The sequence below is a fragment of the Pseudomonas sp. H3_D04 genome (genome assembly GCF_054669175.1).
In genome coordinates this window covers 4,682,008-4,794,776 of the sequence record NZ_CP162801.1, presented here as the reverse complement: position 1 = coordinate 4,794,776, position 112,769 = coordinate 4,682,008, and the positions used below count along the sequence as shown (strand labels likewise).

Genomic DNA, 112,769 nt, shown 5'->3' with positions numbered 1-112,769 from the left:
TTTACCGACCTCGACGTGTTCGAGAACGTCGCCTTTCCGCTGCGCGTTCATACCGAGCTGCCGGAAGAAATGATCCGTGACATCGTCCTGCTCAAATTGCAGGCCGTGGGGTTGCGTGGTGCCATCGAGCTGATGCCCGACGAACTGTCCGGTGGCATGAAGCGCCGTGTCGCGCTGGCGCGGGCGATTGCCCTCGATCCGCAGATCCTCATGTATGACGAACCCTTTGTCGGCCAGGACCCTATCGCCATGGGCGTGTTGGTGCGCCTGATCCGCTTGCTCAACGATGCGTTGGGCATCACCAGTATCGTGGTCTCCCATGATCTGGCCGAGACCGCCAGCATCGCCGACTACATCTATGTGGTGGGCGACGGCCAGGTGTTGGGGCAGGGCACTCCCGAGGAGCTGATGAACTCGCAGGAACCGCGGATTCGTCAATTCATGACCGGCGATCCCGACGGTCCGGTCGCATACCACTTTCCAGCGACGGATTACCGCGCAGATCTTCTGGGGAAGCGTTGATGCGCAAGATTTCACTATTGGAACGCGTGCGTCGGTTCGGCCATGCCGGCATCGATGTGCTGGCGGTGTTCGGCCGTTCGGCGATTTTCCTGTTTCATGCCTTGCTCGGTCGCGGTGGTATCGGCGGCGGCTTTGGCCTGCTGATCAAGCAACTGCATTCGGTGGGCGTGATGTCCCTGGTGATCATTGTGGTCTCCGGGGTGTTCATCGGCATGGTGCTGGCGCTGCAAGGCTTCAACATCCTGTCCAGCTACGGTTCGGAGCAGGCGGTGGGGCAGATGGTTGCGCTGACGCTGTTGCGCGAACTCGGCCCCGTGGTCACGGCACTGCTGTTCGCCGGGCGTGCAGGTTCGGCGCTGACCGCCGAAATCGGCAACATGAAGTCCACCGAACAGTTGTCCAGTCTGGAAATGATTGGCGTCGACCCGCTCAAATACATCATTGCCCCGCGCCTGTGGGCCGGCTTCATTTCCCTGCCAGTGCTGGCGATGATTTTCAGCGTGGTGGGTATCTGGGGCGGTTCGTGGGTGGCTGTCGACTGGCTGGGTGTCTATGAAGGTTCCTACTGGTCCAACATGCAGAACAGCGTGACGTTCACCGATGATGTGCTCAACGGCATCATCAAGAGCATCGTCTTTGCCTTCGTCGTGACCTGGATCGCCGTATTCCAAGGCTATGACTGCGAGCCCACTTCCGAGGGGATCAGTCGTGCCACTACCAAGACCGTGGTGTACGCCTCTTTGGCTGTGCTCGGCCTGGACTTTATTTTGACCGCCTTGATGTTTGGAGATTTCTGATGCAAAACCGCACCCTGGAAATCGGTGTCGGCCTTTTCTTGCTGGCTGGCATCCTGGCTTTGCTGTTGCTAGCGTTGCGGGTCAGTGGCCTGTCCCCAAGTGCCACCACCGATACTTATAAACTTTATGCATATTTCGACAATATCGCCGGTTTGACGGTCAGAGCTAAAGTGACCATGGCCGGTGTGACCATCGGCAAGGTCACGGCGATCGATCTGGACCGCGACAGTTTCACCGGTCGAGTGACGATGCAGCTGGAAAAGCGCGTAGATAACCTGCCGACCGACTCCACTGCATCTATCCTGACCGCTGGCCTGTTGGGCGAGAAGTACATCGGTATCAGCGTGGGCGGCGAAGAAGGCTTGCTCAAGGATGGTGGAACCATCCACGACACCCAGTCGTCGCTGGTGCTCGAGGACCTGATCGGTAAATTCCTGCTCAATACCGTTAGCAAAGACGCCAAATGAGGAGCTTTTGAATGATCTCTACCTTGCGACGTGGCCTGTTGGTATTACTCGCGGCCCTGCCGTTGATGGCTAACGCCGTGGCAGCGCCCTCAGCGCACGAAATCGTGCAGGACACCACGACTCGGTTGCTTGCAGACCTGTCGGCCAACAAAGAGAAGTACAAGCAGGACCCACAAGACTTTTACACGGCGCTGAACACCATCGTCGGGCCGGTCGTGGATGCCGAGGGCATTTCCAAAAGCATCATGACGGTCAAATACTCGCGCAAAGCAACGCCGGCGCAGATGAAGACCTTCGAAGAAAACTTCAAGAGAGGTCTGTTCCAGTTCTATGGCAACGCCTTGCTCGAGTACAACAATCAGGGCATCACCGTCGACCCTGCCAAGGATGAGTCCGGAGACCGTACCAGCGTTGCCATGACGGTCAAAGGCTCCAACGGCTCGATCTATCCTGTGTCTTACACTCTCGAGAAAATCAACGGCGAGTGGAAACTGCGCAACGTGATCATCAACGGCATCAATATCGGCAAGCTGTTCCGCGATCAGTTCGCCGATGCGATGCAGCGCAATGGCAATGACCTGGACAAGACCATCAACGGTTGGGCCGGGGAAGTCGCCAAGGCCAAGGATAAAACCGCAGACGCCTCCGAGAAGTCTGCCCAATGAGTGTGTCGGCCATTCGCATGAGCGAAACCGGCGAGCTGCGACTGAGCGGCATGCTGGATTACCGCACCGGCCCTGGTCTGCGCAAGCAGGGGCAGGCGTTGATCAAGTCCAGCAAGGCCGCCGAACTGGTGGTTGATTGTTCGGCAGTGTTGAAGTCCAGCAGCGTAGGCTTGTCCCTGCTGCTGTGCTTCATGCGCGATGCAGAGGCGGCCGGCAAGGCGCTGAGCATCCGCGGAATGCCAGAAGACATGCGTGAAATCGCTCAGGTCAGCGAATTGACCGAGCTGTTGGCGCATCCCTAACCAGCATCTATAAAGAAGCCCCCCGTCAGAGTCCTGCTTCGCGGGGTTCGCAGGCGCGGGGCTTTTTTGTATGATGTCCGACCCGCGCGCACAGGGCGCCGATTGAGGTTGAGCATGCAGGCCGTAGAAGTGAAGAGCTTCCTTGAAGGAAAGCTGCCCGGAACGTTGGTAGAAGTTGAGGGCGAAGGCTGCAATTTCCAGCTGAACGTGATTAGCGATGAACTGGCGGCGTTAAGCCCGGTGAAGCGTCAGCAGCAGATCTATGCCCATTTGAACCCATGGATCACCGATGGCAGCATCCATGCGGTCACTATGAAATTTTTCAGCAGCGCGGCCTGGGCCGAGCGCACCTGAGCCCAAGGGCGTCGAGATTCTTATGGATAAATTGATTATTACTGGCGGCGTTCGTCTTGATGGCGAAATCCGCATCTCCGGGGCGAAGAACTCTGCCCTGCCGATCCTGGCTGCAACCCTGCTGTGCGATGGCCCGGTAACGGTTGCCAACCTGCCGCACCTGCACGACATCACCACCATGATCGAGCTGTTCGGCCGCATGGGCATTGAGCCGGTGATCGACGAGAAGCTCAGCGTCGAAATCGACCCGCGCACCATCAAGACCCTGATCGCACCGTATGAGCTGGTGAAAACCATGCGCGCATCGATCCTGGTGCTGGGCCCGATGGTTGCCCGTTTCGGTGAAGCCGAAGTCGCCCTGCCTGGCGGTTGCGCCATTGGTTCGCGTCCGGTTGACCTGCACATCCGTGGTCTCGAAGCCATGGGCGCGGTCATCGACGTCGAAGGCGGCTACATCAAGGCCAAGGCGCCAGAAGGCGGCTTGCGCGGTGCGCACTTCTTCTTCGACACCGTCAGCGTGACCGGTACCGAAAACATCATGATGGCCGCCGCCCTGGCCAAGGGCCGCAGCGTGTTGCAGAACGCCGCTCGCGAACCTGAAGTCATCGACCTGGCGAACTTCCTGATTGCCATGGGTGCCAAGATCACTGGCGCCGGCACCGACACCATCACCATCGATGGCGTTGAGCGTCTGCACCCGACCACCTACAAAGTGATGCCTGACCGTATTGAAACCGGCACCTACCTGGTGGCGGCAGCCGTCACCGGCGGTCGCGTGAAGGTCAAGGACACTGATCCGACCATCCTCGAAGCGGTTCTTGAGAAACTCAAGGAATCGGGCGCGGAAATCACCTGCGGCGAAGACTGGATCGAGCTGAACATGCACGGCAAGCGGCCAAAAGCCGTCAACGTGCGGACCGCTCCGTACCCGGCGTTCCCGACCGACATGCAGGCGCAGTTCATCTCCCTCAACGCCATTGCCGAAGGCACGGGCGCCGTGATCGAGACGATCTTCGAAAACCGCTTCATGCACGTTTACGAGCTGCACCGCATGGGCGCCAAGATCCAGGTCGAAGGCAACACGGCCATCGTCACCGGTACCGAAAAGCTGAAAGGCGCGCCAGTGATGGCCACCGACCTGCGTGCTTCGGCCAGCCTGGTAATCTCGGCACTGATCGCCGAAGGCGACACCCTGATCGACCGCATCTACCACATCGACCGTGGTTACGAGTGCATCGAAGAGAAACTGCAGATGCTCGGCGCCAAGATTCGCCGCGTACCAGGCTAGTTTCTGCTGCATGGGCGCAGGGACGCGCCCGTTGAATTTGTTTCAAGTCGAGCCAGTTTCTGGCTCGATGTGTGTCCGGCGCCGTTTGCGACCGGGCATCAGTAGCCTGATAAGGACTGACGTTTCCCATGTTGACCATCGCACTGTCCAAGGGCCGCATCCTTGACGACACCCTGCCGCTTCTGGCTGAAGCGGGCATCGTGCCGACCGAGAATCCGGACAAGAGCCGCAAGTTGATTATCCCCACGACCCAGGCCGACGTGCGCCTGCTGATCGTGCGCGCCACCGATGTGCCGACCTACGTCGAGCATGGTGCCGCGGACCTGGGCGTCGCCGGTAAAGATGTGCTGATGGAATATGGTGGCCAGGGTCTTTACGAACCGCTGGACTTGCGAATTGCCCTCTGCAAGCTGATGACCGCCGGCCGTGTCGGTGATGTCGAACCCAAGGGCCGCCTGCGGGTAGCGACCAAGTTCGTCAACGTTGCCAAGCGTTACTACGCCGAGCAGGGCCGTCAGGTCGACATCATCAAGCTCTACGGCTCGATGGAGCTGGCGCCGCTGATCGGTCTGGCGGACAAGATTATCGACGTGGTCGACACCGGTAACACCTTGCGTGCCAATGGCCTGGAACCCCAGGATTTCATCGCTGACATCAGCTCCCGGCTGATCGTCAACAAAGCGTCGATGAAAATGCAGCACGCCCGTATCCAGGCGTTGATCGACACCCTGCGCAAGGCAGTGGAGTCTCGACACCGCGGCTGATTCACCTGCGCGACGTTAAGTCGCGCCCGTCTATCCGCCTCATAGCCAGAATTCTCAGGTGCCCAAGCGGAAACGACTGCTAAGTTAGGGCGCCTGAGTTTTTGCCATTCCTATGAGGCTCTCGCTATGACCGCACCGACTGCAATTCGCCGACTCAATGCTGCTGACCCGGATTTCGCGCATCATCTGGATCATCTGCTGAGCTGGGAAAGTGTGTCTGACGACTCGGTCAATCAGCGAGTGCTGGACATCATCAAAGCCGTGCGCGAGCGTGGCGACGCAGCGCTGGTGGACTTCACCCGGCAGTTCGACGGCCTGGACGTTGCGTCCATGGCGGATCTGATCCTGCCGCGCGAACGCCTGGAACTGGCCCTGACCCGCATCACCGTGCCTCAGCGTGAAGCGCTGGAAAAAGCCGCGGCCCGCGTGCGCAGCTACCACGAAAAACAGAAACAGGATTCCTGGACCTACACCGAAGCTGATGGCACGGTGCTGGGCCAGAAGGTCACGCCACTGGATCGCGCCGGTCTGTACGTCCCGGGCGGCAAGGCGTCGTACCCATCCTCCGTGTTGATGAATGCAATTCCGGCCAAGGTCGCCGGCGTGACCGAAGTGGTCATGGTGGTGCCGACGCCGCGCGGTGAAATCAACGAACTGGTGCTGGCGGCGGCGTGCATCGCCGGTGTTGACCGCGTTTTCACTATCGGCGGTGCGCAAGCGGTTGCCGCATTGGCTTACGGTACCGAAAGCGTGCCGAAGGTCGACAAGGTGGTTGGCCCGGGCAATATCTATGTCGCCACCGCCAAGCGCCATGTGTTCGGCCAGGTCGGCATCGACATGATCGCCGGTCCGTCGGAAATCCTCGTGGTGTGCGATGGCCATACCGATCCGGACTGGATCGCCATGGACCTGTTCTCCCAGGCCGAGCACGACGAAGACGCCCAGGCGATTCTGGTCAGCCCGGACGCCGAGTTCCTCGACAAGGTCGCGGCCAGCATCGCCAAATTGCTGCCGACCATGGAGCGCGCCCAGATCATCGAAACCTCGATCAATGGCCGTGGTGCGTTGATCAAGGTTCGCGACATGGAGCAGGCCATCGAAGTGGCCAACCGCATCGCGCCGGAACACCTGGAGTTGTCGGTCGCCGATCCGCAAGCCTGGCTGCCGCTGATCCGTCACGCCGGCGCGATCTTCATGGGCCGTCACACCTCCGAAGCCCTGGGCGATTACTGCGCAGGCCCGAACCACGTGTTGCCGACGTCCGGCACCGCGCGGTTCTCTTCGCCGCTGGGTGTGTACGACTTCCAGAAACGCTCGTCGATCATCTTCTGCTCCGAGCAGGGTGCGTCCGAACTGGGCAAGACCGCTTCCGTGCTGGCCCGTGGCGAGTCGCTGACTGCCCACGCCCGCAGCGCCGAATACCGCATTGTTGATGAGCAAAAGGGGAACTGAACATGAGTAAATTCTGGAGCCCGTTCGTCAAGGATCTGGTGCCTTACGTGCCGGGCGAGCAGCCGAAACTGGCGAAACTGGTGAAGCTCAACACCAACGAAAATCCTTACGGCCCATCGCCAAAAGCGCTGGCGGCGATGCAGACCGAACTCAACGACAACCTGCGTCTGTACCCGGACCCGAACAGCGATCTGCTGAAAAACGCCGTGGCTACGTATTACGGCGTGCAGACCAACCAGGTGTTCCTCGGCAACGGTTCCGATGAAGTCCTGGCGCACATCTTCCACGGCTTGCTGCAACACGACAAAGCGGTGCTGTTCCCGGACATCAGCTACAGCTTCTATCCGGTCTACTGCGGGTTGTATGGCATCCAGTTCGACGCGGTGCCGCTGGACGAGCAGTTCCAGATCAACCCGGCGGACTACGCCCGACCAAACGGCGGGATCATCTTCCCGAACCCGAACGCACCGACGGGTTGCCTGCTGGCACTGGACGCGGTTGAGCAAATCCTCAAGGCCAGCCCGGATTCGGTGGTTGTGGTGGATGAGGCCTACATCGACTTCGGTGGCGAGACGGCGATCAGCCTGGTGGACCGTTATCCGAACCTGCTGGTGACTCAGACCTTGTCCAAATCCCGCTCGCTGGCCGGCCTGCGTGTGGGCCTGGCGGTGGGGCATCCGGATTTGATCGAGGCGCTGGAGCGGATCAAGAACAGCTTCAACTCCTATCCGCTGGATCGCCTGGCAAATGTCGGGGCGGCGGCGGCGTTCGAGGATCGCGAGTACTTCGACAAGACGTGCCGGTTGGTCATCGAGCATCGTGAGTGGGTGGTTGCGCAACTTGAAGCGAAGGGCTTTGAAGTGCTGCCGTCGGCGGCGAACTTCATTTTTGCCCGTCATCCAAAGCACGACGCGGCCGGGCTGGCGGCGAAATTGCGCGAGCAAGGCGTGATCGTCCGGCACTTCAAGCAAGAGAGGATTGCCCAATTCCTGCGGATTTCCATCGGCACGCCGGAACAGAACCAGGCACTGATTGATGGTTTGGGGAATTTGTAAGACGTCGGTCGGTAATGGGTGCACTGATCGGGCTCGGTATAGTGAGCACCGATCAATGCGTTTGAGGTGAAGGATCAGCCTTGAATGTCAAACTCGCCCGTAATCGTCCGGGGCGATGGATCATCTATGCTGCATTCAAATTCACCTTTGGCGTTTTTCATGTTCTCGGTGAATGTCACTGTTATCCAACCGGTTTTAACCTGGTGTTTGTTCTCACCATCATGGAAGGTCCACTCCATATAATTATCGGTGAAATCGTCTGGGTATTGTTTTGTTACTCGCTGATCGTCGCCGATTCCAGGCGGAAATCCGATATAAATTGTACCTTTGTCTTTTTCCCCGCTGATATATCCGCCAGGAGTTACTCCGGTAAACTTGTGAAGCGTAACGTTGGTTGCAACAAAGTTGGTAACAATCTTTGCAGTAAAAGTACCTGAGTCCTTCTTGGATTTTTGTGTGGCCATGAATAAAGCTCCCTTCGGTCAAATTAAGAGTGGAAGACAAAAGCGTCATTCCTCCTGCGGTATTAACGTTAACGACGGGAGCTTTCGAAAGGTACTGTCATAAATGACAGTTCATTAGCTTTATTTGGAATAAGTTTCTGTTCTTGAATATCAAATACTTCAGGTGTGGCAGGAAAATAGTTCTGGCCGCGAAGAACCCTGACGCGATTTAGCTGTTACGCCACGCCATCGTTCTCCACGGGCAAGTCGGACCGCCGCACCGTGCGCCCCTACAGAGGGTTACTCGTGATGCGGTTCGCCCAGAAACGTCAGCGAACTGAACACCCCCCGCGTCGCCACATCCGGATTGTCCTTCAGCACGATCTCCATCTGCGCCGAAATCACGTTCAACCCTTCATTACGCACCACCACCTGCGCACGCCCGTCCTTATCTGTCTCGGTACTCAACGTATTCGGCGCACTTCGATAGTCGCCAATCAACTTCACCCCCGCCGCCGGCTTCCCATCCAATAACACCTGCACGGGCAGCAACTTGCCCGGTCCGACCGTCAGAGGATCAACCTCCGGCAGAATCAGCAGTTTCATCTGATCAAGCTTGGGTAACTTCGCCCCAGGCTGATAAATCGCCAGGCTGTATTTGAACGTCTGTGTCGACTCGATGGCCCCCGGCACTTTGCTGCGTCCTTCGTTGATCCATTTTTTATCCGCCGTTTGCGACCACATGCCGTTGTCCAGCGCCACCGCCATCACGGCAGGCGGCTTCAGCGGTTGCAGACGTGCGTGATCGGCCAGGCGCTGGACGGTCACCGGGATCATTTTGCCGTTGACGTCATAAGCCCAGGCGCCGCTGATTTTTTGTGCCTTGAAGGCGTTGTCTTCGGCGCCGTGGCCGTAAATCACTTCGATGTTGCCGCGACGCTGTTCGGTCCAGAGACCATGGGCCGAGACCTGGCCGGTAAACAACAGGCCGAGCAGCAGGCTGAGCAGTGCGGGTTTGAGGTTTTGCATGGGAACTTCCTTTTACAGATTGAGTGTGAGGCTGACGGTGAAATTGCGCGGCTCACCGGGGTTGACCCAGTAATTGCTGTAGGAGCGCTCGTAGTATTTCTCGTCGAAAAGGTTGTTCAGGTTCAGGCCGACAGTGACGTTTTTGCTGGCCTTGTAATGGGCCAGAAGGTCGACGGTGTGGTAGGACGGCAGCTCGAAATCGCTGCCGGATTCGCCTGAACGATCGCCGACGTAAGTGAACGCCGCGCCGACGTCGGAGCCTCGTAAATGGCCATCCTGAAATTCATAAACGCCCAGCAGGCTGCCGCTGCGCTTGGCGACGCCGAGGATTCGGCTGCCGGTGGGAATTACCTTGTCGCCCTCGGTGACCTCGGCGTCGATGTAGGCGAAGGCACCGATCACCCGCACGGCGTCGGTCACTTGCCCGGTGACTTGCAGGTCGAATCCCTGGCTGCGGGCCTTGCCCATGGCGCGGCTGGTGTCCGTGCCCGGGTCTAGTGCAAGGACGTTTTCCTTTTCAATATGGAAGGCGGCGAGGGTGGTGCTCAAGCGGTCGTCGAACAGCTCGCTCTTGATCCCGACTTCGTAACCGACGCCTTCTTCCGGGTCGAAGGATTGGCCGCCAGCGTCCAGGCCGTTGTTCGGCTTGAACGAGGTGGAGGCGTTGGCGAACAGCCCGACTTCGGGTGTCAGCTGATAAAGCAGGCCGGCCCGTTGGGTCAGTGCGTCGTGGCTCTGGCGGCTGGTGGCACCGCGGCTGTGATCGTCGATGCTTTGCTCGAAATGTTCTAAGCGTGCACCGAGCATGCCGCGCAGTTTGTCGGTGAAGACAATCTGGTCCTGGAGGTTCAGCGCCCGGCTTTCGACGTGTTCAAAAAGGTCGGTGCCGGAGCGCTTGCCGTTGGGTTTCGGCTGACCGTAGACGGGCTGATAAATGTCGATAGCGTAGGGGCCGCCGGCAATGGTCGTGACCCGTTCGTTCTTGCGGAAGTTTTCATACTCGCTGCCAATCAGCAGTTCGTGCTGCCAACTGCCGAGGTCGAACAGACCGCGCAATTCGAGTTGGGTGATGCTGTCGTGCCAGTTTGTGTCGCGCTCGCGATAGCGCCGATTCACAGTGTGGCCGTCGGCATTCAGCGGGCGACTTTCGGAAGCGTAGCCCCAGAGTTTGCCTTCCTTGTAATGGCTGGCCAGGCGCAGCTTCCAGTTGTCATTGAGATGGTGTTCGAGGGCTGCTTGCAGCAGGTTGTTGTGGTTGTCGATGTTGCCGTCATTGGGTTCGCCAAGGAACGTCGAACGGGACACGCCACTCCATTTGTTGTTCGGCGCGACGATGCCGCGATCGAACGTGGAGCTGTGACGGACGAATTCGCTCTCCACCAAGAGGCTGGTGTCCGGGTTCAGTTGCCAACTGAAGGAGGGCGCGACAAACACTCGCTGGCTGTCGACGTGATCGCGGAAGCTGTGGTTGTCCTCGACGGCCAGGTTGATTCGCGACAGCACGTTGGCGTCGTCATCCAGCGGCGTGTTGACGTCGAGGGCGGTGCGATAGCGGTCCCAACTGCCGGCGCTGGTTTGCAGGGTGGTGAATGCTTCGGGCTGGGGTTTCTTGGTGACGATGTTCACCGTGCCGCCCGGATCGCCGCGCCCGTAGAGACTGGCGGCGGGTCCTTTGAGCACTTCGATGCGCTCGATGTTAGCGACGTCCGGGGTGCTCGGATAACCCCGGTTGGCGCTGAAGCCGTCCTTGTAGAATTCCGAGGTGGTAAAGCCGCGCACGCTGTATTCGTAAAGCGTCAGGCCTCCGAAGTTGTTCTGCTTCGATACACCGCCAGCAAAATCCAGGGCGCGCTCGACACTGGTGCTGCCCAGGTCATTGAGCACACTGACGGGAATCACGCTGATGGATTGCGGGATGTCGCGGATCGCGGTATCGGTTTTGGTCGCGCTGGCAGACCGCGTGGCACGGTAGCCCTGGACCGGGCCGGTGGGCGATTCGTAGTCGGAGGTGACGCTGATGGCGTCCAGTTCGAGGGTGCCGGGCTCTTCGGCGAAGACCGGATCCACCAGCAGGCCGAGGGCAAGACCTGCCACGGAAGCCATTGTGCGAGACGACATGTTATGTTGTTCCAATAGTGATATTGAAACAATATAACATGCCTAATGAGAATGTCTGCTGTTAGCCAGAGATCCTCGGACCAGGGTCAGTTTTCTTCTTTCTCTTTAACCGGCGCCGGCGGCGGACGCAGGCCGATCTCAGCCGTGAGCTTGAGTTCTTTGCCGTTGCGCATCACCTGAATGGTGACCTTGTCGGTCGGTTTGATTCGTGCGACCTGATTCATCGAACGCCGACCATCACCGGCCGGTTCGCCGTCGATGCTGAGGATCACGTCACCCAATTGCAGGCCAGCCTTCTGCGCCGGACCGTCACGGAAAATCCCTGCGACCACAATGCCCGGGCGCCCCGACAGACCAAACGACTCCGCCAGTTCCTGACTCAACGGTTGCACTTCGATGCCGAGCCAGCCGCGAATCACCTGCCCGTGTTCGATGATCGACTTCATCACTTCCATGGCCAGTTTGACCGGGATCGCAAAACCGATGCCTTGCGAGCCGCCGGACTTGGAGAAGATCGCCGTGTTGATGCCGGTCAGATTGCCGTTGGCATCCACCAGCGCACCGCCGGAGTTACCGGGGTTGATCGCAGCGTCGGTCTGGATGAAATCTTCGTAGTTGTTCAGGCCCAACTGGTTACGGCCAGTGGCGCTGATGATGCCCATGGTCACGGTCTGACCGACGCCGAACGGGTTGCCGATGGCCAGGGCGACGTCACCGATGCGGATGTTGTCGGAGCGACCGACGGTGATCGACGGCAGGTTTTTCAGATCAATCTTCAGCACCGCGAGGTCGGTTTCCGGGTCGCTGCCGATGACGCGGGCCAGGGTTTCGCGACCATCCTTGAGCGCTACCACGATCTGGTCGGCGCCGCTGGTGACATGGTTATTGGTCAGCAAATAACCTTCCGGACTCATGATCACCCCGGAACCCAGGCTCGACTCCATGCGCTTCTGTTTGGGCGAGTTGTCGCCGAAGAAGCGTCGGAACTGCGGGTCTTCAAACAAGGGATGGTTCGGTTTGTTGATGACTTTGGTGGTGTACAGGTTCACCACCGACGGCGCGGCGATGGTGACCGCGTCGGCATAGGACACCGGACCTTGCTGCGTCGTGGTGGTTTGCGGGGCTTGCTGCAGGTTGACGTCGAGGCTCGGAAGCCCGACCCACTGCGGGTAACGCTGGATGATCAACAGAGCGATAAGCACGCCGGCCAACAGCGGCCAGCCGGAAAAACGCAGCGCCTTGAGCATTAAGCACGTCCTGAGAGGTTGCAGGCGGCATGAGACCGCCCATAATGTCGCGCATTATACGAGGCGCAGCTCGCCTCTGAACGGGATATTTAGGAGTCTTTTATGGCCGTCGCCTTGAGCACCCTGGTCGAAGAAGCCGACCGTTACCTAAACAGTGCCAGGATTGCCGATTACTGCCCCAACGGCTTGCAGGTCGAAGGTCGGCCGCAGGTGATGCGCATCATAAGCGGCGTCACGGCAAGCCAGGCGTTGCTGGACGCCGCGGTCGAGGCTCAGGCCGATCTGGTGCTGGTGCATCACGGCTATTTCTGGAAAGGCGAGAATCCGTGCATCACCGGTATGAAGCAGCGTAGGTTGAAAACCCTGCTCAAGCACGACATCAGCCTGCTGTCCTATCACTTGCCGCTGGACCTGCACCCGGACGTCGGTAACAACGTGCAACTGGCGCGTCAGCTCGACATCACGGTCGAAGGGCCCCTGGATCCGGACAATCTCAAGGTTGTCGGCCTCGTTGGCTCGTTGAGCGAACCGATGACGCCCCGTGATTTCGCTCGCCGAGTGCAGGAAGTCATGGGCCGCGAGCCGTTGCTGGTCGAAGGCAGCGATATGATCCGCCGGGTCGGCTGGTGCACCGGTGGCGGCCAGGGTTACATCGATCAGGCCGTGCTGGCTGGCGTCGACTTGTATATCAGCGGTGAGGCGTCCGAGCAGACCTTCCACAGCGCCCGGGAAAACGACATCAGCTTCATCGCCGCCGGCCATCACGCCACCGAGCGCTATGGCGTGCAGGCGCTGGGTGATTACCTGGCCCGGCGGTTTGCCCTTGAGCACATCTTCATCGATTGTCCGAATCCGATCTGATTACCACCAAAAATCAAATGTGGCAGTCTGCTGGCGATCGCTGCATCACATGCGACATTGATGTGACAGATACACCGCAATCGCGAGCAAGCTCGCTCCCATTGGGTCTTTGGTGCCCAAACGAGGGGGTATATTCATATACCCTTTCGATCTAGCTCGCGTCCTGATTAGAAGAGGACGCTGTGCTAGGATTCCTCGCTCGAACACGGCCCGCTGGCCGTCCATAAGATCGTTTTCGTGAGTAGCCATGGTCGACAAACTGACGCATCTGAAACAGCTGGAGGCCGAAAGCATCCACATCATCCGCGAGGTCGCCGCCGAGTTCGATAACCCGGTGATGCTGTACTCCGTCGGTAAAGACTCCGCCGTGATGCTGCACCTTGCGCGCAAGGCATTCTTCCCGGGCAAACTGCCATTCCCGGTGATGCACGTCGACACCCGGTGGAAGTTCAAGGAGATGTACGCGTTCCGCGACCGCATGGTCGAAGAACTCGGCCTTGACCTGCTGGTACACGTGAATCCCGATGGCGTCGCGCAGGGCATCAACCCGCTGACCCACGGCAGTGCCAAGCACACCGACATCATGAAAACCGAAGGCTTGAAACAAGCTCTCGACAAGTACGGCTTCGACGCCGCTTTCGGTGGCGCTCGCCGCGACGAAGAGAAGTCCCGTGCCAAAGAGCGCGTGTACTCCTTCCGTGACACCAAGCACCGCTGGGACCCGAAAAACCAGCGCCCGGAACTGTGGAACGTCTACAACGGCAACGTCAACAAGGGCGAATCCATTCGTGTGTTCCCGTTGTCGAACTGGACCGAACTGGACATCTGGCAGTACATCTACCTCGAAGGCATCCCGATCGTGCCGCTGTATTTCGCCGCTGAACGCGACGTCATCGAGATGAATGGCACCTGGATCATGATCGATGACGAACGCCTGCTCAATCACCTGAGCGACGAAGACAAGGCGCGCATCGTCAAGAAAAAAGTCCGTTTCCGCACGCTGGGTGACTACCCGCTGACCGGTGCGGTCGAGTCCGAGGCCACCAGCCTGACCGACATCATTCAGGAAATGCTCCTGACGCGAACTTCCGAACGCCAGGGCCGGGTCATCGATCACGATGGCGCAGGCTCGATGGAAGAAAAGAAACGTCAGGGGTACTTTTAAGCTTCGAGTTACAAGCGGCAAGCTGCAAGTTAAGGGCGGTATGCGTAATTTCGTAGTTTGGTGCTTGTGGCCGGTTGCTGCGAGCCGTTATCGGATGACTCGCAATGGATTTCGAGAAGCTGATTGTCTGGCAGAGAAGTAAGTGTTTGGCGGTAAGGATCTACAGGGAGTTTGCGAGATGTGGGGATTTTGGCTTCAAGGATCAAATTACCCGCTCCGCACTATCGGTGCCTTCCAATATTGCTGAAGGGATGGAGCGTTGTGGTGCCAAGGAAAAAGTACATTTTCTTTGGGTGGCAAAAGCCTCGTGTGGTGAGTTGCGCACTCAGATCCTCATCGGCCGTGATATTGCCTACATTACTGATCCTCTGGCTGACGATTGGATTAAAGAAACCCGCGAGCTTTCAAGAATGCTATGCGGCTTGATCAACAAAATTTCTGAGTAGCTGTACGCCGACAAGCTTGCCGCTTGAAGCTTACAGCTTGGAGCTCGAATGCAATGAGTCACGCATCTGATTTGATCAGCGAGGACATCCTCGCCTACCTGGGCCAGCACGAACGCAAGGAAATGCTGCGCTTTCTGACCTGTGGCAACGTCGACGACGGCAAGAGCACCCTGATCGGGCGCCTGCTGCACGACTCCAAGATGATCTACGAAGATCACCTGGAAGCCATCACCCGCGACTCGAAAAAAGTCGGCACCACCGGCGAAGACATCGACCTGGCGTTGCTGGTCGACGGCCTGCAGGCCGAGCGTGAGCAGGGCATCACCATCGATGTCGCCTACCGCTATTTCTCCACCGCCAAGCGTAAATTCATCATCGCCGACACCCCCGGCCATGAGCAGTACACCCGCAACATGGCCACCGGTGCGTCCACCTGTGACCTGGCGATCATCCTGGTCGACGCCCGCTACGGCGTGCAGACCCAGACCCGCCGCCACAGCTTCATCGCCTCGTTGCTGGGCATCAAGCACATCGTGGTCGCCATCAACAAGATGGACCTCAACGGCTTCGACGAAACCGTGTTCGAGTCGATCAAGGCCGATTACCTGAAGTTCGCCGAAGGCATCGCGTTCAAGCCGACCACCATGGCCTTCGTGCCGATGTCGGCATTGAAAGGCGACAACGTGGTGAACAAGTCCGAGCGCTCGCCGTGGTACACCGGCCAGTCGCTGATGGAGATTCTCGAGACCGTCGAGATCGCCAACGACCGCAACTACACCGACCTGCGTTTCCCGGTGCAGTACGTCAACCGTCCGAACCTGAACTTCCGTGGTTTCGCCGGCACTCTGGCCAGCGGCGTCGTGCACAAGGGCGACGAAGTCGTTGTGCTGCCGTCGGGTAAGAGCAGCCGCGTGAAATCCATCGTCACTTTCGAAGGTGAGCTGGAACACGCAGGTCCTGGTCAAGCGGTGACGCTGACCATGGAAGACGAGATCGACATCTCTCGCGGCGACTTGCTGGTGCACGCCGACAACCAGCCGCAAGTGACCGATGCTTTCGACGCCATGCTGGTGTGGATGGCCGAAGAGCCGATGCTGCCGGGCAAGAAATACGACATCAAGCGCGCCACGAGTTACGTGCCGGGTTCGATCACCAGCATCGTCAATCGTGTTGACGTGAACACCCTGGAAGAAGGTCCTGCCAGCTCGTTGAACCTGAACGAGATCGGTCGGGTCAAGGTCAGCCTCGACGCAGCCATCGCACTGGACGGTTACGCCAGCAACCGCACCACCGGTTCGTTCATCGTCATCGATCGCTTGACCAACGGCACCGTGGCCGCCGGCATGATCATCGCCCAGCCGTTGGCGCATGGCAGCAGCACGCACCACGGCAAACTGGCGCACGTGGCCACCGAAGAACGCGCCCAGCGTTTCGGTCAGCAACCGGCCACCGTGTTGTTCAGCGGCTTGTCGGGCGCGGGCAAAAGCACCTTGGCTTACGCGGTTGAACGCAAACTGTTCGACTTGGGTCGTGCGGTGTTTGTCCTTGATGGTCAGAACCTGCGTCACGACCTGAACAAAGGTCTGCCACAGGATCGCGCCGGACGTACCGAAAACTGGCGTCGTGCCGCGCACGTTGCGCGTCAGTTCAACGAAGCCGGTCTGTTGACCCTGGCGGCCTTCGTGGCGCCGAGTGCTGAAGGTCGTGAGCAGGCTCGGGAACTGATCGGCAAGGAGCGTCTGCTGACGGTCTACGTCCAGGCCTCGCCGACGGTCTGCGCCGAGCGTGATCCGCAAGGCTTGTACGCGGCGGCGGGGGATAACATCCCGGGCGATTCCTTCCCGTATGACGTGCCGCTGGACGCCGACCTCATCGTCGACACCCAGTCGCTGTCGCTGGAAGAAAGCGTCAAGCAAGTGCTGGATCTGCTGCGTAAGCGTGGCGCGATCTAAGCGTTAGCCGTTAATAAAAAACCCGCCAATGAGTGATCATCGGCGGGTTTTTTTGTTTCTGTTCGGACGCCTTCGCGGCAAGCCTCGCTCCTAGGGGTTTGTGTCGCGTCATAGGTTGCGATCACCCCAAATCCGTAGGAGCGAGGCTTGCCCGCGAAGAGGCCGGCACAGGCGCCTGATTACTTCGCCGGATACTCCCGATGCATCTGCCCAAGCAACGCATCCTTGTCTTCCCACAACTGATTGATCCAGCCCTGAAACTGCAACCGATACTCCCCATCCTGGTCGTAGTTCTTGCCAATGAACTGCGGCGGAATCTTCAGTTCCTGAAAGTGCACCACCACATCCTTCACATTCCCGCACAGCAGATCCCAGTAACCGGGACGCCCGGCCGGGTAGTGAATGGTCACGTTGACGATCGACTCAAGCTGTTCACCCATCGCATCCAGCACAAACGCAATGCCGCCAGCCTTGGGCTTGAGCAGGTACTTGAACGGTGATTTCTGCTGCGCATGCTTGCCTTCAGTGAACCGGGTGCCTTCGACGAAATTGAAAATCCCCACCGGGTTATGGCGAAACTTGTCACAGGTTTTGCGGGTGGTTTCCAGGTCTTTGCCTTTCTTCTCCGGGTGCTTTTCCAGGTAGGCCTTGGAATAGCGCTTCATGAACGGAAAACCGAGCGCCCACCAGGCCAGGCCAATCACCGGCACCCAGATCAGTTCCTGTTTGAGGAAGAATTTCAGCGGCTGGATGCGCCGGTTGAGCACGTACTGCAACACCATGATGTCCACCCAGCTCTGGTGGTTGCTGGTGATCAGGTACGAGTGCTTATAGTCCAGCCCTTGCAGGCCACTGAGGTGCCAGCGGGTGCGGCAGACCAGGTTCATCCAGGCCTTGTTGTTGCTGATCCAGGCTTCATGGGTGTGGCTCATCAACCAGAGCGAGAAGCGCTGGGTGAGGGCAAAGGGCAACACCTTGATGATCGCCACGCAGAACAAAAACGAGCACAGCAGAATGGTATTTAACGCCAGCAACAACGATGCAATCACGCCGCGCACGGCGGCAGGTAGAAAAGCCAGCATTTAAAGATCCAAAGGTCGGTTGGCAGCTTGAATCGCGGTCAGCGCGATGGTGTACACGATGTCATCGACTTGCGCGCCGCGCGGCAGGTCGTTCACGGGTTTGCGCAGGCCTTGCAGCATCGGCCCGAGGCTGACGCAATCGGCACTGCGCTGCACAGCTTTGTGCGTGGTGTTGCCTGTGTTCAGGTCAGGGAACACGAACACCGTGGCGCGCCCGGCGACCTGACTGTTCGGCGCCAGTTGCCGGGCCACGGTTTCGTTGGCGGCGGCGTCGTATTGCAACGGGCCGTCGATCAGCAGCGAATTCTGTTGTTCGTGGGCGAGCAGCGTCGCTTCGCGAACCTTTTCGACTTCTTCGCCGCTGGCCGATTCACCGCTGGAGTAGCTGATCATCGCCACGCGCGGGGTGATGCCGAATGCGGCTGCCGAGTCGGCGCTTTGCAGAGCGATCTCGGCCAGTTCGCTGGCGCTCGGGTGCGGGTTCATCACGCAGTCGCCGTAGACCAGCACTTCTTCGGGAAACAGCATGAAGAACACCGACGACACCAGCGTGCAGCCCGGCGCCGTCTTGATCAGCTGCAGGGCCGGGCGGATGGTGTTGGCGGTGGAGTGGATGACCCCGGAGACAAGACCGTCGACTTCATCCAGCGCCAGCATCATGGTGCCGATCACCACGGTGTCTTCCAGTTGTTGCTCGGCCATCGGTGCGTTGAGGCTTTTGCTTTTGCGCAGCGCAACCATCGGTTCGACGTAGCGCTCGCGAATCAGGTCCGGGTCGAGAATCTCCAGGCCCGGCGGCAGCTCGATGCCCTGGGCGCGGGCCACGGCTTCGACGTCTTCCGGTTTTGCCAGCAACACGCAACGGGCGATGCCGCGCGCCTGACAGATCGCCGCCGCTTGCACGGTCAGCGGCTCGCTGCCTTCGGGCAGGACGATGCGCTTGTTGGCGGCCTGGGCACGCTGGATCAGTTGATAACGGAACACCGCGGGCGACAGGCGCATTTCGCGCGGAGTGCCGCAACGCTGGTGCAGCCAGTTGGCATCCAGGTGACTGGCAACGAAGTCTGTGATGATCTCCGCGCGCTCGCGGTCGTCGATCGGGATTTCCTTGTTCAGACCGTTCAACTGGTTGGCGGTGTCGTAGGAACCTGTGCTCACCGACAACACCGGCAAGCCCGCCTGCAATGCGCCACGGCACAGGTCCATGATGCGCGGATCGGGCAGGGTGTCGCTGGTCAGCAACAGGCCGGCCAACGGCACGCCATTCATGGCGGCGAGGCTGACGGCGAGGATGATGTCGTCGCGATCGCCGGGGGTCACCACCAGCACGCCGGGCTTGAGCAGCTCCACAGTGTTGCGCATGGTGCGGGCGCAGATGATGATTTTGGTCATGCGCCGGGTTTCGTAATCGCCGGCATTGAGAATCTGCGCGCCCATCAGGTCGGCGACGTCGCGGGTGCGCGGCGCGTTCAATTCCGGCTGGAAAGGAATGCAGCCGAGCAGGCGAAAATCACCGCTGCGCAGCAACGGCGAATGTTCCTTCAAGCGCGAAGCGAACGCCTCCATGCTTTCGTCGGTCTTGACCTTGTTGAGGATCACGCCGAGGACTTTCGGATCTTTGGGGCCTCCGAACAATTGCGCCTGCAATTCCACTCGGCCAGACAGTTCGGTCAGCACTTCGTTTTCCGGTGCCGAGACCAGGATCACTTCGGCGTCGAGGCTTTTCGCCAAGTGCAGATTGACCCGCGCGGCGTAACTGGCGCTGCGGGTCGGGACCATGCCTTCGACGATCAGCACGTCCTTGCCGACGGCCGCTTGCTGATAAAGGGTGATGATTTCTTCGAGCAGCTCATCCAGCTGACCGTCGCCAAGCATGCGCTCGACGTGAGCCAGACCGAGTGGCTGCGGCGGTTTCAAGCCGTGGGTGCGCGCCACCAGTTCGGTGGAGCGTTCCGGGCCGGTGTCACCCGGATGCGGCTGGGCGATCGGTTTGAAAAAGCCGACTTTGAGGCCGGCGCGCTCAAGGGTGCGCACCAGCCCGAGGCTGATGGAGGTCAGTCCCACACCAAAATCGGTGGGTGCGATAAAAAAAGTTTGCATGCGGATTCTCTAAGGGTGCATGGCAATGGCGATCATCTATAGCTGACGATCTACCGAAATTCAGTCGCCAAGGTTATCGCTAACCGAGGCCTGTGCGCACCAACCGCAATCAAAGGGCTGGCCTATTTTTTCAATACGTTGCGCGGGGTCCAGGACCCAGGCGCGAGATTGCCACGGCGGCTGGTGGCGCAGGTGCTGGGTGTGACCGCAGGAAAGCTCGGCCACCCAGTGCCCGTCCTCATCTTGATGGAAGCCTGTGACCGTCGAGCCTTTCGCCGTCATCCGTCTGTCCGGGTTGTGTTCGCTTTCGGGCGATTGCTTCGCTAAACTTGGCCATTCTTCATTCTTATGCAAAAGGTCTCGCCCCATGCTGATCGCCGCCAATAAGGCTGTCTCCATCGACTATACCCTGACCAACGACGCTGGTGAGGTCATCGACAGCTCCGCCGGCGGCGCGCCGCTGGTCTACCTGCAAGGTGCAGGTAACATCATCCCGGGCCTGGAAAAGGCACTGGAAGGCAAAGCAGTCGGCGACGAGCTGACCGTAGCCGTTGAACCTGAAGATGCCTACGGCGAATATGCTGCCGAACTGGTCAGCACCCTGAGCCGCAGCATGTTCGAAGGCGTCGACGAACTGGAAGTGGGCATGCAGTTCCACGCTTCCGCGCCGGACGGCCAGATGCAGATCGTTACCATCCGCGATCTGGACGGCGACGATGTCACCGTCGACGGCAACCACCCGTTGGCCGGTCAGCGCCTGAATTTCCAGGTCAAGATCATTGCCATCCGTGACGCCAGCCAGGAAGAAGTCGCTCATGGTCACGTCCATGGCGAAGGTGGCCATCACCACTGATTTTCTGCGCTAAGCTCAGAGAACTGGAGAGGCGCCCGAGGGGCGCCTTTTTAGTCCGCGGCTGTCCCTGGCGACATCGCCAAGTGGCTGTTTCGAGTAGAACACGGGAATCTGGAGTTCGTCATGAGTGCTTTTCACGACCTTAAATTGACAGCCCTGGATGGACAGGAGCTACCGCTGGCACCCCTCAAGGGGCACGTCGTGCTTGTGGTCAACGTCGCTTCCAAATGTGGCTTGACCCCACAATACGCGGCGCTGGAAAACCTCTACCAGCAATACAAGGACAAAGGCTTCAGCGTGCTGGGCCTGCCGTGCAACCAGTTTGCCGGGCAGGAACCGGGTACCGAGCAAGAGATCCAGGAATTCTGCAGCCTCAACTATGGCGTGACCTTTCCTTTGTCCAGCAAGCTGGAAGTCAACGGTCACGATCGTCATCAGCTGTACCGTCTGCTCGCGGGCGAGGGTGCGGAGTTTCCGGGGGACATCACCTGGAACTTCGAAAAATTCCTGCTGGGCAAGGACGGACGTGTGCTGGCGCGGTTCTCGCCGCGCACAGCGCCGGATGATCCGACGGTCATCCATGCGATTGAAAAAGCGCTGAGCTGAATAAAGAAACATCAAAAGATCGCAGTCGTCGGCAGCTCTTACGGGTGTTCACCTTCCCCGTAGGAGCTGCCGGAGGCTGCGATCTTTTGCTTTTGGATCTTAATCACCCAAATCAATAGTGCTGTTCAAGGCTTGCGACTCTCCATATTATCGCCGTCATAAAGTCATTTGCCCCGTGGAGCGTCCCATGCCCGTCAAAGCCCTGTTCAAACCGTTCCACCTCGGCAGCCTTGAACTGCCGACCCGCGTCGTCATGGCACCGATGACCCGCTCCTTCTCCCCGGGCGGCGTACCCAATTCCAAAGTGATCGAATACTACCGTCGTCGCGCCGCTGCCGGCGTCGGCCTGATCATCACCGAAGGCACCACCGTCGGGCACAAGGCCTCCAACGGCTACCCGAACGTGCCGCATTTCTACGGTGAGGCCGCGCTGGCCGGCTGGAAGAAAGTGGTCGACGCAGTCCACGCCGAGGGCGGCAAGATCGTTCCGCAGTTATGGCATGTGGGCAGCGTGCGCCGCATCGGCACGGAGCCGGATGCCAGCGTGCCGGGTTACGGTCCGTCGGAGAAATTGAAGGACGGTCAGGTCGTGGTTCACGGCATGACTGAACAAGATATCCAGGACGTGATCGCCGCGTTCGCCCAAGCCGCTAAAGACGCCCAAAGCATTGGCATGGACGGCGTGGAAATCCACGGCGCCCACGGTTACCTCGTGGACCAGTTTTTCTGGGAAGGCAGCAACCAGCGCACCGACGAATACGGCGGCAGCCTGGCCAACCGTTCGCGTTTTGCCATCGAATTGATTCAGGCTGTGCGTGCAGCCGTCGGCGAAGGCTTCCCGATCATCTTCCGTTTCTCGCAGTGGAAGCAGCAGGATTACACCGCGCGCCTGGTGCAAACACCGGAGGCGCTGGGGGAATTCCTCAAGCCGCTGTCCGACGCCGGCGTGGACATTTTCCACTGCTCGACGCGTCGGTTCTGGGAGCCGGAGTTCGACGGTTCCGAGCTGAACCTGGCCGGCTGGACCCGCAAGCTCACAGGCAAGCCGACCATCACAGTGGGCAGCGTTGGCCTGGATGGCGAGTTCCTGCAGTTCATGGTCAACACTGACAAGATCGCGCAGCCGGCCAGCCTGGAAAAACTGCTGGAGCGTTTGAACAACGACGAGTTCGATCTGGTGGCGGTAGGGCGTGCGCTGCTGGTCGACCCGGACTGGGCGCAGAAAGTGCGTGATGGTCGTGAGGAAGACATCCTGCCGTTCAGCCGTGAGGCATTGATGACGCTGGTTTAAGCAGCGACTGGAAGGGCCTCTTCGTGAGCGGCTCGCTCCCACAGGTTTTGTGCATGACGCAGAACCTTTGTAGGAGCGAGCCTGCTCGCGAAGACGGATTCAATGTCACCCACCAGTCAGGATAAGGTCTGTGCCTCAGGCACCGCCAACTCCCCCACACAAGCCCCTCGCAACTGCCCCTCGAACTGCTCGATAATCGCCGCCCAGCCCTGACGACTCGCATGCTGGCGCGCATTGAGCCGCACGCAACGCAAGGTTTCGCGCTCCTCCAGCAACCACGTCGCAGCATCGCAGAACGCCTCTTCGTCGCCCGGCATCGCCAACACGCCGTTGTAGCCATGACGGATATGTTGAGCGGCGGCCGCCTGATCGTAGGCCACCACCCCCAATCCCGACGCTAATGCTTCAAGCACCACATTGCCGAAGGTTTCGGTCAGGCTCGGAAACAGAAATACGTCCGCTGACGCATAGTGACTGGCCAACGCTTCGCCTCGTTGTGAGCCGCAGAAAATCGCGTCAGGTAGCTCCTTCTCCAAAAAACCTCGCTGTGGCCCGTCGCCGACCACGATCAATTTCAGTTTGCGCTGTGGATAAGTGGCCTTCAGGCCGTCAAAACAGCGCTTGAGCAAGCCGAGATTTTTCTCCTGCGCCAGGCGTCCGACGTGGATGACCGCGATGTCTTTCTCGGCGAGTCCCCACTGTTCGCGTAAAGATTGCAGGCGTTTGACCGGATGAAACAATTGGCTGTCGACCCCTCGGGACAACAACGCCAGACGTTCGAAATGACGCCGTTCCAGTTCCAGTCGCTGGCTGATGCTGGGCACCAGAGTCAACGTCGAACGGTTGTGAAACCAGCGCAGGTAATGGGTCAGCAAGCGCGACAGCAAGCCGAGCCCGTATTGATTGGAGTACTGCTGGAAATTGGTGTGAAAGCCGCTGACCACTGAAATCCCCAAACGCCGCGCCGCTCGCAACGCCGACAATCCCAGCGGCCCTTCCGTGGCGATGTAGAGCACGTCCGGACGATGACGTTTCCAGCGCCGCAGCAGCTTGTGCATCGACGACTGACCCCATTGCAAACCCGGATAGCCCGGCAATGGCCAGCCGCGACACAGCAACAGCTCATCGCTGCTGGCCGCCAGAAGATCGCAGCCCTGACGCGGCCGCACCAGTTCGACCTGATGCCCGCGCGCGCGCAAGCCATCGCACAAGCGGCCGAGGGTATTGGCCACGCCGTTGATTTCCGGTGGGAAGGTTTCGGTGATGAGGGTGATATGCAGAGCTGTCGTCATGACCCCAGTGTCGGCTGGGGACATGTCGTCGATGTGACGGCGGGATGATGGATTTGTGACCGAGTGGCCGCCGAGTCAACAAACTTTCGGTGTCGTGCTGAACGTTTATTTACCTTGGGTCAGTATTCTGGCCTTTATGACCTTCGCAGGGTTCCCTACGGCAACGGTATAAGGCGGAATGTCTTTTGTCACTACGGAGCCAGCACCAATAATGGCGCCTTCACCTATGGTGACGCCGGGGAGGATAATGCTCTTACCGCCGATCCACGCGTGTTTTCTCACTATTACGGGCGCGGAGATATCGGGAAGATGGAGGGCGGTGTAATCATGGCCTGAAGAAAAAATAATGACACCTGGTCCAAGTACTACATGATCCTCCAAGGTTATGACACCTTCATCGGTTTGCATGGATGGATACAATTCACAACCCCGATTGATTGCCACCCCGTTTCCAAGAGAAACACGCCATGGGTATCTGACAAAACTTTTATAGTCCAGCATTGTCTCGTGTCCGTATGTTTTGAACACAAGGCGAAAAATAAAGTTTCTGATAAAGTGTGGAAGTAGATCCACGACGATCCATAACATGCCGGAAAGGTAACTGAACATGGAGTAGACAAAAACAACCAGATTTCTCTTTTTTATAGGGTTCTTCATAAGTTATCGCTTTCATGAACATAAAACTTATTGGCGAGGTAGAACAGGACGGAAATCAGAACGACCGAGATAATTTGAATCAACCATGCTGGCGCAGTGTACAGGTCAACAAATACATACAGCATTAGCATGTTTAAAACGTAACCTGCCAGCAGCATGATAAATAAACGGATCAAACTCGTGCGAATCTGCACGGCACTGTCAAAGACCAGTTTTCGATTTAGGCCAAAGCTGACCAATGCGCCAATGACATAAAGAACGGATGCCGCGAGTTTAGGTTCCATTCCTGCATGCAGCAGTACGAGAAATGCAACGTAGCCGCCGGCGTTGACGAGTGCGCCAACCAGGTAATATCTTGCGAGTTGAAGTAAATCGAGTGAGGTGAAGCATTGAAAATAATGTTTCATGATTCGAGTACAGCCAGACCAAATCCAGTAATACCATAATTGTTGCCATTGTATAGCATGTAGCGTTTGCCATCATGGTCAAAGACAAAGGGGTACTCAATCATCTCGGAGTCCCAGCCAGTTTCCGATACATCAATGCCTACCCGGTCATCTATTCTTGTCCAGCTAATACCATCTGCTGACTCGGCGTAACCGATTCGGTAGGATTCGCCGCGATAGGAATACCACATTTTCCAACCATCCTCGTCATGTATGACTGATGGTCTGGAGATCGCATGCTCTTTATCATGAGCATAATCGATCGCGATTTTACCTTCGCGTATCCAGTTTATGCCGTTAACAGATTCAGCATATTTTATATGGTACTTGTGCTTGGGCACTCCGTTTACCATTTGCCATTCGGTGCAGGACAAATACCACATTCTCCACTTACCATCCTCAACCAAAACGCAAGGTGTGGCGGTGAAGTGGGGTTCGAACATCGAGCGGTCTACAATCGGGCCAGGCGAATAACGCTTGAATGCATGGCCTGATGTGCTTGTTGCAACACCGATGGAATTTCGGAATGGAACTGTCAATCCTAGGTTCCAGCCTTGATAATACAAATAACGTATGTCGTCTTTTTTCAGAAGCCAGCAGCCCATTGCACCGCTGTCATCAAACTCACCCAGCGACCCAGGAACAAGTACAGGATCCTCGGAAACATTCAATACCTTGAAGGGGAACCTGATATCCACGTCGACAAAAGCAGTATGAGAGCGGCTCTGGGTATCGCGAGCAGTAAAGTAAATACGAAATACATCATCAACCAGATGCTCGCAGAATGGCACGGCTGCATGACTGTGCATCCATGGCGAATCTCCGGAAGGAGTGTAAATGTGTCCAAGTTTTCGCCATTGATGGGTCATATCTTTCTCAACTTGCTGCTTGGAACTCTTGACCGTTCAGTTGCAGGGCCTATGTACACGCCTTCTGCTTCGACATCGGTCAGTATTAAAGTGCCGGCGCCAATTACACTTCGCTCACCGATTTTTATGTGGTCACGCAGAGTTGCATTGACGCCAATAAAACATTGCTCAGCTATCTCGACTCCGCCAGAAACAACGACGTGCGAGGCGACAAAGCAATGATCATGTATCGTAGAGTGGTGACCAATATGATTTCCACTCCATAATGTAACATTGTTGCCTATTGTCACAAAAGGCTGGAGGGTGTTGTCCTCCAGAATAAAGCAGTTCTCGCCAATGGACTGCTCGTTCAAAATTGTTGCACGCGAACTGATATAGCTGGTCAATTGGTAGCCTAACGCTTTGGCTGCTAAATACTTTTCTTTTCGCACGGTATTGATTTTGGAGTAGCTCAATGCTACAAAAAAATCATTGGATTCAGGGGGGTACTGTTTGTGGATGTCTTCGAAAGGAATAACGGGCAAGCCACAAAATTCATGTTCGGCTATGTAGGATCTGTCGATAGTAAAAGCGACAACGTTATAGTCGGAATCAGTGCGGAAATAATAATAGGCAAGCTGGGCAATATCGCCGAAGCCGAAAATCACCAGATTTTTTTTCATGCTGCCTTCCTCACAAGAATAGTAAATTCATAGAGGTCATAGTCATGCAGGATCGCTACATTTCGGGAGTAACGCTTCTTGCATAGATCGAACAAAGCGCAGGGATCGGCGTAATAAAGGTAATCGCGCATTTTATCTGCATCTGAATACGATGTGAGACAGTTAAAGGCGAAGCCGGACCGGCTCGTTCGATCAAGGGCGTCTAGTGTTTCTTCGACGTAGGCTAACCATTCAACATCTGAACGACCTTGGCGAACATTGAAAATACCGCTCGCAATGGAATAGTCAGAAATGACATCTGGTTCTCCCGCCAACACAAATCGCGCCTGTGGCATATCTTTGTAACGCTCTGTGGCTGCGTCAATCATACCCTGGGAAATATCGATGCCGGTGTAGGCAAAGGATGTGTATCTTTCATTCAGGCAATCATAAAGCGCTCCGTATCCGCACCCCAGATCGTTCACGGAGAAGCTGTCACTTTGCTTGATGATTTTAAATAATTGCTCAAATCTCAATATTTGACTTTCAGTGCCATTCCAGTCAACACCCTGAGGTGTCTCTCCATGTTGAGATAGTTTGTCTGAATAATAGTTGGCAACTTCGTTCAGTAATTCATTCTTGTTCTTTTGCATAAATCTGCCTCACTATTGTGTAGGGGCGCTGCTTGGTCTCAGAGAATATCTTTGAAAGATAGATTCCAACGACGCCGATAAACGAGATGATCATTCCACCCAGCAACCAGATGGATGCCATGACTGAAGTCCAACCGCTGACCGGTTGCGCCAAGAATAACCAGTGCAGGATCAGATAGGTAATATAAATAGTTGCAAGTAGAGAGATTGAGATGCCAATGTAAAATATGCCGATCAGCGGTGCGTTGCTGAATGAAGTTACGGAATTGACCAGTAACGACATCTTTTTACGAAATGTATAGGTTGTCTCACTCGTGTTGTGTTTTTTTACATACAGCGGGTGTTGATCAAAACCGGTGATGTACCATAGGCCGGCCATGAAAATCTCTCTTTCCGCGTGACGCAGTAGCGCTTCAACATAACGGTGAGTCATCAACCGAGCAGTGACAACATTCTTGGGTAACGCTAACCCGGTGAGTGCTTTGAACAAATGGTAAAACCACTGCCCACTCCATGACTCGATCCGCCCGCCCTTACGTTTCTCCTGAACGCCATAGACTACGTCACACTCGTTGTGATTTATTTGATCGGTAAATGGCAGCAACCACTCTGGTTCTTCTTCCAGATCACTGTCTATTAAAAATACCTGTTCGCCTTTTGCATGGGCAAGGCCTGTCATCATTGCCTTGTGATGACCGAAATTTCTTGAGAGATCAACCACGACAACGTGATGGTCTGCTTGTGAAAGCTGAACTGCCAGTTCCAGGCTGTTATCGGGCGAGCCATCGTTGACAAATACAATTTCAAAGTCCTCTCCCGCAACTTGTCGGGCAGAAGCGCAGGCACGTTGATAAAACTCTGCGATGTAGGGTGAAGACTGGTATAGCGTAGCAACGATAGAAAGTTTCATGGGCTGACATGTCTCATGAATTGGTATGAGCCTTTCCCGCAATTGAACAATAAGTCGAGAATCGTTACGCCGTGCGTGAATGCTCCCCAGAGTTGAGGGTATTCACCATAGTCAGAATAATCGAACCAGTTTAGCTTAATGTTCAGCTGATTGAATACCGTTTCGTCAACATAGTCCTTTGCAGAGGGTCCTGATATATATTCCGAAGCGCCTGCCTGGACGCACAGATCGGCCAGACGTTCTGTTTTACCGTTCAGCAACGTGTAATCAGATGAGCTACTAATCAATGTCTTTATGCCGAGGTATTGGCAGATAGCTTGAATGAAAAGTAGATTCAACTGGGATATATGACTGTAGCTGTCGGCCTTGTAGAGAGGCTCTAACCAAGAGGCTATTTCACTAAAGTGGGGCGCGCGACGGTAGTTTTGCTCTAGAGACTTCCAGTGTGCCTCCATCCAGTCGGAGCCATCAATCTCGGTTTCGTTTATTTTTTGATGGTACTTCCCTTTTACCTGCACTGGAACGGTCAACCACTGCACACCTTGCGGAGTTTTTATCTGATTGCGATTGCGCCAATCACGACGGGTGTACTGCATGTCGTCGTAGAGAATAAACTCGTCTACTGCGGCGATCATGTCGAAGTATCCCTTCCACGGGATGTAGTTAGATTGGAGAATAGCAACTTTTTTCAATGCACATGTCCCGTCTGCTTCGTTTTGCCGACATGGAAGTCGGACCGTTTTCCACGGGTTCAAGTAGCACCAGTAACGGTTTTTTCGCGCTCGCGGTTCGTAAAATGCTCACCAGGTAAAAGCGAGTTTTTACTTCCTTTTTCGACGGTCACTGAACCGCTACTGCGCGTACTGGCTGTGCCTGCTTTCCGTAAATGCCGCTACTTTAATGCTGGAGGGAGGGGGTGTCACTTTTTTCACCCATTGTTGAATGGATACCCTGCATTCGGGTGGCTGGAAAAAACAGGCTTTTCAGTAAGATTCAGAGACCTTGTTGCGTGAAAGCTGTGCCCCGGATGCTCTGACCTTAATTTCCGCGCTCACGCACCCAGAACAGCGTCGCCCCAGCCACAGCCGCCGGCATCATCAGGATGTTGACCACCGGAATCAGCAACACCAGGTACACGATCCCGCCAAAACTCATGCTCTGCCAGCGCTTCTCGCGCAGCCAGGCGAGCATTTCGTTCCAGCCCAGTTTGTGGTTGTCCGCCGGGTAGTCGATGTACTGGATCGCCATCATCCACACCCCGAACAGCAGCCACAGCGGCGCGGCGATGATGTTGACCACGGGGATGAACGAGAGAATGAACAACCCGATTGCCCGCGGCAGGAAGTAGCCGAGTTTGCGCATTTCCCGGGACAGAGTGCGCGGGATCATGGCGACCAGTTCACCCCAACTGAACGCCGGGAAGTCATCGGTGCCACGCACCACCACTTCGACCTTCTCCGCCAGGAAGCCGTTGAACGGCGCGGCGATGACGTTGGCGAGCATGGTGAAGGTGAAAAACACCATCAGAACCACCAGCACGACAAAAATCGGCCAGAGGACGTAACTGAGAAAACTCAGCCAGTCGGGCAGGGACGGCATCAGCGTATCGACCCACAGGCTGAATTGATGGCTGGCCAGGTAGATCAATCCGACGAACAGCACGAGGTTGATCACCAAGGGCAACAATACGAACAAACGCAGGCTGGGGCTCAAGACCAGCTTGAGGCCTTCGCGCAGGTATTGCGGGCCGGACAGAACGGGGGCGGGCATAACGTGCTCCGAGCAAAGGGTAAACGCGCCGACCTTACCGGCTTTGCCTGACAGGCGAAAGCGCGGCAGCGACATCGACATTAACTGTAACAAAGGCGCCTATAAATCCATCGTGACCGGATAGAGACCGCCTATGAGCTGGATTGTTAAACCGTATTTCCTTAATCTTCGCCCCCTCGATACGCTGCACCCATTCTTTTTACAGGACTGTCGAACCCGAGCCTTCCCCAAGGCTTTCAACAGTCCTTTTTTATTCCCGCCGGCAACCCGGCGTTCCGCGCCAGGTGTTCCGGGCCGGTCAACAGGAGCAGGTCATGTCTGAAGTCCGTCATTCGCGAGTGATTATTCTCGGTTCCGGCCCTGCCGGTTACAGTGCTGCGGTCTATGCCGCCCGTGCCAATCTCAAGCCACTGCTGATCACCGGCATGCAGGCCGGCGGTCAATTGACCACCACCACCGAAGTCGACAACTGGCCGGGCGACGTCCACGGCCTGACCGGCCCGGCGCTGATGGACCGCATGAAAGAGCACGCCGAGCGTTTTGAAACCGAGATCGTTTTCGATCACATCAATGCCGTGGACTTCGCTGCCAAGCCGTACACCCTGATCGGCGACAGCGCGACTTACACCTGCGACGCCCTGATCATCGCCACCGGCGCCAGCGCCCGTTACCTCGGCCTGCCTTCGGAAGAAGCGTTCATGGGCAAAGGCGTATCGGCCTGCGCAACCTGCGACGGTTTCTTCTACCGCAACAAGCCAGTGGCTGTGGTCGGCGGCGGCAACACCGCTGTTGAAGAAGCGCTGTACCTGGCCAACATCGCCAGCACCGTGACCCTGGTCCACCGTCGCGAAACTTTCCGCGCCGAGAAGATCCTGATCGACAAGCTCAATGCCCGTGTTGCCGAAGGCAAGATCATCCTGAAGCTGAACGCGAACCTGGACGAAGTCCTGGGCGACAACATGGGCGTGACCGGTGCCCGCCTGAAGAACAACGACGGCAGCTTCGACGAGCTGAAAGTCGACGGCGTGTTCATCGCCATCGGCCACACCCCGAACACTTCGCTGTTCGAAGGCCAGCTGACGTTGAAAGACGGCTACATGGTTGTGCAGGGCGGCCGCGACGGCAACGCAACGGCCACCAGCGTCGAAGGCATCTTCGCTGCCGGTGACGTGGCTGACCACGTTTACCGTCAGGCCATCACCTCGGCCGGCGCCGGGTGCATGGCGGCACTGGATGCCGAGCGTTACCTCGATGATCTGCAGAACGCCAAGTTCTGAAATCGTTGAAATGAAAAAACCGGCTTCGGCCGGTTTTTTTGTACCCACAGCAAAAGCGTTCACCAGACCCCTGTAGGAGCGAGGCTTGCCCGCGAAGGCGTCGTGTCAGTGGAAGTCGCCTTCGCGGGCAAGCCTCGCTCCTGCAGGGATTGTGTTGGTCAACCGCGAAACCGTTCCTGGACGAAGTCCATGACCTTCAGCGATTGATAGATCGCATTGGCGGCAACGCGCCCGAACGGCCCACCGTTCCAGTCCAGCAAGTACGGCTTGAACAGTTCATGCCGAGCAGTTTCCCCGCACACCGCTTCAGCAATCACCCTGCCGCCAATCGAACCGGTATTCAGTCCATGACCGCCAAATGAAGTGCACGCCCAGACACCTGGTTCCAGCCATCCCAGGTTGGGCATTTTGTTGGTGGAATACCCCATCAGACCGGACCAGGCCAATTCGATCCTGACCGGCGCCAGTTGCGGATACACCGACACCATGTCGGCCTTGAGCATGGCTGCCAGGGCTTTTTCATTCTGTTCGTGACGGGTCGTGATACGTCCGCCCCACAACAGGCGATCGCCTTCGACAATGCGGTAATAGTCCGAGGCGCGACGGTCATCGGAAAACGCGGCGCCTGACTCGAGAACGCTTTTGATCGAATCGCCCAAGTGTTCGGTCAGCACCACGTAGGTGGCAATCGGCAGGTAGGCGCGGCTGAGCTTTTGCAGCTCCGGCCCGCCGTAACCGCCGGCGCAGAACACCAGGTCCTGACAGCGCACGCTGCCGTGAGCGGTCTGGACAATCTTGTCGGCCCCTTCGCGACGCCAGGTGAGCATTTTGGAGTGTTCGAAAATGCGACTGCCCGCCGCTTCAATGGCAAGGGCCAGGCCCAGGCAATAATTCAACGGGTGGAAATGCAGAGCGTTGGGGTCCTCCACACCCTGGAAATAACGTTGGGTATGCGCCCGTTCGCGGACCTGGGCGGTGTCGAGGAAGTTGAGTTCGTAAGCGAAGTCGCGGCGCATTGTGTCGATGTGGTTTTTCACGGCGGCGCTGTCGTCGTAGCGCTTGACCCGGATTGTGCCGGCGGACGGATTGCAGCCGGTGAGGGCCAGTTCGGCGATGTTGCGGCGGACAATCTCTACCCCTTCAACCGACATCTGGAACAGCGTTCTGGCGTTTTCCAGCCCCAGTTTTTTGCGGATCGCTCCAGACCCTTCAGCCCAGCCCGGCGAGACCACGCCGCCATTGCGGCCGGAGGCTCCCCACGCGACCTGATGGGCTTCGAGGATGATCACACGCTTGCCGCGCCGGATCAGTTCGAGGGCGGCGGTGAGGCCGGCGATGCCGGCACCGATGATGCAGACGTCGCAGGTTTCGTCGGTGTTCAATTCGGGCCTGGCCGCACGGGGCAGCGAGGTTTGGGAATACCAGGTGTTGGGGAAGGACATGGTCGATCCTTGATAAGTTGCCGGACATTCAAGCGAGGGCTGGCCTTTGTGGGAGCGAGCCTGCTCGCGATGGCGGTCGAACATTCAACATTAATGCTGAATTTGATGGCCTCATCGCGAGCAGGCTCGCTCCCTCAGGGGAGGGCAGTGTTACTTGATGGTCGAGTAGTCGACGCCGTACCACTTGTCCGACAGTTTGGTCAGCGTGCCGTCCTTGTGCATTGCGCCGATGATTTCACTCAGTTTCGCCTTCAGCTCCGGGTCACCCTTGTCGGTGGCAACGGCCAACGGTTCATAGAACACCACGCCGTTGTCGACAGCGCGTAATGGGTAACCCTTCTTGACGGCCGCATCCAGCGTGCTGCGTTGGGTGAGGATGGCGTCGAGTCGAGCACCGTCGCCCAGGCGCAGATCGTCCAGCGGTCCGACGGAGCCGGCGTAGGTCTTCATTTTTTCGGTTTTAACGTCGTAGACGACGGGTGGCACGTCAGTGGTTTCGATGGCCAGTGCCTGGCTGAAATAGTCCTCGGACGTCGTGCCGCCCTCGACGCCGATGGTTTTGCCATTCAACGCCTTGTGGTCGGTGACCGTGGATTTGTTGTGCACCGCAAACACGTAGGGCACGTAGTAGTAGGTGCCGGGGAAGTCGAGAATCCGCGCACGGCTCTTGGTGGCGGTCATCGAGCCGACGGATACGTCCCAGCGGCCATTCCACTTGCCGGCGGTAATCACATCCCAGTCGGGCGTGATGAATTTGGCCTCGACGCCGAGACGCTTGGCGATCTCCTTGGACACGTCGATATCAAAACCGTCGATTTCATTCTTGTCGTTGATGAACCCCTGCGGGGGCCAGGTCGCCGAGGTGGCGACGGTCAACGTCTTGCTGCTCTCGATCTTGTCCAGAACGGCACCGGCGTTCGCGGCGCCGACGAACAACAGTGACAAGGCGGCAGCAAGGGTGATTGCGGGTTTTTTACTGAGCATGTCCATCTCCACTTTTCGTTATTGTTATGCGGGGGTAAAGCGCTTCTCAGTGACCGATGATCTGCGACAGGAATTTCTGTGCGCGTTCGGTCTGCGGGTTTTTGAAAAACTCGGCGGGGGTGGCTTGTTCGATCACCTGGCCCTGATCCATGAACAGCACTCGGTCGGCGACCTTGCTGGCAAAGCCCATTTCGTGGGTCACGCAAATCATCGTCATGCCGTCGGTGGCCAGCTCGCCCATCACGTCCAGCACCTCGTGGACCATTTCCGGGTCCAGCGCCGAGGTTGGTTCGTCGAACAGCATCACTTTGGGGTTCATGCACAGCGCCCGGGCAATGGCCACGCGCTGCTGCTGGCCGCCGGACAGTTGCGACGGATATTTGTGGGCATGCTCAGCAATCCGCACCCGCTCCAGATAGACCTGTGCGCGTTTTTTCGCCTCGGTGGCCGACACGCCTTGCACCAGCTGCGGGGCCAGAGTCAGGTTGTCCATCACGCTCAAGTGCGGGAACAGGTTGAAGCTTTGGAACACCATGCCGATTTCGCTGCGCACGGCGCTGACACTTTCCGCTTCACTGGTGAGCGTAATGCCGTTGACCTGAATGTGGCCCTTCTGGAAATTTTCCAGGTGGTTGATGCAGCGAATCATTGTCGATTTGCCCGAACCCGACGGGCCGCACACCACCAGGATTTCGCCAGTGGCGACGTTCAGGTCGACGTCGCGCAGGGCGTGAAAGTTGCCGTACCACTTGTTCAGGCCGGTGATTGAAATCATCGAGGGACTGGTCTGCGCAGCAGGGGCCAGGTCGCGTTGTTGGGCGGTATCGGTACGAGTCATCACACATCAACCCCTTGCCACGGATCGATTGACCCGTTTTTCGATTCGCGCCTGGACCCGTTCCAGAATGAACGACAGGGCCCAGTAAATCATCGCGGCGGTGATCAGCATTTCCAGGTGGCGGAAGTCTGCGCGCCCCTGGGTCTTGGCCAGGTACATCAGTTCCCAGACACCGATCACCGACACCAGCGAACTGTCCTTGAGCATGGCGATGAACTGGTTGCCGGTGGGTGGAATGATCACCCGCAAGGCCTGCGGCATGATGACCCGGCTCAGGGTCTTGAACGGGCTGATGTTCAGCGCCCGCGAGGCTTCCCACTGGCCGACAGGAATGCTTTGGATGCCGGCCCGGAAAATCTCGGTCATGTAGGCGCCGTAACACAGGGACAGCGCGAGGATGCCGGCAGGCACCGCATCGACCACGTAGCCCAGTTGCGGCAGACCCAGGTAAATCAGGTAGATCTGAATCAGCAACGGCACGCCGCGAAAGAACGAGGTGTAGAACGAAGCGAGGGCATTGGCCAGGCCGTTGTTCGACAGCTTGGCCACTGCGCCGACCAGCGCCAGCACGAAGGCCAGGACGATGGCCACTGCAGAGATGTACAAGGTGGTTGCAGCGCCCTGGATAATCAGGAAACCGATCTTGTCGAGGATGAAGCTGTAAGACAGGTCGAAGGTGTCGAAGAACGCCAGAAACAGGATCAGTAGTTCGATCCACACCACCGTAGTCTGCACTTTGAACTTCAGGCGCCCGAGGACGTGGAAGTTCAAGGTGCCCAGTACGGCAATGCCCAGCCCGATGGCGACGTTGCGTGCCGTCAGGCTGTCCGGGGCATTGCCCAGCAGCGGATGCAGAAAATGACTGAGGGCGCTGTTGCCCAGGTTCATCAGGTAGGCGCCGAGGAACAACACCACGGCTACGCCGAGCAGGAAGTGAGGATCGTTAGACTTTTTCTTATAAATTATATTGTCGTGATACATGTCTGCCTCAGCTTGTCGGTGGTGATGTTCTCGCTAGGTAAAAGGGTCTTTGGTCAGTATTGCGACGTCGATTCCGGGACCACAAGCGAACTTAATTCGCTACGTCAGTCCCGGAACGCACTTCGCTGTCAGGACAGTCTTGCCAGGCACGCTTCGAGGATATCCAGCCCTTCCTCCAGCACCGCCGCCTCGGTGGTCAACGGCGCCAGTAGCCGAATGATGTGCCGTGATTTGCCGCTCGGCATCAACAGCAGACCCGCGTCACGCGCCAACGCCAGCAATTGTGTGAGCTGCGCCGAGGCGGGGGAGCCGTCGGCATGGGTCAACTCGATACCGCGCATCGCACCGACGCCGGTCAAACGACCCAGATACGGTGAAAGTTTGCTTGCGCGCCAGGACTCGTAACGGCTGACAATCGCTTCTTCCTGTTGCGACCCCCAGGCTTGCAGGTTGGCATCCGTCATTTCATCCAGCGTTGCCAATGCGGCGGCGCAGGCGATGGGGTTGCCCGAATAGGTGCCGCCCAGTCCACCTTTGGGCAAGGTGTCGAGCAGCGACTTGCGCCCGACTACCGCGCCCAGTGGTACGCCGCCGGCGATGCTTTTGCCCAGCAGGATCAGGTCCGGCTCGATGCCCAGGCGCGAAAAGGCAAAACGCTCGCCGGTGCGGCCAAAGCCGGACTGGATTTCATCGGCGATCAGCAGAATATTTTTTTCATCGCAGAACGTGCGCAGCGCCTGTGCGAACTCGACATCCATCGCCAGAAATCCCGCTTCACCTTGAACCGGTTCGACGATAAAACAGGCCACGTCATTGACGTCGATTTCGACGCTGAACAGTCGATCCATCGCCTTCAGCGCTTCGGCGCAGGTCACGCCGTTGTCCTTGCTTGGAAAGGGCAGGTGATACACAGGCCCCGGCAGCGCGCCGACTTTCTGTTTGTACGGTGCGACTTTGCCGTTGAGGTTGAGGGTGGCGAGCGTGCGGCCATGGAAGGCACCGTCGAAGGCAATGACGGCTGTGCGACCGGTCGAGCCACGGACGATCTTCAGGGCGTTTTCCGCCGCTTCTGCGCCGCTGTTGGTGAGCATGCCACTGACAGCGTAGTCCACCGGAATGAACGCCGTCAGGCGATCCATCAGTTCGATGTAGGGCATATGCGGTGCGGCGTTGAACGCGTAGTGCGTCAGCCGCGTGGCTTGTTCGCGAATGGCCTCGACGATGCGCGGATGGCAATGGCCGAGGTTCAGTACGCCGATGCCGCCGACGAAGTCGATGTAGCGTTTGCCATCGGTGTCCCAGACCTCGGCGTTTTTGCCGTGGCTGAGCGTGACGGGATGAACGACGTTGATCGACTGGCTGATGGTTTCGCTGCTCATGGATGACCGACTCTGAAGAAGGGATGCTTCTTTTTATCTAAGCCGTGAGCAGTGGGTGGGGGCAAACGAAATAAAGTGGACGGGTCAATCTTAAAAGTCGGGATGTGTGCGAATAAGAGATGGGCAGGCAAAGCGTAACCTGTGGCGAGGGAGCTTGCTCCCGCTGGGTCGCGCAGCGGCCCCAAAAAAGAGGGACCGCTACGCAGTCCAGCGGGAGCAAGCTCCCTCGCCACAGGTTCTGTGTCGCTCGTGAAGCGTTTCGCGGACTTTGATTAACGGCGAGTCAGCGGCTGTTGGGTGAATTTCACGCCCGCCAGACCCTGCGCAATCAACGCGCGGATATTGCCGTGGTCGTTGCCTTCAGGCGTGGCCACGACCGAGCGGTAATGCTCGCCAAAGGCCAACAGCGCCTCTTCATCGGTCAGGCCTTCCAGCAGCGCCAGGCCCAGGGTCTTGCACGAACCTTCGTTCTGCCCGGCGGCGTTTTCCACGCCGCCGTTGTTGAAAGCCTGAGGCTGGTAGTCGTAACCCGTGGCGATGAACGCCAGGGTATCGGCGAAAACGTGTTCGCCGCTCTTGAGGCTGGCGCGCAGGGTGTTCAAATCACTCATTGGGTTTTCCTTTGGCGAACGCCGCTTGTTGTTCGGCGTTGGCTTCTTGCTGGTATTGGGCTTTCCACTCGGCGTAAGGCATGCCGTAAACCACTTCGCGAGCGTCATCGAGGCTGACCTCGATCTGGCGTTCGTCGGCGGCGGCCTTGTACCACTTGGACAGGCAGTTGCGGCAGAAGCCCGAGAGGTTCATCAGGTCGATGTTCTGCACGTCCTTGCGGCTGTCCAGGTGGGCGACCAGCCGGCGAAAGGCGGCGGCTTCAAGTTCCAGGCGTTGTTGATCGGTCATGTGGGCCTCTGCGAGGCAGCTTCGAGCGGTAAGCTTCAAGCTGCAGGATGGATTGCGATGGCTTGTAGCTTAACGCCTGAAGCTTGAAGCTTGAAGCTTGAAGCTTAGCGGCTTGCAGCGAGCGTAATCGACACCGACTCGGCGAATCGCAGGGCGTGGGGTTTGTCGACTTCAACTTCGGCGTACAACACCGACGCGTTGGCCATGACCAGATCGAGGATCTCCTGGGTCAGGCGTTCGAGCAGGGCGAAGCGATTGCCTTCCACGTGGGCGATGATCGCCTTGGTGATGGTCCGGTAATTCAGCGCGTGATCGATGTCGTTGTCACGCACCGCTTCCTGAGCGGCATACAGGATGGTCAGGTTGATCAGTACATCCTGCTTGTTGAGGATTTCATCCTCGTTGATCCCGATGAAGGTCCGCAGGCACAGGTCCTTGACCCGGATGCGTGCCATTCCTGGTTGAAGTTGTGGCATTGCTACTTGCTCCGTCCAATCAATTGCAGGAACTCCTGGCGGGTGGTGCTCGACTCGCGGAAGGCGCCGAGCATCACCGAGGTGTTCATGGTCGAATTCTGTTTCTCGACGCCGCGCATCATCATGCACATGTGCCTGGCTTCGATGACCACCGCGACACCGGCCGCGTCAGTCACCTGTTGCACCGCATCGGCGATCTGTCGGGTGAGGTTTTCCTGTATCTGCAGGCGGCGGGCGAACATGTCCACCAGCCGCGCGATCTTCGACAGGCCCAGCACCTTGCCCGTCGGAATATAAGCCACATGGGCCTTGCCAATGAAGGGCAGCAGGTGATGTTCGCACAACGAATACAGTTCGATGTCGGCGACGATGATCATCTCGTCGGTGTCTGACGCAAACAGTGCGCCGTTGACGATCTCTTCGACACTCTGGTCGTAGCCGTGGCAGAGGTACTGCATGGCTTTGGCTGCGCGAACCGGGGTGTCTTGCAGTCCTTCGCGGTCGGGGTTTTCGCCGAGACCGATGAGAATTTCGCGATAGCTCTCGGACAAGGCGTTCTGGTGCAGGGATAACGTCATGGAACATCCTCGCGGGGGCTGCTTATTTGAGGTGCCGTCCGCCATTGACGGTCAGGGTCGTGCCAGTGACATAAGGGTTGTCGAGCAAATAACGCAGGCTCTGGTAGATCACTTCGCTGCCGGGTTCGATGCCCAGCGCGGACTTGGCCAGGGCCTTGGCGCGGTACGCCGCGTTGTCGTCGGGGTTGAACATTAGCAGGGCTGGCGCGATACCGTTGACCTTGATTGTCGGCGCGTATTTCGCGGCGAAGGACAGGGTGAGGCTGTCGAGCCCGGCTTTGCTGGCGCAGTAGCCAATGTGTTTGCTGCTGCCCTTGCGGGTCACGTCGTCGCTGATGTGCACGATGTCGGCGGGGCTTGAGCGTTCGAGCAAGTCGGCACAGTGCAGGTTGATCAGGTAGGGCGCCAGCATGTGCACGCTGAACATGCGGGTGAAGGCCTCGGCGTCGGTGTCCGGGGTTTCGGCCAGCCATTCGGAAGCGTTGTGGACAATGGCTCGCAGGCTGTCGGTGTGGGTTTTCAGTTGGGTGATGAACGCGAGGATCCCCGCTTCAGTGGAGAAGTCGGCAAATACCGCGGTGGCGCCCAGGTCGCGCAATGTCTGCACGCCTGGGCGTTCGCTGCGGTAACTGAAGATCACCGGATGGCCGTCTTCGAGCAAACGCTGCGCACAGTGCAGGCCGACACGCTGGCCGGCACCGGTGATGAGGATCGGAGCTGCGGAAGAGGTCATGAACGGCTCGCGTCGCGGTAAGAGCAAAACTATACCAGCGCGCAGCGGCATTCACCTATTGCGGGGCTCCCACAAGGGGGATCAGTGGTTTTGGGGAGTGGGCTCGGCGGGCAGCGGGCGTGCTGGCGTGCTGTTCAACCAGCTGGCCAGCAGGCGGGTCGATAGCGGAATGAAGAAGTAGACCATCAACGGCGTCAGGCACAGGGTGCTGATGAGCACGCGGGGCAGCAGGCTCATGTCGTCGAGCAACGGCCCCAATACAAAGTTGAACAGCAGGGAAACCGGAAAGAATGCCAGCCAGATTGCCACCGCCTGCTTCCAGCGGGGTGGGCGCTGGCCGACCGCGCCGAACCAGCCTTCAATGCCACTCACGCGATGTTCCGTCTTGTGCGCAAACAGATCGCTGCCGCGCGCCAGCCATGCGGTACGCGAAGCGGAATGCTCCCAGGCGTGCATGGTTTGCTCGTTGGCAAAGCGGAAAATAATCTGGAATTCGTTATCGCCGGGCGGCGGAGCGAGCACACCTGAGCCGAGATAACCGGGGAAGTCGGTGGCCAGTTGTTCGCCTTCGCGCAACCAGGCCATCAGGTCCTGATAACGCCCATCGGCGACGCGGCGCGCAACCATCAGCGTGACGGGTGAGGTAGACATGGTGAATCTCCGTATAACAGATGCGTCACTCCGGGTAAGAGTTTCGCCAGGCGCAGCGCCGGGGTGATGGGCTGCGTCTTGAGACAAGCAAGGATTATTCCTGATTCTGACGGATACGCCAGCGACATTCGTCGTTTATCAGTCTTGAACAAGCATGGGGTGGAAGAGTTAGAATGGGATCCAATTTTGCGCGCGGACTTCAATTGCCACATGCCTGTCCTGACTGAAGGTGTCCCAGATTTGCAGCGAGGAGCTGCACTGGAACAGGAAGAGCTGTTTCCCATCCGTGAAGTAGCGCGCCTGACGGGTATCAACCCCGTTACGTTGCGGGCATGGGAGCGACGATATGGCCTGATTCAGCCCACACGCACCGAAAGCGGGCATCGGCTGTACTCGATGGCGGATATCGAAAAGGTCCGCAGCATTCTCGGCTGGATTGATCGCGGCGTCGCGGTCAGCAAGGTCGGCAAGATACTGGCCAAGACCGAGCCGCTAAAAGCCCTGGCGAAAATCATTCCCGACGAACTCGTTCAGGCTGACTACGCCCAGTGGCAGCAGGAGGTTCAGGTGGCGGTGACGGCGTTTGACGAGGTTAAGCTAGAGCAAGTCTATGGACAGATTTTTTCCAGTTACCCCCTGTCCGTGGTGTTTCAGGACATCCTGATGCCGATCTGGAAGCTGATGCTGCAGCGCCATCACGCGTTCGGTCAAACCAGCGAATGGCTGTTTCTGGATGGTTTCCTGCGTTCTCGTGTGTTGCAGCGCATGTTGCTGGTGCGCGTCATGCAGCCTCGACGCGTGATTGTCTGCGCCTTGGCCGATCAGGCTCATGAACTCGAAGTGCTGGTCACGGCGCTGTACCTGAGCAGTGTCGACTCGGCTATTCAACTGCTGGCGATCGGTCAGCCCTTCGACGAGTTGACCCTGGTTTGCGAGCGTATCAAGCCCACGGCACTGGTGCTGGTGTCCAACCACGCGCCGGCCCCCGAGTTGCCTCGACGTCTGAATCGACTGGCCTTGAGCCTGGATTGTCAGTTGCTGCTGGCTGGCGATGCGTCGGACCTGGCACAGGACAGCCTGGCCGGATCGTCGATCGGTTGTCTGGGAAATGAGGGGATGGTGATGCGTCAGCGTTTGAAACAGTTCCTGGCAGGAAACCTGGATACCTGAGATCAGATGTGCAGGGCGGGATGTGTCAGACGATGTTGCTGAAGGATGTACTGACGCAGACGTTCGGTCTCATCCTTGTCGCTCTGGCTTAATTCGTAAGCGTAGAAACCTTGCTCGGTTTCACGCTCGAAGGTGCCGCGCAATGCAATCCGCTCATAGCCTGACGGACTGAACCACAACGCGAAGTGTTTGGGCGGTTTGGTCTTGTTGCGAACTTCCAGCAAAACCCCTTTGAACGATATTTCATGCACCCACATCGTGCCGGGCTGGCCTTTGGCATTTTCCAGCGCCACCGGCTCTTCAAGCGTCAGGCGCCATGGTCGTACCATTGGCCCGTCTTCATAAATACTCGGCACGCCCAGACGCAAATGCAGCGCATGAAATTCGTCTTCCACCAGATGCAGCGGAAAGGTCATTTGCTGGTTTTCGAAATTGGCCTGGATGGTGACTTGCTCATGGGCAGCCAGGCGCGTGAGCAAATCACGGATTTGCGATCCACCGTTGACGAGCAGACTCGACGTCGCATCCCGCACATTGAGCTGGGGGTTGTGTTGCATGGTCTGGATGAAATCCAGCTCATCCTGTGTCAGGAGTGCGTCGCGTTGCATGGCTTGCTCGAAAGGAATAGTTACAAAGTCATCGGTGATTGTAGTTAATGACCATTAATTCGCTGTTTTGTTTTTACCGTTCGTCGCTTTCAGCGCGGCAAGCTCGGCCTGCATCTCAGCCAATTGTGCTTCCAGTTGCGCAACTCGCTGCTGTGCCTTGACCTGCACCGTAACGTCTTTCTGCACGCCTACAAAATAAGTTTGCCCATCGCTTTCGTTCTTCACTGTAGAAAGGGACAGTTCATTCCAGAACGGGGTGCCGTCCTTTCGGTAGTTTCTCAGGATTTCCCGGCAGGAGCCGCCAAGGGTCAACGCTTTGCGAATCGCGGTGAGGGCTTCTTTTTGATCCCGGTCACCGGCCTGCAGGAAACGGCAATCCTGGTAAAGAATTTCTTCGCTGGTGTAACCCGTCAGCCGCTCGAACGCCGGGTTTACGTAAATCAGGATGTTGTCCTGGTCACCTTCCTTTTCGGCAATCACGATGCCGTCGTTGGAGGCGTTGATTACCATTTGCAACAGTTGAGCGTTGATCATCGGAGAATCCTTTCCGTATTGATAGGGATTTGCATTCTAAAAGATCAAACGAGCCCGTGCTGTTAATATCTGTGTCTTTTACAGCTTCAGGATCGATTGATGAAAGTTGCCATCATTTCCGGCTCGGTGTACGGCACGGCAGAAGAAGTTGCCCGCCACGCCGCCTCTCTTTTAAACGGCGCGGGTTTCGAAACCTGGCACAACCCGCGCGCGACACTGGCCGATGTCCAGGCCTTCGGCCCGGAAGCATTTCTGGCGGTGACGTCGACCACCGGCATGGGTGAATTGCCGGATAACCTGCAACCCCTGTATTCGATGATCCGTGACCAATTACCTGCTGCCTGGCGCGGTTTGCCGGGGGTGGTGATCGGCTTGGGCGATGCAAGTTACGGCGATACGTTCTGCGGCGGCGGCGAGCAGATGCGTGAGTTGTTCGCCGAACTGGGCCTGCGTGAAGTGCTGCCGATGTTGCGCCTGGACGCCAGCGAAAGTGTGACTCCGGAAACCGATGCCGAGCCTTGGCTGGCGGAACTGATTAGCGCGCTAAAGGACTGACCGGTCGTTCGCGCAGCAGGGCAAGCCAGGCTTGTGCAGCCTTCGACAAGTACGCCCCCTGACGCCAGATAAAGGCAATGTCCCAGCGTAACGAATCCGGGGCATTCAAGGCCAGGCGCACCACGCCTGGCCGCACCAGCCCACGCGCCACCACGCTGGGCAGCAGCACCACGCCTTGGCCGGCGGCCACCAGTGCGGCAAGAAAATCCGCCTGGCCGCTGCGCCCACCTTCCTTGGGTGTGAACCCCAGCTGATGACAAGCCTGCAGCAACCGGTCGTTGAGCACGAAGCTGCGCTGATACAGCAGAAACGGCGTATCGGCCAATTCCTCCAGTCCGATCACCGTCTTGGTCGCCAGCGGATGATCGGCGGGCAGCAGCGCATCCAGCGGCTCATCGCAGAAAGGCTGAAAGGCGAACTGCGGATCCTTCGGCAACAGACTGCCGCCGAGTTCGAGCTCACCACTCAACACCGCCTGTTCGATGTTCAGGCTACCGCCCTCCAGTAACTGAATGCTGATGTTCGGGTAGCGCCGCCGGTACTCGGCAAACAGCCCGGCGAACAGCGCGTCACTGCCCAGCAGCGGCAGCCCCAGGCGCAATTCCCCGCGAGCCAGTTGGCTCAAATCGTCCAGCTCGCTGAGCAACTCGTTGCGCAGCCGCAGCATGCCTTCGGCCCGTTGCAGCACCACGCTGCCGGCGGCGGTCAGGCGCAGTTGCGAACCCAGGCGTTCGAGCAACGGTGTGCCCAGGCTTTGTTCCAGCTGGGCGACTTGCTTGCTCACCGCCGATTGGCTGATGTGCAGAGTTTTGGCGGCTTGGGTGAACCCCCCTTGGTGCATCACTTCGACGAAGCTGCGTAACTGCTTGAATTCCATGCGCCTGATTCCAGATTGGAATAGGGAAGAGTCTAACAATTCGTTTCGGGGATAGCAGCCCGCTCCGTAAAATGAGCATCTGTGAGGACCGAAACCATGAATTCATCCATCTTCAAACGCCTGGCTCGATTGACCGCTGAACTGGCCGTGCTGCTCGGCATCTACCTGCTCGGCTGCGAAATTGCCGCGGGGTTGGCTTGGCCGATCCCGGGTGGCGTCATCGGCATGGCGCTGTTGCTGCTGGCTTTCGCGTTTGGCGGGATCAAACCGGCGGCGTTGCAAATGGGGGCCGGTCTGTTGATGGCCGAGATGCTGCTGTTTTTTATCCCGGCGCTGATGAGCCTGCTCGATTACGGCAGCCTGATGCGCGACGACGGTTGGCGGATTCTGCTGGTGATCGGCGTGAGTACGCTGATGGTGATGCTGGTCACCGCGTTTACCGTGGAAGGGGTGGTGCGGTTGCGGAGGTCCCATGAAGCTTGAGCTGATGCCGATGTTCTGGCTGGCCTTCACGCTGTCGGCCTATTTATTCAGTCGCTGGATCTACCGGCGCACCGGGCGTTATCTGCTGTCGCCGCTGATTCTGGTTCCGGCGCTGCTGCTGGCCCTCGCTGTGCCGCTGCATACCGCGTACTCGGAGTATTCGAGCAACACCCATTGGCTGATGTGGGTGCTGGGGCCGGTGACCGTCGCGTTCGCCGTGCCGATCTGGCAACAGCGGCAGATGCTGATGCGGTATTGGTCGGCGTTGTTGCTCGGAATGCTGGCGGGCAGTGCGGCGTCCATCGGCACCTCGTTCGGTCTGGCCAAGGCGCTGGCGCTGGACAGTTCGGTGACAATGTCGCTGGTGCCACGCTCCATCACCACGCCGTTTGCCATGCCGCTGGCTCACGACCTCGGTGGCGTGCCGGAACTGACGGCGGTGTTCGTGATGTTCACCGGCGTGTTCGGGGCGATGCTCGGCGGCATTCTGCTGAAGTGGCTGCCGTTGCGCAGCGCCCTTGCGCGCGGTGCGTTGTTTGGCGTCGGCGCGCACGGTGCCGGTGTCAGTCGGGCTCATGAAGTGGGCGGTGAGGAAGGCTCGGTCGCGGGGCTGGTCATGGTGCTGACAGGGCTTTTGAACCTGTTTGCCGCCCCCTTGTTGGCGGCGGTCCTTTGACATGGATCCAGTCTTTTTCCTGAACTGACTCGTTAGGCCACCAAGCTGGCTGCCAATGCAACTACGCGAAATCCGGGGGCGACTAGACTGCGGTAACGACAGTAAAACTATAAGAACAGGAGGTCCTTGCCGTGAAAGTTGCTCCCGTCCAATCCCCCCAGAGTGTCAAAGACCAGGTCAGTGCCGCCGAGTGGCAGACCCGCGTCGACCTGGCGGCCTGTTATCGTCTGGTGGCCTCCCATGGTTGGGACGATCTGATCTTTACGCATATCTCGGCCAAGGTGCCGGGCACCGAAGATTTCCTGATCAACCCGTTCGGGCTGATGTTTCACGAGATCACTGCGTCGAGCCTGGTCAAGGTCGATCAGGCCGGCAACAAGCTGATGGACAGCCCTTACGAAATCAACCCGGCGGGTTACACCATTCACAGCGCCGTGCATGAAGTGCGTCACGATGTGGTGTGCGTGTTGCACACTCACACCGCTGCGGGTGTGGCGGTGTCGGCACAGAAGCAGGGCATTCTGCCGATCAGTCAGCAGTCATTGTTTGTGCTGTCCAGCCTTGCGTATCACGCCTACGAAGGCGTTGCCCTGAACCATGAAGAGAAGGCGCGCCTGCAAGCCGACCTGGGTGAAAACAATTTCCTGATGCTGCACAACCACGGCCTGCTGACCTGTGGCAGCACCATCGCCGACACGTTCCTGATGATGTTCACCTTTCAGCGCGCCTGCGATATCCAGGTGCTGGCGCAGAATGGTGGCGCCGAGCTGATTGCTATCGAGCCGCAGATTCTGGCGGGCGCCAAGGCGATGATTGCCGGCGTGACCAAAAGTGCTCAAGGGATGGGCGGCGCGTTGGCCTGGCCGGCGTTACTGCGCAAACTCGATCAACTAGACCCGGGTTATAAATTCTAATGGCACTTGCCGAGATCCCCCTGTGTGTCTGGCGAAAGCGCGGCCAGACGTTCGTATTCCGTGGCCAGACCATCCATTACTGGACGGCGGGGCAGGGTGAGCCGTTGCTGCTCATCCATGGTTTCCCGACCGCCAGTTGGGACTGGCATTACTTGTGGCAACCGCTGGCGCAGCGCTATCGGGTAATTGCCTGCGACATGCTCGGCTTCGGCGACTCGGCCAAACCGGTCAATCACGAATACAGCCTGTTGGAGCAGGCCGATCTGCAACAGGCGTTGCTCGCGCACCTGAATGTGGAACAGCCGGTGCATGTCTTGGCCCACGATTATGGCGACAGCGTGGCTCAGGAGCTGTTGGCCCGGCATTACGAGACGCGCGTCGATATCGCCAGTTGTGTTTTCCTCAACGGCGGCCTGTTTCCTGAAACCCATCGCCCGGTGTTGATGCAAAAACTGTTGCTCAGCCCCTTGGGCTGGATGATCGGGAGAGCTTTTACCCGCGACGGACTGGTGAAAAGTTTCCGGCAGATATTTGGTCCGCACACTCGACCCACCGAAAGCGAGATGGACGATTTCTGGGGCCTGATCGACAGCAATCACGGCCCGCGAATCATGCATAAGCTCATCGCTTATATTCCTGAGCGGCGTGTTCAGCGCGAGCGTTGGGTCAGCGCCATGCAGCGTGGCGAGGTTCCGCTGCGGGTCATCGATGGTGAAGTCGATCCGATTTCCGGTGCGCACATGGTCAAGCGCTATCGGGAACTGGTCCCCAACCCGGACACGGTGCTGCTGCCTGATATTGGCCATTACCCGCAGACTGAAGCGCCGGCGCAGGTGCTCAAGCATTATCAGGCGTTTCGGGATCGGCTGATTTCTCCGCCGCGCAGGGCGGCCTGTTCCTGACTATCCCCCAGCCTTATCAAGCACTATTCAGCTTTACCTGTGTTTATTGTGACCAGCAGCCTGGTGCCTGACACTCGGACGTATTGTCCTTGGTCTGCTGGAGTTCCCCCATGAATGAGTCTGTGCGCTTCGAAGATAAAGTTGTGATCGTCACGGGGGCCGGCGGTGGCCTGGGCCGGGCTCACGCGCTGCTGTTCGCCAAACAGGGCGCCAAAGTGCTGGTCAATGATCTCGGCGGCTCGGCGCAAGGGGAAGGCGCCAACGCCTCGGCAGCCGACCGCGTAGTGGCGGAAATTCGTGAGGCGGGTGGCATCGCCGAAGCCAACCACGACTCCGTTACCGATGGCGACAAAATCGTACAGCATGCCCTCGACGCCTTCGGCCGCATTGATGTCGTGGTCAATAACGCCGGGATCCTGCGCGACAAGACCTTCCACAAAATGGACGATGCCGACTGGGACCTGGTTTACCGCGTCCACGTCGAAGGCGCCTACAAAGTCACCCGCGCCGCCTGGCCGCACATGCGCGAGCAGAACTATGGCCGGGTGATCTTCACCGCATCGACCTCGGGCATCTACGGCAATTTCGGCCAGTCCAACTACGGCATGGCCAAGCTTGGCCTCTACGGCCTGACCCGCACACTCGCCATCGAAGGTCGCAAGAACAACGTCCTGGTCAATGCCATCGCACCGACGGGTGGCACCCGCATGACCGAAGGCCTGATTCCGCCGCAAGTGTTCGAGCAACTCAAGCCGGAACTGGTGAGCCCGTTGGTGGTGTACCTGGCCAGTGAAAACTGCCAGGAAACGTCCGGGTTGTTTGAAGTCGGTGGCGGCTGGATGGGCAAGGTGCGCTGGGAACGCAGCCTGGGCGCCGGGTTTGATCCGCGGGTGGGCTTCTCGCCGGAGGATGTGGCGGCGCAGTGGGAGCAGATTTGTGATTTCGAAGGGGCGGCGCATCCGAAGGACAATATTGAGGCGCTGAAGGAGATGATGGGGAATTTGCAGAGGTATTCGATTTAAGAGTGTAAGGGGAGCAAGCATGAATGCTTGCTCCCTTATGTTTATTCTTCGGGTTTGAAGCCTGGTTTGCCATTTATGTTTCGCCAAGATTTAACTTTCGCAACGATAGCTTCGGGTGTTGATTCTTCGTCTGAATCTGCGTAGTAAATCAAGTCGGATCCGTCGGGGTGCTCTGTTAGTTCTTCAAACAAAAGTACTGCATCAATCTGTTCCTTCTCTGTCGGGTATTCTGATTGGCAGATTCTGGAAACGAACTTAAGGAATTCTGTTTCGGTGTAGTCGGAGAGGTCAAAGAGGCTCATGTCATTTATCTCCTTTGTGTATTTCTGAGTGTCGTTTCGGGGTGACGATTCGGATGTTGTCCATGTCAAATATCTCGCCATCTTTTGAAATTTGGTTCACATGGTGTAGCTCAAGTTTTACTTGGCCACCTAATCTGTCAGCTTTACGAGAAAAAGGGGCTCGGCCGTTACTCATTTCTTGAACATTGTTGGCTGTGAATTGTGTCGCCAACTCCAAATCGTCTGAAACCGCTCTCCAGAGCGCTTCCCTGAACGCTCTGAAATTCGAAAACTCCCGTCCCCGAAGTTTATCCGCAATCTGCTTGGGAATCGGTGCACCTCCCGACCGTGACCTCGTCCCTAGCCAGATTCCTGAAACGAACTCTCCATTCCCGCTGGCAATACCAGGATCCTGCCGTCGATCCCTGAGCAGGGTGAAGATCGGTGGAAGGCCTGAGTCGATCGGAAAGACGGTGATGAATCCGCCAAACCCGTAGCGATCCAGCTCTGGAAATGGATTCACTCGTCCGGTGTTGGGAGTGACAGTAGCGCCTTCATAGATAGGCAGATCTGTTTCGGTCAGCGGAAGATCAGTCGAGGGGTTTATGGGTTCCACCAACGGTGTCCAGGTGATGACTGGACCGTTGGCGACAGTGCTGCCCGATACGTAAACATTCTTGCCAGCATCAAAGTGGGCCAGATTCACCGGCACACTGGCGGGAACTGTCACGCCGTCTGTGGTGACAACGACGATCTCAACCCTATGACCTATTGACTTCGAACCGAGGGTAACCGGCAGGTCGATTGTTCCCCCGGCGACTGCTTGTTCGTACAGATGGGCAGTTGGAACTGGCGAAAGTTCTGACAGCGGAACACTGACAGAAAACAGATCACCGTTACCTAGCCGTGATGGAGCGAAAAGGGCGGCGAATCCTACGAGAACTGGAGCGGCTGCTGTCGCAAGAGTTGCGGTGACAGCGGATACGGCTGTGCGAAGCGCGGTCTTTAACGCCAGAGAGGTCGCAGGGCTATTGCCGATAGTTCCGGTCGTGCCGGTAAACGCTGGGCCGAATGCTGCGGTCGAACCGACATTGGCAAACGTAGGGCTTTGCCACCTGGCCTCCGTTTCCTCTGACCCCGAGAGGCGGGCTTGCTCAAGTTTTCGTCGAGTCTCATCCTCTGCCGTCAGACGACCCTGTTGCCGCTCGCGCTCTTGCGCTTGCCTTTCCTTCAACTGCTGAACTATCAGATTCACCCGTTGAACGTGGCGTTGAGCCACGGCAGTAGCTGAATCAATGACTTTGAGGCGAGTCTCCAGACGCTGTCTTTCCGTCTCTAGCTGCCATTGTATCTGCTCGATTTGCTGTTCCATTTCAGCTTGGAGACGAGCCTGTTCGGCTGCGAAATGCTGAGCAGCTGCTTTCGCATTAGCCTCAGCCTCGGCCAGGGCTGTATTCAATTCTGCAATACGTGCCTGTTCTTGAGCCTGAGCCTGAGCTTTCGCTTCAAGACGAGCCTGTTCCGCAGCGACCTGCTGCGCGTTTTCCAATGCTGCAAGTCTCTGTTGTTCTCGAGCCCGGATTGCTGCTTCCTCATTTACGCGTAGCAACTCTGCAGCTGCTCGCTGGGCTTGCTCATTGGCCTGCACAGCACTGAGGAAGTTCTGCACATTGACGTTTTGCTGCCTGAGCAATTCGAGACCTTGAGCCAACAATCTTGCATCGTGGGCCGCCCGAAGAGACTGAAACAACGCCTGCATGGCAGCGCCGTCCGGTGTAGGCCTCTTTTCGATAGTTGTAGCCTTCTTCATGAATTCGTTGATGTGCCTGTTAAATGGATCTCCTCCATAAAAAGAATGGGCAATAGCTGTTTTATTGTGGAACTCGGCTGTTTTTCGAGCAGTGAGTCTGTTTCGTACATCCAGTTCGCGAATTATCGATTGTGCAGGTGGAAGTGGATCAGTTGGACCCTCAAGCCGAGTGGCGGCCAGTTCATTTTCAATGGTTTGCGGCAATTGGCTGGACTTGGTTTGATATTCTTGCTCCAGCGCTTGGGAGGTGGCTTTAATGGTATTGAGATTTTGGTAATAAACAGGTATTCCGTGCCCGTGTGGACCCGTTGTGACAATGTTTGATGTTAGAGGCGCGGGTGTCATGTGGTCCGGAGCAACGCCTATCGTATGGATGGGCGTGCGAATATCAAGAGAACCTGGCCTTGGAGGCTTTTGCATATTCATATCCTTTTGAATGTGCATATGGATGACGTGTTGCCAGTCAGCCATTAAAAAATGGTTGTCGGTTATTGCGTCGTGCCATTAAAAATTACAACAGAAGTAGAAAATCTGGGTCCGAGACTTGCGTCAGACCTTACATATAAAGCAGCGAGAAATTTCGATGAGGCAGGAATAAAGGCAGGATTGTCTTTTGCGTAAAGAGATATTTCTTATGTTGTTATAGGAAATATCTTGTAGGAATGTCGCCCATAAAAAAGGCCGCTGCAAACGCAGCGGCCAAAGCAAGACGTTGGATCAAGGAGCTACAAATCAACGTCAGTGAACACAGGGCGATCAATCGAAAAAGCGTCGATTCATCTGGATTCTGTCGCCAATGGCGTGGACTGAACACACGCCATAGATTCGCGCTTTCTGGCGGTTTGCCGTGAAAGCCCAGCAAGAATAAGCCGTTGAGCTGAAAGGAAAAACAGCGATTCACGACATGCACTGTTGCAGTCTGAGCAATAGTCCGACGCGCCACGTCCCCTGTAGCAGCTGCTGCCATGCATTCTGCTGATAGTCCCCCATCCAGCCCATCCATACCCGGCGCAAACCCCCGTCCCATCCGGCTATTCATCCTTTAGAGGTACACCACGAATACCTCCTTGGTGCGCTTATCGCTCCCAACGTGCGGCAGTAGGGTGGGGCCTTCTGTCACTCACCGGGGAAGACGCATGACAAAAACAACAATGCGCGCCATCTTCACACCGCAAGCGCTGGCCGCTGCGGTTGCCTTGGGCTGCTGTGCCCAGGCGCAGGCTGTTGCGTTCAACATTGGCGAAATCGAGGGTACGTTCGACTCCTCGCTGTCCGTCGGCGCGAGTTGGGGCATGCGCGATGCCGATAGATCTTTGGTGGGCACCGTCAACGGTGGGACCGGTCAGTCTTCGACCGGTGATGACGGCCGGCTGAACTTCAAGAAAGGCGAAACCTTCTCCAAGATCTTCAAGGGCCTGCACGACCTCGAATTGAAATACGGTGACACCGGCGTCTTCGTCCGTGGCAAGTACTGGTACGACTTCGAGCTGAAGGACGAAGACCGCGAGTTCAAGCCGATCAGCGACAGTGGCCGCAAGGAAGGCGCCAAGTCCTCCGGTGCGCAGATTCTCGATGCCTTCGTTTATCACAACTATTCCATCGCCGATCTGCCGGGCACCGTGCGCGCCGGCAAGCAGGTGGTGAGTTGGGGTGAAAGTACCTTCATCGGTAACTCGATCAACAGCATCAACCCGATTGACGTCTCAGCGTTCCGTCGGCCGGGCGCCGAGATCAAGGAAGGGCTGATTCCGGTGAACATGCTGTTCGCCTCCCAGGGCCTGACTGATCAGCTCTCGGTGGAAGGTTTCTATCAACTGGAGTGGGACCAGACCGTCGTCGACAACTGCGGCACCTTCTTCGGCAACGACGTGGTGGCGGATGGTTGCAACAACAATTACACCGTCGGCAGTCCGGCGATTGCACCCTTGGCGCCCTTGGCATCGGCTTTCGGTCAGCCACTCCAGGTGACCCGCGAGGGCGTGGTCGTTCCCCGGGGTGGCGACCGTGATGCGCGGGATTCGGGGCAGTGGGGCACAGCATTGCGCTGGCTCGGTGACGACACCGAGTACGGCCTGTATTTCATGAACTACCACAGCCGCACGCCGACGGTCGGCACCACCACGGCCGGCCTGTCGACACTGGCCAGCCTGCCGGGGATGGTGAGTGTGGCCAACCGTCTGGCGCCGGGCAGCGGTGCGGGACTGGCGCAAAGCGTGATGCTGGGGCGCGGTCAGTACTACCTCGAATACCCGGAAGACATTCGCCTTTACGGCGCAAGCTTCTCCACTACCTTGCCGACCGGCACCGCGTGGAGCGGCGAGATCAGCTATCGGCCGAATGCACCCGTGCAGGTCAGCACCAACGACCTGACCCTGGCCTTGCTCAACCCGATTGCCGGTGGCGCTGCATCACCGATCGCCACCACCCCGGGCGCTGACAATAAAGGCTATCGCCGCAAGGAAATCACGCAGATCCAGAGCACCCTCACGCAATTCTACGATCAAGTGTGGGGTGCCCAGCGCTTGACCCTGGTCGGCGAAGCGGCGGTGGTTCACGTTGGTGGCCTGGAGTCGCGCAGCAACCTGCGTTACGGCCGCGACTCGGTGTACGGCCAGTATGGTTTCGGCGGCGATACCGACGGTTTCGTCACCTCGACCTCCTGGGGCTACCGTGCCCGGGCGATCCTCGATTACGCCAACGTGATCGGCGGGATCAACCTCAAGCCCAACCTGTCCTGGTCCCATGACGTCGCGGGTTATGGCCCCAACGGGCTGTTCAACGAAGGCGCCAAGGCCGTCAGCGTCGGTGTCGATGCCGACTACCGCAACACCTATACCGCGAGCCTGAGTTACACCGATTTCTTCGGTGGTGACTACAACACCCTGGAAGACCGCGATTTCCTGGCACTGAGCTTCGGCGTGAACTTCTGATCTGGCTGAGAAGGATGAATTTGATGCGCAAGATGATTCTGCAATGCGGTGCCCTGGCCTTGAGCTTGCTGGCGGCCAACGTGATGGCGGCGGTGTCGCCGGACGAAGCGAACAAACTCGGTACCTCCCTCACGCCGCTCGGCGCCGAGAAGGCCGGTAACGCCGACGGTTCGATCCCGGCATGGACCGGTGGCATCCCGAAAAACGCCGGTGCGGTGGACAGCAAAGGCTTCCTGGCTGACCCGTTCGCCAGCGAAAAACCATTGTTCGTGATCACCCCGGCCAACGTCGACAAGTACAAGGACAAACTCTCGGAAGGCCAGGTGGCGATGTTCAAGCGCTACCCGGAAACGTACAAGATCCCGGTCTACCCGAGTCACCGCACCGTGGCCGTGCCACCGGAAATCTACGAGTCGGCCAAGCGCAGCGCGCTGAACGTGAACAGCATCAACGACGGTAACGGCCTGGCCAACTTCACTGGCAACCGCTACTACGCGTTCCCGATTCCGAAGAACGGCGTGGAAGTGTTGTGGAACCACATCACCCGTTATCACGGCGGTAACCTGCGACGCATCATTACCCAGGTGACGCCGCAGACCAACGGTAGCTACACGCCGATCCGCTTTGAGGAAGAGATCGCCGTTCCGCAATTGATGAAGGACCTGGACCCGGAAAAAGCCGCCAACGTGCTGACCTTTTTCAAGCAGTCGGTAACGGCGCCGGCGCGTCTGGCGGGGAACGTGCTGCTGGTGCACGAAACCCTCGATCAGGTGAAAGAACCGCGCCTGGCATGGATCTACAACGCCGGCCAACGTCGCGTGCGCCGCGCCCCGCAAGTCGCCTACGACGGGCCGGGCACTGCCGCTGACGGCCTGCGCACATCCGACAACTTCGACATGTTCTCCGGCGCGCCGGATCGCTATGACTGGAAACTGGTCGGCAAGAAGGAAATGTACATCCCCTACAACAGCTACAAACTCGACTCGCCAAGTCTCAAGTACGACGACATCATCAAGGCCGGCCACATCAACCAGGACCTGACCCGCTATGAGCTGCACCGGGTCTGGGAAGTGATCGGCACGGTCAAGCCGAACGAGCGGCACATTTACGCCAAACGCCACATGTACATCGACGAAGACAGCTGGCAAGTGGCGCTGGTGGATCACTACGACGGTCGCGGTCAACTGTGGCGAGTGGCCGAGGGTCACGCCCAGTATTACTACGATCACCAGACCCAGGCGTACACACTGGAAGCGCTCTACGACATCATTGCCGGTCGATACATTGCGCTGGGGATGAAGAACGAAGAGAAGCACAGCTTTGAATTCGGCTTCGAAGCCAAGGCGGCGGACTACACGCCATCGGCGTTGCGTGCCGAGGGCGTCCGGTAAGGGCGTTGATACATTCGCAGTGCAGAAGGCGACCGGTGGGTCGCCTTTTTTATGGCTGCCAATCAGCGTTCTGAATACTTCTCAACAAGCGGGTTGGAGAGGGCTAGGGTTGCCGGACAATTATAAATAGGCACGCCGCAATGACCGCCATGACCCCGTGTCTTGACCGTTCTGGATTCCTGCCCCGTCTGTCCTCTCATCACCTGTCGCGTGATCGATTGACCGGTCCCTTGCTAGCGTCCACGTCCCGGGTGAAATTACTCTGCGCGCCCGCCGGCAGTGGCAAGACTGCGCTGCTCGCCGACTGCCTTTTACAGGCGCCGCCGCCATGCCGGGTGTGCTGGTTGCCGTTATCTGGCATAGCGATGAGCACGGTGGATTTTCGTCAGCGAGTGGCAGAAGCGCTGGGGCTGGCTTCGGCAGAAGAGCCGGCGATGCTCGGTGCGCTGGCTCGATTGCAGGTGCCGACCTGGCTGTTTCTCGATGACTATTGCCGCGTTCCGAACCCGGAACTCGATCAACTGCTGGATCGCATGCTGGCCGTCAGCAGCCCGGCGCTGACCTGGTGGCTGGGTGCCCGCCGTCGCCCGCAATGCAACTGGCCGCGGTTGCTGCTCGATGATGAATTGTACGAATGCGAGCGCGCCACGCTGGCCTTCAATCAAACGGAGATTGCCTCGCTGTTGCGCCACCTGACACCGGCCGATGCCAGCACCGCTGCCAGCAAGATTATCCAGCGCAGTGGCGGCTGGTGCGCCGGTGTACGCATTGCGCTGCTGCAAAAATGCGACTGGTCGCGCAACGACCCGCATCACAGCCGACCTGACACATTGCTCGATTACCTCGAGCACGAACTGTTTTCCGGCCTGACCCCGGAGTTGACGGAAGCCTGGCGGGTACTCGCGCATTTGCCACGCTTCAACGCTCGGCTGTGCGATCACCTGTTTGGCGCAGGGGAGGGCGCGCAATGCCTGAAGACGTTGCAGGATCTGGGGTGCTTTATCGAGCCCTGGCAGGACTCCGCTGACTGGCTGCAGATCTTCTCCCCACTCACGCAATTGATGCGCGATGAACAATGGCCGGCCGGACGTTCCTGGCATCGCCGTGCCTGTCAGTGGTTTGCCGCCGAGCAGGACTGGAAAGCTGCGTTCGAACAGGCCTTGCTGGCCGAAGAGTTCGAGGTCGCGGTCAGCCTGTTGCAGCATTTCAGTTTCGAGCATTTATTCGAGGAGCAGACCGTCGTGCTGTTGTTGCGGTTGTACGAGCAACAAGGTGACGCGCTGATGTACGGTTCGCCGCAACTGGTCGGGTTGATCACGGCGGCGTCGTTGTTTGCCGGGCGGTTTGAGCAAGCCGCCGATTGCATCGAGCAGTTGTCACGATTCATCCCGCAGCCCTCGGCGATTCTGCAGCGGCAACTGATCGCACGGTGGCAGGCGCAGCAGGGTTGGCTGCTGCATCTTCAAGGGCGGATGGACAGTTCAAGCGCGCATTTTCTCGATGCGCTGAACGTGCTCGGTCCTGACCTCTGGCCTGTGCGCTTGATGTGCCTGTCGGGTTTGACGCAACAGGCCCTGCTCAGGGGCGAGCTCGAAGTGGCACAAGCCATCAATCGCGATGCGTTGTGCCTGGCGCGTGCGCAAGGCTCGCTGGTTTTCGAAGGGCTGCTGGAACTTGATCATGCGCAATTGCTGGAGCAACGTGGTGCTCCTCAGCGAGCCGACCATTTGCTCGCCAACGTTCAGAACATGCTCACTCAACAGCAGCGGCTTGCCGAACCCCTGCTGGGGCGAATTGCCTTGCACCGTGGGCGCTTGAGTTTGTGCCAGGGCTTGGATACGCAGGCTGTTGCGTGTTTCGAAGCGGGGCTGTCTATCTGTATGCGCAACCACGACAAACGGGTGCTTTACGGTTTCCTCGGTTTGGCGCAGGTGGCGGCCAATCAGCGCGACTATGCCCAAGCATTTGTCTATCTGCGCGAGGCCGAGCGCTTGATGCAGCAACGGCAGATTCCCGACACCGTTTACCGCGGTGTGCTATTGCAGATCAGCAGTCAATTATGGCTACAGCAGGGGCGCCCGGAACTGGCCCATGAGGCGCTCAGTCGAGTACTGCGCCACTATCGTGGCCCGCATGCACGGCAGGCGCCTCCCGCGACCCTGATGTTGATCGCACGGATCGATTATCTGTTGGTGTTGGCAAAGGTCGACCTGCACCAGGCCAAAAACCCGCTGAGCCATTTCGCCGAGGCACTCGAACAATCGCAGCTCGCAGGCATGCTGGCGCTGGAGGTCGAATTGCTGTTCGGCGCAGCCGAAGTCGCGTGGCAGAACGGTGACAGCGTCGGTGCCCGAGATTGGTTGCGCAAAGGGTTGAATCTTTCTGAGCACCATGGGCTTCGCCAAGCGCTTGTTGAGTTGCAATTGCGAAAGCCTGATCTTCTGCCAGTACTGGATGATGGTTGGGATCGTTCGGAAAAAAATCTGCAGGTGAGTGAAGTCAATCCGCTCAGTCAGCGTGAAGTGGAGGTGCTCAAGCTGATTGCTCTGGGCAATTCGAATCAACAAATAGCCGAGCAGTTGTTTATCTCCTTGCATACGGTGAAAACACATGCACGGAGAATTCACGGGAAGTTGGGCGTGGAACGCCGGACTCAGGCGGTTGCGAAAGCCAAGAGTGTCGGTTTATTGGATTGAAGAGCGCAAAACTTTTTATTGAGGGGGGCGCCCACAGAGTGCGAATAGTCGGTTCTGTTTTACGTTGTTTTCAGGTTGGGAAAAATTGCACTGGGAGATGTTTCATCTTATATGTAAGGTCTGGTGTTTTAATGATTGATTGAAGGGTGGAGTGAGGCGGTTGTCACAGTGTAAAACTCAGCGGTGGCTGAGTGCGTCGCTTTGTTGTGAGGGGTACGGTTTCATCTATTTCGTTTTTTCTTTATGTGTCGCTTCTGTGTTTAAGTTGCTTGTACAAATGTTGAAAGATTTTTTGAGTTTTTAATAATAAGGCGATCTGTTTTAGTTTGGTCTCAAGTTAATCGGCAGCAACGTGCCGTTTTTTATGATCAAACTAACGAGATTTCTAATGCAAGACGAGCAAGCAACAAATGCAATGCTGGAACAAGTACGTGAAGCACGTAACAATTTACTCGAAGCACTCAGGAAAATTCCTTCGTTCAAGGCCGTTCTTCAGGTTGTCCTGACGACCGAATTTCAGAAGATGGATTCAGAGGGCTCTATAGCACGCCGTTTTGTAAATCTTCGTTCGGGTGCAAGTCCAACATCTGCGGAACCCACCGGCAACCTGCTAGATGTGTTTTTTGAGTGCTTAAAGCGCGGCAGGCCACCCCAATACACTGCTGATATATATGGGATGTATGAGCTGGATAAGATCGGCACAGAAACCTTCAGGCTGAAATATCTGGATGTGGCAAACGTTGGAAAAATGATCGCCGAACTGATGCAAAACCTGCCTGAGAAATGCAGTTCCGTATTAGGTGAATATTGGCGCGTATCCTCTCTGGTTGATAGTAAAAATCGTCCTTTACCGTCGCCTAAACAGGAGTTGCGCACTCTTCAGGCGCGACTTTTCTGGCGCGAACTGGACCTGGCGGCTAGCGAGAATCTGGTGTCCAAAGGCGACGTCGCGACCATCAATGGTTTAATCGGTTCGGGGCTGCCAAGTACCTGCTATGCCGTCTCGGTTGAAAAACAACAGGGGGTTTTTTCGACGCTGGCATCCACCTTTGTGATTTCTCTTTCTGGCGCTGTTGCAAATGAACTGAATCCAGCAGTCAGTCAAGAGGTTGTTCTTTATTCACCATTCGGTGGATTGGAAAAATTCGGCACCGTAAGTGACCTTCATAAAACGTTGCAACAGCGGTTATCCGATGCGTCAAACCGCACCGAACTTTTGCAGGGGCTGCCGGAGGACGAGCGAGCTCTGGTATCGAGTGTTCCAGCGATTCGCTACGCGAGAATCCTTGAAGATCTGTTTGAGCATTGCAATAACGGCGTGCTGGCGAGGCAAAGTCGTGATGTCATCTATCAAGTACGAAAATTAGTGACCGTCGGCGCGCATACCGAGGCGGCGTGGGTACCGCTGGATTCTGTTCTGTCCATGGATACATTTGTACGCTCTGAAAATGCGCGAAATGTGCTCTTGATCAAGGCGATGCTGGAGAACGCTCGGCCCGAGTGGTTTAAGAAGGCCTATGTCACCAATCAGCAGCTATATGTCGGTCTGGAGAAGAACTTGCTTGAAAGCCAGATTCAGCTTCATGAGTTGACCAAGGACGTGGTGACTCTTGCAGCTTATGCCCGACAGGCCGTGGAGGCGTTTATCTCGCCGGGAACCGACGAGCGAATCGATCCTGACACGGTGTTCGTGAATATTCAGCACTCGGTCAGGATGGCGAATGGCAAACGGGTAGAACACATTGAGCGAAAAACACTGACCCAAGCGTTCATGTATGGGGCACATGATCAGGCAGGGCGCTACACGATTACGCTGGAGAAAAACTATGACCTCGCCAGACTGACGCCTGAAAACATAATGCGAGCCATTGAAACGCTGGATCTGCGTCTGGCGTACAGCCCCGCACGGCAGCGAGTGTATGGCCAGCAGAACGTCAAGGAAGCGATGCGGGAAGTGTTGGGTCGAAAGACGGCTTTGACCCTGTTCGGCGCCATCTTGCAAAAACACGTCACCTCGACTGCGCAGGATATTGTTCAGCGTTACAACTTTGGTGATCCCTCTATTGAAGCGTCTGGGATTGCGTTAAGCGCTTTCTATAACTTTAAGCCCTTGAAGGATCTCATTGTCTACCGGAGGAAAGGAGGAGACTCGAATCTCAAAACGTACGTGCTCTATGCACCGGGCTCCCCGATGAATAAAGACTGGTACGAATTCTCCGATCTGGACAGTCTGCAACGGTATATAGGGTTGTGGGCCCTTGAAGAAGAGGGACGCACCTACCTTCGAACCCAAGTGCATGTGAGTGATCGGCATAACCTGGAACATGAAGTGTTCGGCAAGGAATGGCCGCGTGGTGAACCGAGGGAGAGGATTCAGGGCAGAGCATGGTGGGACCAGGTCAATCTTGTTGCCTGGGTTGAAAGTGAAATGTTAAAGGGCAGTATTCAAAGTGTCCTTGACTGGGAAGACGCGGAAGAAAAGGCCGTCACGCCCCATTGGTACCGAAACGCCCCTACGTCTGATCGCCGGCTGTTCAATCGATTGACCACGGACTTCAAGGCCATCTATAACGCGTCAAAAGACATATTTCATATTGAGGGCTTTCAAAAGTTTTCTCGTGAATTGGTCATGAACCGTTTGAATGAGTATCTGGGCCGGGCGGGCGATCGCCGAATCGATCCTGATCGAGTCATGGTGAAGTTTCATAAAGGCGCAATGACGCTGACACAGTTATTTATCAATTGGCATCTGTGGCGCAGCGATACGAATGTGTTCGAGAAAATCTTGCTGCCTGGATCGAATACGCTTAGAGACAGTATCCGGGTGTCTGAGTTCTGGTGGAAGGACACGGGCGAGCCAATGACTGAGCTGAATTCCAGTACGCTCAATCAGCTAATCGACTTGATGCCAGGCAAGCATTACAGCCATTATCTGAAATCAAACTTTCTATGGACGCCGGATATTGATCTGCGGGCAAACCTGTATCGGGAGCTCAAGAAAAACGAGATGTTCAGGGCGGCACTGACGCAAAAGCTCAATGGCACGTTGCCGTCGGCGCATTATGATTGGCTGATCGAGTCAATCAAGGGGCTGGATCGAGACACAAGGACGCCAGACGGTGTTTCACCCGGCAGTGAACCTGGCGAAGGGGTTTATGAATTCTGGCTTGAAGGTGCCCGCATAGCGGGGGGGTACGTTTTTGGTGAGGGGCATGTGAAGTTTGCCTATATCCCGAATTCGCCTGGCAAGTCCTTTATCTGGGTCGGTGATTTATCCAAGGCTATCCAGAACGATCGACTTTTGGGCGAGCATCTTCGGAGTCTGGCCGGTTTACGTGGACTGGACAGGGTCGGCGCCTACATCAGCAAGTCCGGAGATCCGCAAGGTTCGCTGCCAGTACCGGGGTTGGGCGGAACCCATCCGGTCTACAACTTCAAGGCCGAGTACGAAAGTCTGATTAATCGAGCACTTGATGATCTGGATGTCCTGACCACCACGCCAGTCGAAGCGTTTTGGCAGGAGACCAAGATTCTTCTCGAAGTGGCATTGGATGTGATCTCGATCTTTGTCCCGCCGGTGGGATTCGCCGTCAGTGTGTTGAAGATCAGTCATTCGATCGTGCAAGGCATCATTGCATCCAGCCATGGGGATTCTGCAGGCGCCAATGCGCATTTTGCTGCCGCATGGCGTGGGGCAATCCTCATGTACCTGGGTAAGGTCGCTTCGGTAGGATCGGCGGCCTCTGCACTTGGTCTGCTGTCCACAATCAGGGATCTGACCGACGTGCTCTCGGCCGTCACGGGCGTTCCGGTTGGAATCAGTTATGTCACTGCGGTGGCTGTGCCGCACTGGACCCCCGAGAGTTCGACCCGCGTGATCGGTTGATGGTCGGGACCCACATCAAGGCGTTATCCAGAGCATAAATGATCGGAGCTGATCAGTTCCGATCTTCAGACATCGGCGGTGTCTCATACCCCATCCGCCAACTCACGGCCCGCGTCGCCGCCAGCAATCGCTGCGCCGCCGGGCCGTTTTCGTCAGCGTGAAACAGTGAGGTCGGGCCGACAATGGTCAAGACCGCCGCAACGTTCCCCACCGCGTTGAATACCGGTGCCGACAAGGCGTCCACCCCCGGCATCAATAACCCATGCACATGATGCAGGCCGCGTTCGCGGATCTGTTCGCACAAATCCGCATACGCCTGATCATTCGCCAAGGCGTGGTCGGCAGTGTCTTTCAGTTCCTGGTCGCGCAAGTCCACGGTTTCGCGCTTGGGTAGAAACGCGCCAAACACCAGGCCGGTGGACGAGCTGAGCAACGGCAGCACCGAACCCAATTGCGTCACCACCGTCACCGCACGCACCGCCGGTTCGATGTGCACCACGGTCGCGCCTTGATTGCCCCATACCGCCAGAAAGCAGGTTTCGTTCAGTTCATCGCGCAACTCGGCCAAGGGCAGGGCGGCGACTTTCAGCACGTCCATACTGTTGAGGGCGGCGAGGCCGACGCGCAAGGCTTCACGGCCCAGGCCGTAGTGGTTGGTTGCTGCGTTTTGTTCGGCAAAACCGCTGGCGATCAACGCCTGCAAATAACGATGGACCTTGCTCGCTGGCATCTGCACGTGTTCGGCCAGGCGCGACAACGAGGTCGAAGGCGACAACTCGGCCAGGGCCTTGAGGATGTCGGTACCGACCTCGGCCGAGCGGACTTTCTGCTTATCGTTGTTGCGCGGCGTTTCCATGGAGGCGATGTGATCCCGGGACGAATGGGCGTCTTTATAGCTTGACGGTCAATACCAATCAAATTACGTTATGCGTAATCTAATTACGATAAAAATAACCCTGGCGTGCCGAGACCTCTGCAGCAGAGCGACAGGCCATTGCCTACTCCCTGTTCAGGAGGCTCCATGAACCTCGATTCAACGGCGCCAGCGCTGGCTTATCAGTCAGGCTTCGGCAACGAATTCAGCAGCGAAGCGTTGCCCGGCGCACTGCCCGTCGGCCAGAACTCCCCGCAAAAAGCCCCTTACGGCCTCTACACTGAACTGTTCTCCGGCACCGCGTTCACCATGGCCCGCAGCGAAGCGCGACGCACCTGGATGTACCGCATTCAGCCGTCGGCCAATCACCCGGCGTTCGTCAAACTGGAGCGGCAACTGGCCGGTGGTCCGTTGGGGGAAGTGACTCCCAATCGCCTGCGCTGGAACCCGTTGGACATCCCGACCGAGCCGACCGACTTCATCGACGGGCTGGTGAGCATGGCCGCCAACTCGGGCGCGGAAAAACCCGCCGGGATCAGCATCTACAGCTACCGCGCCAACCGTTCCATGGAACGCGTGTTCTTCAATGCCGACGGTGAACTGTTGCTGGTGCCCGAGCAGGGTCGCCTGCGCATCGCCACCGAACTGGGCCTGCTGGACCTGGAGCCGCTGGAAATCGCCGTGCTGCCGCGCGGTCTGAAATTCCGCGTCGAATTGCTTGACCCGCACGCTCGCGGCTACATCGCTGAAAACCACGGCGCACCACTGCGCCTGCCGGATCTGGGGCCGATCGGCAGCAATGGTCTGGCCAACGCGCGAGACTTCCTGACCCCCGTCGCGCATTACGAAAACCTCAAGCAACCGACCACCCTGGTACAGAAATTCCTCGGCCAGTTGTGGGGCTGCGAGCTCGATCATTCACCACTGAACGTGGTCGCCTGGCACGGCAATAACGTGCCTTACAAATACGACCTGCGCCGTTTCAACACCATCGGCACGGTCAGTTTCGATCACCCGGATCCCTCGATCTTCACCGTCCTGACCTCGCCGACCAGTGTCCACGGCCTGGCCAATCTGGACTTCGTGATCTTCCCGCCACGCTGGATGGTGGCCGAGAAAACCTTCCGGCCACCGTGGTTCCACCGCAACCTGATGAACGAATTCATGGGCCTGATCAAGGGCGAGTACGACGCCAAGGCCGAAGGCTTCTTGCCCGGCGGCGCGTCGTTGCACAGTTGCATGAGTGCTCATGGCCCGGATGGCGAAACCTGCACCAAGGCAATCAACGCTGACTTGGCGCCGGCGAAAATCGACAACACCATGGCGTTCATGTTCGAGACCAGCCAGGTGCTGCGCCCGAGCCGTTTCGCCCTGGATTGCCCGCAACTGCAAACCAATTACGACGCCTGCTGGGCCTCGCTGCCCGCCACTTTCGACCCGACCCGGAGATAACCCATGACTCAGACTTCCATCACTCGTAGCTGGGTTTCTTCCGCCAACGGCCACGCTGATTTCCCACTGCAAAACCTGCCGCTGGGCGTGTTCAGCGTAAAAGGTTCGGCACCGCGCAGCGGTGTGGCCATTGGCGAACATATTTTTGATCTGGAAGCGGCACTGGACGCCGGCCTGTTCGACGGCCTGGCAAAAACCGCCGTAGAAGCCACCCGTGGCGGCCAGCTCAATGCGTTTTTCGAATTGGGCCGTGAGGCTCGCGTGGCGCTGCGCGAACGTCTGCTGGAACTGTTCGCTGAAGGCAGCACCCTGCATGGCAAGATCGAAGCCCAAGGCGCAAAACTGCTGCCACTGGCGGCGAATTGCGAGATGCACCTGCCGGCGAAAATCAACGATTACACCGACTTCTACGTCGGCATCGAGCACGCACAGAACGTCGGCAAACTGTTCCGTCCCGACAACCCTTTGCTGCCGAACTACAAGTACGTACCGATTGGTTATCACGGTCGTGCCTCGACCATTCGCCCCTCCGGCACCGACGTTCGCCGCCCGAAAGGCCAGACCTTGCCGGCCGGTCAGACCGAGCCGACCTTCGGCCCGTGCGCACGTCTGGATTACGAGCTGGAACTGGGCATCTGGATCGGCCCGGGCAACGAGATGGGCGACTCGATCGCCATTGGTGATGCGGCCGATCACATTGCCGGTTTCTGCCTGCTCAACGACTGGTCGGCGCGCGACATCCAGGCTTGGGAATACCAGCCGCTGGGGCCGTTCCTGTCAAAAAGCTTTATCACCAGCATCTCGCCGTGGGTAGTGACGGCCGAAGCGCTGGAGCCGTTCCGCCGTGCTCAACCGGCACGTCCGGAAGGCGATCCACAGCCGCTGCCGTATCTGTTCGACAAGCGCGATCAAGCCGCAGGAGCGTTCGATATCGAGCTGGAAGTGCTGTTGCTCACCGAAGGCCTGCGCGAGCAAAAACTCCCGGCCCATCGCCTGACCCTCAGCAACACCAAACATATGTACTGGACCGTGGCGCAAATGGTCGCGCACCACAGCGTCAACGGCTGCCAGTTGCAGGCCGGTGACCTCTTTGGCTCGGGCACGTTGTCGGGGCCGGAAAGCGGTCAATTCGGCAGCTTGCTGGAAATCACCGAAGGCGGGAAAAAGCCGATCGAGCTGGCGTCGGGCGAGGTGCGCAAATTCCTCGAAGACGGCGACGAAATCATCCTGCGCGCCCGTTGCAGCCGCGACGGTTTTGCCTCCATCGGTTTCGGCGAATGCCGTGGCAAAGTGATCGCGGCGCGCTAAGAGGATCCGGTCATGGAGCTTTATACCTACTACCGTTCGACGTCGTCGTACCGGGTGCGCATCGCGTTGGCGCTCAAGGGCCTGGATTACCAGGCACTGCCGGTCAACCTGATCGCACCGCCAGGTGGCGAGCATCGGCAAGCGCCGTATCTGGCCATCAACCTACAAGGGCGCGTGCCGGCCTTGCGAACCGATGAAGGCGAACTGTTGATCCAGTCACCGGCGATCATCGAGTACCTGGAGGAACGTTATCCACAGGTGCCGTTGCTGTCCAAAGACCTGGCCGCGCGCGCTCATGAGCGTGGTGTTGCGGCGGTAATCGGCTGCGACGTGCATCCGCTGCATAACGTCAGCGTGCTCAACAAGCTGCGGCAGTTGGGCCACGATGAACCGCAGGTGGTGGAGTGGATCGGGCACTGGATCAGCCAGGGGCTGGCGACGGTGGAGCAGTTGATCGGTGATGACGGTTACTGTTTTGGCAACGAACCGGGCTTGGCGGATGTGTACCTGATCCCGCAGCTCTATGCCGCCGAACGTTTCAATATTTCGCTTGAGGCGTATCCACGGATTCGCCGAGTGGCGGCGTTGGCAGCTACGCATCCGGCGTTCATCAATGCGCATCCGGCGAATCAGCCAGACACCCCTTAAAGCCCCACGCGCCCCCCCTGTAGGAGCGAGGCTTGCCCGCGAAGAACGATAACGAGGTCGTGCTGACAGACCGAGGCGCCCGGTTCGCGGGCAAGCCTCGCTCCTACAGGGGGCGTTAGTGGACGATTGAGTTGGGCGGCAAATGCCCCAGTCGTTCAGTCAGGCGAATCCGCTGGATCGGGTCATCACTGAGCAGCAGCGCATGCTCCAGGTCGAAACGCTCGGCGTTCGGGCAGTCCAGCCGTTGATAGAGGCTGGCCCGGGCGAGGTAATCGGCGGCGTTGGCGTTGCCCAGTGCCAGCACGCGTTCAGCGTCGATCAAGGCGCCGATGTAGTCATCGTGGGCAAGGTGCAACTGACGCAGATTGCGTGACAGCCGTTGCAGCATCTGCACAGGGTCGGCGGTCAGCATGTGCTCGGCGTTGAGTTGCATGTTCGGGCCGTACTGGCGTTGCAGCAGTTCACGGCAATCATTGGGGTACAAGCGGCGGCCACCGCAGGGGTCCAGCAGATGATCGGCGCCCGGCACCCGCAGCAGGAAATGGCCGGGGAAATTGACCCCGACCAAAGGGATCTCCAGGCGCTTGGCCAACTCCAGTGCGATCAGCCCCAGGGATAACGGCTGGCCGCGCCTGAGTTCCAGCACTTTGTTGAGCAGGGCCACTTGCGGGCGCAACGGGGTGAAATCGTCCTGGGCGAACCCCAGGTCATTCATGCGACGCAGCAGCGGCTGGGCCAGTTCGCTCACCGGTAGCATCGGCAAGCCATGGCTGACCCGCTGTTGCAGGTCTCGGAAGTCTGCCAGCACCTTCTCGGCATCCACCTCTTTGTCATGTTCGGCCGCCATCCACAGCGCGGCCTCGAACAGCGCGGGTGGTGATCGTTGCAGGCAGTCAAAAAAACGTTGGCGCGGCGTCATCGAAATCTCCGGGCAATGCCTCGTTTTAGCCCCGTCGCCGGCATTCGTCCAGTACCGCACACATGAGGTCGCAGGTTATGCCCGAAAGCCTGCAATGCAGCGCCGCTTATTCCGGTGCGCTTCTGCAAATTTTGGGCGCAAGCCTATACTGGCGACTACAAGAAGTGATTCGGGAGCCCGACGATGTTCGCTCTCATGCAAAGCACTCGCCTTGAATCGCTGCATCTGAGCGTCGACCCGGTCACCGGGTTGAAGGCGGTCATTGCCATTCATAGCAGCCGCCTGGGGCCTGCCCTGGGGGGATGTCGTTACCTTGCCTATCCCAGCGACGAGTCTGCGGTCGAGGATGCCATTCGCCTGGCGCAGGGAATGAGTTACAAAGCTGCGTTGGCCGGCCTGGCGCAGGGCGGCGGGGTGGCGGTAATTGTTCGACCGGTCCATGTGGAAAACCGCGCGGCGCTGTTCGAAGCCTTCGGCCGCTGCATCAATCAACTCGACGGGCGCTACATCACGGCGATCGACAGCGGCACCTCGGTGGCGGACATGGATTGCATCGCCCAACAGACCCAACACGTCACCAGCACCACCTCGGCGGGCGACCCCGCGCCACACGCAGCGATGGGGGTGTTCACCGGCATCCGTGCCACCGCCATGGCCCGTCTGGGCAGCGATAACCTCGAAGGCCTGCGAGTGGCCATCCAGGGGCTGGGTAACGTCGGTTATGCCTTGGCCGAACAGCTGCATGCGGCCGGTGCCGAACTGCTGGTCAGCGACATTGATCATGGCAAGGTGCAATTGGCGATGGAGCAATTGGGCGCTCACCCGATCGCCAATGACGCGCTGCTCAGTACGCCGTGCGACATTCTCGCGCCCTGCGGCCTGGGCGGTGTGCTCAACAGCCACAGCGTGACGCAATTGCGCTGCTCGGCAGTGGCCGGTTCTGCGAACAATCAGCTGACCCATCTGGAAGTCGCCGATCAACTGGAGCGGCGCGGCATTTTGTATGCGCCGGACTACGTGATCAATTCCGGCGGGCTGATCTACGTTTCGCTCAAACACCGTGGCGAAGAGCTCACAACCATTACCGCCCACCTGTCGAAAATCGCCTCGCGGCTGACTGAAGTCTTCGCCCATGCCCAGGCGGAAAAACGCTCTCCGGCGCGGGTGGCGGACGAGTTGGCGGAAAAAGTGCTGTACCGCTGAGCCATGCCTTTACTGCAGACATGAAAAAGGCCCTGAGCCATTGGACTCAGGGCCTATTCAATTCGGGCATTGTTTACTTCGGTGTCTTGGCGGCTTTGGCTGGCTTGGTCGGCGCAGCGGCTTCACCCTCTTCGACCGGTTCAACCTTTTCAACCACTTCAACCGGCGCATTCAGCAGTTCGGACAACGCGTCCGGCTGGCTCTTGAATGCCTTGGCAAATACATCGCGATTCTTCGCCATGTAGATCCCGGCTTCTTCCACTTGCTGTTCGGTCAGGGACGGAACGGCTTTCTGCAACACTTCAGCCAGCAATTCAGCCAGTTCGAGCATTTTGTCATGACGGTCAGCTTCGGCTTTATCCATGAACAAGCGCTCCAGATCTCGGCTGCTGCGGTATACCACTTCGACGGCCATTCACCACCTCACATGCCTTCACATTAGTTGTCTGTTTCGACCACTGTATTTATATACAGCGAAAAGGATAAGCGAATCCCTGCGCTTTGGGTAGTGGCTTTTTAATGTAGACCGAAATCAGCATTTGTCAGTTAAACCGTGTTGCTCCATTCGCGGGCAAGCCTCGCTCCTACAGGTTGATGTGATCTGTAGGAGCGAGGCTTGCCCGCGAAGGGCCCGACGAGACACCAAAAAAGTGCCCCGTGGCAGCCCATCGCCATCTCACCCAACAGCCCCTGGCCTTTTTTCTGCATGCAGAACAACCGTCACGTCAAAACCGCATTATCCGCTCGAACCGAGCTAAGGAAGAATCATCGTGAAAATCAACTGGGCCGAGAACCTGCGGCAGAACGTGCATCAATTGGCAGAGTCTTTGGGCAACCTGTTCGTCGAGACCTTCCATTACCTGGCGCTGTTCGCCATCGGTGCAGTGACCGCGTGGGCGGCGGTGATGGAATTTCTGGGGATGATCGAAGAAGGGCACATCAAGATCGATGACATCTTGCTGCTGTTCATCTATCTGGAACTGGGGGCGATGGTCGGGATTTACTTCAAGACCAACCACATGCCGGTGCGCTTCCTGATCTACGTGGCGATCACGGCGCTGACGCGGCTGCTGATCTCCAACGTCTCGCACCACAATCCGCCGGACCTGGGGATCATCTACCTGTGCGGCGGGATTCTGCTGTTGGCGTTTGCGATCCTGGTGGTGCGTTACGCTTCGTCGCAATTCCCTTCGGTGAAGATCGAGCACCCGCAACGCAAGATCGGTACGGGTTCCGGTGAGCATCCAGACGTCGAGAAGGGCGAGATTTAAAGGCCCATGGTCGGGCGAGGCCGGGCTTTGGCCAAGGGTGGCGGCAGGTTGCGATTGTCGCCATCGGTCATGGCTTCGAGGATGGCCACGGCGCTGTGGCCCTGTTCAATGGCGATGCCGAACTGAATGCTTTGCACCAGGCGCTTGAGGCGCTTGGGGTCATTGCGCTGTTCGGCGCTGATCATCCGCTTGGCAACCACATGGCCGCTGTTGGAGAGGGTCAGCATGATGCTGCCGTCCAGACCTTGAATGCTCAGGTTGATCTGATAATCCGCTGCAAAGGCATCGGTAATGAGCTGAAAAGGGTTGTCCATGATGCGTCACCGCCTGATTGAACGTGCAGTTGTTGACCGGCCATGATCGGGTTGGTTCGCGTTACCGGACCATCGGCAAGCCGCTCGCTGAGGTTTTCAAAAGTCCTTTTGCCTCGCAGGTGATGTAGCAAGGGCCATGCCGGAAAAATTGTCGAACAATGATCGCGGCCAAAAAAAGGCGGGCACCTTGGCCCGCCTTCTTTTTGCCTGCCCGTTTCAGGGCATGAACGAGTAGATGATCGCAGACAGTGCAATCAAACCGATCAACACCACGAACACGTTCGACACTTGCCCGGAGTACTGGCGCAAGGCCGGCACGCGGCGGATGGCGTACATCGGCATCAGGAACAACAGGCACGCAATGATCGGCCCGCCGAGGGTTTCGATCATGCCGAGGATGCTCGGATTGAACGTCGCCACGGCCCAGCAACTGAGGATCATGAACAGCGCCGTGATGCGGTTCAGCCAGCTCGCCGACATCACCCGGCCACGGCCGCGCAGGCTTTTTACGATCAGGCCCTGAAAGCCTTCGCTGGCGCCGATGTAGTGGCCGAGAAAGGATTTGGTGATCGCCACCAGCGCAATCAGCGGCGCGGCATAAGCGATGACCGGGGTCTGGAAGTGGTTGGCCAGGTACGACAGGATCGAGATGTTCTGCGCCTTCGCCGCCGCCAGGTCAGCCGGGGACAGTGCCAGCACGCAGCTGAAGCAGAAGAACATCACCGTCACCACCATCATCGCGTGGGCAATGGCGAGGATGCCGCTGCTCTTGCGTTCGGCCTGTTCGCCGTACCGCTGTTTCTGGTCAACGGCGAACGCAGAAATGATCGGCGAATGGTTGAACGAGAACACCATCACCGGAATCGCCAGCCACAGGGTTTTGAAGAACAGCGGCAACGGCATGCCTTCGCTGGCAGTGGCGAAGAACGCACCGTTCCAGTTCGGGATCAGGCTGACGCCGAGCAGCAGCAACGCCGCGACGAACGGGTAAACCAACACGCTCATGCATTTGACGATGACGCCCTGGCCGCAGCGCACGATCGCCATCAGACCGAGAATCAACACCAGCGACAGAATCGCTCGTGGTGGGGGGGCAATGTGCAACTGATGCTCCATGAAGCTGCTCAAGGTGTTGGTCAGCGCCACGCTGTACACCAGCAGAATCGGGAAGATCGCGAAGAAATACAGCAGCGTGATCAGCTTGCCTGCACCGATGCCGAAGTGTTCTTCAACGACTTCGGTGATGTCCCCGGAACGGCCGGACAGCACGAAGCGGGTCAGGCCCCGGTGAGCGAAGTAGGTCATGGGGAATGCCAGCACTGCCAGGATCAGCAGTGGCCAGAAGCCACCCACGCCGGCGTTGATCGGCAGGAACAGCGTTCCGGCACCAATCGCCGTGCCATAGAGGCCGAGCATCCAGGTGGTGTCGTGTTTGCTCCAGCCCTTGTGGGTTATTTCGCTATTGCGTGTCAGGTCTACAGCGGGGTTTTCGGCAGCAGGTGTACGTACATCGGTCATCGTTTGGCCTCGTTATTGTTCTTGCTCGGGCTCACGTGTTGCAGGCGGTCAGGGAATGCTCCTCAGCACTCCACCCAGCTCACTGCCAGGCCGCCCCGTGAAGTCTCTTTGTATTTGTCATGCATGTCGGCGCCGGTATCGCGCATGGTGCGGATCACCCGGTCCAGGGAAATGAAGTGTTTGCCGTCGCCGCGCAGGGCCATTTGCGTGGCATTGATGGCCTTCACCGCCGCGATGGCGTTGCGCTCGATGCACGGCACTTGCACCAGGCCGCCGACCGGATCGCAGGTCAGGCCGAGGTTGTGTTCCAGGCCGATTTCGGCGGCATTTTCCAGTTGCTCGGGCGTGGCGCCGAGCACGTCGGCCAGGCCGGCGGCGGCCATGGCGCAGGCGGAACCGACTTCACCCTGGCAGCCGACTTCGGCGCCGGAGATCGACGCGTTTTTCTTGCAGAGAATGCCTACGGCCGCCGCGGCCAAAAAGAAGGCGACCACGTCATCGTCCGACGCGTCCGGGTTGAATTTCATGTAGTAGTGCAACACTGCCGGAATGATCCCTGCTGCGCCGTTGGTCGGTGCCGTGACCATGCGCCCGCCCGCCGCGTTTTCTTCGTTCACGGCGAGGGCGAACAGGTTCACCCACTCCATGGCCGACAGCGTGGAGGTGATGACATTCGGTTTGCCGATTTCCAGCAGGCTGCGGTGCAGTTTCGCCGCGCGGCGCGGAACATTCAGACCACCGGGCAGGATGCCTTCGTGCCGCATGCCTTGCTCGACGCACTCACGCATCACCGACCAGATGTGCAGCAAGCCCTGACGGATCTCGGCTTCGTTGCGCCAGGCCAGTTCGTTGGCCATCATCAACTCGGAAACCCGCAAGCCGTGCTGGTTGCAGAGCTTGAGCAATTCGGCGGCACTGGAGAAATCGTAGGGCAGCACCACATCGCTGGCCGGCGCAATGCCGGACTCGGCTTCCGCCGCTTCGATGATGAAACCGCCGCCGATCGAGTAGTACGTTTGCTCCGACAGCTCACCGGTTTCGCCGAAGGCTGTCAGCGACATGGCGTTGGGGTGGTAGGGCAGACTCTCGTCGAGCAGCAGGAGATCGCGTTGCCAGTTGAAGGCAATGGTCTTGTTGCCGGCCAGAGTCAGTTCGCCGGTTTCGCGCAAGGTCTGGATTCGGCTGTCGATGGTGGTCGGATCGATGCTGTCCGGCCATTCGCCCATCAGGCCCATCACGCAGGCGCGGTCGGTCGCGTGGCCGACGCCGGTGGCGGAAAGGGAGCCGTACAGACGAATTTCTACCCGACGGACGGCGTCGAGCAAATTCTGGTCAATCAGTGCCTGGGCGAAGGTCGCGGCGGCGCGCATCGGGCCGACGGTGTGGGAACTGGACGGACCGATGCCGACTTTGAAGAGATCGAAAACACTGATAGCCATGCTAAAGCCTATACAAGCAATGGAAGAGAAATCGCTGCCATTTTTGTAGGACAAGCGCAATGTCGGCGATACTGCCGACCTCGGTCCTACATGACCAACGAAACTTCCTAAGACAGCCTTTAGCAGGACTAAACAATGAGTCGCCAATTGCACGCCCAGACTTACGTCTGGCTGCACGTGTTTTCCTGTGCCGCGCGGCACTTGTCGTTCACCCGTTGCGCCGAAGAGCTGCACATCACGCCGGGTGCGGTCAGTCAGCAAATTCGCCAACTGGAAGAGCGGCTGGGCTTTCGCTTGTTTCACCGTCGTGCGCGCGGCGTGGAATTGAGCGCCGAGGGCCAGCGACTGGCCATCACCGTCAACGAGGCTTACGGCAGCATCGATGCGGAATTGCGACGACTGGACGCCGGAATGATCAGCGGAATTCTGCGGGTGCGTTCGATTCCATCGTTCCTGAGCAAGTGGCTGACCCCGCGCCTGCCACGCTTGCAGCAGCGCTTTCCGGACATTCAATTGCGCCTGGTGGCCGAGGACAGCAGCGTGCCGTTGCACGAAGGGGACTTCGATCTGGCGATCGACCTGAATGACGGCAGTTATCCCGGGTTGTTATCCACAACCTTGCTCGACGAGCAGATATTCCCGGTCTGCGCCCCGAGCCTGCTACGTGGCCGACCACCGCTGCATGGCCCGGCGGGCCTGGTGCACTTTCCGTTGCTGCACGACATCACCGCCTGGCGCGGCAGTTACGAGTACGCGGAATGGGAGTTCTACCTCAATGCCATCGGCTTCGAGGGCGCGGACGTGCGGCGCGGGCATACCTTTAATCGCAATCACCTGACCATCGAAGCGGCGATTGCCGGCATGGGCGTGGCAATTGCGCGGCGCACGTTGCTTAACGATGAACTGGAGCGGGGGACGTTGATTGTGCCGTTCGGGCTGGCGGTGCCCAATCACAAACGCTACGTGCTGCTTTATGCGCCAGGGGCGCTGAGCCATCCGGGCGTGCGTGCGGTGCATGACTGGCTGGTAGAAGAGGCGGGGATTTTCCGCAGTCTGCACCCCCTGGCGGAGCGACAGATGTGAGCAATTGTGACTGAGGAGAGAGGCGACCCAACTCCCGACCTTAACAGCGCTTTTGGTGGTTGTCCGACTTTTTTTGCGAATCCATATTTATCTTTTTTTAGGGGTTGAAATGTTCTTCGCGCAGACCGATTGTGTAAGTAAGAGGTCACGGTGATGACGCCCAAGGGCCAGCCGATGCGCCTCTCGCGAGCTAGCTGAAATAAGGGATGAACTATGCAAATCCAAGTCAACAGTGATAACCATATTCAAAGCAGCATCCGACTGGAGGAGTGGGTACGTACTACCATTGAGAGCACGCTCGAACGTTATGAAGAGGACCTGACACGCGTCGAGGTCCATCTGCGGGACGAGAATGGCGACAAGCCAGGTCCCCATGACATGCGCTGCCAACTGGAAGCGCGGCCAAAAGGCCACCAACCGATTTCTGTCACTCATAAAGCCGACACCCTGGAGCAAGCAATCGACGGTGCGGCGGAAAAACTCGAACATGCGCTTGAGCATCTGTTCGGCAAACTGCGGGGCAAACCACGTGCCGCTTTGGTGCCGTTCGAAAGACCCACTGCCGATGCGCTGCTGGAAGATGAATTTCTCGAGAACGAACAGGCTGCGCAAAACGGCTGAAGCCTGATCCACATTTAACCTTTCCGCTCTCCACCCTTAAAAACGGGCCTGCACATGCAGGCCCGTTTTCGTTTTGCCGATCAATCAACTGATCGTTCCCGAGCCCGCGGATCAGCGGCTCGGCACCCCTCGCATCGCAATCGGACTGTCCGGAACAGTCGATCTCATAGGAACTCTTTTGCGTATGAGAATATTTATCATTAATATTGCGGTCTTGTTGGCCCCATGACTTTCATGCGGCCTCACCTGGTTTCAAGGTCGAACCATGAAAGGCAAAACCCGCACGCTCCCCGTTCCTTATCGATTGGCCGTCACTTCCCGAGTGCTGGCCGCGGTGTTGGGCGGCTATATCGTCGCAGCGCTGGCCAGTGTCAGCTTGAGCTCATGGTTGCCGATGGCCCGGGCCGAAGCGGTGGTGACCGGAATGATGAGCTCGTTTCTGGCCTATTTGATTGCGGTGCTGTGGTGTTTTGTCTGTCGCAGTGCCTGGCGAGCCTGGTTCGGATTGATCGTGGCGAGCCTGCTGCTGGCGGCGGTGTCAGGGTTGGCTAATTGGATGGGCCACGCATGAAAGAGGGATTTCGTCAGGCGATGGCCTGGTTGCACACCTGGGCCGGGTTGACCTTCGGCTGGTTGTTGTTCGCGATTTTCCTGACCGGCACGCTCGCCTATTTCAAGGACGAGATCAGTCACTGGATGCAGCCCGAGATACCGGCGCGTGCAGTGACCTCCGAAGCCAGTCTGACGCTGGCGCAAAACTACCTCCAGCAACACGCGGCCGGCGCCTCGCGCTGGTTGATCGACCTGCCGAGTGCCCGGGAACCGGGCCTGTCAGTGCGCTGGCAACAGACCCCGGCCAAGCCCGGCGAGCGCGGGCAATTCACCGAGAAACTGCTCGACGCGCAAACCGGCAGCGAAGTGCAGGGCCGCGAATCGATGGGCGGCGATTTCTTCTATCGCTTCCACTTCCAGCTGCAAATGCCCTATCCGTGGGGCCGCTGGTTGTCGACCATCGCGGCCATGGTGATGTTCATCGGCCTGATCACCGGGATCATCACCCACAAGAAAATCTTCAAGGACTTCTTCACCTTCCGCCCGCGCAAAGGCCAGCGTTCCTGGCTGGACGGGCACAACGCGGTGGGCGTTCTCGTGTTGCCGTTTCACCTGATGATCACCTACAGCAGCCTGGTGATTTTCATGGCGATGGTGATGCCGGCGAGCATCCTGGCTTCGTACAAAGGCGATCCCCGCGCGTTTTACGCGGAGGTATTCCCGGCCTCCGGCACGCCCGAACTGGCCGGCAAACCGGCGGAATTGGCACCGATGGCGCCGTTGCTGGAGCGGGCGCGCGCGCAGTGGTCGGGCGGCCGGGCGGAACGGCTGACGGTGAACAATCCGGGGGATGCGAATGCCTCGATTGTCGTCTCAAGGGATGATGCAGACCGCGTGATTTATGACGCCAGCAGCGCGGTGACCTTCCACGGCGTGACCGGCCAGCAACTCAGCGCCACGCCACAGCAACCGGTGCCGATGGCCATCGCCGGCAGTTTCTATGGCTTGCACATGGGCCATTTCGCGAGCCCCGTGCTGCGCTGGCTGTACTTCATCTGCGGGTTGGCGAGCACGGCGATGATCGGAACCGGTCTGGTGATCTGGCTCGGCAAGCGTCAGCTCAAACATGTGAAAAGCGGCGTAATGCCCTTCGAACTGCGGCTGGTGGAAGTGCTGAACATTGCCAGCATGTCCGGGCTGGTGGTCGCGGTGGCGGCATTTTTCTGGGCCAATCGGTTGCTGCCGGTGGAGATGGTCACCCGGGCGGATTGGGAAGTGAACAGCTTCTTCATCGTCTGGGGCTTGAGCGTGGTTCACGCAGTGTTCCGTTGTGGTCGCGCGGCCTGGATCGAGCAATTGGCGTTGGCCGCGATGCTGTTCTGCGGCGTGCCGCTGTTGAACGCGCTGACCACGCCGTATCACTTGGGCGTGACGCTGGCTCAAGGTGACTGGACGCTCGCCGGGTTCGATCTGACCTGCCTGGGCAGTGGCCTGTTCCTGGCCTGGGCTGCCTGGAAAATGCAGCGCACCGGGCAGACCGTTCGCGTCGCCAAAGAACGCGCCCGATTGATCATGCTTGAGCAAAAGGTGAACTGAATGCTGTTGGCCCTGCTGCTCTGCTACGGCGGTTTCACCGCGCTGTGTTTATCCATGGATCGGCATCACGGCGAACTGCTGGGGCGCCAGCCGTCTGCCCGGCGACGCAAAACGTTCAAGCTGGGCGGCTGGTTGCTGCTGGCAGTTTCGTTATGGGCGGCGGTGGCGAAAACCGGTTGGGGGCTCGGGTTGGTGGAGTGGTTTGCGGTGTTGATGCTCAGCGCCTTGATGCTGGTGTTGTTGATGCCTTATCGCCCGCGACTGGCCCTGGCGTTGGCTGGGTTGAGCCTGCTTGCCAGTCCCGTCGCCGTGTTGGCGCAGTGATGACCAGCGATCCCCCGGAATCCCGCGACGACGAATATCGCGGCGCCCGTGCGCATTTCCTTCAGGTGTTCCTGTCCCAGCGTTCGCAGATGGAAGCGCTGGTGAGCCGGCGTGTCGGCTGCCGCGCTACCGCCGCCGATCTGGTGCAGGACTTGTTTCTGCGTTTCTGGCGGCGTCCGCTGGTGCAGGTCGAGGAACTCAGCACTTACCTGCTGCGTTGCGCCGGCAACATCGCCATCGACCATTTGCGCAGCGAAGGCACGCGGGTGCGGGTCAACGAAGGCTGGATGCCGGATCAACCGGACAGCCAGGGCAGCGAACCACAAGCGGCGCTGGAAGCGGGCAACGACCTGCGTCACGTCGAAGCGGCGTTGCGCGCATTGCCGGAACGTACCCGGCAAATCTTTCTGCTCAACCGCATCCATGGCCGCAAATACGCGGAGATCGCCAAGGCCATGGGCCTGTCCCAAAGCGCCGTGGAAAAACACATGATGCGCGCCCTCGATGCCTGCAAGGCCAGTTTGCGGGAACCGCCAACGCGCACGCCAGGGAAAGCACCGTGAATCAACTCGACCGCGTCACCCCGACGCCCGCTCAAGAGCAGGCTGCACTCGCCTGGCTGAGCCTGTTGCACGACCAACCGAGCAGCGGCGATCAACTCACTTTCAGCCGATGGCTCCAGGCCGATCCCGCCCATGCCGAGGCTTATGCCCAGGCGCAAGTGCTGTGGGAGTTGAGCGAAATGCCCGCACGAACCCTGGCCGATGAGGACGCTTTCGCCTTGCGGGGTTACCTCAATGCGATGAACCGATCCCGACGCACCCGCGTGCGGCGCTGGTCCGGCGCGCTGGCCATGGCCGCGTGCCTGGTGCTGATGATCGGCATCGGCGCGGGTTGGCAGCCGATGCGCTGGGTCGATGATCTGGGGGCGGACTATGTGTCTGCGCCAGGTGAAATTCGCACCGTGACGCTGGCCGATCAGTCGCAAGTGACGCTGGACGCCGACAGCGCCATTGCCGTGGATTTCAGTGGCGGCGAGCGCCACGTTCAGCTGCGTCGCGGTGCCGGATTCTTCAGCGTGACCCACACGGGTGATCCGTTTGTGGTCGACGCTGAAAAGGGCCAGGCCCGGGTGCTCGGCACTCAGTTCGAAGTACGTTTGCAGCCCCATGGTGCGCAGGTCACGGTCCTGTCAGGACGGGTCGGCGTGACAGCGGACAGGCACGCCGAGCAGCAGATTCTGACCGCTGGCCAGCAAGTGGCGTATGGCGAAGGTTCGGCGCAAAAGCTGCGTGTGGTTGACAGTGAAGCGCAACTGGCCTGGCGTCAGGGTTGGCTCAATTACTACAAGGTCACCCTGGCCGATGTGGTGCAGGATCTGGGGCGTTATTACCCGGGGCGGATTGTGCTGCTCAACGATGAACTGGCCGCGCGGCGGGTCAGTGGCAGTTTTCCGAGCAAGGATCCGCAGGCGGTGTTGGGTTCGTTGCAGGGCGTTTTGGGGTTTGAGCAGACCAAGGTGATGGGGCATCTGATTATTTTGCGGTGAGGCTGCCGGCCCCATCGCGGGCAAGCCCGCCCCCCTACAGGTTCGCGCGATCCTTGTAGGAGCGAGGCTTGCCTGCGAAGGCGTCAGGCTTAACGCCACATCACCCCGCAAAAATTTATTTTCAAAATTATGATGAGGTAAACCCAACCCCCATCCGTGTAGTGACTGAAACTGCGAGTCATTCGCATCCCGTAGGTTCTACACAGGTCAATGAGCAATGAAGTCCAGGGCAAAACCGGGTTCGGTCAAACAGTGGTTGGGTGCTTCTGCACTGAGTATGTCGGCGTTGGCCTTGCTGCCTTCGAGCGTCGCATCGGCCGCTGAGGCGGGCAATACGCAGCCGCTTACGCCGTTCAGCTTCGCCATCGCTGCCAAACCGCTGCCCCAGGCCTTGAGCGACTTCAGCCGCGTCACCGGTATCAGCGTGGTCTACACCGATGAAGCGCCTTACGGGCTCACCGCCCCGGCGGTCAAAGGCCCGTTGAGCGCCGAGCAGGCCCTGCAGCGTTTGCTCAGCGGTTCGGGCCTCACCTTCCGCCGTAGCGATGCTCACACCCTGGTGCTTGAACCGCTGCCCAGCGCCGGCACATTGAATCTGGGCACCACCACCATCAACTCGGTGGCCGATCAGTCCATGAGCTATCAGCCGCCGCCCACCAGCTCGGTGATGCGCTCGTCGGCCTTGCTCCAGGACATCCCGCAGACCGTCAACGTCATTCCGGCCCAGGTCATTCGCGATCAGGCGCCGCGCAATCTGGATGATGCGCTGGCCAACGTCAGCGGCATCACTCAGGGCAACACGCTGGCGAGCACCCAGGACTCGGTGATGACCCGCGGTTTCGGCGACAACCGCAACGGCTCGATCATGCGCGACGGCATGCCGATCGTGCAGGGCCGCGGCATGAATGCGACCGTGGACCGGGTCGAAGTCCTCAAGGGACCGGCCTCGCTGCTGTACGGCATCCAGGACCCGGGCGGCGTGGTCAACATGGTCAGCAAGAAACCCGAGCTTGAGCAATACAACGCCCTGACACTGCGCGGTTCGACCTACGGCGACGGTAAAAACGGCAGCGGCGGTGGCCTCGACAGCACCGGCGCACTGGGTGATTCCGGCTTTGCTTACCGTATGGTGCTGGACCACGAAGACGAAGATTACTGGCGCAACTTCGGCACCCACCGCGAGACGTTGGTGGCGCCGTCACTGGCGTGGTTCGGCGAGAGCACCACGCTGTTGTTCTCCTACGAACACCGCGAGTTCCTGACCCCGTTCGACCGCGGCACGGTCATCGATCCGCGCACCAACCATCCGTTGGACATCTCGCGCAATGAACGCCTGGACGAGCCGTTCAACAACATGGAAGGCCGCTCGGACCTGTACCACTTCGAGGCCGATCACGAGCTCAACGACAACTGGAACGCTCATTTCGGCTATAGCTGGAACCGTGAAACCTACGACGCCAGCCAGGTGCGCGTCACCGCCATCGACACCCGACGCGGCACGCTGACCCGCAGTATGGACGGCACTCAAAACGCGATCAGCACCGACCGTTTCACCACCGCCAGCCTCGAAGGCAAGGTGAACGTATTGGGTATGCAACACGACCTGGTGTTCGGCATCGATGACGAATACCGCAAGATCTACCGCGAAGACCTGATCCGCCAGAAAAGCCTGAGCACCTTCAGCTACGTCAATCCGGTCTACGGCCGCGAAGTCGCCGGCACCACGGTCAGCCCGGCGGACAGTGCGCAGACCGATGAACTGCGCAGCGATTCGATCTTCCTGCAGGACTCGATCCACCTCACCGATCAATGGATTTTCGTCGCAGGCGCACGCTTCCAGGAATACGACCAATACGCCGGCAAAGGCGTGCCGTTCCAGGCCAACACCGACAGCAACGGTCAGAAATGGGTGCCGCGCGCCGGTCTGGTCTATCGGTTCACCGATGAACTGTCGTTCTACGGCAGCTACACCGAATCGTTCAAACCCAACTCAACCATCGCGCCGTTGAGCGGCAGCAGCACCGTGCTCGACGGCAGCGTCGCGCCGGAAGAAGCCAAGTCCTGGGAAATCGGCGCCAAGCTCGACATGCCAGGGCGCGTGACCGGCAACGTCGCGCTGTTCGACATCAAGAAACGCAACGTGCTGGTGGCCAACTCCGAAGGCCCGGTGACGATTTACAGCGCCGCCGGCGAGGTACGCTCCCGGGGTCTTGAAGTGGATTTGAGCGGCCAGCTCAGCGACCGCTGGAGCCTGATCGGCAGCTATGCCTACACCGATGCCGAGGTCACCGAAGACCCGACCTACAAGGGCAAAAAACTGCAAAACGTCGCGAAGAACAGCGGCTCGCTGTCGGCGGTCTACGACTTCGGCACCATTGTGGGCGGCGATCAACTGCGGGTCGGCGCGGGCGCGCGGTATGTTGGCGAGCGGGCGGGTAACGCGGTCAACGATTTCGACCTGCCGAGCTACACCGTGGCCGATGCGTTCGCGACCTACGACACCAAAGTCGAAGGGCAGAAGGTCAAGTTTCAGCTCAACGTGAAGAACCTGTTTGACCGCACCTACTACACCTCGGCGGCGAGCCGGTTCTTTGTGTCGATGGGGGATTCGCGGCAGGTGTCGTTGTCCAGCACACTGGAATTCTGATCGCAGACCGCGTAATCGTTCTTCGCGGGCAAGCCTCGCTCCTACACGTTTTACGTTGTCCGTGTAGGAGCGAGGCTTGCCCGCGAAGACGGCATGACGGGCGCTGCAAATGTCGGGACTAACGCAAAAACGCCTGCCGATACTCGCCGGGCGTTCCACCCAAAACCTGCCGAAACCGATTGGTGAAATGGCTCGCACTGGCAAAGCCGCACGCCAATGCAATCTCTCCCAAAGGCTGCGATGTCGAACGCAACAACTCCCGCGCCCGGCCCAGTCTGCGCGCCAACACATACTGATGCGGCGGCAAGCCAAAGCTCTCCCGAAACATCCTCGCAAAGTGATATTCCGACAGCGTGCACAACGCCGCCAATTGCCCCAGGCTGATCGCCTCGGCCAATTGATTGTCGATGAACTCCACCAACTGCCGCCGCTGGTGCGCCGCCAATCCGCCTTTTAACCGCAAGCCCTCACGCATCCCGACCTGGCCGAGCAACACGTGGCTGAGCATTTCGTGAGCCAGGCTGCTGGTGAGCAGGCGCTCGCCGGGTTCGTCCCAGCTGAGGGTGAGCATCTGCCGAAAGCGTCGGGCCTGCGCTGGATCGTCAAGGAAAGTGGCTTCGCGCAATTGCAGTTCGCGAGGCTCGCGGTCCAGCAGCGTGACGCAGCCGAGGGCGAATTGTTCGGGGCTGAAATACACATGGGCCAGGCGAATGTCGCCGTTGATCACCCAGCCCGACTGATGCTCGGCCGGCAGGATGCACAGCTTGTCCGGGCCACCCTTGGTGCCGGGCTGATCGCGGCGGAACGTGCCGGTGCCGCCGGCGATGTAGCAGGACAAGGTGTGGTGGCTTGGGGCTTCGTAATCCTGGGCATCGTGATGGTTGCTCCACAGGGCTGCAGCCATGCCGTCACCAAGCTCGGCGCTTTGCTCCAGACGAGCATTGGGCGAGCGGTTGAGGGCTTGAAAGACTTGCAGGGTTTCCAGTGTGGGCATGATGGCTTCTCTCCAACGCCTTGCATCCTACTCCGTAGACCATGCGCTGCCAGCCTCTGCCACGACAAAAGCGCAAGTTTATGCAAGTGCGCCCACGCTGGGCGCAGGACACTGAGTTCCTATTGAGGAGCCTTAGTCATGAACCTTTCGCTGTATTTATTGACCGTGCTGATCTGGGGCACCACCTGGATTGCCTTGAAATGGCAGTTGGGTGTGGTGGCCATTCCCGTGTCGATCGTTTATCGCTTCGGCCTCGCGGCACTGGTGCTGTTCGTCCTGTTGCTGCTCAGCCGGCGCCTGCAAGTGATGAACCGTCGCGGGCATTTGATCTGTCTGGCACAGGGCTTGTGCCTGTTCTGCATCAATTTCATGTGTTTCCTGACGGCCAGTCAGTGGATTCCCAGCGGGCTGGTCGCCGTGGTGTTTTCCACGGCCACGTTGTGGAACGCGCTCAATGCACGGGTGTTCTTCGGCCAGAAAATCGCCCGCAACGTTTTGATGGGCGGTGCGCTGGGCTTGGCCGGGCTTGGCCTGTTGTTCTGGCCTGAGTTGGCCGGCCACACCGCCAGCCCGGAAACCTTGCTCGGCCTGGGCCTGGCATTGCTCGGCACCCTGTGTTTCTCGGCCGGGAACATGCTCTCGAGCCTGCAACAGAAGGCCGGTTTGAAGCCGTTGACCACTAACGCCTGGGGCATGGCGTATGGCGCCGCGATGTTGTCGGTGTGGTGTCTGGTCAGGGGCATTCCGTTCGACATGGAATGGAACGCGCGTTATATCGGCTCGCTGCTGTACCTGGTGATTCCGGGTTCGGTCATCGGCTTCACCGCGTACTTGACGCTGGTCGGGCGTATGGGCCCGGAGCGAGCGGCCTATTGCACCGTGCTGTTCCCGGTCGTGGCGCTGAATGTCTCGGCGTTTGCCGAAGGCTATCAATGGACCGCGCCGGCATTGGCGGGGCTAGTGTTGGTGATGCTTGGCAACGTACTGGTGTTCCGCAAACCCAAGGCGCCGATAGCGCAAGGCAATGGCAAACTCGCCTGAATACGTCGGGGCCGAGTGCGCTTAGCGCTCGGTCCGGAGTGCGACGAATATCAGCAGCGGAAGTATGAAGTCGACAATATGCCGGGCCCAGTCCTTGGCATTCCAGGTTTGTGATTCGTCCATGTTGAACCATTCAACGCCGATCACTTGCAGGCAAACGTAGTAGACAAATATGGCGATCAATAATCCGATGATTGAAAACTTCTTGGCCTCATGGAATTCCTCGGCCGGCGCATTCCTGTAATGGAAAAGGTAATAGGCACCAATCAGGCAGAAGGCCGTATAGATCACTTCAAGTGTAATGATGAACCAATAGATTCGGTGGTGGAGCATGGGTGAGGTGATTGCCCGGTAGTTCAGGTTGATGTTTTCCCGGGTGGTGTCCATGCTCAGAATATGACTGACGTACTCATAGTTGGATGCGTAGTCGGTGAAGTTGCTGTACATCACCAGCAGGCCAAAAAAGCTTATATAAGTCATTAGTGCCAGCTTGCTGTATCTGATGATCTTGTCGGTAGTAATACTGTTCAAGGCTAGAGTGCTCCATCACTGTTTTCCGTGGGTCGGATAAGTGATGGTGAGTGTATAGCGCTTGAACTATTTTAGTGGGCTGACTGAATTGCAAGTTATGTAAGGAGCGGGCAGAGACTTTATAAGTCTCTGCCCGTTTTAGTTAGCCTTTCCACACTTGCGGGTTGACCAGGTCTTGCGGGCGTTCGCCCAGCAGTGCGCTGCGCAGGTTAGCCAACGCACGGTTGGCCATGGCCTCACGGGTTTCATGGGTGGCGGAGCCGATGTGCGGCAACGTCACCGCGTTTTTCAGCTGGAACAACGGCGACTCGGCCAATGGTTCTTTCTCGTAGACGTCCAGCCCGGCGCCGCGAATGCGGTTGTTTTGCAGCGCTTCGATCAGGGCGGGCTCATCCACGACCGGACCGCGCGCGATGTTGACCAGGATGGCGCTCGGCTTCATCAGGGCCAGTTCGCGGTGGCTGATCAAGTGCCGGGTTTTCTCGCTGAGCGGTACCACCAGGCAAACGAAATCGGCTTCGGCCAGCAGTTCGTCAAGGCTGCGAAATTGCGCGCCGAGTTCTTGTTCCAGCTGAGTCTTGCGGCTGTTGCCGCTGTAGAGGATCGGCATGTTGAAGCCCAGCCGCCCGCGACGGGCAATGGCCGCACCGATGTTGCCCATGCCGACGATGCCCAGGGTTTTGCCGTGTACATCGCAGCCAAACAGCGGTGCGCCGACGGTGGCTTGCCATTGTCCGGCCTTGGTCCAGGCATCGAGCTCGGCGACGCGGCGGGCGCTGCTCATGAGCAGGGCGAAGGCCAGGTCGGCGGTGCTTTCGGTGAGGACATCCGGCGTGTTGGTCAGCATGATCCCGCGTTCGTTGAAGTAGGCGACGTCGTAGTTGTCGTAGCCGACGGAGACGCTGGAGACGACTTCGAGTTTGGCGGCGTTTTCCAGTTGTGCGCGGCCAAGTTTGCGGCCGACACCGATCAGGCCGTGGGCGTGGGGCAGCGCTTCGTTGAACTGGGCGTTGATGTCGCCGTTTTTCGGGTTGGGGACGATGACGTCGAAGTCTTGCTGGAGGCGCTCGACCATTTCCGGGGTGACGCGGCTGAAGGCGAGGACGGTCTTTTTCATGGGAGGAGGGCTCGTCGGGGCTTGGTGAATGCCAAGCACGCTAACATTCTTCCCCGTTGTTGCGCGAGTCCGCGGATTGCCCGGGAGTTTCTGTGGGCGCTGGCCTGTCAGCGATGGCGGCCTTCGGGCCGACCATGTTGTGGTTGACCGGGTACATATCCATTCCTGCGGTTACGGCGGCTGGCGGTTTCGCCCTTACGGCGACTCACTTTTTTTTCAAACGCCAAAAAAAAAGTAAGCAAAAAAAGGCTCGCCCCAAACGTCCGGCCCCTCGCCTGGGCTCGGCGTTCCTTCGCTCCGGTATCCATCCGGGGACACTGCCCTCCGGTCTGCTTCGCGACGACCTACATGCAGCGTGTTCGACTGCGTCGAACGGCGCTGCGCGCCACTCCCCGGATGAACACCTCCACTCAGCCTCCCGACGGGGCGGGTGGATCAAGATCAAGAGCTGCAGGCGAGCTAACGCTCGGCCTGATGAGTGGTGAGAATCAAAAGCTGTACGCTGAATTCTTGTAGGAGCGAGGCTTGCCCGCGAAGGCGGCCTGACAGCCGACCAATCTCTTTTGCAGGTACCCACCAATCCATTGTGGGAGTGAGCCTGCTCGCGAAGGCTGTTTAACATTCGACATTGAAGTCGTCTGACTCACCGCTTTCGCGAGCAGGCTCGCTCCCACAGGGAAACAGTTCACACCGGAGGATCAGCTATGTGGCGCAGGGTTGGGTACGGCGACGTTATCCAGCATCCGGTTTGCGGCCAGTTCGGCCAGCATGACGATCTGTTGAATGGCCATCGCCTTGTGCCGGTACGGGCCTTCCAGATGGTCCGCGAAGTCGCTCGCCATCACGCTGGCCTGGGCCAATGACTCGCAGGTGTGGGCCAGCAGGTCTTCGTCTTTGATGTCCGGTGCGATCACAAACATGGTGCTGGGTTTGCGGATGGCTGGGGATTTGAGGGCGGCGGGGTTGAGGTAGTGATCCAACGCGCGTTCGGCGGCGTCGTTGAGTTTTTTGGAATCGAGGGATTCGTAAGGGGAAACGTCGTCGGTTTTCGGAGGGTTCGGTGTTTCTTTGATCATGCGGAAGTTACTCATTGGCAGATGAAGTGGAACTGCCATCTTTCGTTTTCCAGACGAAAGGGTGGCAGCCATGCGCGGACTGGAAAAACCGGGACACCCACCAAAACCCGGTAGACCCGAAGGTCTCCCGCGCACAGCCGCCATAACAAGGATTTGCGTGCAGAAAAAAGCGCCGCAGTATGCCATGGGGTTTGGTAAGTGTTCGCCAGGTTTTCCAGACCTGGCCGCTGATTTTGCAGCGACCCACAAAGCCTACCCATTTCCCGTCTGACCCAACAACCGACAGAACCCGTCGGAAACATTCCCCAAAATCACCGCGTCTGTAGGACCGTGAAATCAGTTCGCCACCCGAGCCCCACCCAGACTCCCACTCAATTCATACGCCACCAATTCCGCCTGATGCGCCGCCAATATCTCCGGCAACGACCCGCGCAAGTACTCGACCCAGGTCTTGATCTTCGCGTCCAGGTACTGGCGCGACGGGTAGATCGCATACAGGTTCAGTTCTTGCGAGCGGTAGTTCGGCATCACCCGCACCAGTGTGCCGTTGCGCAGGCCTTCAATCGCCGCGTACACCGGCAACACGCCGACGCCCATGCCGCTGATGATTGCGGTTTTCATCGCGTCAGCCGAGTTCACCAGGAACGGCGAGCTGTTGATGGTGACCATTTCCTGGCCTTCCGGGCCGTCGAAAGTCCATTTCTCCAGTGGGATCACCGGGCTCACCAGGCGCAGGCACGCGTGGTTAAGCAAGTCGCTGGGCTTGTGCGCGCAGCCGTTGGCTTTCACATACGCCGGCGAGGCGCAGACGATGCTGTAGGTGATGCCCAGGCGCTGGGAGACGAACCCTGAGTCCGGCAGTTCGCTGGCGAGCACGATGGACACGTCGTAGCCCTCGTCGAGCAGGTCCGGCACGCGGTTGGCCATGGTCAGGTCGAAGGTCACGTCGGGGTGGGTCTTGCGATAACGGGCGATGGCGTCGATCACGAAGTGCTGACCGATGCCGGTCATGGTGTGCACTTTGAGCTGCCCGGCCGGGCGCGCGTGGGCGTCGCTGGCCTCGGCTTCAGCCTCTTCGACGTAGGCCAGGATCTGCTCGCAGCGCAATAGATAGCGTTTGCCGGCCTCGGTCAGGGCGATGCGACGGGTGGTGCGGTTGAGCAGGCGGGTTTGCAGGTGGGCTTCCAGGTTGGAGACCGCGCGCGAGACGTTGGCCGTGGTGGTGTCCAGTTGCACGGCGGCGGCGGTGAAGCTGCCGGCCTCGGCCACGTAACTGAAGGCGCGCATGTTTTGCAAAGTGTCCATGGGGTGCTCTCGGGTGCGATGGCAAATTGTGACACAAGGTTTCAGAGTCTGAGACCCCGACCAAGGGATTATCGCGTTAACGGTAACAAAGATTCACAGGATTCCCAGCTTATCGCCGTACAGACCGCCCCCTAGAATTGCGCCGGTCATTGTAGGAGCGAGGCTCGCCCGCGAAGGCGGCGTGACAGTCACCAACGATGTCGACTGATTCGCCGCTTTCGCGGGCAAGCCTCGCTCCTACAGGACCTCGTACGCCCCTTCTCTCAGGAAATCGCAGCAGTGCCGCGTCGCATCAACAGAGCGCTTCAGACGCTCAGTGTTCTGGCTTTATCCCTGACCCTCGGCGGCTGCATCGGAACCGGAGGAATTGCCCCGCAGGGCAAGGCACTGGAGGCCAATTCACTGGCCACCGACGACGCCATCCAGAGCGCCGCGCAGGACGCTCACTGGCCCACCGCACAATGGTGGCAGGCCTATGGCGACCCGCAATTGAACCGCTGGATCGATCTCGCCGTACAAGGCAGCCCGACCATGGCCATGGCCGCCGCGCGGGTGCGACAGGCCAGGTCCATGGCCGGCATCGCCGAGTCTGCCGAGTCGTTGCAGATCAATGGCGAATCCACCCTCAAGCGCCACAACTGGCCGACCGATCAGTTTTACGGCCCGGGCGAGTTAGCCAACACGACCACCTGGGACAACAACGCTGCACTGGGTTTCAGCTACGCCCTCGACCTTTGGGGCCGCGAAAGCAACGCCACCGAACGTGCCGTGGACATGGCGCACGTGACGGCCGCCGAAGCGCGTCTGGCCCAGCTCGAATTGCAGAACAATATCGTGCGCGCCTACATCGAACTGTCGCTGCACTACGCGCAACGGGACATTGTCGAGGCGACCCTGAAACAGCAGCAGCAAATTCTCGATCTGGCGCAAAAACGCTTGAACGGCGGCATCGGCACCCATTTCGATGTCAGTCAGGCTGAAACGCCGCTGCCGGAAACCCATCGCCAGATCGACGCGCTGGACGAGGAAATCGCCCTGAGCCGTAACCAACTGGCCGCTCTGGCGGGGAAAGGTCCAGGCGAGGGCGCGCAGTTGCAACGGCCCACGCTGTCGTTGGCCGCGCCACTGAAACTGCCGTCGTCATTGCCCGCGCAATTACTTGGGCAACGCCCGGACGTGGTCGCCCGCCGCTGGCAAGTGGCGGCCCAGGCGCGGGGCATCGATGTCGCCCACGCCGGTTTCTACCCCAACGTCGATCTGGTCGGCAGCCTCGGCTACATGGCCACTGGCGGTGGGGCGATGGAGTTTTTGACCGGCAAGAAACTCAACTACAGCGTCGGCCCGGCGATCTCGTTGCCGATCTTCGACGGCGGGCGCTTGCGTTCGGAGTTGGGCGAAGCCTCGGCCGGGTATGACATCGCCGTGGCCAAGTACAACCAGACGCTGGTCAACGCGCTGAAAAACATCTCCGACCAGTTGATCCGCCGCGAGTCCATGGACAAGCAGCAAACCTTCGCCGCCGAGTCGGTGGCCGCTGCGCAGAAGACTTATGACATCGCGATGGTCGCCTGGCAGCGCGGGCTCACCGACTACCTCAACGTGCTCAATGCCCAAACCTTGTTGTTCAAGCAGCAGCAGGTCCAGCAGCAGGTTCAGGCCGCACGCCTGAGTGCCCACGCCGAATTGGTGACAGCGCTGGGTGGCGGGCTGGGTGCAGGAAATGATGTGCCGAAGGACAGCCAGACCCAGGCACCGAAAACCCCGGCCCTTTTAAAGAGCCTCTCGAATTGAACACGATGTTCCAGGTACATCCGCATTTGTGGCGAGGGGGCTTGCTCCCGCTTGAGTGCGCAGCACTCACAACATGTGAGGTGGCTGCCCGAATATTGGGGCCGCTACGCAGCCCGGCGCGAGCAAGCTCGCTCGCCACAGAATCTCTTTTGCCTCACGTGCTTCCAGGATACTCATGACTCCCTCGCCCGCACCTCTGCGCTGGCTGTATTCCCTTGAATGGCGCCGGGGTTTCTTCGACTGGGCACGCAGCGATGGCGTGACCTGGGTCTACATTTTCAAAGTGCTGTTCGCCGCGTTCCTCACCCTGTGGCTGGCGATGCGCCTGGAGTTGCCGCAACCGCGCACGGCGATGATCACCGTGTTCATCGTCATGCAACCGCAAAGCGGCCAAGTGTTCGCCAAGAGTTTTTACCGCTTTCTCGGCACGCTGGCCGGGTCAGCGGTGATGGTCGCGTTGATTGCCTTGTTCGCCCAGAACACCGAACTGTTCCTCGGCTCGCTGGCGATCTGGGTCGGCCTCTGCTCGGCCGGTGCGGCGCGTTATCGCAACTTTCGTGCCTACGGTTTCGTGCTCGCCGGGTACACCGCCGCGATGGTCGGTTTGCCCGCGTTGGCCCACCCGGACGGCGCGTTCATGGCGGCGGTCTGGCGGGTGTTGGAGATCTCGCTGGGGATTCTTTGCGCCACCGTGGTCAGCGCCGCGATCCTGCCGCAAACCGCCAGCGCGGCGATGCGCAACGCCTTGTATCAGCGCTTTGGTGTGTTCGCCTTGTTCGTCACCGATGGCTTGCGCGGTCGCAGCAAACCCGAGGCTTTCGAAGCCAGTAACGTGCGCTTTATTGCCGAGGCTGTCGGCCTGGAAGGGCTGCGCAGCGTCACCGTGTTCGAAGACCCACACATGCGTCGACGCAACGGACGACTGAGTCGCTTGAACAGCGAATTCATGGGCATCACTACGCGCTTCAACGCTTTGCACCAATTGCTCGAACGCTTGCGCAGCAGCGGCGCTGACCACGTGGTGGCGGCGATCAAACCGGGGTTGCAGGACCTGGCGGAATTGCTCGATGGCTTCAGCGGTCGCGCCTTGACCAGCCCCGACGCCGCACGCCTGGCTAGCGCCTTGGCGACTTACAAGGAAAACCTGCCGGCGCGGGTTCGCAGCCTGCGGGCGACCTTTCAGGAAAGTGGTCCGAGCGACGCCGAGCAGCTCGATTTTCATACCGCCTACGAACTGCTCTATCGCTTCGTCGACGAGTTGCACAGTTATGCACAGACCCACGCTTCACTGGCCGATCACAGCCATGCGCGCGAGCAATGGGACGAGCCGTTCACCCCGCAAACCAACTGGATGGCCTCGGCGGCGTCGGGAATACGGGCGGCGTTCATTCTGGTGGTGCTGGGCAGTTATTGGGTGGCAACGGCGTGGCCGAGCGGGGCGACCATGACGCTGATCGCTGCGGCTACCGTCGGTCTGTCTGCGGCGACACCGAACCCGAAACGCATGGCCTTTCAGATGGCCTGCGGCACATTCCTCGGGGCACTGATCGGCTTCGTCGAGATGTTTTTCATCTTCCCGTGGATCGACGGTTTTCCCTTGCTGTGCGTGATGCTCGCGCCGGTGATCGTGCTTGGTTCGTTCCTCACGTCGCGGCCGCAATATGCCGGTGTCGGCCTCGGGTTGCTGATCTTCTTCAGCACCGGTTCGGTGCCGGACAACCTCACCGTCTACAACCCTTACGCGTTCATCAACGACTACATCGCCATGGTGCTCGGCATGTTGGTGTGCGCGGCGGCCGGGGCGATCATTCTGCCGCCGAACAGCCGCTGGTTGTGGCGCCGGCTCGAGCAGGATTTGCGTGGGCAAGTGGTGTATGCGATCAGCGGCAAGCTCAAGGGCCTGGCTTCGAGTTTCGAAAGCCGCACCCGGGACTTGCTGCATCAGGCTTACGGCCTCGCGGTGGGTCAGCCGCAGGTGCAACGGGATTTGCTGCGCTGGATGTTCGTGGTGCTGGAAGTCGGCCACGCGATCATCGAGTTGCGCAAGGAACAGGCGATTCTGCCGGTGCATCCGGCCTACGCCGAATCCCAGCCGTGGCGCCAGGCGATCCGCGTGATGGGGCGCTCGCTGGTGCGGCTATTTCTGCAACCGAGCCCGAGCAATCTGGAACGCGGCCTGATCGCGGTCGACCATGCCATCAGCCGCGTGCAAGCCACCGACGAACCGTTCGCGCCGCACTTCGACACCTCCGCGTTGCGGCGGGTGAAGAGCTATTTGCACTTCATCCGCACCTCTCTGCTGGACCCGCAATCACCGCTCGCCGCCTACGCCGGGACCCGGCCCCAAGGACTTGAACATGCCTCGTGAAATCGCCTTCCACGGCGTGTACATGCCCACCATGACGCTGATGTTTTTCATCGCCGCGGCGCTGGCCTGGGCGCTGGACCGGTTCCTGTCCGGGTTCGATCTGTACCGTTTCTTCTGGCACCCGGCGCTGCTGCGCCTGAGCCTGTTTACCTGTCTGTTCGGCGCTCTGGCGCTGACGGTCTACCGTTGACTTTCTATTTCTGAAGAAGGCCCTGATGAAAAAGCTTTTCAGCCTGCTCGCCACGTTGCTGGTACTGGCCCTCGCGATATGGATCGGCCGGACCCTTTGGGTGCATTACATGGACACGCCGTGGACCCGCGACGGCCGGGTACGCGCCGACATTATCAACGTCGCCGCCGACGTCACCGGGGAAGTGGTGGACGTGCCGGTGCGCGACAACCAGCAAGTGAAGAAGGGCGATCTGCTGATGCGCATCGACCCCGAGCACTACCGCATCGCGGTCAAACAGGCGCAGGCCCTGGTGGCCTCGCGCAAGTCGACGTGGGAGATGCGCAAGGTCAACGCCCATCGCCGCGCCGACATGGACGCCTTGGTGATCTCGAAGGAAAACCGTGACGACGCCAGCAACATCGCCGACTCGGCCCTGGCCGATTACCAGCATGCCCAGGCACAACTGGAAGCGGCTGAACTGAACCTCAAACGCACCGAGGTCCGTGCTGCGGTGGACGGCTATGTCACCAACCTCAACGTGCATCGCGGTGACTACGCGCGCATCGGCGAAGCGAAAATGGCTGTGGTCGATATGAACTCATTCTGGGTGTATGGCTTCTTCGAAGAAACCAAACTGCCGCATGTGCGGGTGGGCGACAAGGCCGACATGCAGTTGATGAGCGGCGAGGTGTTGAAGGGGCATGTGGAAAGCATCTCCCGTGGCATCTACGACCGGGACAACCCGGAGAGCCGCGAGCTGATTGCGGATGTGAACCCGACATTCAACTGGGTGCGCCTGGCGCAGCGAGTGCCGGTGCGGATTCACATTGATGAAGTGCCGGAAGGTGTTCTTTTGGCGGCGGGGATTACGTGCACGGTCGTGGTTAACTGACTCGGTCCGTCAGGCATAAGACAAAGGCTCAGCCCTTGCAAAACGTCTCATGCAAATGTCGCCAAACCACCTTGCCACCGGCCTGTTTCTCAAACACTACTGTCGAGCGGCGATCCGAGTGCAGGCCCGTCGCATCGGTCTGCTGCTCGCGATAACCCACCACCGCGCCACCGTCGTACAGTGCAATACCCCGCAACTCGCTGAGCTCGATCCTGAAGCCAAGCTTCTTCCCGCCGGCCAGCAAGAACAACTCGCTCAACGCTTCGAAATCCAGCACCCGGCCGAGGGGCGAGGTCATGGAAAACTGTGGTGAAAAGCGGCTCAGCAGTTGTTCAAGTGCCGAGTCGTCTCGTTCTTCGGCCAGCCATTGTTCGATGGCGACGTGGGCCTGGATGACTTCGTCGAAGTAGTCGGTGTAGTCGGTCATGGTTGTTTCCTGAGTTTTTGCAGCGTCTGGTCTGACGTCTTCGCGGGCAAGCCTGGGCAAATATTGCGAACGACGCGAGCCTGTAGGCGCGAGGCTTGCCCGCGAAAAACGATAACGCAGCCCTACAGTTGCCCCCTAAGCCCAAACCGCTTCATCAACCCCGCCTCCAGCAACCCTTTAGGCAGCAACCCCGCCAACAACGGCAACGCCCGGCTGCCGTTGCCCAGACGAATCAGGCGCGGAGGTTTGCTCTGCTGCACAGCCTTGAGCAAACCACCGGCAAACTCCTTGGCCGGGGTCGGTTTATCCTGAGAGGCCTTGGCCCGCGCACGAATACCTTCGCGCAAGGGAAACCACGGCGATTGCTCGGTGATCAACTGCTCCGCCTCATGCCCGGCATTCTTGGCGAAGCTGGATTCGATGGCGCCCGGCTGTACTTCCATCACGCGCACACCGAACGGCGCCAGCTCCATGCGCAATGCATCGCTCAAGGCATGGACAGCGGCTTTCGAGGCGCAATACGCGCCGGCAAACGGTGTGACCAACACCCCGGAAACGCTGCCGATGTTTACCACGATCCCTTTGGCCCGACGCAATACCGGGAACAGCGCGCGGGTCACGCCAACAATCGCGAACACATTGGTTTCGAATTGGCGCTGCATCGCCGGCACACCGCCGTCGAGCAGCGGCCCCATGGCGCCATAGCCGGCGTTGTTGATCAGCACATCGAGGCCGCCATGTTGCTGGTTGATCCGCTCGCTCAACTGTTCCAGCGCCGCGCCGTCGTTGACGTCCAACTGTACGGCCGTGAATCCGGCGGCGGTTAACGCGGCCACATCTTCAGCCTTGCGGGCGCTGGCCCAGACTTCGTATCCGGCCCCTTTGAACACATCGGCGAGGGCGCGGCCGATGCCGCTGGAACAACCGGTAATCAACGCAACGGGCATGGCGCGGTCCTTGTGCAAAAAGAAGTAGGGGGATCAGTCGGAGAAACTACCCTGCAAACGCTCGGCGCGAAACTCCAGGGTTTGCGGGCGATAGCCAGGGCGCAGCGGCGGCAGGGGCAAGCAGTCTTCCCAGTTGGCGCCGGCTTGCAGTTCGCCGGGGCCGCGATAGCGCGGGGCGGTGTATTGATTGTCGGCCAGATTGACCGTATCGCCCGGCGCATACGCGGCGACACGCCAGCGCAACTCGGTCAGCGGCACGTCGTTGCCGTTGTTCATGGTCAGTTTCAACGGCCGGTCTGCCGGGCAGTGTTCCGGCGCGTAGGTGATGCGCAACTCCAGGCGCGCCAGTTGCTTGACCTCGCGGTTGTCCATCCAGATCACCCACGTGGCCACCAGACCCAGGCCGATGGCGGCCGCCACCGAGACGGGCAAGGCCTTGGCCGGGTAGCGCAGCAACAGGATCAGCCAGGTAATAACCAGCAAGACGCCGATGAACATGTTTGAACGCTCCTTGAACTCATGGCCACCATCCTACCGAAGGGCTGAGGGAATGGACATTGCGCGTTCCAATGGGATGCGGAGCATCCCGGGCTGAACTCCCACGCAGAGCGTGGGAACGAACAAAAAAGCCCCCGACCAACCCGCTGCGGATAGGGAAAACGCAGCGGACTGGACGGGGGCTTTTGTTTTACTGAACGCTTACTGCGCGATGGTTTTCACCGACACGCCGCGTTCGATCGGGGTGGAGCGACCGTAGATATCTTCGAACCGCTCGATATCGTCTTCACCCAGGTAGCTGCCCGATTGCACTTCGATGATCTCGAGTGGAATCTTGCCCGGGTTGCGCAGGCGGTGAACCGAGGCGATCGGGATGTAGGTCGACTGGTTCTCGCAGAGCAGGAACACGTTTTCGTCGCAGGTCACTTCGGCCGTGCCGCTGACCACGATCCAGTGTTCGGCGCGGTGATGGTGCATTTGCAGGGACAGGCACGCGCCCGGCTTGACCGAGATGTGCTTGACCTGGAAACGGCCGCCCATGTCCACCGAGTCGTAGGAGCCCCACGGACGATAGACTTCGCAGTGGTTCTGGGTCTCGCTGCGGCCCTGCTCGTTGAGGGTGTTGACCATCTGTTTCACGCCTTGGACCTTGTCCTTGTGGGCGATCATCATGGCGTCCTTGGTTTCGACGACCACGATGTTTTCCAGGCCGATCACCGACACCAGTTTGCCGTTGCCGTGGATCATGCAGTTTTTGCTGTCCTGAATGACCACGTCGCCTTTGGTGACGTTACCGTTGGCGTCTTTTTCGTTCACTTCCCACAGCGACGACCAGCAACCGACATCGCTCCAGCCGGCGGTCAGCGGTACGACGCAGGCGCGCTGGGTTTTTTCCATGACCGAGTAATCGATGGAATTGTCCGGGCAGCAGGCGAAAGTCGCTTCGTCGATGGTGACGGTGTCGGCATCCTGTTCGCTGCGTTCAAGCGTCAGCAGGCAGGTGTCGTAGATGTCTGGATCGTGTTTTTTCAGCTCTTCCAGGAAGCGGCTGGCACGGAACAGGAACATGCCGCTGTTCCAGAAGTAACCGCCGGACTGGACGAACTCGGTGGCGCGCTTGACGTCCGGTTTTTCGACGAAGTGCGAGACGCGGCTGACGCCTTCGGGCAGCAGGGAGTCAGCGGTCGATTTGATATAGCCGTAGCCGGTTTCCGGTTTGGTGGCCGGAACGCCGAACAGCACCATTTCGCCGTTTTCGGCAGCGACGGTGGCCAGGGCCAGCGCACGTTGCAAGGCTTTCTGGTCGTCCAGCACGTGGTCGGCCGGCAGCACCAGCATCAACTCGTCGCGACCTTCATTGACCAGCATCATCGCGGTCAGGGCCACGGCCGGCGCCGTGTTGCGGCCGAACGGTTCCATCAGGATGCGCTGGGTTTCCAGTTTACGGTTGCTCAGCTGCTCGTTGACGATGAAGCGGTGGTCTTTGTTGCAGACCACGATCGGGGTGTCCATGCCTTCAAACACCAGGCGTTCCAGGGTTTGCTGGAACAGCGTGTGTTCGCCGGTCAGGGCGAGGAACTGTTTAGGGAATTGCTTACGCGAAAGCGGCCAAAGACGTGAGCCGCTACCACCTGACAAGATCACCGGAATCATGTTGTTACTCCTTGAAAATCGTATGGGTCAGAGCTACTGCGTTCTGTCGTTTCACTCTTGTTCTTATTCCGTGTCCCGACTGGCACTGCGGTTCAATGTGGGAGCGAGCCTGCTCGCGAAGGCGGCGTATCAGTCGACATCAATGTTGAATGTCAGACCGCTATCGCGAGCAGGCTCGCTCCCACAAGGGAACAGCGTCAGTCAGGCAAAATGTTTAGCGCGTCGAAACCGGGCGTTTTACCCAGACTGGCGACAGGCTGCTGCCTTTACCGGTGACGTACAGCACGGCGGCTTCACCGCGTTCCAGGGCAACCGGTTTCACGTCGCCGACTTTGGTCGCGCCGTCGTACAGGGCCAGGCTGACTTTGACCGGGTTGATTTCACGTTCGCCACGGCCCTTGGCCGCTACGGAAGGCACCACTTCGGTCTTGCCGTCAGCGGTTTTCAGGGTCAGGGCCTTGTCGCTGAGGTTCTGCACGCGAACCAGGGATTTCTGCTTGTTCTTGAACGGCGGCTCTTCGATCAGTTGCGGCGCGCCGCTGGCGTTGTTGACCAGGGTGTAATAGTGATCACCGGCCAGTTTCACCGGCAGGGTCTGGCTGCCGACCTTGGCGCTGTAGTCGCCGCCCGGCATGAAGCTGAAGTCGGTGCTGGACAGCGGCGCGACTTCGGCCAGGTTGGTGCTGCCGACGGTGGCGCTGACTTCAGCGTTACCGGCGTTGTAGACACGGACGAAGCTCGAACCTTTCGGTGCAGTCGGGCCGTAGAGTGCAGCGTCACCAGCAAAGGCGGACATCGACAACACGCTCATGCCAGCAACAAGTGCGAAGGTCTTGGCGAGACGGCGAGGAGTAGTAGTGAAAGTCATGGTAGTACCTCTCTCTTTCAGTTTTGCGCCCGGTCGGGCGTCTCGGATTTAGTGTTTGCGGCTACGTTTTGTTGGCGGGCGCCGGCTTCTTTGAGCTCTGCGACCCACTGCGGGTCGGCGTCGCCTATTTCGTTGTTCACAGGCAGATAACGTTCAGGGAACTCCCAGATCAGCACCTGTGGCGGGCTGTTCTTGAAAGCATCACTTTTCAGGTAGCTGAGCATCGGCAGAATCGGGCCGTGGCCGTCTTCGGCGTAATTGACCACGTCGCTGTTCAGCGCTTGTTTCAGCGCCCCGACGAAGTTCCAGTTAGGGTTGGCGCTGTAGCTGGTGCCGATCAGGGCCACCGGCACTTCGGTGTTGGCGAACAGCGCGTCATCACCGGCAGGCTGGTCTTGCGCGACCACGGTGTTGCGCTTTTGCAACGGCTCGGTCTTCGGCATCAGGTTTTCGAACAGCGGGTCCAGCGGCAGGAACAACCGCAGGTCGCCCTTGTGCGTGACCTTCTCCGCAGGTTCGGTGACGAAGCGTTGCGGCTCGCCACTGAGCGGGGTTTTCTCGGCAATGGTCTTGGCCAGGGTCTCGGCGGCGATTTGTGCGCCTTCCGGGGTCCAGTGGGTGTCGGTGCGCAGGAACACTTGCTCGCCGTCCAGCTTGGCTTTGAGCATCGGGCCGAACAGGTCAGGCGCGATGATCTTGTTGGCTGCCACGCGAGCGTGGAAGTCTTCATAGAGGTTGGCGTGAATGCTCGAAGGTTTCACTGCGCCCAGGTGTTCCGGGTACAGGCGAGTTTTGGCCGGCACAATCGCCATCACCAGTTTCACGCCTTTGGCCTTGAGTTCCTGGCGTACGCCTTCTACGAGCGCGTAGTTGCCTTGCAGGTTCAACTCTTCGTTGACGATCGGGTTGAATTCTTCATCGCTGTACAACCATTGATCGCGGCCGAGCACAACGCCCGGACGACCTTCGTTGAACAGTTTGAAATCCAGCGCGGCCCAAAGGTTGGTGCCCAGGCGCTTGATCGGGAACTCCTCGTCGTAGTGCGTTTCCACAGCCTTGGCCCAGCGGCCATTGAGTACCGTCGCATCGGCGTTGGTGCTGAAGCCGAAGAAGCTGCGCGTCGACCACAGGCCCAGCACCAGCAGGGTCACCATGAACAGGGCGATGTAGAAGATACGTAATGAGCGGGTCATGGTCAGATCCCTCAGAACTGGAAGTAAAGGAACGGCGAGAAGCTTTGCGCCGAGAGTTTGAAAATCGAGGCGATGAACAGCACCAGTACCAGCGTGCGCATCACGTAGCGGGACCAGTCCGCGGTCCAGTAGGCCGGTTGCACGGTGGCTTCAACGCCAACGGTGTAGCCAGGCTCGTGGATGCTGGTCGGGTTGTCGCCCGGTACGGCTTTGATCATTCCAGGCGTGGCAGCGGCCGGGCCATCGGCCTCGACGTTGACCACAGGCTTGGTCTTCTCAGGCGGCAGGTTGCTGTAGAAATCGCGGATGCCGAAGAACGCCAGGGTCATGTAAGCCACGACCAGGGTCGCCACTTGCAGGCCGGTGAGGCTGGCCGCGTTGAGTTCCGACAACGACCATTCGCCGAAGCTGAACATCGCGCCGTACATGCGACCGGCGACGTGCAGGTTTTCCGAACGGAAGATCACCCAGCCCATGACCACGAGCAGGAAAGTCAGGGCCCAGCGGATCGGGTTGATGCTGCGTGGCGAGGTGTTCAGGCCCAGGGCCTTTTCGATCGCCAGCCACATGCCGTGCCACGCACCCCAGATGATGTAGGTGATGTTCGCGCCGTGCCACAGACCACCGAGCAGCATGGTCAGGAACAGGTTGCGATAGGTCATCAGCGTGCCTTTACGGTTACCGCCGAGGGTGATGTACAGATAGTCACGCAACCAGGTCGACAGGCTGATGTGCCAGCGACGCCAGAACTCGGTGATCGACTGGCTGATGTACGGCTGCTTGAAGTTTTCCATGAAGCGGAAACCCATCATCAAGCCCAGGCCGATGGCCATGTCGCTGTAGCCGGAGAAGTCGAAATACAACTGCGCGGTGTAGGCGAGGGCGCCCAGCCAGGCGTCGCCCGTGGTCGGGTTCTGCAAGGCAAAGCAATGGTCGGCCACCACCGCGAGGGTGTCGGCGATAAAGACCTTCTTGATGAAACCCTGCATGAACCGCGTGGCACCTTCGGAGAACTTGTCGAGGGTGTGGGTGCGGTTGTTGAACTGGTCGGCGAGGTCGCGAAAACGCAACACCGGGCCGGCGATCAAGTGCGGGAAGATCGCCACGAATGCGGCAAAGTCGATCAGGTTGCGGGTCGCCGGGGTGTCTCCCCGATAGACGTCGATGATGTAGCTGATGGACTCGAAGATGTAGAACGAGATCCCGATCGGCAACAGCACGTGGGTCAGGATGAACGGCGACAGACCGACCGACGTCATCATCGCGTTGATGCTGTCGACGCCGAAGTTGGCGTACTTGAAGTAGCCGAGAATGCACAGGTCGACGGCCACGCCCAGCAGCAACCAGCGTTGTGCCGGTTTGGTCCGAACGCCTGCGGCACCGACTTTGAGGCCGATCCAGTAGTTCCACAACGTGACGGCTGCGAACAGCGCAAGGAAGTCCACACGCCACCAGGCATAGAACACGTAGCTGGCGAGCAGCAGCAGCAGGTTGCGATAGCGTATTCCGCTCAAGTAGTACATGCCGAGAAAGATCGGCAGGAACAAAAACAGGAACACGTTGGATGAAAATACCATCCCGGTCTCTCCATGTTTAACCAACAGTCAAGGGCCAACGGCCCCCCCAAACCCCCCATCAAAATCCAGAGGGCAACATCACTTCATTGTGGGAGCGAGCCTGCTCGCGAAAGCGGTGTATCAGTCGACATCTTTAGTGAATGTCAGGCCGCATTCGCGAGCAGGCTCGCTCCCACAGGGGTTTTGCGTTTGGCTCTAGGAGCCTTTTTTGCCTTTCTCGTTGGCCGGGTCGTAGACCTTGGTCAGGTCACCCCCGAGGCGGAAGGTCTTGAACGGCTGCATCTCGTGTTTTTTCTCGAGCACATCCGGCGAGCAGGTGTAGAGCGTGCAGAACGGTTCGAGCCAGGCGAATTTCGAGTCGACCTTGAGGTCGGTCATGTCCTGTTCCTTGCCGTTCTTTTTCTCGAACTCGTCCGGGTCTTTAACCCCCGACAACACCCGGTCACCCAGGCGTTTCAGCGCGCCGTTGTTTTCCTGACGCAAGTCCACACCGTTGACCTGAGCGAAACTGGCGATCATCGCGAGCGGCGGCAGGGCGTAGTTGTGGTAGGCGAGGGCGCGTTGCTGGCGCTTGAGTTCGTTGGGCAGGAAACCCTGGGCGTCAATCTGATTGGCGCCGACTTTGTATTCCTTCACTGCCCAGTCGAACAGGTCGCGACGGTTGGTGGCGATGGACGTTGCCATCACCGACCAGGCGGACCAGTACGAGTGGTTGTTGGTTTTTTCCAGCGGCAGGTTGTCCCAATCGCTGACCACCTGATCCGCCATTTTGCTGAACCAGGCTTCGATCAACTGCGACTCTTGCTGATGGTTGGCCAGCGGTTGCGAATCGGAGAACTTCAGGCGAATGTAAGCCGACGCCATGCTGCCCAATGCCCATTTGCGCATGGACTTGCCGGTGTGGTTGAAGTCCTTGGACATCAACGCATCGGACTTGGCCCAGGCGGTCAACCAATTCAGGGTGCATTCCAGTTGTTCCGGACGACCGTCACGCATGTACTGCATCACGCGCTTGCTGGTGCCGCGCTCCATCTTGGTGATGTCGGCGGTGGTGTCGCGGAAGGCTTTTTCCGAGGCCTCGTTCAGGGTCGAACGGGCCTTGTCGGAGCCTTCATACTTGCTGCGAAATTGCAGTGAGCCGGTGTACGGCGTCGGCATCGCATCACAGCCTTCGCTCTTGTCGCCGGTTTTGACTTTTTCAATCGGCGCGAAGTAGCCCTGTGGCGGGCGCAGTGGCGCGGCGGCCTGGGTGGCGCCGGCGAACATCGCCAACGTCAGCAGGGAGGGCGCGAGTAACTTTTTCAAAGTTCGGGTTTGCATGCATGTCATAAGAGGTTGCCTCATTGCCCGGCTTGAGCGGTACGCTGCCCAGCGCCAGGGAATACATTGCGTTTGCAGATTTTCGCTTCGACTTTCTGTGGCGTGGCACCTGCTTCAGGGCCCTGGATTTCGACGGCCAGCACATTCTGCGTGGCCCAGTCTTCGTCCGTGCGCAACTCAAAGGCAAAGCGCCCGTCGGTGTCGGAGGTTTCCGGTTTTTCGATTTTGATGTCCTCGTGGCGACCGTTCATGTACCAGAGGGTGGCTTGCAAAGTTTTCACCGATGGATCGGCGAAGCGGATGTCGACCTGGTGACTGCCGTTTTGCAGGTTCAGGTTCTTGCTGTTGACCATTAATTCGTTCTTGCCCGGTTTCAACGTGGTGCTGCCGGTCATCTGTGCATCCTTTCCTTCGCAACCGTTGTCCAGCAGCGCCATCATCTGGCGGTAGATGGTTTCCTGGTCGAGGCGATAGAGCGGCGAGAATTCCCAGATCAGAATCTTCGGCGGCTTGGTCTGGAACTCTTCGCTGCCCAGGTACTGCAGCATCGAACCTTCCAGGCCACCGCCGGGGAACGCCACGTTGAGGATGTCGGCGCCGATGGCCTCTTCGAGGAAACCGGCGAAGTTGTAGTTCTTGCCACTGTGGCTGGTGCCGACCAGGGTGATCTCGGGATTGCCGGAGTCACTGAACAGGTCGCCGTCGGCCGCTTCGCCCTTGGGCTCGGTGGTGAACTGATCCATGTACTGGATCGCGTAGCTGGTGCCACAGAGTTGACCGGCCATGTTGTGTAATGTTCCGGTCTTGCCCATGCGACCCGACTTATGGCTCTCGAATTCGCGCTTGGGAATGTCAGCGAACTCAGGCAGTTGCTTGATTTTCTCGCCGACGATTTTCGCCGTGCGCTGGGCGCCATACGGCGTCCAGTGTTGGTCGCCGCGGAAGTAGAAGTCGTGGGCCGGCAGGGTGTCGGGCAGCGATTCGTTGGTCAGCGGCGACAGGTCCGGAACCACGTAGCCCATGGCGGCGAAACGGCCGAGCATGGTCTTGTAGTTCTTCAGCGCCTTGTCGAAATCGTATTTGGCTTTTTCTTCCGGATTCAGTTTGTTGCGGTTCACCAGACCACGGGTGGGCTGGTAAACGATGACCAGTTCCACGCCTTTGCTCTTGAACGCATCGTGCAGCTCTTTCATGCGTTTGTAGCCGGCGGGGGTGGTGTCGAATTCGGTGCGCAAGTCTTCCTGGGTCCGGAACAGCCAGTCGCCCTGAGCCTGCACCAGCGTGGTGAAGTTCTGCTGATAACGCGTGGTGTAGTTCTTCGCGTCATGGGCTTCGGGGCACAGGTTGCAGCACGGTTCGGCGCTGAAGCTCGGCGGACTTACTTTACTGGCAGCTTCATCGGCACGGACGCCGGCGCTGGCCGCGAGAATGCCGGCGGTCAGGGCCGACAGGCTGAGTAATTTGATCAAGTGTGGGTGCATAAAATTATCCTCAGTCCTGCATTTCGGTCTGGCGTTCGACAGGGTCGATCAGCACGGCTTTCTGCTGGCGCACCAGCAAGTCGAGAATTTCATCCTGGCGCTCGCCAAGAATCCCGTTGAAGCTGATGCCGCTGGATTTGGTCGGGGCGAGCATGGACACGCGATACAACTCGACGCTCAGCGGCGAGTCGATGGACAGCGGTCCGCTGCCGTTGCCGGCCAGTTCGCCACCGACGATGATCAGCGACACCTGGGCGTCGAACGGGTCGAGCTTGATGTCCCGGTCGGTGTCGCTCAGGTCTTTGATGTGGCCGTAGACGCCCGTCAGGCCGTTGGCCATGGCGAGGTTTTCGTAGAGACGGATGTTCACGCTGTTACGAATACGGATGCCGTGGCGGCGATTGCTGATCACCTTGTTGCCCCACAGCAGGTTGTCAGCACTCTCGTAGAGGGTGATGCCGTCGGTGTGGTTCTTGTAGATCTCGTTGTAGGCGATGACGTTGTTCACGCTGTTACGGTCAATCACCATGCCTGACAACTTGTTGTCGTAGCTGCGGTTGTTGAAGATGAAACTGTCGTTGACCTCACGGGAAATAATGATCCCGTGCTTCTTCTTGGTCCCGAATACGGTGTTGTCCGCGATGATCAGTCCGTGGGAACGGTCATGCGGGTCAATGCCGTAGACGATGTTGTCTTTGTAAGTGTTGCCCTTGACTACGAAGTCGCGGGTCTCGTAGCAGTAGAAGCCGTACCACATGTCCGAGAACTCGGAGCCGACGATCCAGCCGGTCGGTTCAGGACGCTTGAGCACCTTGGCCATGTTCGGCGTGTACTGGGAAATACTCACGCCGTAAGACTTACTGTTGGCGTAGCCGAAACTGGCGATCTTGCTGTTGGCGATGTAGGTCTGGGTGCCGCCCCAGGACAGCAGGAACGGACGGAATTCCTTCGGCGACTTGAAGGCCGCCGGGCCGTTTGCCTTCTCGCTCCAGCCAGTGATTTTGGTATCACGCACAAACAGCTGGCCGTCGTTGACCAGGAACGAACCGGACTCTTGGGACAGGCGCAGTTCCTGGGTCTGCTTGTCGATTTCCAGGATGCCTTTCTCACCTACCACGATCGGCAACTTCGCCAGGAACACACCCGGCGAGGTTTCGCTGAAGTACTGCTTGGGCAGTTTCTTGGCCAGATCCTTGAGGTTCATGTAGCCGTCGTCGACGAAGATCGCCTGTGGGATGCCGTGCTGACGCACCACCCACTCGGCCATCTTGTTATCGCCGCCGATGAAGTCCTTCAGGGCGTTCTCCTGCATCATCCGGCGCACGCTGATTTTGCCGGCCTTGGTGCGCACGACTTTCGCGGCGATGGCTTCGGCGGTGTAGCCGGAGGTGTCCGGCAGCTTCGGCGCAGCCAGTTCCAGCGGTTCGGTCGGCGCGCTGTTGACGGTGTAGGTCTTGGCCTGTTGCAGCCCCTTGGCAATGGTCGCCGGCTGCCCTTTCTGCGCGGGCGCTACCGGCTCCGCAGTGGCGAAGGCCGCCGAGCTGGCCAGCAGCATCGCGCCGGCCAGCAAGGTCAACGAGCCTCTCTTCGGACTGTTCATGTCAGGAACTCCCTTCGCGGTTCGCATCAGAAGCGCCAGATCACGTCGATAAACGCGCGGTGCATGTACGAATCGACGCCTTTGCCATACGCATCGCCCGGCTTGAACACACCGCCACGCAAGCGCACGAGGGCCGAAGGCTCATCGATCGACTGACTCAGGGAGGCCGGCAGCAGGCCTTGCTTGAAGTACTTGGTGACGACCACGTCCATTTCCTGGCCGAGGTCTTTGTTGCCATCTTCCAGCGGCAGGGACGTGCTGGAGAGCACAGCGCCGGTCACGTCGTCGGTGTCGTTCTGCACGGCGTTGATGCCGTTGCTGCCGACCGGCTTGTTGCCGTCGACACGCCAGAATTTGTGGTAGATCACGCTGGCGTCGTATTCGTCGTTGAGCATCCACGAACCGAACAGCGTAGCGGTCTGCATGTTGTTCATTTCGCCACGGAAGGCTTCGCCGAAACGGTGAACCCGCGAACGGGTACCGGTGTAGTTCGAGCGATTGCTTTCCAGGCCGTTCTGTTCGTAATCGGCGCTGGCGCGGGCATAGGCTGCACCGACTTGCCATTGCGGATCGAGGCGCAGACGCACGCCCAGGTCAGTGGCCCAGCCATCGACGTTGCCGCTGGTCTTGGCTTGTGCCGGCGGAGTGCCGTCGGCGTTCAGCGGATTGACCGTGTCGCGGTCGCCGCTCATGCCGGTGACGCTGCCCCAGTAATTGACGGTGTTGGTGTTGCGCCAGTTGTAGGCATCGCTGTCGGCGGTCAGGCCGATCCAGCTGATGTCGCCGTTCTCTTTCTTGTCCAGAGAATCGGCCGGAACACCAGGTTGTGGATAGTCAAGCTTGCCGTCATCGTGGGTGTGATGACCACGAATGCCGACCCAGTTGCCCGGCGTCCACTGATACGCCGCATCGGCGTAAGCATGCAGGCGATCCTTGTCTTTCGGAGCCAGCTCGGTGAGGTCGGTGCGGTATTCGCTGAAGCGTTCGGCCACACCGGCGTTGGCACGCAACAGGGTGGTGTCGAAGGTCCAGTTCAGGGCTTCGATGTTGGTGTCGCGCCATTGGCCATCGTCGTTGCGCAGGCGCTGGCGACCGAGCTTGAGGATCTCGCCAGGGTACGGCGTCAGGCCGCTGTAGCCGACCCAGAACTCGCGCATCGCCAGGTAGTTTTTCTTGCTCTTGCGATCACCGTTGTCGGTGGTCTGGGTGCCGTCGCTGTCGGACTGCTGCAGCGTGTCGGTCTCGATGATGTCGGTGGACGTCACGGCCTGACCCATGGCGTAGCCGCTCCACGCGCCGCTCTCGCCGTAGATCCATGGACGCAGGTCGAGGCCGACGCCGTTGACGTCGCCGCCGCTTGCGGTGCCCAGATCGGTGTCGTCTTGGGACTGGCCGGTGATTTTCACATCAAGGCCGTAGTTTTTGCTTTCAGTCAGGGCCGCCAGGGTCGGGCACGACCACAACAGGGCGAACGACAGGCCAATACCGGCCTTCACGAATGGATTCAGCTTCATAGGGATTCCTCGCCGTCTTCTTCTTGCAGGGCATGCAGTTCCAGCGTGTTCTGGCTCAAGGCACCACGAACGTCCTGTTCTTGTTTCAACAGACGTTTGGCCTCGGCGAGCTGGGCAGGCGGCAGTTGGGCTTCGAGTGTTTGCGCAAGCTCGGTGGCTTGCGGGGTGTTCTGCGTCTTGGCCAATTGGCTGAAGACGTAAGCGTTAAGCGGGTCGGGCTTGGTGCCCTTGCCTTGGGAAAACAGTTGGGCAATGGCGAAGTCGGCGCTGTTCTGGCCATTGCGCGCAGCCTTGAGCAGGTGGTCCAGCGCTTTCTGCGAATAGACCTGGCCCAGGTAACCGCGACGGTAGATCTGGCCGAGGTAGTAATCGGCGGCCACTTCTCGGTCGACGGCTTTCTTGAAGTGTTCTTCGGCAGCCTTCGCGTCGGCCGGCACCATTTTGCCTTCGTAATAGAGCTTACCCAGCAACAGTTCGGCGCGCGGCTGGTCGGCGGCGCGGCCGTTGTCCAGATACTTCATCATCGTGTCGACGTCGCCCAGTTCCGGGAAGTCGTAGAGCAATTGTGCGAGGCTGACCCAGGAAGCGGGGTAGCCCGGAGCGATGCCTTCGAGCAGCGACTGAGCGGTTTTCTCGTCGGTCTTGCCCAGGCTCGCATCGCCCAATACGCGAGCCACACTGTCCACGCGTTGAGCGGTGACCGTGCCGCGAGCGTGAGCGGCTTGCATCTGCTTGATCAGCTCGGCCTGTTGCTCAGGCTTGGCCTGTTTCTGATAGACCGTGGCCAGTTCGACGTAGCAGATGTCGGTGGTGTTCAACGCCGCTTTGCAGATGGTTTCCACTTCGTCCAGGTGCTGGTCGTAAGTGCCCTGGGTGCGATAGAGCAGCACTTGAGCCAGGCCCGCTTCCGGTTTGCCCTCGGCGCGCCATTGGCTGATCTGCTGCTGGGCGTTGACGTTGGGGAAACTGTGCGGGTATTGCAGGTACAGCATCGCCAGCGGGATCAGGGTGTTGCCTTCACCAGCGGCCGAGGCTTTTTTCAACAGGCCTTCGGCTTCGTGCTGTTCGGCTTCGGTGGAGCCGGGTTTGGCCACCAGCAGACGACCCAGGCGAGCCTGGGCCCGCGGCGAGACGCTGGCCGCGGCGCGATAAGTCGCCTCGGCCTGTTTGATCTGCGCCGGGTCACGGCTATCGACCTGGATATCGGCCAGGCCAACCTGTGCTTCGCTGTAGCCCAGGTCTGCCAGTTGCTGGTAATTCTGCGCCGCCAGCGCGGTGTCACCGCGCTTGAGGGCTTCGTTAGCCAGACGTTGGTCTGGAAGGCCGGCACAACCGGCCAGAGCAATTGCCATGGCCAGGGTCAGCGGGACCGGCAGGATTCTGAGTGGGCTAGTCACGGGCATGTCCTCTGCTTAAATACCGGCGGCCATGGCTTTGTCGATCAGCCAGTTCAGGTTCGGACCACGGGTGCTGTTCACTTCAACCGGGCGACCGGCGAACTTGCTGTCGAGCGGCTCGTCAGGCTGGATCAGCACGCGGATGTCCGAGGAAAGGTCGGCGCTTTTCAGGCTGGTGCTGCTGACGATCTTGCCGCTGCGGGTTTTGTCTTCACCGGCGATCTGGAAGCTGACCGTGTTGCCTGGCAGCACATCGCCGAACTGGCGATAGGAGAAGCGCGCTTCAACATTGGCTTCGCTGTTGCGCGGCACCAGTTGGAAGATCACGTCGCCTTTGCTGGCGTACTGACCGTCGGCGACCAGTTGCTGGGCCACGGTGCAATCGCACGGCGAGGTCAGGGTGCCGGTCATTTGCTTGCCGAACAGTTCTTCAACCTTGGCCGGTTGCAGTTGGTTGTCGTCCAGATGGCCCTTGAGTACGTCGAGCATGCTGGTGCTGAACGTTGCGAGCGGCGCGCCTTTGGCAGCAACGCCGTCGGCCTTGATCAGGCTCTGTACGGTGCCGTCGCGGGGCATGGTGATGTTCATGCCTGCCACGCTGACCAGGCCCGCCTGGGCGTGGCTGACGAAGTACATGCCGTACACCGACTTGAAGATGAAACCGAACGCCGCGAGGCCGACGATGAAAATCGCCAGGCTGAAGGTCACGGCGCGCAGACGACCGAACGCGGTCATGCCGTGGCCGCCGTCCTTCATCTTGCGCGCCTTGGTGAAGTTGTCGCGCTGCAGGGTCGCCAGCACTTCACCCATGCTGACGATGTCGCCGGCCAGGTGCGAGGTGATCAGGTGACGCAGGGTGGAAATATCCTGGGGTTCCAGGTTCTGGAACTGACAACCGATGCGGCCGGTCTGGCGGTCGACGGAGCGGATCAGCAATTCCACGTCCATGGCCAGGCCGAGGTTATCGATGACGAATTGCAGGCGCGCCTTGTACACATCGCCGGTTTTCAGCGGCAGCTGACCGGCGTTGAAGGCCAGGCCGCCAGCGGAGAGGTCGATCACTCGAGCTTCTACCGGGGTCCGGTCGGGACCGAAGAAACGCAGCTTGGCCGGGATTTTCACTCGGGCGTGTTGGCGCTGGGCTTCTGACTCATGCACTACGTTGGCGTTGACGGCGGTATTCATAGGGGCGTTTTCCTGGTTAATTCAATAAGGGGGCGGTCAGACCATCATCAGCAGCACGGCAACAAAGATGCTGCCGGCGGAGAAGGTCATGGTCCGAGACGACCAGGTGTTGAACCAACGTTGAAAGCTGGCGAGGTCACGGGTCAGGGAAGTGGGCTGGCGAGTCCAGGACTGTTGGTCGAGGCGGAAGAACACGTAGATCTTCACCAGCGCGCCGACGATCTGGTTGTAATAGAGAATCGCCGGGTAGGCCGGGCCGATCCGGTGACCGGACAACGACAGCAGCACGGTCAGGATCAGGCGGGTAATGCCGATCCACAGCAGGTACACCAGGATGAACGCAGTGCCGTACTTGAAGCTGGCGATCAGCGCGACCGTCAAGCCCAGCAACGAGGTCCACATCGACACGCGCTGATCGAACAGCACCACCGAGGTGAACAGGCCGAGGCGTTTAACCCCCAGGCCCAGGGCGCGGGCGTTCTGGCGCAGGTTGTTGCCGTACCAGCGGAACATCAGTTTGCGACTGGCCTTGATGAAGCTTTTTTCCGGCGGATGCTCCACGGTGTGGATCGCGGCGTCCGGCACGTAGAACGTGTCGTAGCCCAGGCGCATCAGGCTGAACCAGCTCGACTTGTCGTCACCGGTCAGGAACTTGAAGCGGCCCAGGCGCCAGTGTTGCAGCGAGTCGCTTTCCACGTCGGCGATGAAGTCCGGGTTGGTGACCACGGTCGCGCGAAACACCGACATCCGGCCGGTCATGGTCAGTACGCGCTTGGACAAGGCCATCGAGCACATGTTGATGTGGCGCTGGGCGAATCGCAGTTTGTGCCATTCGCTCATGATGTAGCCGCCGCGCACTTCGCAGAACTCGTTGGTGGTCAGGCCGCCGACATTGCCGAACAGCTGGAACCACGGCACGGTCTTGAGCACGGTGCCCTCGGCGAGCACGGTGTCGCCATCGATCACTGCAACCACTGCGCGGTCGTCCGGCAGGTGGCGGGAGATGGCGCGGAAACCGTAGGCCAGGCCATCACGCTTGCCGGTGCCGGGAATGCGCACGAAGTCGAGCTTGACCCGATCCGGCGGATTCATCTTCGTCCAAAGGCTTTTCACCAGCTTCTCATCGGACATTTCGACGATGGAGCAGACCATGGTGGTCGGCAGGCCGCAGTCGATCGCTTCGCGAATGACGGAGGCGTAGACCTGGGCGGTGGTCAGCGCGTCGATACGGAAGCTGGTGACCATCAAGAAAACATGGGACGGGTTTGCCGCGTCACCCAGCTTGCGCACTTTGCGCCGCAGGTGCGGGTAGACCACGTACAGAAACAGCATCCCGCGCACAAAGTGCGTGGCGCCCATCGAGTAGCGCCAGATGCCGATGAAACCGATGAGGAAGATAAAATCCTTCGAATCGGAATCGAATGTGGACGCAGGCAACGCCATGGCGATGCCCATCAATAAACTTAGGTAAAACAGCCAACCGGCGGCCTGAAGTAGGCCGTGCTTTAGCCTGTGCATAATCTGCATCCGTCTCTATCTCGGGCGAGCCTGTGGGGTGGCCCGATGGGGTTAAGGCAGGCATAAAAAACCGTAGGAGCGAGGCTTGCCCGCGAAGGCGGTGTGCCTGACACACCGCGTTGCCTGGTTCGCCGGCAAGCCTGGCTCCTACAGGAGCGAGGCGGTGTACCTGACACATCAAGTCGTCTGGTTCGCCGGCAAGCCTGGCTCCTACAGGGAACGGCTTGTTACCAGCAGATGCCTTCGGTACGACCGCTGACGCTGGTGGCTTTGGACATGAAGCCAACCAGATCGACGACTTGCTTGCCGTGTGGAGCGTTCTGCGCCAGGGCGCGGAATTTCTCGTCACGGTTGCCGAGGATGATCACGTCGGAGTTGGCGATCACGTCGTCGAAGTCAGCGTTGAGCAAGGACGAGACGTGAGGGATCTTCGACTCGATGTAATCCTTGTTCGCGCCGTGGACACGGGCGTATTCGACGTTGCTGTCGTAGATGCTCAGGTCGTAGCCCTTGCCGATCAGCATTTCCGCCAGATCTACCAGCGGGCTTTCGCGCAGGTCATCGGTGCCGGCCTTGAAGCTCAGGCCCAGCAGGGCGACTTTGCGTTTGTCGTGGCTGGAAACGATGTCGAAGGCGTTCTGCACCTGGGACTCGTTACTGCGCATCAGCGAGTTCAGCAGCGGTGCTTCCACGTCCAGCGAGCCGGCGCGGTAGGTCAGGGCGCGAACGTCCTTCGGCAGGCAAGAGCCGCCGAACGCGAAGCCAGGACGCATGTAGTACTGGGACAGGTTCAGCGTCTTGTCCTGGCAGACCACCTCCATCACTTCACGGCCATCGACGCCGACAGCCTTGGCGATGTTGCCGATCTCGTTGGCGAAGGTCACCTTGGTGGCGTGCCACACGTTGCAGGTGTACTTGATCATCTCGGCGACAGCGATGTCCTTGCGGATGATCGGTGCGTCGAGCTCTTCGTACAGCGATTGCAGAACGTCGCCCGAGGCCTTGTCGAACTCGCCGATGACGGTCATTGGCGGCAGGTCGTAATCGGCGATCGCGGTGCTTTCACGCAGGAACTCAGGGTTCACTGCAACGCCGAAGTCGACACCGGCTTTCTTGCCGGAGCAGTCTTCGAGGATCGGGATGACAACGTTTGCGACAGTGCCCGGCAGCACGGTGCTGCGAACCACGATGGTGTGGCGGGTGGTCTTGTCACGCAGGACAAAACCGATCTCGCGGCATACCGCTTCGATGTAGTTCAGTTCCAGGTCGCCGTTCTTCTTGCTCGGCGTACCGACGCAGATCATCGACAGGTCGGTGTCGCGAATCGCTTCGGCGAAGTTGGTCGTGCCGCGCAATTTGCCCGTCTCGATACCCTTCTTCAGCAGTTCGCCCAGACCCGGTTCAACGATCGGCGAACGGCCGGCGTTGATCATATCGATTTTGTCTTTGGCAACATCGACGCCAACGACGTCATGGCCCCGTGCAGACAGGCAACCGGCACATACTGCGCCGACGTAACCCAAACCAAATATGCTGATGCGCATCGCAATTACCTCTGTGTTTATCAAGCCATTACATGGCCGGAGTTAATGGTGTTCATCGTTATAGTGCACTCGCAAGTGCGGCCTTACGGGCGCCGCAGTGCCGCGTGCAGGCATACAAAGTTCCGAGTGTCTAAATAAGTGCACTCAAGATGTGCGCAACTAGGCCTTATTATTCTGATATGCCCTGTTATGCAGCCGATCTTCTAATCAGAGGACCGTGTGCAAAGGTCTTGCGCGCTCAATGCCAGGCAATAAGCCCGTAAATCAAGCGGTTGGGTGCTCAGGTGAGCACGTTTATAGGGGCGCAGCCTTGGCCTTGAAGGGGATATTGATAAGCGTATCTCCTGTCCTGTATGTGTTGCCCAAATTAGAGGTCCGGTCTGCAGAAGTTAATGTGACAACTTCGCTATGTGACGCTCTTCTCTGCGTAAGTTATCTCGTACATGCATCGAGAAAATCGTTACCGGTGGTATGAGCTACGCATTTGGACATAGTTCCTGCCCGCCCATCGCCGATTCTGAAATTTCTTGAAATATTGGGAAAGATGGCACTGCTCTCAGATTGATAGCACTTGCCGTTTGGCCCTTTATATATAGGCTTATTATCGAGTCAGATAGTTTTGTGCCACTACTGATAAAAAATTTCAGTGCCACTACTCAAAAAAAACATCAAAGTCGAGTGAAACTAAAGTTAGAAAATCAGACGATGGATTTCTGGCGCCAATAAGTCGGCGAACAAGGCGGGGAATTGTTGGACGATCAGACGTCGACGCACGACGATTTTTTGCTGTCGTGCGCCGGTCAGGTGCTTACTCTGGCGCGTGATCGCGCAGGAACACCAGATGGTCCGGTTTAGACTGTTCGGCGCTGTAGCGATAGCCTTGAACGTCAAAGTTTTTGAGGTCTGCCGGGTCGTTGACGCGCTCTTCAATGACAAAACGACTCATCATTCCGCGCGCTTTTTTCGCGTAGAAGCTGATGATCTTGTATTGGCCGTTCTTAAGGTCTTTGAAGTCGGTATTAATAATGCGTGCGTTAAGGGCACTGCGTTTGACCGCCGAGAAGTACTCGTTGGAGGCCAGGTTCAACAACACGTCGTCGCCCTGATCGGCCAGGGCTTCGTTCAGCCATTCGCTGATCCGGGTGCCCCAGAACGCATACAGGTCCTTGCCACGGGCATTCGCCAGTTTGGTGCCCATCTCCAGACGATACGGTTGCATCAGGTCCAGAGGACGCAGCAGGCCGTACAGGCCTGAGAGCATGCGCAAGTGCTGTTGCGCGTAATCGAAATCGGCTTCGCTGAAAGTTTGTGCGTTGAGGCCGGTGTAAACGTCACCCTTGAAGGCGAGCAATGCCTGCTTGGCGTTTTCCGGTGTGAACGCTGGCGTCCAGCTGCCGAAACGCGCGGCGTTGAGGCCGCCGATCTTGTCGGAGACGTGCATCAACTCACTGATCTGCGCGGGCGTCAGGTCGCGCAGTTGCATGATCAATTCCTGGGAGTGGTCCAGGTATTGCGGCTGGGTGAAGCGCTGGGTCGCCGGCGGTGTTTCGTAGTCGAGGGTCTTGGCGGGGGAAATCACCATCAGCATGAAGTCGTCTCCTTTAATCGTGGGGGCGATTCTAGGGGGTTGGACCGGTTGACTCCAGCTATCAAGTCCATAGGTGATCGGTGGTGTTGCACAAACCCTGCAGGAGCGAGGCTTGCCCGCGAAGGCGGTGTGCCAGTTACCGGTGATGCCGACTGACACACCGCCTTCGCGGGCAAGCCTCGCTCCTACGGGGGTCAGTGCGGCTGCGGGAATGTGGGCAGGATCAGCTATAGTGCCGCGCGGGTTTTGTTATGGAGACATCCCATTGCGTATCGTTTTTCTATTATCGGCCTGGCTATTGAGCTTTGGTGCCATGGCGGCGCCGGGCGATGTGGCGACGCTTGATCGCAGCACCTGGCCGGAAAAGCTCAGCAGCCCGACGCTGTTCGACGTGGCATCACGCGCCGAAATCCTCATGTTTTCGCGGGTGCTGCTGGCGAGCGAGTCGCTGGATGAAGCGAGCCTGGCCCAGCGTCTGGGCCTGCGCAAGATTAATCTGGAGGCCGTCAACAACCTGCGCCAGCGCCTGTGGCAGCGACTGCTGACCAACTACAACTTCGCCCAGCAGAGCTGCGATCAGGATGCTTCCTTCTGTTTCCTCGTCGAGGACATGGACACCCTGCGCCAGCAAGCGGCCAAGTTTCAGGTCAGCGACGACAGCTATTACATCAAGTGGTCGGAGCCGAGCCGGTTGTTCCACGCCCAGTATCTGGACGAGCAACTGCGCAAGGCGGCCCTGTTTCCGCAGAGCAGCAGCGAAGTCGATCGTTTTGGTGACTATGA

General features: G+C 58.8%; 106 protein-coding genes and 1 pseudogene (2 of these 107 only partly in view). 48 read left to right on the top strand and 59 right to left on the bottom strand.

Translation table 11 applies throughout. The features are described 5' to 3' along the window. From AB4N91_RS22255 to hisC, 10 genes are all read left to right on the top strand, one after another. Positions 1-522 carry the 3' portion of an ATP-binding cassette domain-containing protein gene (locus AB4N91_RS22255; protein ID WP_010463312.1) on the top strand. The gene continues 288 nt to the left of window position 1, outside the view, so only the last 522 of its 810 coding nucleotides appear in the window; the start codon falls outside the window, past its left edge; the stop codon is at positions 520-522. After that, complete coding sequence (mlaE, locus tag AB4N91_RS22250; RefSeq protein ID WP_010463310.1) at positions 522-1,319, top strand: lipid asymmetry maintenance ABC transporter permease subunit MlaE; 798 nt, start codon at positions 522-524, stop codon at positions 1,317-1,319. The genes AB4N91_RS22255 and mlaE overlap by 1 nt, the downstream gene beginning before the upstream one ends. Continuing rightward, positions 1,319-1,786 (top strand): outer membrane lipid asymmetry maintenance protein MlaD, encoded by a 468-nt coding sequence (mlaD, locus tag AB4N91_RS22245; RefSeq protein WP_010463308.1) that lies wholly within the window; start codon positions 1,319-1,321, stop codon positions 1,784-1,786. Before mlaE ends, mlaD begins: the two co-directional genes overlap by 1 nt. 11 nt (positions 1,787-1,797) lie before the next feature. Continuing rightward, on the top strand, positions 1,798-2,451 hold the full coding sequence (locus AB4N91_RS22240; RefSeq protein ID WP_010463306.1) for an MlaC/ttg2D family ABC transporter substrate-binding protein: 654 nt from the start codon (positions 1,798-1,800) through the stop codon (positions 2,449-2,451). Continuing rightward, a complete protein-coding gene (locus AB4N91_RS22235; protein WP_010463303.1) occupies positions 2,448-2,753 on the top strand; it encodes an STAS domain-containing protein in 306 nt (101 codons plus the stop codon). Before AB4N91_RS22240 ends, AB4N91_RS22235 begins: the two co-directional genes overlap by 4 nt. Before the next feature lie 114 nt (positions 2,754-2,867). Then, on the top strand, positions 2,868-3,107 hold the full coding sequence (locus tag AB4N91_RS22230; RefSeq protein ID WP_007912386.1) for a BolA family protein: 240 nt from the start codon (positions 2,868-2,870) through the stop codon (positions 3,105-3,107). Between the two features lie 22 nt (positions 3,108-3,129). Then, positions 3,130-4,395, top strand: coding sequence for a UDP-N-acetylglucosamine 1-carboxyvinyltransferase (murA, locus tag AB4N91_RS22225; protein WP_010463300.1), 1,266 nt, complete (start codon positions 3,130-3,132; stop codon positions 4,393-4,395). A 128-nt stretch (positions 4,396-4,523) separates the two neighbouring features. Continuing rightward, positions 4,524-5,159 (top strand): ATP phosphoribosyltransferase, encoded by a 636-nt coding sequence (hisG, locus tag AB4N91_RS22220; RefSeq protein WP_007901570.1) that lies wholly within the window; start codon positions 4,524-4,526, stop codon positions 5,157-5,159. Positions 5,160-5,285: 126 nt separating this feature from the next. After that, on the top strand, positions 5,286-6,611 hold the full coding sequence (hisD, locus tag AB4N91_RS22215; protein WP_077747426.1) for a histidinol dehydrogenase: 1,326 nt from the start codon (positions 5,286-5,288) through the stop codon (positions 6,609-6,611). A 2-nt stretch (positions 6,612-6,613) separates the two neighbouring features. Further along, the gene (gene hisC / locus AB4N91_RS22210; protein WP_169856353.1) at positions 6,614-7,666 is read left to right on the top strand and encodes a histidinol-phosphate transaminase; all 1,053 of its coding nucleotides are present in this window, start codon (positions 6,614-6,616) and stop codon (positions 7,664-7,666) included. Positions 7,667-7,740: 74 nt separating this feature from the next. Here hisC and AB4N91_RS22205 read toward each other — a convergent pair whose 3' ends face one another. The 4 genes from AB4N91_RS22205 to algW all read right to left on the bottom strand — a co-directional run bounded on the left by AB4N91_RS22205 (position 7,741) and on the right by algW (position 12,503). Next, on the bottom strand, positions 7,741-8,130 hold the full coding sequence (locus AB4N91_RS22205; RefSeq protein WP_172792270.1) for a hypothetical protein: 390 nt from the start codon (positions 8,128-8,130) through the stop codon (positions 7,741-7,743). Between the two features lie 279 nt (positions 8,131-8,409). After that, on the bottom strand, positions 8,410-9,138 hold the full coding sequence (locus tag AB4N91_RS22200) for a DUF4198 domain-containing protein (RefSeq protein WP_010463290.1): 729 nt from the start codon (positions 9,136-9,138) through the stop codon (positions 8,410-8,412). Between the two features lie 12 nt (positions 9,139-9,150). Then, positions 9,151-11,256 carry a TonB-dependent siderophore receptor gene (locus tag AB4N91_RS22195; protein ID WP_460111781.1) on the bottom strand — a complete coding sequence of 702 codons (2,106 nt, stop codon included), beginning with the start codon at positions 11,254-11,256 and terminating at the stop codon, positions 9,151-9,153. A gap of 86 nt (positions 11,257-11,342) precedes the next feature. After that, positions 11,343-12,503 carry a Do family serine endopeptidase AlgW gene (gene algW / locus AB4N91_RS22190; protein WP_010463285.1) on the bottom strand — a complete coding sequence of 387 codons (1,161 nt, stop codon included), beginning with the start codon at positions 12,501-12,503 and terminating at the stop codon, positions 11,343-11,345. A gap of 102 nt (positions 12,504-12,605) precedes the next feature. On the opposite strand from algW, the gene AB4N91_RS22185 reads away from it, so the two are divergent. From AB4N91_RS22185 to cysN, 4 genes are all read left to right on the top strand, one after another. Continuing rightward, complete coding sequence (locus AB4N91_RS22185; RefSeq protein WP_314638213.1) at positions 12,606-13,364, top strand: Nif3-like dinuclear metal center hexameric protein; 759 nt, start codon at positions 12,606-12,608, stop codon at positions 13,362-13,364. Between the two features lie 247 nt (positions 13,365-13,611). Then, the gene (cysD, locus tag AB4N91_RS22180; protein ID WP_010463281.1) at positions 13,612-14,529 is read left to right on the top strand and encodes a sulfate adenylyltransferase subunit CysD; all 918 of its coding nucleotides are present in this window, start codon (positions 13,612-13,614) and stop codon (positions 14,527-14,529) included. Between the two features lie 104 nt (positions 14,530-14,633). After that, complete coding sequence (locus tag AB4N91_RS22175; RefSeq protein ID WP_010463279.1) at positions 14,634-14,975, top strand: four helix bundle protein; 342 nt, start codon at positions 14,634-14,636, stop codon at positions 14,973-14,975. Between the two features lie 53 nt (positions 14,976-15,028). Further along, positions 15,029-16,927 (top strand): sulfate adenylyltransferase subunit CysN, encoded by a 1,899-nt coding sequence (gene cysN, locus AB4N91_RS22170; protein ID WP_010463277.1) that lies wholly within the window; start codon positions 15,029-15,031, stop codon positions 16,925-16,927. A gap of 179 nt (positions 16,928-17,106) precedes the next feature. On the opposite strand, the gene AB4N91_RS22165 is transcribed toward cysN, so the two are convergent. Genes AB4N91_RS22165 through AB4N91_RS22155 form a run of 3 tightly spaced genes read right to left on the bottom strand, consistent with a single transcriptional unit; the run spans position 17,107 to position 20,508 of the window. Further along, the gene (locus AB4N91_RS22165; RefSeq protein WP_077747431.1) at positions 17,107-18,009 is read right to left on the bottom strand and encodes an acyltransferase; all 903 of its coding nucleotides are present in this window, start codon (positions 18,007-18,009) and stop codon (positions 17,107-17,109) included. Then, positions 18,010-20,109 (bottom strand): phosphate acetyltransferase, encoded by a 2,100-nt coding sequence (gene pta / locus AB4N91_RS22160; protein WP_010463273.1) that lies wholly within the window; start codon positions 20,107-20,109, stop codon positions 18,010-18,012. Between the two features lie 60 nt (positions 20,110-20,169). Continuing rightward, entirely contained in the window at positions 20,170-20,508 is a 339-nt protein-coding gene (locus AB4N91_RS22155) for a DUF3565 domain-containing protein (protein WP_042932938.1), read from the bottom strand. Here AB4N91_RS22155 and AB4N91_RS22150 point away from each other — a divergent pair. The 3 genes from AB4N91_RS22150 (at position 20,477) to AB4N91_RS22140 (ending at position 22,859) form a co-directional block, all read left to right on the top strand. Beyond that, a complete protein-coding gene (locus tag AB4N91_RS22150; RefSeq protein WP_010463269.1) occupies positions 20,477-20,962 on the top strand; it encodes an FKBP-type peptidyl-prolyl cis-trans isomerase in 486 nt (161 codons plus the stop codon). The two genes, AB4N91_RS22155 and AB4N91_RS22150, sit on opposite strands and share 32 nt — an antisense overlap. Before the next feature lie 123 nt (positions 20,963-21,085). Further along, positions 21,086-21,568 (top strand): glutathione peroxidase, encoded by a 483-nt coding sequence (locus AB4N91_RS22145; protein ID WP_010463268.1) that lies wholly within the window; start codon positions 21,086-21,088, stop codon positions 21,566-21,568. A 187-nt stretch (positions 21,569-21,755) separates the two neighbouring features. Beyond that, positions 21,756-22,859 carry an NADH:flavin oxidoreductase gene (locus AB4N91_RS22140; protein ID WP_154911870.1) on the top strand — a complete coding sequence of 368 codons (1,104 nt, stop codon included), beginning with the start codon at positions 21,756-21,758 and terminating at the stop codon, positions 22,857-22,859. A gap of 116 nt (positions 22,860-22,975) precedes the next feature. On the opposite strand, the gene AB4N91_RS22135 is transcribed toward AB4N91_RS22140, so the two are convergent. The 9 genes from AB4N91_RS22135 to cysZ form a co-directional block, all read right to left on the bottom strand. After that, positions 22,976-24,175 (bottom strand): glycosyltransferase family 4 protein, encoded by a 1,200-nt coding sequence (locus tag AB4N91_RS22135; RefSeq protein ID WP_154911869.1) that lies wholly within the window; start codon positions 24,173-24,175, stop codon positions 22,976-22,978. An 81-nt stretch (positions 24,176-24,256) separates the two neighbouring features. Beyond that, positions 24,257-24,808: an acyltransferase gene (locus tag AB4N91_RS22130; protein WP_102594610.1), complete on the bottom strand. Its 552-nt coding sequence runs from the start codon at positions 24,806-24,808 to the stop codon at positions 24,257-24,259. Next, positions 24,805-25,215, bottom strand: a complete 411-nt coding sequence (locus AB4N91_RS22125; protein WP_102594609.1) for a GtrA family protein — start codon at positions 25,213-25,215, stop codon at positions 24,805-24,807. The genes AB4N91_RS22130 and AB4N91_RS22125 overlap by 4 nt, the downstream gene beginning before the upstream one ends. Then, positions 25,212-26,123, bottom strand: a complete 912-nt coding sequence (locus AB4N91_RS22120; RefSeq protein ID WP_102594608.1) for a glycoside hydrolase family protein — start codon at positions 26,121-26,123, stop codon at positions 25,212-25,214. The genes AB4N91_RS22125 and AB4N91_RS22120 overlap by 4 nt, the downstream gene beginning before the upstream one ends. Further along, positions 26,120-26,785, bottom strand: a complete 666-nt coding sequence (locus AB4N91_RS22115) for an acetyltransferase (RefSeq protein WP_102594607.1) — start codon at positions 26,783-26,785, stop codon at positions 26,120-26,122. Before AB4N91_RS22115 ends, AB4N91_RS22120 begins: the two co-directional genes overlap by 4 nt. Beyond that, complete coding sequence (locus AB4N91_RS22110; protein ID WP_102594606.1) at positions 26,782-27,417, bottom strand: class I SAM-dependent methyltransferase; 636 nt, start codon at positions 27,415-27,417, stop codon at positions 26,782-26,784. Before AB4N91_RS22110 ends, AB4N91_RS22115 begins: the two co-directional genes overlap by 4 nt. Then, entirely contained in the window at positions 27,398-28,327 is a 930-nt protein-coding gene (locus AB4N91_RS22105) for a glycosyltransferase family 2 protein (RefSeq protein WP_102594605.1), read from the bottom strand. The genes AB4N91_RS22110 and AB4N91_RS22105 overlap by 20 nt, the downstream gene beginning before the upstream one ends. After that, the gene (locus AB4N91_RS22100) at positions 28,324-28,962 is read right to left on the bottom strand and encodes a WbqC family protein (protein ID WP_229801731.1); all 639 of its coding nucleotides are present in this window, start codon (positions 28,960-28,962) and stop codon (positions 28,324-28,326) included. Before AB4N91_RS22100 ends, AB4N91_RS22105 begins: the two co-directional genes overlap by 4 nt. A gap of 403 nt (positions 28,963-29,365) precedes the next feature. Next, a complete protein-coding gene (gene cysZ / locus AB4N91_RS22095) occupies positions 29,366-30,097 on the bottom strand; it encodes a sulfate transporter CysZ (protein WP_102594612.1) in 732 nt (243 codons plus the stop codon). A 314-nt stretch (positions 30,098-30,411) separates the two neighbouring features. On the opposite strand from cysZ, the gene trxB reads away from it, so the two are divergent. Then, positions 30,412-31,374 carry a thioredoxin-disulfide reductase gene (gene trxB / locus AB4N91_RS22090; RefSeq protein WP_010463259.1) on the top strand — a complete coding sequence of 321 codons (963 nt, stop codon included), beginning with the start codon at positions 30,412-30,414 and terminating at the stop codon, positions 31,372-31,374. 158 nt (positions 31,375-31,532) lie between these two features. Here trxB and AB4N91_RS22085 read toward each other — a convergent pair whose 3' ends face one another. The 11 genes from AB4N91_RS22085 to AB4N91_RS22035 form a co-directional block, all read right to left on the bottom strand. Continuing rightward, entirely contained in the window at positions 31,533-32,816 is a 1,284-nt protein-coding gene (locus AB4N91_RS22085) for an NAD(P)/FAD-dependent oxidoreductase (protein ID WP_458369240.1), read from the bottom strand. Positions 32,817-32,966: 150 nt separating this feature from the next. Beyond that, positions 32,967-33,800, bottom strand: a complete 834-nt coding sequence (locus tag AB4N91_RS22080; RefSeq protein ID WP_077747458.1) for a transporter substrate-binding domain-containing protein — start codon at positions 33,798-33,800, stop codon at positions 32,967-32,969. Positions 33,801-33,846: 46 nt separating this feature from the next. Next, complete coding sequence (locus AB4N91_RS22075) at positions 33,847-34,575, bottom strand: amino acid ABC transporter ATP-binding protein (RefSeq protein WP_010463253.1); 729 nt, start codon at positions 34,573-34,575, stop codon at positions 33,847-33,849. 69 nt (positions 34,576-34,644) lie between these two features. Next, on the bottom strand, positions 34,645-35,619 hold the full coding sequence (locus AB4N91_RS22070; RefSeq protein WP_077747437.1) for an amino acid ABC transporter permease: 975 nt from the start codon (positions 35,617-35,619) through the stop codon (positions 34,645-34,647). Between the two features lie 128 nt (positions 35,620-35,747). Beyond that, positions 35,748-36,998, bottom strand: a complete 1,251-nt coding sequence (locus AB4N91_RS22065; protein WP_304817291.1) for a 2-aminoadipate transaminase — start codon at positions 36,996-36,998, stop codon at positions 35,748-35,750. A gap of 272 nt (positions 36,999-37,270) precedes the next feature. After that, positions 37,271-37,609, bottom strand: a complete 339-nt coding sequence (locus AB4N91_RS22060) for a HopJ type III effector protein (RefSeq protein ID WP_077750181.1) — start codon at positions 37,607-37,609, stop codon at positions 37,271-37,273. After that, entirely contained in the window at positions 37,602-37,898 is a 297-nt protein-coding gene (locus tag AB4N91_RS22055; protein ID WP_008150700.1) for a DUF1244 domain-containing protein, read from the bottom strand. Before AB4N91_RS22055 ends, AB4N91_RS22060 begins: the two co-directional genes overlap by 8 nt. A gap of 104 nt (positions 37,899-38,002) precedes the next feature. After that, the gene (folX, locus tag AB4N91_RS22050) at positions 38,003-38,374 is read right to left on the bottom strand and encodes a dihydroneopterin triphosphate 2'-epimerase (RefSeq protein WP_007970304.1); all 372 of its coding nucleotides are present in this window, start codon (positions 38,372-38,374) and stop codon (positions 38,003-38,005) included. 2 nt (positions 38,375-38,376) lie between these two features. Then, positions 38,377-38,952, bottom strand: a complete 576-nt coding sequence (folE, locus tag AB4N91_RS22045) for a GTP cyclohydrolase I FolE (RefSeq protein WP_010463237.1) — start codon at positions 38,950-38,952, stop codon at positions 38,377-38,379. 22 nt (positions 38,953-38,974) lie between these two features. Continuing rightward, positions 38,975-39,685 carry a dihydromonapterin reductase gene (gene folM, locus AB4N91_RS22040; protein WP_010463235.1) on the bottom strand — a complete coding sequence of 237 codons (711 nt, stop codon included), beginning with the start codon at positions 39,683-39,685 and terminating at the stop codon, positions 38,975-38,977. Between the two features lie 81 nt (positions 39,686-39,766). After that, the gene (locus tag AB4N91_RS22035; RefSeq protein WP_424479434.1) at positions 39,767-40,336 is read right to left on the bottom strand and encodes an antibiotic biosynthesis monooxygenase; all 570 of its coding nucleotides are present in this window, start codon (positions 40,334-40,336) and stop codon (positions 39,767-39,769) included. A gap of 210 nt (positions 40,337-40,546) precedes the next feature. On the opposite strand from AB4N91_RS22035, the gene AB4N91_RS22030 reads away from it, so the two are divergent. Next, positions 40,547-41,506, top strand: coding sequence for a MerR family transcriptional regulator (locus AB4N91_RS22030; protein WP_460111780.1), 960 nt, complete (start codon positions 40,547-40,549; stop codon positions 41,504-41,506). Positions 41,507-41,508: 2 nt separating this feature from the next. Here AB4N91_RS22030 and AB4N91_RS22025 read toward each other — a convergent pair whose 3' ends face one another. Further along, positions 41,509-42,114 (bottom strand): hypothetical protein, encoded by a 606-nt coding sequence (locus tag AB4N91_RS22025; RefSeq protein ID WP_010463228.1) that lies wholly within the window; start codon positions 42,112-42,114, stop codon positions 41,509-41,511. Positions 42,115-42,168: 54 nt separating this feature from the next. Beyond that, positions 42,169-42,648 carry a PAS domain-containing protein gene (locus tag AB4N91_RS22020; RefSeq protein WP_010463226.1) on the bottom strand — a complete coding sequence of 160 codons (480 nt, stop codon included), beginning with the start codon at positions 42,646-42,648 and terminating at the stop codon, positions 42,169-42,171. Between the two features lie 99 nt (positions 42,649-42,747). Between AB4N91_RS22020 and AB4N91_RS22015 the strand changes: the two genes are divergently transcribed. After that, positions 42,748-43,203 carry a flavodoxin gene (locus AB4N91_RS22015; protein WP_460111779.1) on the top strand — a complete coding sequence of 152 codons (456 nt, stop codon included), beginning with the start codon at positions 42,748-42,750 and terminating at the stop codon, positions 43,201-43,203. Here AB4N91_RS22015 and AB4N91_RS22010 read toward each other — a convergent pair. Continuing rightward, entirely contained in the window at positions 43,184-44,080 is an 897-nt protein-coding gene (locus tag AB4N91_RS22010; protein ID WP_460111778.1) for a LysR family transcriptional regulator, read from the bottom strand. The two genes, AB4N91_RS22015 and AB4N91_RS22010, sit on opposite strands and share 20 nt — an antisense overlap. 96 nt (positions 44,081-44,176) lie before the next feature. Between AB4N91_RS22010 and AB4N91_RS22005 the strand changes: the two genes are divergently transcribed. From AB4N91_RS22005 to AB4N91_RS21985, 5 genes are all read left to right on the top strand, one after another. Further along, positions 44,177-44,563: a CidA/LrgA family protein gene (locus AB4N91_RS22005; protein WP_460111777.1), complete on the top strand. Its 387-nt coding sequence runs from the start codon at positions 44,177-44,179 to the stop codon at positions 44,561-44,563. After that, entirely contained in the window at positions 44,553-45,239 is a 687-nt protein-coding gene (locus AB4N91_RS22000; RefSeq protein ID WP_010463218.1) for an LrgB family protein, read from the top strand. Before AB4N91_RS22005 ends, AB4N91_RS22000 begins: the two co-directional genes overlap by 11 nt. 131 nt (positions 45,240-45,370) lie before the next feature. Beyond that, the gene (locus tag AB4N91_RS21995; RefSeq protein WP_010463216.1) at positions 45,371-46,153 is read left to right on the top strand and encodes a class II aldolase/adducin family protein; all 783 of its coding nucleotides are present in this window, start codon (positions 45,371-45,373) and stop codon (positions 46,151-46,153) included. Beyond that, positions 46,153-47,055, top strand: a complete 903-nt coding sequence (locus tag AB4N91_RS21990; protein ID WP_010463214.1) for an alpha/beta fold hydrolase — start codon at positions 46,153-46,155, stop codon at positions 47,053-47,055. The genes AB4N91_RS21995 and AB4N91_RS21990 overlap by 1 nt, the downstream gene beginning before the upstream one ends. A gap of 110 nt (positions 47,056-47,165) precedes the next feature. Further along, positions 47,166-48,077 carry an SDR family oxidoreductase gene (locus tag AB4N91_RS21985; protein ID WP_460111776.1) on the top strand — a complete coding sequence of 304 codons (912 nt, stop codon included), beginning with the start codon at positions 47,166-47,168 and terminating at the stop codon, positions 48,075-48,077. 41 nt (positions 48,078-48,118) lie between these two features. On the opposite strand, the gene AB4N91_RS21980 is transcribed toward AB4N91_RS21985, so the two are convergent. Both AB4N91_RS21980 and AB4N91_RS21975 read right to left on the bottom strand, forming a co-directional pair. Beyond that, positions 48,119-48,379 carry a bacteriocin immunity protein gene (locus AB4N91_RS21980; protein WP_010463210.1) on the bottom strand — a complete coding sequence of 87 codons (261 nt, stop codon included), beginning with the start codon at positions 48,377-48,379 and terminating at the stop codon, positions 48,119-48,121. A gap of 1 nt (position 48,380) precedes the next feature. Next, positions 48,381-50,588: an S-type pyocin domain-containing protein gene (locus AB4N91_RS21975; RefSeq protein WP_460111775.1), complete on the bottom strand. Its 2,208-nt coding sequence runs from the start codon at positions 50,586-50,588 to the stop codon at positions 48,381-48,383. A gap of 716 nt (positions 50,589-51,304) precedes the next feature. On the opposite strand from AB4N91_RS21975, the gene AB4N91_RS21970 reads away from it, so the two are divergent. From AB4N91_RS21970 to AB4N91_RS21955, 4 genes are all read left to right on the top strand, one after another. Next, positions 51,305-53,098 carry a DUF1302 domain-containing protein gene (locus tag AB4N91_RS21970; RefSeq protein WP_042932362.1) on the top strand — a complete coding sequence of 598 codons (1,794 nt, stop codon included), beginning with the start codon at positions 51,305-51,307 and terminating at the stop codon, positions 53,096-53,098. 23 nt (positions 53,099-53,121) lie between these two features. Beyond that, positions 53,122-54,489: a DUF1329 domain-containing protein gene (locus AB4N91_RS21965; RefSeq protein ID WP_102594599.1), complete on the top strand. Its 1,368-nt coding sequence runs from the start codon at positions 53,122-53,124 to the stop codon at positions 54,487-54,489. A 140-nt stretch (positions 54,490-54,629) separates the two neighbouring features. After that, on the top strand, positions 54,630-57,185 hold the full coding sequence (locus AB4N91_RS21960) for a LuxR C-terminal-related transcriptional regulator (protein WP_200667756.1): 2,556 nt from the start codon (positions 54,630-54,632) through the stop codon (positions 57,183-57,185). A gap of 388 nt (positions 57,186-57,573) precedes the next feature. Then, positions 57,574-61,071 carry a dermonecrotic toxin domain-containing protein gene (locus AB4N91_RS21955; protein ID WP_460111774.1) on the top strand — a complete coding sequence of 1,166 codons (3,498 nt, stop codon included), beginning with the start codon at positions 57,574-57,576 and terminating at the stop codon, positions 61,069-61,071. A gap of 52 nt (positions 61,072-61,123) precedes the next feature. On the opposite strand, the gene AB4N91_RS21950 is transcribed toward AB4N91_RS21955, so the two are convergent. Beyond that, the gene (locus AB4N91_RS21950; RefSeq protein WP_460111773.1) at positions 61,124-61,927 is read right to left on the bottom strand and encodes an IclR family transcriptional regulator; all 804 of its coding nucleotides are present in this window, start codon (positions 61,925-61,927) and stop codon (positions 61,124-61,126) included. 165 nt (positions 61,928-62,092) lie between these two features. Between AB4N91_RS21950 and hmgA the strand changes: the two genes are divergently transcribed. From hmgA to maiA, 3 genes are read left to right on the top strand one after another with little or no spacing between them, the layout of a single operon-like run. Next, complete coding sequence (gene hmgA, locus AB4N91_RS21945) at positions 62,093-63,397, top strand: homogentisate 1,2-dioxygenase (RefSeq protein ID WP_102594597.1); 1,305 nt, start codon at positions 62,093-62,095, stop codon at positions 63,395-63,397. A gap of 3 nt (positions 63,398-63,400) precedes the next feature. Then, entirely contained in the window at positions 63,401-64,705 is a 1,305-nt protein-coding gene (gene fahA / locus AB4N91_RS21940; RefSeq protein ID WP_010463193.1) for a fumarylacetoacetase, read from the top strand. A gap of 12 nt (positions 64,706-64,717) precedes the next feature. Continuing rightward, a complete protein-coding gene (maiA, locus tag AB4N91_RS21935; protein ID WP_460111772.1) occupies positions 64,718-65,353 on the top strand; it encodes a maleylacetoacetate isomerase in 636 nt (211 codons plus the stop codon). Positions 65,354-65,468: 115 nt separating this feature from the next. Here the strand turns inward: maiA and AB4N91_RS21930 are convergent, their stop codons facing one another. Continuing rightward, positions 65,469-66,272, bottom strand: a complete 804-nt coding sequence (locus AB4N91_RS21930; protein ID WP_010463189.1) for a SirB1 family protein — start codon at positions 66,270-66,272, stop codon at positions 65,469-65,471. Between the two features lie 183 nt (positions 66,273-66,455). On the opposite strand from AB4N91_RS21930, the gene AB4N91_RS21925 reads away from it, so the two are divergent. Then, the gene (locus AB4N91_RS21925) at positions 66,456-67,475 is read left to right on the top strand and encodes a Glu/Leu/Phe/Val dehydrogenase family protein (protein ID WP_010463187.1); all 1,020 of its coding nucleotides are present in this window, start codon (positions 66,456-66,458) and stop codon (positions 67,473-67,475) included. 175 nt (positions 67,476-67,650) lie between these two features. Here AB4N91_RS21925 and AB4N91_RS21920 read toward each other — a convergent pair. Then, a pseudogene (locus AB4N91_RS21920) lies at positions 67,651-67,890 on the bottom strand (YebG family protein); the annotation flags it as partial. 355 nt (positions 67,891-68,245) lie between these two features. On the opposite strand from AB4N91_RS21920, the gene AB4N91_RS21915 reads away from it, so the two are divergent. Beyond that, positions 68,246-68,746, top strand: a complete 501-nt coding sequence (locus AB4N91_RS21915; protein WP_077750195.1) for a phosphate-starvation-inducible protein PsiE — start codon at positions 68,246-68,248, stop codon at positions 68,744-68,746. Here AB4N91_RS21915 and AB4N91_RS21910 read toward each other — a convergent pair. The 3 genes from AB4N91_RS21910 to AB4N91_RS21900 form a co-directional block, all read right to left on the bottom strand. Further along, positions 68,743-69,060: a DUF3509 domain-containing protein gene (locus tag AB4N91_RS21910; RefSeq protein ID WP_010463182.1), complete on the bottom strand. Its 318-nt coding sequence runs from the start codon at positions 69,058-69,060 to the stop codon at positions 68,743-68,745. The two genes, AB4N91_RS21915 and AB4N91_RS21910, sit on opposite strands and share 4 nt — an antisense overlap. Positions 69,061-69,276: 216 nt before the next feature. Further along, positions 69,277-70,578 carry an HAAAP family serine/threonine permease gene (locus AB4N91_RS21905; RefSeq protein ID WP_010463179.1) on the bottom strand — a complete coding sequence of 434 codons (1,302 nt, stop codon included), beginning with the start codon at positions 70,576-70,578 and terminating at the stop codon, positions 69,277-69,279. 62 nt (positions 70,579-70,640) lie between these two features. Further along, entirely contained in the window at positions 70,641-72,017 is a 1,377-nt protein-coding gene (locus tag AB4N91_RS21900; protein ID WP_154911858.1) for an L-serine ammonia-lyase, read from the bottom strand. Between the two features lie 135 nt (positions 72,018-72,152). Between AB4N91_RS21900 and AB4N91_RS21895 the strand changes: the two genes are divergently transcribed. The 8 genes from AB4N91_RS21895 to AB4N91_RS21860 all read left to right on the top strand — a co-directional run bounded on the left by AB4N91_RS21895 (position 72,153) and on the right by AB4N91_RS21860 (position 80,389). Next, positions 72,153-73,100, top strand: coding sequence for a LysR substrate-binding domain-containing protein (locus AB4N91_RS21895; protein ID WP_010463175.1), 948 nt, complete (start codon positions 72,153-72,155; stop codon positions 73,098-73,100). 213 nt (positions 73,101-73,313) lie between these two features. After that, positions 73,314-73,721 carry an HPF/RaiA family ribosome-associated protein gene (locus tag AB4N91_RS21890; RefSeq protein WP_010463173.1) on the top strand — a complete coding sequence of 136 codons (408 nt, stop codon included), beginning with the start codon at positions 73,314-73,316 and terminating at the stop codon, positions 73,719-73,721. A gap of 265 nt (positions 73,722-73,986) precedes the next feature. Beyond that, on the top strand, positions 73,987-74,292 hold the full coding sequence (locus tag AB4N91_RS21885) for a DUF3649 domain-containing protein (RefSeq protein WP_154911857.1): 306 nt from the start codon (positions 73,987-73,989) through the stop codon (positions 74,290-74,292). After that, complete coding sequence (locus tag AB4N91_RS21880; RefSeq protein WP_154911856.1) at positions 74,289-75,869, top strand: PepSY-associated TM helix domain-containing protein; 1,581 nt, start codon at positions 74,289-74,291, stop codon at positions 75,867-75,869. Before AB4N91_RS21885 ends, AB4N91_RS21880 begins: the two co-directional genes overlap by 4 nt. Then, positions 75,870-76,193, top strand: a complete 324-nt coding sequence (locus AB4N91_RS21875; RefSeq protein ID WP_077750199.1) for a DUF3325 domain-containing protein — start codon at positions 75,870-75,872, stop codon at positions 76,191-76,193. Further along, on the top strand, positions 76,193-76,756 hold the full coding sequence (locus AB4N91_RS21870) for an RNA polymerase sigma factor (RefSeq protein WP_010463165.1): 564 nt from the start codon (positions 76,193-76,195) through the stop codon (positions 76,754-76,756). Before AB4N91_RS21875 ends, AB4N91_RS21870 begins: the two co-directional genes overlap by 1 nt. Beyond that, positions 76,753-77,742 (top strand): FecR family protein, encoded by a 990-nt coding sequence (locus AB4N91_RS21865; protein WP_154911855.1) that lies wholly within the window; start codon positions 76,753-76,755, stop codon positions 77,740-77,742. Before AB4N91_RS21870 ends, AB4N91_RS21865 begins: the two co-directional genes overlap by 4 nt. Positions 77,743-77,959: 217 nt before the next feature. Then, positions 77,960-80,389, top strand: a complete 2,430-nt coding sequence (locus tag AB4N91_RS21860; RefSeq protein ID WP_154911854.1) for a TonB-dependent siderophore receptor — start codon at positions 77,960-77,962, stop codon at positions 80,387-80,389. A gap of 118 nt (positions 80,390-80,507) precedes the next feature. Here the strand turns inward: AB4N91_RS21860 and AB4N91_RS21855 are convergent, their stop codons facing one another. Then, positions 80,508-81,383, bottom strand: a complete 876-nt coding sequence (locus tag AB4N91_RS21855; RefSeq protein ID WP_010463159.1) for an AraC family transcriptional regulator — start codon at positions 81,381-81,383, stop codon at positions 80,508-80,510. 138 nt (positions 81,384-81,521) lie between these two features. Between AB4N91_RS21855 and AB4N91_RS21850 the strand changes: the two genes are divergently transcribed. Beyond that, entirely contained in the window at positions 81,522-82,424 is a 903-nt protein-coding gene (locus AB4N91_RS21850; RefSeq protein WP_154911853.1) for a DMT family transporter, read from the top strand. Positions 82,425-82,445: 21 nt separating this feature from the next. Here the strand turns inward: AB4N91_RS21850 and AB4N91_RS21845 are convergent, their stop codons facing one another. From AB4N91_RS21845 to AB4N91_RS21830, 4 genes are all read right to left on the bottom strand, one after another. Next, positions 82,446-82,955: a DUF2165 family protein gene (locus AB4N91_RS21845; protein WP_010463155.1), complete on the bottom strand. Its 510-nt coding sequence runs from the start codon at positions 82,953-82,955 to the stop codon at positions 82,446-82,448. Between the two features lie 142 nt (positions 82,956-83,097). Next, the gene (locus AB4N91_RS21840; protein ID WP_145306917.1) at positions 83,098-84,072 is read right to left on the bottom strand and encodes a 2-hydroxyacid dehydrogenase; all 975 of its coding nucleotides are present in this window, start codon (positions 84,070-84,072) and stop codon (positions 83,098-83,100) included. 698 nt (positions 84,073-84,770) lie between these two features. After that, on the bottom strand, positions 84,771-85,148 hold the full coding sequence (locus AB4N91_RS21835; RefSeq protein ID WP_145306913.1) for a DUF6124 family protein: 378 nt from the start codon (positions 85,146-85,148) through the stop codon (positions 84,771-84,773). A gap of 336 nt (positions 85,149-85,484) precedes the next feature. Continuing rightward, positions 85,485-86,453, bottom strand: a complete 969-nt coding sequence (locus AB4N91_RS21830) for a LysR family transcriptional regulator (protein WP_077748258.1) — start codon at positions 86,451-86,453, stop codon at positions 85,485-85,487. Positions 86,454-86,732: 279 nt separating this feature from the next. On the opposite strand from AB4N91_RS21830, the gene AB4N91_RS21825 reads away from it, so the two are divergent. From AB4N91_RS21825 to AB4N91_RS21810, 4 genes are all read left to right on the top strand, one after another. Further along, complete coding sequence (locus AB4N91_RS21825) at positions 86,733-88,244, top strand: efflux transporter outer membrane subunit (RefSeq protein WP_460111771.1); 1,512 nt, start codon at positions 86,733-86,735, stop codon at positions 88,242-88,244. 175 nt (positions 88,245-88,419) lie between these two features. After that, a complete protein-coding gene (locus AB4N91_RS21820; protein WP_010463144.1) occupies positions 88,420-90,612 on the top strand; it encodes an FUSC family protein in 2,193 nt (730 codons plus the stop codon). Further along, positions 90,602-90,802, top strand: coding sequence for a DUF1656 domain-containing protein (locus tag AB4N91_RS21815; RefSeq protein WP_007896379.1), 201 nt, complete (start codon positions 90,602-90,604; stop codon positions 90,800-90,802). The genes AB4N91_RS21820 and AB4N91_RS21815 overlap by 11 nt, the downstream gene beginning before the upstream one ends. 25 nt (positions 90,803-90,827) lie before the next feature. Next, entirely contained in the window at positions 90,828-91,676 is an 849-nt protein-coding gene (locus tag AB4N91_RS21810; RefSeq protein ID WP_010463139.1) for an efflux RND transporter periplasmic adaptor subunit, read from the top strand. A gap of 28 nt (positions 91,677-91,704) precedes the next feature. Here AB4N91_RS21810 and AB4N91_RS21805 read toward each other — a convergent pair whose 3' ends face one another. The 16 genes from AB4N91_RS21805 to yaaA form a co-directional block, all read right to left on the bottom strand. Then, positions 91,705-92,103, bottom strand: coding sequence for a DUF4440 domain-containing protein (locus AB4N91_RS21805; protein WP_460111770.1), 399 nt, complete (start codon positions 92,101-92,103; stop codon positions 91,705-91,707). A 122-nt stretch (positions 92,104-92,225) separates the two neighbouring features. Further along, positions 92,226-93,050, bottom strand: coding sequence for an SDR family oxidoreductase (locus tag AB4N91_RS21800; RefSeq protein WP_083374964.1), 825 nt, complete (start codon positions 93,048-93,050; stop codon positions 92,226-92,228). A gap of 33 nt (positions 93,051-93,083) precedes the next feature. Next, positions 93,084-93,548, bottom strand: coding sequence for a multidrug transporter (locus AB4N91_RS21795; RefSeq protein ID WP_083374963.1), 465 nt, complete (start codon positions 93,546-93,548; stop codon positions 93,084-93,086). 201 nt (positions 93,549-93,749) lie between these two features. Beyond that, entirely contained in the window at positions 93,750-95,201 is a 1,452-nt protein-coding gene (locus AB4N91_RS21790) for a mannose-1-phosphate guanylyltransferase/mannose-6-phosphate isomerase (protein WP_010463132.1), read from the bottom strand. 214 nt (positions 95,202-95,415) lie between these two features. Beyond that, on the bottom strand, positions 95,416-96,069 hold the full coding sequence (locus AB4N91_RS21785) for an alginate O-acetyltransferase AlgF (protein WP_042932354.1): 654 nt from the start codon (positions 96,067-96,069) through the stop codon (positions 95,416-95,418). A gap of 17 nt (positions 96,070-96,086) precedes the next feature. Beyond that, a complete protein-coding gene (locus tag AB4N91_RS21780) occupies positions 96,087-97,262 on the bottom strand; it encodes an alginate O-acetyltransferase (RefSeq protein ID WP_010463127.1) in 1,176 nt (391 codons plus the stop codon). A gap of 11 nt (positions 97,263-97,273) precedes the next feature. Next, positions 97,274-98,839, bottom strand: a complete 1,566-nt coding sequence (locus tag AB4N91_RS21775; RefSeq protein WP_077748261.1) for an MBOAT family O-acyltransferase — start codon at positions 98,837-98,839, stop codon at positions 97,274-97,276. 195 nt (positions 98,840-99,034) lie between these two features. After that, positions 99,035-100,168, bottom strand: a complete 1,134-nt coding sequence (locus AB4N91_RS21770) for a mannuronate-specific alginate lyase (protein WP_010463124.1) — start codon at positions 100,166-100,168, stop codon at positions 99,035-99,037. Between the two features lie 11 nt (positions 100,169-100,179). Continuing rightward, on the bottom strand, positions 100,180-101,640 hold the full coding sequence (locus AB4N91_RS21765) for an alginate O-acetyltransferase (RefSeq protein WP_083374962.1): 1,461 nt from the start codon (positions 101,638-101,640) through the stop codon (positions 100,180-100,182). 10 nt (positions 101,641-101,650) lie between these two features. Next, positions 101,651-103,240, bottom strand: a complete 1,590-nt coding sequence (algG, locus tag AB4N91_RS21760; RefSeq protein WP_102595392.1) for a mannuronan 5-epimerase AlgG — start codon at positions 103,238-103,240, stop codon at positions 101,651-101,653. A gap of 26 nt (positions 103,241-103,266) precedes the next feature. Continuing rightward, the gene (locus tag AB4N91_RS21755) at positions 103,267-104,754 is read right to left on the bottom strand and encodes an alginate export family protein (RefSeq protein WP_010463117.1); all 1,488 of its coding nucleotides are present in this window, start codon (positions 104,752-104,754) and stop codon (positions 103,267-103,269) included. Continuing rightward, the gene (gene algK, locus AB4N91_RS21750) at positions 104,751-106,157 is read right to left on the bottom strand and encodes an alginate biosynthesis TPR repeat lipoprotein AlgK (protein ID WP_010463115.1); all 1,407 of its coding nucleotides are present in this window, start codon (positions 106,155-106,157) and stop codon (positions 104,751-104,753) included. Before algK ends, AB4N91_RS21755 begins: the two co-directional genes overlap by 4 nt. Before the next feature lie 9 nt (positions 106,158-106,166). After that, positions 106,167-107,336 (bottom strand): alginate biosynthesis protein Alg44, encoded by a 1,170-nt coding sequence (locus AB4N91_RS21745; RefSeq protein ID WP_077748266.1) that lies wholly within the window; start codon positions 107,334-107,336, stop codon positions 106,167-106,169. Between the two features lie 36 nt (positions 107,337-107,372). Further along, a complete protein-coding gene (alg8, locus tag AB4N91_RS21740; protein ID WP_370654476.1) occupies positions 107,373-108,854 on the bottom strand; it encodes a mannuronan synthase in 1,482 nt (493 codons plus the stop codon). A 227-nt stretch (positions 108,855-109,081) separates the two neighbouring features. Beyond that, the gene (locus AB4N91_RS21735; protein WP_010463110.1) at positions 109,082-110,398 is read right to left on the bottom strand and encodes a nucleotide sugar dehydrogenase; all 1,317 of its coding nucleotides are present in this window, start codon (positions 110,396-110,398) and stop codon (positions 109,082-109,084) included. Between the two features lie 808 nt (positions 110,399-111,206). Further along, positions 111,207-111,986, bottom strand: coding sequence for a peroxide stress protein YaaA (yaaA, locus tag AB4N91_RS21730; RefSeq protein ID WP_010463107.1), 780 nt, complete (start codon positions 111,984-111,986; stop codon positions 111,207-111,209). A 265-nt stretch (positions 111,987-112,251) separates the two neighbouring features. Between yaaA and AB4N91_RS21725 the strand changes: the two genes are divergently transcribed. Further along, positions 112,252-112,769, top strand: the beginning of a protein-coding gene (locus AB4N91_RS21725; RefSeq protein ID WP_042932353.1) for a polysaccharide deacetylase family protein. 607 nt of this gene lie beyond the right edge of the window; 518 of the gene's 1,125 nt are visible here — the first part of the coding sequence; the start codon lies at positions 112,252-112,254; its stop codon lies off the right edge, out of view.

What these genes read in the sequence shown, in the direction of transcription:
- mlaE (WP_010463310.1), top strand. Translation starts at nt 522, where the DNA reads ATGCGCAAGATTTCACTATTGGAACGCGTGCGTCGGTTCGGCCATGCC.
- mlaD (WP_010463308.1), top strand. Translation starts at nt 1,319, where the DNA reads ATGCAAAACCGCACCCTGGAAATCGGTGTCGGCCTTTTCTTGCTGGCT.
- AB4N91_RS22240 (WP_010463306.1), top strand. Translation starts at nt 1,798, where the DNA reads ATGATCTCTACCTTGCGACGTGGCCTGTTGGTATTACTCGCGGCCCTG.
- AB4N91_RS22235 (WP_010463303.1), top strand. Translation starts at nt 2,448, where the DNA reads ATGAGTGTGTCGGCCATTCGCATGAGCGAAACCGGCGAGCTGCGACTG.
- AB4N91_RS22230 (WP_007912386.1), top strand. Translation starts at nt 2,868, where the DNA reads ATGCAGGCCGTAGAAGTGAAGAGCTTCCTTGAAGGAAAGCTGCCCGGA.
- murA (WP_010463300.1), top strand. Translation starts at nt 3,130, where the DNA reads ATGGATAAATTGATTATTACTGGCGGCGTTCGTCTTGATGGCGAAATC.
- hisG (WP_007901570.1), top strand. Translation starts at nt 4,524, where the DNA reads ATGTTGACCATCGCACTGTCCAAGGGCCGCATCCTTGACGACACCCTG.
- hisD (WP_077747426.1), top strand. Translation starts at nt 5,286, where the DNA reads ATGACCGCACCGACTGCAATTCGCCGACTCAATGCTGCTGACCCGGAT.
- hisC (WP_169856353.1), top strand. Translation starts at nt 6,614, where the DNA reads ATGAGTAAATTCTGGAGCCCGTTCGTCAAGGATCTGGTGCCTTACGTG.
- AB4N91_RS22205 (WP_172792270.1), bottom strand. Translation starts at nt 8,130, where the DNA reads ATGGCCACACAAAAATCCAAGAAGGACTCAGGTACTTTTACTGCAAAG.
- AB4N91_RS22200 (WP_010463290.1), bottom strand. Translation starts at nt 9,138, where the DNA reads ATGCAAAACCTCAAACCCGCACTGCTCAGCCTGCTGCTCGGCCTGTTG.
- AB4N91_RS22195 (WP_460111781.1), bottom strand. Translation starts at nt 11,256, where the DNA reads ATGTCGTCTCGCACAATGGCTTCCGTGGCAGGTCTTGCCCTCGGCCTG.
- algW (WP_010463285.1), bottom strand. Translation starts at nt 12,503, where the DNA reads ATGCTCAAGGCGCTGCGTTTTTCCGGCTGGCCGCTGTTGGCCGGCGTG.
- AB4N91_RS22185 (WP_314638213.1), top strand. Translation starts at nt 12,606, where the DNA reads ATGGCCGTCGCCTTGAGCACCCTGGTCGAAGAAGCCGACCGTTACCTA.
- cysD (WP_010463281.1), top strand. Translation starts at nt 13,612, where the DNA reads ATGGTCGACAAACTGACGCATCTGAAACAGCTGGAGGCCGAAAGCATC.
- AB4N91_RS22175 (WP_010463279.1), top strand. Translation starts at nt 14,634, where the DNA reads ATGGATTTCGAGAAGCTGATTGTCTGGCAGAGAAGTAAGTGTTTGGCG.
- cysN (WP_010463277.1), top strand. Translation starts at nt 15,029, where the DNA reads ATGAGTCACGCATCTGATTTGATCAGCGAGGACATCCTCGCCTACCTG.
- AB4N91_RS22165 (WP_077747431.1), bottom strand. Translation starts at nt 18,009, where the DNA reads ATGCTGGCTTTTCTACCTGCCGCCGTGCGCGGCGTGATTGCATCGTTG.
- pta (WP_010463273.1), bottom strand. Translation starts at nt 20,109, where the DNA reads ATGCAAACTTTTTTTATCGCACCCACCGATTTTGGTGTGGGACTGACC.
- AB4N91_RS22150 (WP_010463269.1), top strand. Translation starts at nt 20,477, where the DNA reads ATGCTGATCGCCGCCAATAAGGCTGTCTCCATCGACTATACCCTGACC.
- AB4N91_RS22155 (WP_042932938.1), bottom strand. Translation starts at nt 20,508, where the DNA reads ATGGAGACAGCCTTATTGGCGGCGATCAGCATGGGGCGAGACCTTTTG.
- AB4N91_RS22145 (WP_010463268.1), top strand. Translation starts at nt 21,086, where the DNA reads ATGAGTGCTTTTCACGACCTTAAATTGACAGCCCTGGATGGACAGGAG.
- AB4N91_RS22140 (WP_154911870.1), top strand. Translation starts at nt 21,756, where the DNA reads ATGCCCGTCAAAGCCCTGTTCAAACCGTTCCACCTCGGCAGCCTTGAA.
- AB4N91_RS22135 (WP_154911869.1), bottom strand. Translation starts at nt 24,175, where the DNA reads ATGTCCCCAGCCGACACTGGGGTCATGACGACAGCTCTGCATATCACC.
- AB4N91_RS22130 (WP_102594610.1), bottom strand. Translation starts at nt 24,808, where the DNA reads ATGAAGAACCCTATAAAAAAGAGAAATCTGGTTGTTTTTGTCTACTCC.
- AB4N91_RS22125 (WP_102594609.1), bottom strand. Translation starts at nt 25,215, where the DNA reads ATGAAACATTATTTTCAATGCTTCACCTCACTCGATTTACTTCAACTC.
- AB4N91_RS22120 (WP_102594608.1), bottom strand. Translation starts at nt 26,123, where the DNA reads ATGACCCATCAATGGCGAAAACTTGGACACATTTACACTCCTTCCGGA.
- AB4N91_RS22115 (WP_102594607.1), bottom strand. Translation starts at nt 26,785, where the DNA reads ATGAAAAAAAATCTGGTGATTTTCGGCTTCGGCGATATTGCCCAGCTT.
- AB4N91_RS22110 (WP_102594606.1), bottom strand. Translation starts at nt 27,417, where the DNA reads ATGCAAAAGAACAAGAATGAATTACTGAACGAAGTTGCCAACTATTAT.
- AB4N91_RS22105 (WP_102594605.1), bottom strand. Translation starts at nt 28,327, where the DNA reads ATGAAACTTTCTATCGTTGCTACGCTATACCAGTCTTCACCCTACATC.
- AB4N91_RS22100 (WP_229801731.1), bottom strand. Translation starts at nt 28,962, where the DNA reads ATGATCGCCGCAGTAGACGAGTTTATTCTCTACGACGACATGCAGTAC.
- cysZ (WP_102594612.1), bottom strand. Translation starts at nt 30,097, where the DNA reads ATGCCCGCCCCCGTTCTGTCCGGCCCGCAATACCTGCGCGAAGGCCTC.
- trxB (WP_010463259.1), top strand. Translation starts at nt 30,412, where the DNA reads ATGTCTGAAGTCCGTCATTCGCGAGTGATTATTCTCGGTTCCGGCCCT.
- AB4N91_RS22085 (WP_458369240.1), bottom strand. Translation starts at nt 32,816, where the DNA reads ATGTCCTTCCCCAACACCTGGTATTCCCAAACCTCGCTGCCCCGTGCG.
- AB4N91_RS22080 (WP_077747458.1), bottom strand. Translation starts at nt 33,800, where the DNA reads ATGCTCAGTAAAAAACCCGCAATCACCCTTGCTGCCGCCTTGTCACTG.
- AB4N91_RS22075 (WP_010463253.1), bottom strand. Translation starts at nt 34,575, where the DNA reads ATGATTTCAATCACCGGCCTGAACAAGTGGTACGGCAACTTTCACGCC.
- AB4N91_RS22070 (WP_077747437.1), bottom strand. Translation starts at nt 35,619, where the DNA reads ATGTATCACGACAATATAATTTATAAGAAAAAGTCTAACGATCCTCAC.
- AB4N91_RS22065 (WP_304817291.1), bottom strand. Translation starts at nt 36,998, where the DNA reads ATGAGCAGCGAAACCATCAGCCAGTCGATCAACGTCGTTCATCCCGTC.
- AB4N91_RS22060 (WP_077750181.1), bottom strand. Translation starts at nt 37,609, where the DNA reads ATGAGTGATTTGAACACCCTGCGCGCCAGCCTCAAGAGCGGCGAACAC.
- AB4N91_RS22055 (WP_008150700.1), bottom strand. Translation starts at nt 37,898, where the DNA reads ATGACCGATCAACAACGCCTGGAACTTGAAGCCGCCGCCTTTCGCCGG.
- folX (WP_007970304.1), bottom strand. Translation starts at nt 38,374, where the DNA reads ATGCCACAACTTCAACCAGGAATGGCACGCATCCGGGTCAAGGACCTG.
- folE (WP_010463237.1), bottom strand. Translation starts at nt 38,952, where the DNA reads ATGACGTTATCCCTGCACCAGAACGCCTTGTCCGAGAGCTATCGCGAA.
- folM (WP_010463235.1), bottom strand. Translation starts at nt 39,685, where the DNA reads ATGACCTCTTCCGCAGCTCCGATCCTCATCACCGGTGCCGGCCAGCGT.
- AB4N91_RS22035 (WP_424479434.1), bottom strand. Translation starts at nt 40,336, where the DNA reads ATGTCTACCTCACCCGTCACGCTGATGGTTGCGCGCCGCGTCGCCGAT.
- AB4N91_RS22030 (WP_460111780.1), top strand. Translation starts at nt 40,547, where the DNA reads ATGCCTGTCCTGACTGAAGGTGTCCCAGATTTGCAGCGAGGAGCTGCA.
- AB4N91_RS22025 (WP_010463228.1), bottom strand. Translation starts at nt 42,114, where the DNA reads ATGCAACGCGACGCACTCCTGACACAGGATGAGCTGGATTTCATCCAG.
- AB4N91_RS22020 (WP_010463226.1), bottom strand. Translation starts at nt 42,648, where the DNA reads ATGATCAACGCTCAACTGTTGCAAATGGTAATCAACGCCTCCAACGAC.
- AB4N91_RS22015 (WP_460111779.1), top strand. Translation starts at nt 42,748, where the DNA reads ATGAAAGTTGCCATCATTTCCGGCTCGGTGTACGGCACGGCAGAAGAA.
- AB4N91_RS22010 (WP_460111778.1), bottom strand. Translation starts at nt 44,080, where the DNA reads ATGGAATTCAAGCAGTTACGCAGCTTCGTCGAAGTGATGCACCAAGGG.
- AB4N91_RS22005 (WP_460111777.1), top strand. Translation starts at nt 44,177, where the DNA reads ATGAATTCATCCATCTTCAAACGCCTGGCTCGATTGACCGCTGAACTG.
- AB4N91_RS22000 (WP_010463218.1), top strand. Translation starts at nt 44,553, where the DNA reads ATGAAGCTTGAGCTGATGCCGATGTTCTGGCTGGCCTTCACGCTGTCG.
- AB4N91_RS21990 (WP_010463214.1), top strand. Translation starts at nt 46,153, where the DNA reads ATGGCACTTGCCGAGATCCCCCTGTGTGTCTGGCGAAAGCGCGGCCAG.
- AB4N91_RS21985 (WP_460111776.1), top strand. Translation starts at nt 47,166, where the DNA reads ATGAATGAGTCTGTGCGCTTCGAAGATAAAGTTGTGATCGTCACGGGG.
- AB4N91_RS21980 (WP_010463210.1), bottom strand. Translation starts at nt 48,379, where the DNA reads ATGAGCCTCTTTGACCTCTCCGACTACACCGAAACAGAATTCCTTAAG.
- AB4N91_RS21975 (WP_460111775.1), bottom strand. Translation starts at nt 50,588, where the DNA reads ATGCAAAAGCCTCCAAGGCCAGGTTCTCTTGATATTCGCACGCCCATC.
- AB4N91_RS21970 (WP_042932362.1), top strand. Translation starts at nt 51,305, where the DNA reads ATGACAAAAACAACAATGCGCGCCATCTTCACACCGCAAGCGCTGGCC.
- AB4N91_RS21965 (WP_102594599.1), top strand. Translation starts at nt 53,122, where the DNA reads ATGCGCAAGATGATTCTGCAATGCGGTGCCCTGGCCTTGAGCTTGCTG.
- AB4N91_RS21960 (WP_200667756.1), top strand. Translation starts at nt 54,630, where the DNA reads ATGACCGCCATGACCCCGTGTCTTGACCGTTCTGGATTCCTGCCCCGT.
- AB4N91_RS21955 (WP_460111774.1), top strand. Translation starts at nt 57,574, where the DNA reads ATGCAAGACGAGCAAGCAACAAATGCAATGCTGGAACAAGTACGTGAA.
- AB4N91_RS21950 (WP_460111773.1), bottom strand. Translation starts at nt 61,927, where the DNA reads ATGGAAACGCCGCGCAACAACGATAAGCAGAAAGTCCGCTCGGCCGAG.
- hmgA (WP_102594597.1), top strand. Translation starts at nt 62,093, where the DNA reads ATGAACCTCGATTCAACGGCGCCAGCGCTGGCTTATCAGTCAGGCTTC.
- fahA (WP_010463193.1), top strand. Translation starts at nt 63,401, where the DNA reads ATGACTCAGACTTCCATCACTCGTAGCTGGGTTTCTTCCGCCAACGGC.
- maiA (WP_460111772.1), top strand. Translation starts at nt 64,718, where the DNA reads ATGGAGCTTTATACCTACTACCGTTCGACGTCGTCGTACCGGGTGCGC.
- AB4N91_RS21930 (WP_010463189.1), bottom strand. Translation starts at nt 66,272, where the DNA reads ATGACGCCGCGCCAACGTTTTTTTGACTGCCTGCAACGATCACCACCC.
- AB4N91_RS21925 (WP_010463187.1), top strand. Translation starts at nt 66,456, where the DNA reads ATGTTCGCTCTCATGCAAAGCACTCGCCTTGAATCGCTGCATCTGAGC.
- AB4N91_RS21910 (WP_010463182.1), bottom strand. Translation starts at nt 69,060, where the DNA reads ATGGACAACCCTTTTCAGCTCATTACCGATGCCTTTGCAGCGGATTAT.
- AB4N91_RS21905 (WP_010463179.1), bottom strand. Translation starts at nt 70,578, where the DNA reads ATGACCGATGTACGTACACCTGCTGCCGAAAACCCCGCTGTAGACCTG.
- AB4N91_RS21900 (WP_154911858.1), bottom strand. Translation starts at nt 72,017, where the DNA reads ATGGCTATCAGTGTTTTCGATCTCTTCAAAGTCGGCATCGGTCCGTCC.
- AB4N91_RS21895 (WP_010463175.1), top strand. Translation starts at nt 72,153, where the DNA reads ATGAGTCGCCAATTGCACGCCCAGACTTACGTCTGGCTGCACGTGTTT.
- AB4N91_RS21890 (WP_010463173.1), top strand. Translation starts at nt 73,314, where the DNA reads ATGCAAATCCAAGTCAACAGTGATAACCATATTCAAAGCAGCATCCGA.
- AB4N91_RS21885 (WP_154911857.1), top strand. Translation starts at nt 73,987, where the DNA reads ATGAAAGGCAAAACCCGCACGCTCCCCGTTCCTTATCGATTGGCCGTC.
- AB4N91_RS21880 (WP_154911856.1), top strand. Translation starts at nt 74,289, where the DNA reads ATGAAAGAGGGATTTCGTCAGGCGATGGCCTGGTTGCACACCTGGGCC.
- AB4N91_RS21875 (WP_077750199.1), top strand. Translation starts at nt 75,870, where the DNA reads ATGCTGTTGGCCCTGCTGCTCTGCTACGGCGGTTTCACCGCGCTGTGT.
- AB4N91_RS21870 (WP_010463165.1), top strand. Translation starts at nt 76,193, where the DNA reads ATGACCAGCGATCCCCCGGAATCCCGCGACGACGAATATCGCGGCGCC.
- AB4N91_RS21860 (WP_154911854.1), top strand. Translation starts at nt 77,960, where the DNA reads ATGAAGTCCAGGGCAAAACCGGGTTCGGTCAAACAGTGGTTGGGTGCT.
- AB4N91_RS21855 (WP_010463159.1), bottom strand. Translation starts at nt 81,383, where the DNA reads ATGCCCACACTGGAAACCCTGCAAGTCTTTCAAGCCCTCAACCGCTCG.
- AB4N91_RS21850 (WP_154911853.1), top strand. Translation starts at nt 81,522, where the DNA reads ATGAACCTTTCGCTGTATTTATTGACCGTGCTGATCTGGGGCACCACC.
- AB4N91_RS21840 (WP_145306917.1), bottom strand. Translation starts at nt 84,072, where the DNA reads ATGAAAAAGACCGTCCTCGCCTTCAGCCGCGTCACCCCGGAAATGGTC.
- AB4N91_RS21835 (WP_145306913.1), bottom strand. Translation starts at nt 85,148, where the DNA reads ATGATCAAAGAAACACCGAACCCTCCGAAAACCGACGACGTTTCCCCT.
- AB4N91_RS21830 (WP_077748258.1), bottom strand. Translation starts at nt 86,453, where the DNA reads ATGGACACTTTGCAAAACATGCGCGCCTTCAGTTACGTGGCCGAGGCC.
- AB4N91_RS21820 (WP_010463144.1), top strand. Translation starts at nt 88,420, where the DNA reads ATGACTCCCTCGCCCGCACCTCTGCGCTGGCTGTATTCCCTTGAATGG.
- AB4N91_RS21815 (WP_007896379.1), top strand. Translation starts at nt 90,602, where the DNA reads ATGCCTCGTGAAATCGCCTTCCACGGCGTGTACATGCCCACCATGACG.
- AB4N91_RS21810 (WP_010463139.1), top strand. Translation starts at nt 90,828, where the DNA reads ATGAAAAAGCTTTTCAGCCTGCTCGCCACGTTGCTGGTACTGGCCCTC.
- AB4N91_RS21805 (WP_460111770.1), bottom strand. Translation starts at nt 92,103, where the DNA reads ATGACCGACTACACCGACTACTTCGACGAAGTCATCCAGGCCCACGTC.
- AB4N91_RS21800 (WP_083374964.1), bottom strand. Translation starts at nt 93,050, where the DNA reads ATGCCCGTTGCGTTGATTACCGGTTGTTCCAGCGGCATCGGCCGCGCC.
- AB4N91_RS21795 (WP_083374963.1), bottom strand. Translation starts at nt 93,548, where the DNA reads ATGTTCATCGGCGTCTTGCTGGTTATTACCTGGCTGATCCTGTTGCTG.
- AB4N91_RS21790 (WP_010463132.1), bottom strand. Translation starts at nt 95,201, where the DNA reads ATGATTCCGGTGATCTTGTCAGGTGGTAGCGGCTCACGTCTTTGGCCG.
- AB4N91_RS21785 (WP_042932354.1), bottom strand. Translation starts at nt 96,069, where the DNA reads ATGACTTTCACTACTACTCCTCGCCGTCTCGCCAAGACCTTCGCACTT.
- AB4N91_RS21780 (WP_010463127.1), bottom strand. Translation starts at nt 97,262, where the DNA reads ATGACCCGCTCATTACGTATCTTCTACATCGCCCTGTTCATGGTGACC.
- AB4N91_RS21775 (WP_077748261.1), bottom strand. Translation starts at nt 98,839, where the DNA reads ATGGTATTTTCATCCAACGTGTTCCTGTTTTTGTTCCTGCCGATCTTT.
- AB4N91_RS21770 (WP_010463124.1), bottom strand. Translation starts at nt 100,168, where the DNA reads ATGACATGCATGCAAACCCGAACTTTGAAAAAGTTACTCGCGCCCTCC.
- AB4N91_RS21765 (WP_083374962.1), bottom strand. Translation starts at nt 101,640, where the DNA reads ATGCACCCACACTTGATCAAATTACTCAGCCTGTCGGCCCTGACCGCC.
- algG (WP_102595392.1), bottom strand. Translation starts at nt 103,240, where the DNA reads ATGAACAGTCCGAAGAGAGGCTCGTTGACCTTGCTGGCCGGCGCGATG.
- AB4N91_RS21755 (WP_010463117.1), bottom strand. Translation starts at nt 104,754, where the DNA reads ATGAAGCTGAATCCATTCGTGAAGGCCGGTATTGGCCTGTCGTTCGCC.
- algK (WP_010463115.1), bottom strand. Translation starts at nt 106,157, where the DNA reads ATGCCCGTGACTAGCCCACTCAGAATCCTGCCGGTCCCGCTGACCCTG.
- AB4N91_RS21745 (WP_077748266.1), bottom strand. Translation starts at nt 107,336, where the DNA reads ATGAATACCGCCGTCAACGCCAACGTAGTGCATGAGTCAGAAGCCCAG.
- alg8 (WP_370654476.1), bottom strand. Translation starts at nt 108,854, where the DNA reads ATGCACAGGCTAAAGCACGGCCTACTTCAGGCCGCCGGTTGGCTGTTT.
- AB4N91_RS21735 (WP_010463110.1), bottom strand. Translation starts at nt 110,398, where the DNA reads ATGCGCATCAGCATATTTGGTTTGGGTTACGTCGGCGCAGTATGTGCC.
- yaaA (WP_010463107.1), bottom strand. Translation starts at nt 111,986, where the DNA reads ATGCTGATGGTGATTTCCCCCGCCAAGACCCTCGACTACGAAACACCG.